This is a genomic window from Pedobacter gandavensis (assembly GCF_014172405.1).
Taxonomy (GTDB): Bacteria; Bacteroidota; Bacteroidia; order Sphingobacteriales; family Sphingobacteriaceae; genus Pedobacter; species Pedobacter gandavensis.
This window is the reverse complement of record NZ_WNXC01000006.1, coordinates 173,015-288,357: the sequence shown is the minus strand read 5'-3', so window position 1 is coordinate 288,357 and position 115,343 is coordinate 173,015. Positions and strand designations below refer to the sequence as shown.

General features: G+C 38.9%; 101 protein-coding genes and 1 other RNA gene (2 of these 102 running past the window's edge). 75 read left to right on the top strand and 27 right to left on the bottom strand.

Features of this window, described 5'->3' with window-relative positions; genetic code table 11:
* The 3 genes from GM920_RS17000 to GM920_RS16990 all read left to right on the top strand — a co-directional run.
* Nucleotides 1–3,041: the 3' portion of a SusC/RagA family TonB-linked outer membrane protein gene (locus tag GM920_RS17000; RefSeq protein ID WP_235964563.1), read on the top strand. Its footprint begins 40 nt before the window's first position; 3,041 of the gene's 3,081 nt are visible here — the last part of the coding sequence; the start codon falls outside the window, past its left edge; the stop codon is at nt 3,039–3,041.
* Between the two features lie 19 nt (nt 3,042–3,060).
* Nucleotides 3,061–4,668, top strand: coding sequence for a RagB/SusD family nutrient uptake outer membrane protein (locus GM920_RS16995; protein ID WP_202986134.1), 1,608 nt, complete (start codon nt 3,061–3,063; stop codon nt 4,666–4,668).
* Between the two features lie 110 nt (nt 4,669–4,778).
* Nucleotides 4,779–7,001, top strand: a complete 2,223-nt coding sequence (locus GM920_RS16990; protein ID WP_182959682.1) for a GH92 family glycosyl hydrolase — start codon at nt 4,779–4,781, stop codon at nt 6,999–7,001.
* 106 nt (nt 7,002–7,107) lie between these two features.
* Here the strand turns inward: GM920_RS16990 and GM920_RS16985 are convergent, their stop codons facing one another.
* Nucleotides 7,108–10,197 (bottom strand): AsmA family protein, encoded by a 3,090-nt coding sequence (locus GM920_RS16985; protein ID WP_182959680.1) that lies wholly within the window; start codon nt 10,195–10,197, stop codon nt 7,108–7,110.
* 201 nt (nt 10,198–10,398) lie between these two features.
* Here GM920_RS16985 and GM920_RS16980 point away from each other — a divergent pair, with 201 nt between their 5' ends.
* From GM920_RS16980 to GM920_RS16960, 5 genes are all read left to right on the top strand, one after another.
* Entirely contained in the window at nt 10,399–10,860 is a 462-nt protein-coding gene (locus tag GM920_RS16980) for a tetratricopeptide repeat protein (RefSeq protein WP_182959678.1), read from the top strand.
* 109 nt (nt 10,861–10,969) lie between these two features.
* Complete coding sequence (locus GM920_RS16975) at nt 10,970–11,161, top strand: hypothetical protein (protein WP_182959676.1); 192 nt, start codon at nt 10,970–10,972, stop codon at nt 11,159–11,161.
* Between the two features lie 151 nt (nt 11,162–11,312).
* Nucleotides 11,313–11,903, top strand: a complete 591-nt coding sequence (locus tag GM920_RS16970) for a TetR/AcrR family transcriptional regulator (RefSeq protein WP_182959674.1) — start codon at nt 11,313–11,315, stop codon at nt 11,901–11,903.
* A gap of 9 nt (nt 11,904–11,912) precedes the next feature.
* A complete protein-coding gene (locus GM920_RS16965) occupies nt 11,913–12,137 on the top strand; it encodes a hypothetical protein (protein WP_182959672.1) in 225 nt (74 codons plus the stop codon).
* 30 nt (nt 12,138–12,167) lie between these two features.
* Complete coding sequence (locus tag GM920_RS16960; protein WP_182959671.1) at nt 12,168–13,412, top strand: MFS transporter; 1,245 nt, start codon at nt 12,168–12,170, stop codon at nt 13,410–13,412.
* Nucleotides 13,413–13,443: 31 nt separating this feature from the next.
* Here the strand turns inward: GM920_RS16960 and GM920_RS16955 are convergent, their stop codons facing one another.
* Together GM920_RS16955 and GM920_RS16950 are read right to left on the bottom strand one after the other, a co-directional pair.
* Entirely contained in the window at nt 13,444–15,360 is a 1,917-nt protein-coding gene (locus GM920_RS16955) for an ATP-dependent DNA helicase (RefSeq protein ID WP_182959669.1), read from the bottom strand.
* Between the two features lie 145 nt (nt 15,361–15,505).
* Nucleotides 15,506–16,258, bottom strand: coding sequence for an AcvB/VirJ family lysyl-phosphatidylglycerol hydrolase (locus GM920_RS16950; protein ID WP_182959667.1), 753 nt, complete (start codon nt 16,256–16,258; stop codon nt 15,506–15,508).
* A gap of 262 nt (nt 16,259–16,520) precedes the next feature.
* Between GM920_RS16950 and dnaA the strand changes: the two genes are divergently transcribed.
* Nucleotides 16,521–17,954 carry a chromosomal replication initiator protein DnaA gene (dnaA, locus tag GM920_RS16945; RefSeq protein WP_062549583.1) on the top strand — a complete coding sequence of 478 codons (1,434 nt, stop codon included), beginning with the start codon at nt 16,521–16,523 and terminating at the stop codon, nt 17,952–17,954.
* A 98-nt stretch (nt 17,955–18,052) separates the two neighbouring features.
* Nucleotides 18,053–18,745, top strand: a complete 693-nt coding sequence (locus GM920_RS16940; RefSeq protein WP_182959665.1) for a uracil-DNA glycosylase family protein — start codon at nt 18,053–18,055, stop codon at nt 18,743–18,745.
* On the opposite strand, the gene GM920_RS16935 is transcribed toward GM920_RS16940, so the two are convergent.
* Complete coding sequence (locus GM920_RS16935) at nt 18,732–19,454, bottom strand: Crp/Fnr family transcriptional regulator (RefSeq protein WP_182959663.1); 723 nt, start codon at nt 19,452–19,454, stop codon at nt 18,732–18,734. The two genes, GM920_RS16940 and GM920_RS16935, sit on opposite strands and share 14 nt — an antisense overlap.
* Before the next feature lie 206 nt (nt 19,455–19,660).
* Between GM920_RS16935 and GM920_RS16930 the strand changes: the two genes are divergently transcribed.
* The 6 genes from GM920_RS16930 (at nt 19,661) to GM920_RS16905 (ending at nt 25,848) form a co-directional block, all read left to right on the top strand.
* Nucleotides 19,661–20,041: a YegP family protein gene (locus GM920_RS16930; RefSeq protein ID WP_182959661.1), complete on the top strand. Its 381-nt coding sequence runs from the start codon at nt 19,661–19,663 to the stop codon at nt 20,039–20,041.
* A gap of 148 nt (nt 20,042–20,189) precedes the next feature.
* A complete protein-coding gene (locus tag GM920_RS16925) occupies nt 20,190–20,696 on the top strand; it encodes a hypothetical protein (protein WP_182959659.1) in 507 nt (168 codons plus the stop codon).
* A 44-nt stretch (nt 20,697–20,740) separates the two neighbouring features.
* The gene (locus GM920_RS16920; RefSeq protein ID WP_182959657.1) at nt 20,741–23,722 is read left to right on the top strand and encodes a tetratricopeptide repeat protein; all 2,982 of its coding nucleotides are present in this window, start codon (nt 20,741–20,743) and stop codon (nt 23,720–23,722) included.
* A 10-nt stretch (nt 23,723–23,732) separates the two neighbouring features.
* Nucleotides 23,733–24,791, top strand: coding sequence for an alpha/beta fold hydrolase (locus GM920_RS16915; protein ID WP_182959655.1), 1,059 nt, complete (start codon nt 23,733–23,735; stop codon nt 24,789–24,791).
* Between the two features lie 39 nt (nt 24,792–24,830).
* Nucleotides 24,831–25,169 (top strand): hypothetical protein, encoded by a 339-nt coding sequence (locus GM920_RS16910; RefSeq protein WP_182959654.1) that lies wholly within the window; start codon nt 24,831–24,833, stop codon nt 25,167–25,169.
* A gap of 4 nt (nt 25,170–25,173) precedes the next feature.
* The gene (locus GM920_RS16905; protein WP_182959652.1) at nt 25,174–25,848 is read left to right on the top strand and encodes an ATP-binding cassette domain-containing protein; all 675 of its coding nucleotides are present in this window, start codon (nt 25,174–25,176) and stop codon (nt 25,846–25,848) included.
* Nucleotides 25,849–25,871: 23 nt separating this feature from the next.
* Here the strand turns inward: GM920_RS16905 and GM920_RS16900 are convergent, their stop codons facing one another.
* A complete protein-coding gene (locus GM920_RS16900; protein ID WP_182959651.1) occupies nt 25,872–26,633 on the bottom strand; it encodes a DUF72 domain-containing protein in 762 nt (253 codons plus the stop codon).
* Between the two features lie 103 nt (nt 26,634–26,736).
* Between GM920_RS16900 and GM920_RS16895 the strand changes: the two genes are divergently transcribed.
* A complete protein-coding gene (locus GM920_RS16895) occupies nt 26,737–27,654 on the top strand; it encodes a bestrophin family protein (protein ID WP_182959649.1) in 918 nt (305 codons plus the stop codon).
* 8 nt (nt 27,655–27,662) lie between these two features.
* Here GM920_RS16895 and GM920_RS16890 read toward each other — a convergent pair whose 3' ends face one another.
* Nucleotides 27,663–28,562 (bottom strand): cation diffusion facilitator family transporter, encoded by a 900-nt coding sequence (locus GM920_RS16890; protein ID WP_182959647.1) that lies wholly within the window; start codon nt 28,560–28,562, stop codon nt 27,663–27,665.
* 127 nt (nt 28,563–28,689) lie between these two features.
* Between GM920_RS16890 and GM920_RS16885 the strand changes: the two genes are divergently transcribed.
* Entirely contained in the window at nt 28,690–29,571 is an 882-nt protein-coding gene (locus tag GM920_RS16885; RefSeq protein ID WP_182959645.1) for a hypothetical protein, read from the top strand.
* 87 nt (nt 29,572–29,658) lie between these two features.
* Here GM920_RS16885 and GM920_RS16880 read toward each other — a convergent pair whose 3' ends face one another.
* Nucleotides 29,659–30,213 carry a GIY-YIG nuclease family protein gene (locus tag GM920_RS16880; RefSeq protein ID WP_182959643.1) on the bottom strand — a complete coding sequence of 185 codons (555 nt, stop codon included), beginning with the start codon at nt 30,211–30,213 and terminating at the stop codon, nt 29,659–29,661.
* Between the two features lie 568 nt (nt 30,214–30,781).
* On the opposite strand from GM920_RS16880, the gene GM920_RS16875 reads away from it, so the two are divergent.
* The gene (locus tag GM920_RS16875; RefSeq protein ID WP_182959641.1) at nt 30,782–31,330 is read left to right on the top strand and encodes a TerD family protein; all 549 of its coding nucleotides are present in this window, start codon (nt 30,782–30,784) and stop codon (nt 31,328–31,330) included.
* A gap of 53 nt (nt 31,331–31,383) precedes the next feature.
* On the opposite strand, the gene GM920_RS16870 is transcribed toward GM920_RS16875, so the two are convergent.
* From GM920_RS16870 to GM920_RS16850, 5 genes are all read right to left on the bottom strand, one after another.
* A complete protein-coding gene (locus GM920_RS16870) occupies nt 31,384–31,773 on the bottom strand; it encodes a DUF1634 domain-containing protein (protein ID WP_182959639.1) in 390 nt (129 codons plus the stop codon).
* A 4-nt stretch (nt 31,774–31,777) separates the two neighbouring features.
* Nucleotides 31,778–32,611, bottom strand: a complete 834-nt coding sequence (locus GM920_RS16865; RefSeq protein WP_182959637.1) for a sulfite exporter TauE/SafE family protein — start codon at nt 32,609–32,611, stop codon at nt 31,778–31,780.
* A 4-nt stretch (nt 32,612–32,615) separates the two neighbouring features.
* Nucleotides 32,616–33,269: a FadR/GntR family transcriptional regulator gene (locus tag GM920_RS16860; RefSeq protein WP_182959635.1), complete on the bottom strand. Its 654-nt coding sequence runs from the start codon at nt 33,267–33,269 to the stop codon at nt 32,616–32,618.
* A gap of 185 nt (nt 33,270–33,454) precedes the next feature.
* Nucleotides 33,455–34,315, bottom strand: a complete 861-nt coding sequence (locus GM920_RS16855) for a DUF6266 family protein (RefSeq protein ID WP_182959633.1) — start codon at nt 34,313–34,315, stop codon at nt 33,455–33,457.
* A gap of 557 nt (nt 34,316–34,872) precedes the next feature.
* Nucleotides 34,873–38,526 carry an nSTAND3 domain-containing NTPase gene (locus GM920_RS16850; RefSeq protein WP_182959631.1) on the bottom strand — a complete coding sequence of 1,218 codons (3,654 nt, stop codon included), beginning with the start codon at nt 38,524–38,526 and terminating at the stop codon, nt 34,873–34,875.
* 211 nt (nt 38,527–38,737) lie between these two features.
* On the opposite strand from GM920_RS16850, the gene GM920_RS16845 reads away from it, so the two are divergent.
* The 14 genes from GM920_RS16845 to GM920_RS16780 all read left to right on the top strand — a co-directional run bounded on the left by GM920_RS16845 (nt 38,738) and on the right by GM920_RS16780 (nt 58,284).
* Nucleotides 38,738–39,328 carry a hypothetical protein gene (locus GM920_RS16845; protein ID WP_182959629.1) on the top strand — a complete coding sequence of 197 codons (591 nt, stop codon included), beginning with the start codon at nt 38,738–38,740 and terminating at the stop codon, nt 39,326–39,328.
* Nucleotides 39,329–39,380: 52 nt separating this feature from the next.
* Nucleotides 39,381–39,557 (top strand): histone H1, encoded by a 177-nt coding sequence (locus GM920_RS16840; protein ID WP_182959628.1) that lies wholly within the window; start codon nt 39,381–39,383, stop codon nt 39,555–39,557.
* Between the two features lie 353 nt (nt 39,558–39,910).
* Nucleotides 39,911–40,384, top strand: coding sequence for a JAB domain-containing protein (locus GM920_RS16835; RefSeq protein ID WP_182959626.1), 474 nt, complete (start codon nt 39,911–39,913; stop codon nt 40,382–40,384).
* Nucleotides 40,385–40,851: 467 nt separating this feature from the next.
* On the top strand, nt 40,852–41,979 hold the full coding sequence (locus GM920_RS16830; RefSeq protein WP_182959624.1) for a hypothetical protein: 1,128 nt from the start codon (nt 40,852–40,854) through the stop codon (nt 41,977–41,979).
* Nucleotides 41,980–42,329: 350 nt separating this feature from the next.
* Entirely contained in the window at nt 42,330–45,467 is a 3,138-nt protein-coding gene (locus tag GM920_RS16825) for a type III restriction-modification system endonuclease (RefSeq protein WP_182959622.1), read from the top strand.
* A gap of 5 nt (nt 45,468–45,472) precedes the next feature.
* Nucleotides 45,473–47,410: a site-specific DNA-methyltransferase gene (locus GM920_RS16820; RefSeq protein WP_182959621.1), complete on the top strand. Its 1,938-nt coding sequence runs from the start codon at nt 45,473–45,475 to the stop codon at nt 47,408–47,410.
* A 20-nt stretch (nt 47,411–47,430) separates the two neighbouring features.
* Complete coding sequence (locus tag GM920_RS16815; RefSeq protein ID WP_182959619.1) at nt 47,431–48,003, top strand: GIY-YIG nuclease family protein; 573 nt, start codon at nt 47,431–47,433, stop codon at nt 48,001–48,003.
* A 58-nt stretch (nt 48,004–48,061) separates the two neighbouring features.
* On the top strand, nt 48,062–51,271 hold the full coding sequence (locus tag GM920_RS16810) for a sacsin N-terminal ATP-binding-like domain-containing protein (RefSeq protein WP_182959617.1): 3,210 nt from the start codon (nt 48,062–48,064) through the stop codon (nt 51,269–51,271).
* Complete coding sequence (locus tag GM920_RS16805; protein WP_182959615.1) at nt 51,258–54,488, top strand: helicase-related protein; 3,231 nt, start codon at nt 51,258–51,260, stop codon at nt 54,486–54,488. Before GM920_RS16810 ends, GM920_RS16805 begins: the two co-directional genes overlap by 14 nt.
* Nucleotides 54,489–54,495: 7 nt before the next feature.
* Nucleotides 54,496–55,128, top strand: a complete 633-nt coding sequence (locus GM920_RS16800; protein ID WP_182959614.1) for a DUF4391 domain-containing protein — start codon at nt 54,496–54,498, stop codon at nt 55,126–55,128.
* A gap of 243 nt (nt 55,129–55,371) precedes the next feature.
* Nucleotides 55,372–56,468, top strand: a protein-coding gene (locus tag GM920_RS16795) for an IS3 family transposase (protein WP_394367963.1) whose coding sequence is annotated in 2 segments (ribosomal slippage) — nt 55,372–55,624 and nt 55,624–56,468 — 1,098 coding nt in all. Because the reading frame shifts where the segments join, the coding sequence is not laid out codon by codon here.
* A 284-nt stretch (nt 56,469–56,752) separates the two neighbouring features.
* On the top strand, nt 56,753–57,043 hold the full coding sequence (locus tag GM920_RS16790) for an inositol-3-phosphate synthase (protein WP_182959610.1): 291 nt from the start codon (nt 56,753–56,755) through the stop codon (nt 57,041–57,043).
* Nucleotides 57,044–57,070: 27 nt separating this feature from the next.
* Nucleotides 57,071–57,466, top strand: a complete 396-nt coding sequence (locus GM920_RS16785) for a DUF1801 domain-containing protein (RefSeq protein WP_182959608.1) — start codon at nt 57,071–57,073, stop codon at nt 57,464–57,466.
* A gap of 371 nt (nt 57,467–57,837) precedes the next feature.
* Nucleotides 57,838–58,284, top strand: a complete 447-nt coding sequence (locus tag GM920_RS16780; protein WP_182959607.1) for a DUF805 domain-containing protein — start codon at nt 57,838–57,840, stop codon at nt 58,282–58,284.
* Nucleotides 58,285–58,394: 110 nt separating this feature from the next.
* Here GM920_RS16780 and GM920_RS16775 read toward each other — a convergent pair whose 3' ends face one another.
* Together GM920_RS16775 and GM920_RS16770 are read right to left on the bottom strand one after the other, a co-directional pair.
* A complete protein-coding gene (locus GM920_RS16775) occupies nt 58,395–59,819 on the bottom strand; it encodes a DNA/RNA non-specific endonuclease (RefSeq protein WP_182959605.1) in 1,425 nt (474 codons plus the stop codon).
* A 168-nt stretch (nt 59,820–59,987) separates the two neighbouring features.
* Nucleotides 59,988–60,623 carry a hypothetical protein gene (locus GM920_RS16770; protein ID WP_182959603.1) on the bottom strand — a complete coding sequence of 212 codons (636 nt, stop codon included), beginning with the start codon at nt 60,621–60,623 and terminating at the stop codon, nt 59,988–59,990.
* Nucleotides 60,624–60,825: 202 nt separating this feature from the next.
* On the opposite strand from GM920_RS16770, the gene GM920_RS16765 reads away from it, so the two are divergent.
* The 4 genes from GM920_RS16765 to GM920_RS16750 all read left to right on the top strand — a co-directional run bounded on the left by GM920_RS16765 (nt 60,826) and on the right by GM920_RS16750 (nt 64,271).
* The gene (locus tag GM920_RS16765; protein ID WP_182959601.1) at nt 60,826–61,296 is read left to right on the top strand and encodes a helix-turn-helix domain-containing protein; all 471 of its coding nucleotides are present in this window, start codon (nt 60,826–60,828) and stop codon (nt 61,294–61,296) included.
* A gap of 263 nt (nt 61,297–61,559) precedes the next feature.
* Complete coding sequence (locus GM920_RS16760) at nt 61,560–63,977, top strand: hypothetical protein (protein ID WP_182959599.1); 2,418 nt, start codon at nt 61,560–61,562, stop codon at nt 63,975–63,977.
* A gap of 2 nt (nt 63,978–63,979) precedes the next feature.
* Nucleotides 63,980–64,141, top strand: a complete 162-nt coding sequence (locus GM920_RS16755) for a hypothetical protein (RefSeq protein WP_182959597.1) — start codon at nt 63,980–63,982, stop codon at nt 64,139–64,141.
* Nucleotides 64,098–64,271, top strand: a complete 174-nt coding sequence (locus tag GM920_RS16750) for a hypothetical protein (RefSeq protein WP_182959595.1) — start codon at nt 64,098–64,100, stop codon at nt 64,269–64,271. The genes GM920_RS16755 and GM920_RS16750 overlap by 44 nt, the downstream gene beginning before the upstream one ends.
* An 11-nt stretch (nt 64,272–64,282) precedes the next feature.
* On the opposite strand, the gene GM920_RS16745 is transcribed toward GM920_RS16750, so the two are convergent.
* Nucleotides 64,283–64,966, bottom strand: a complete 684-nt coding sequence (locus GM920_RS16745; protein ID WP_182959593.1) for a DUF4369 domain-containing protein — start codon at nt 64,964–64,966, stop codon at nt 64,283–64,285.
* Nucleotides 64,967–65,413: 447 nt separating this feature from the next.
* Between GM920_RS16745 and GM920_RS16740 the strand changes: the two genes are divergently transcribed.
* The 5 genes from GM920_RS16740 (at nt 65,414) to GM920_RS16720 (ending at nt 67,943) form a co-directional block, all read left to right on the top strand.
* Nucleotides 65,414–65,668, top strand: coding sequence for a hypothetical protein (locus GM920_RS16740; protein WP_182959591.1), 255 nt, complete (start codon nt 65,414–65,416; stop codon nt 65,666–65,668).
* A 184-nt stretch (nt 65,669–65,852) separates the two neighbouring features.
* Nucleotides 65,853–66,500, top strand: a complete 648-nt coding sequence (locus GM920_RS16735) for a DUF6266 family protein (protein WP_182959590.1) — start codon at nt 65,853–65,855, stop codon at nt 66,498–66,500.
* 86 nt (nt 66,501–66,586) lie between these two features.
* Entirely contained in the window at nt 66,587–66,958 is a 372-nt protein-coding gene (locus GM920_RS16730; RefSeq protein WP_182959588.1) for a hypothetical protein, read from the top strand.
* Nucleotides 66,877–67,440 carry a CHAP domain-containing protein gene (locus tag GM920_RS16725; RefSeq protein WP_182959586.1) on the top strand — a complete coding sequence of 188 codons (564 nt, stop codon included), beginning with the start codon at nt 66,877–66,879 and terminating at the stop codon, nt 67,438–67,440. The genes GM920_RS16730 and GM920_RS16725 overlap by 82 nt, the downstream gene beginning before the upstream one ends.
* A complete protein-coding gene (locus GM920_RS16720; RefSeq protein WP_182959584.1) occupies nt 67,437–67,943 on the top strand; it encodes a hypothetical protein in 507 nt (168 codons plus the stop codon). Before GM920_RS16725 ends, GM920_RS16720 begins: the two co-directional genes overlap by 4 nt.
* 486 nt (nt 67,944–68,429) lie before the next feature.
* Here the strand turns inward: GM920_RS16720 and GM920_RS16715 are convergent, their stop codons facing one another.
* Nucleotides 68,430–69,704, bottom strand: a complete 1,275-nt coding sequence (locus GM920_RS16715; protein WP_235964562.1) for an ice-binding family protein — start codon at nt 69,702–69,704, stop codon at nt 68,430–68,432.
* Nucleotides 69,705–70,062: 358 nt separating this feature from the next.
* Between GM920_RS16715 and GM920_RS16710 the strand changes: the two genes are divergently transcribed.
* The 6 genes from GM920_RS16710 to GM920_RS16685 all read left to right on the top strand — a co-directional run bounded on the left by GM920_RS16710 (nt 70,063) and on the right by GM920_RS16685 (nt 73,643).
* Nucleotides 70,063–70,296 (top strand): Hsp20/alpha crystallin family protein, encoded by a 234-nt coding sequence (locus GM920_RS16710; RefSeq protein WP_235964561.1) that lies wholly within the window; start codon nt 70,063–70,065, stop codon nt 70,294–70,296.
* 97 nt (nt 70,297–70,393) lie between these two features.
* Entirely contained in the window at nt 70,394–70,651 is a 258-nt protein-coding gene (locus GM920_RS16705) for a hypothetical protein (RefSeq protein ID WP_182959582.1), read from the top strand.
* A 121-nt stretch (nt 70,652–70,772) separates the two neighbouring features.
* A complete protein-coding gene (locus tag GM920_RS16700) occupies nt 70,773–70,964 on the top strand; it encodes a cold-shock protein (RefSeq protein WP_048905418.1) in 192 nt (63 codons plus the stop codon).
* 288 nt (nt 70,965–71,252) lie between these two features.
* Entirely contained in the window at nt 71,253–71,543 is a 291-nt protein-coding gene (locus GM920_RS16695) for a hypothetical protein (RefSeq protein WP_182959580.1), read from the top strand.
* Between the two features lie 27 nt (nt 71,544–71,570).
* On the top strand, nt 71,571–71,756 hold the full coding sequence (locus GM920_RS16690; protein ID WP_182959578.1) for a hypothetical protein: 186 nt from the start codon (nt 71,571–71,573) through the stop codon (nt 71,754–71,756).
* A 153-nt stretch (nt 71,757–71,909) separates the two neighbouring features.
* On the top strand, nt 71,910–73,643 hold the full coding sequence (locus tag GM920_RS16685) for a DUF4091 domain-containing protein (RefSeq protein WP_182959576.1): 1,734 nt from the start codon (nt 71,910–71,912) through the stop codon (nt 73,641–73,643).
* Between the two features lie 511 nt (nt 73,644–74,154).
* On the opposite strand, the gene GM920_RS16680 is transcribed toward GM920_RS16685, so the two are convergent.
* From GM920_RS16680 to GM920_RS16660, 5 genes are all read right to left on the bottom strand, one after another.
* Complete coding sequence (locus GM920_RS16680) at nt 74,155–74,517, bottom strand: hypothetical protein (protein ID WP_182959574.1); 363 nt, start codon at nt 74,515–74,517, stop codon at nt 74,155–74,157.
* A gap of 90 nt (nt 74,518–74,607) precedes the next feature.
* The gene (locus tag GM920_RS16675) at nt 74,608–74,943 is read right to left on the bottom strand and encodes a toxin-antitoxin system YwqK family antitoxin (protein ID WP_182959572.1); all 336 of its coding nucleotides are present in this window, start codon (nt 74,941–74,943) and stop codon (nt 74,608–74,610) included.
* Between the two features lie 40 nt (nt 74,944–74,983).
* Complete coding sequence (locus GM920_RS16670) at nt 74,984–75,481, bottom strand: hypothetical protein (protein WP_182959570.1); 498 nt, start codon at nt 75,479–75,481, stop codon at nt 74,984–74,986.
* Between the two features lie 190 nt (nt 75,482–75,671).
* Complete coding sequence (locus GM920_RS16665; RefSeq protein ID WP_182959568.1) at nt 75,672–76,007, bottom strand: toxin-antitoxin system YwqK family antitoxin; 336 nt, start codon at nt 76,005–76,007, stop codon at nt 75,672–75,674.
* Between the two features lie 46 nt (nt 76,008–76,053).
* Nucleotides 76,054–76,662 carry a hypothetical protein gene (locus GM920_RS16660; protein ID WP_182959566.1) on the bottom strand — a complete coding sequence of 203 codons (609 nt, stop codon included), beginning with the start codon at nt 76,660–76,662 and terminating at the stop codon, nt 76,054–76,056.
* A gap of 441 nt (nt 76,663–77,103) precedes the next feature.
* Between GM920_RS16660 and GM920_RS16655 the strand changes: the two genes are divergently transcribed.
* Complete coding sequence (locus GM920_RS16655) at nt 77,104–77,538, top strand: VOC family protein (protein WP_182959564.1); 435 nt, start codon at nt 77,104–77,106, stop codon at nt 77,536–77,538.
* A 411-nt stretch (nt 77,539–77,949) separates the two neighbouring features.
* Here the strand turns inward: GM920_RS16655 and GM920_RS16650 are convergent, their stop codons facing one another.
* Nucleotides 77,950–78,129, bottom strand: coding sequence for a hypothetical protein (locus tag GM920_RS16650; protein WP_182959562.1), 180 nt, complete (start codon nt 78,127–78,129; stop codon nt 77,950–77,952).
* Nucleotides 78,130–78,261: 132 nt separating this feature from the next.
* On the opposite strand from GM920_RS16650, the gene GM920_RS16645 reads away from it, so the two are divergent.
* The 6 genes from GM920_RS16645 to GM920_RS16620 all read left to right on the top strand — a co-directional run bounded on the left by GM920_RS16645 (nt 78,262) and on the right by GM920_RS16620 (nt 84,930).
* Nucleotides 78,262–78,489 (top strand): hypothetical protein, encoded by a 228-nt coding sequence (locus tag GM920_RS16645; protein ID WP_182959561.1) that lies wholly within the window; start codon nt 78,262–78,264, stop codon nt 78,487–78,489.
* A gap of 219 nt (nt 78,490–78,708) precedes the next feature.
* On the top strand, nt 78,709–79,425 hold the full coding sequence (locus GM920_RS16640; RefSeq protein ID WP_182959559.1) for a DUF4397 domain-containing protein: 717 nt from the start codon (nt 78,709–78,711) through the stop codon (nt 79,423–79,425).
* The gene (locus tag GM920_RS16635) at nt 79,425–82,244 is read left to right on the top strand and encodes a TonB-dependent receptor (protein WP_182959557.1); all 2,820 of its coding nucleotides are present in this window, start codon (nt 79,425–79,427) and stop codon (nt 82,242–82,244) included. Before GM920_RS16640 ends, GM920_RS16635 begins: the two co-directional genes overlap by 1 nt.
* A gap of 71 nt (nt 82,245–82,315) precedes the next feature.
* Nucleotides 82,316–83,038 (top strand): DUF4249 family protein, encoded by a 723-nt coding sequence (locus tag GM920_RS16630; RefSeq protein WP_317171555.1) that lies wholly within the window; start codon nt 82,316–82,318, stop codon nt 83,036–83,038.
* Nucleotides 83,039–83,150: 112 nt separating this feature from the next.
* Entirely contained in the window at nt 83,151–84,221 is a 1,071-nt protein-coding gene (locus GM920_RS16625) for a sensor histidine kinase (RefSeq protein ID WP_182959553.1), read from the top strand.
* Nucleotide 84,222: 1 nt separating this feature from the next.
* Nucleotides 84,223–84,930 carry a LytR/AlgR family response regulator transcription factor gene (locus GM920_RS16620; protein WP_182959551.1) on the top strand — a complete coding sequence of 236 codons (708 nt, stop codon included), beginning with the start codon at nt 84,223–84,225 and terminating at the stop codon, nt 84,928–84,930.
* A 190-nt stretch (nt 84,931–85,120) separates the two neighbouring features.
* On the opposite strand, the gene GM920_RS16615 is transcribed toward GM920_RS16620, so the two are convergent.
* Entirely contained in the window at nt 85,121–86,146 is a 1,026-nt protein-coding gene (locus GM920_RS16615; protein WP_182959550.1) for a hemin-degrading factor, read from the bottom strand.
* A 233-nt stretch (nt 86,147–86,379) separates the two neighbouring features.
* Between GM920_RS16615 and GM920_RS16610 the strand changes: the two genes are divergently transcribed.
* From GM920_RS16610 to GM920_RS16585, 6 genes are all read left to right on the top strand, one after another.
* A complete protein-coding gene (locus GM920_RS16610) occupies nt 86,380–86,700 on the top strand; it encodes a DUF6686 family protein (RefSeq protein ID WP_235964560.1) in 321 nt (106 codons plus the stop codon).
* Nucleotides 86,701–86,902: 202 nt separating this feature from the next.
* On the top strand, nt 86,903–88,366 hold the full coding sequence (gene gatB, locus GM920_RS16605) for an Asp-tRNA(Asn)/Glu-tRNA(Gln) amidotransferase subunit GatB (RefSeq protein ID WP_182959548.1): 1,464 nt from the start codon (nt 86,903–86,905) through the stop codon (nt 88,364–88,366).
* A gap of 87 nt (nt 88,367–88,453) precedes the next feature.
* Nucleotides 88,454–89,560: a TlpA disulfide reductase family protein gene (locus GM920_RS16600; RefSeq protein ID WP_182959546.1), complete on the top strand. Its 1,107-nt coding sequence runs from the start codon at nt 88,454–88,456 to the stop codon at nt 89,558–89,560.
* Between the two features lie 105 nt (nt 89,561–89,665).
* On the top strand, nt 89,666–90,355 hold the full coding sequence (locus tag GM920_RS16595; protein WP_062549537.1) for a response regulator transcription factor: 690 nt from the start codon (nt 89,666–89,668) through the stop codon (nt 90,353–90,355).
* A gap of 29 nt (nt 90,356–90,384) precedes the next feature.
* Nucleotides 90,385–91,107 (top strand): RluA family pseudouridine synthase, encoded by a 723-nt coding sequence (locus tag GM920_RS16590; RefSeq protein WP_182959544.1) that lies wholly within the window; start codon nt 90,385–90,387, stop codon nt 91,105–91,107.
* Between the two features lie 10 nt (nt 91,108–91,117).
* Nucleotides 91,118–92,911 carry a chloride channel protein gene (locus GM920_RS16585; protein WP_182959542.1) on the top strand — a complete coding sequence of 598 codons (1,794 nt, stop codon included), beginning with the start codon at nt 91,118–91,120 and terminating at the stop codon, nt 92,909–92,911.
* Between the two features lie 44 nt (nt 92,912–92,955).
* Here GM920_RS16585 and GM920_RS16580 read toward each other — a convergent pair whose 3' ends face one another.
* The gene (locus GM920_RS16580) at nt 92,956–94,362 is read right to left on the bottom strand and encodes a sigma-54-dependent transcriptional regulator (protein ID WP_182959540.1); all 1,407 of its coding nucleotides are present in this window, start codon (nt 94,360–94,362) and stop codon (nt 92,956–92,958) included.
* A gap of 173 nt (nt 94,363–94,535) precedes the next feature.
* Nucleotides 94,536–94,910, bottom strand: an RNA gene (gene rnpB / locus GM920_RS16575) — RNase P RNA component class A.
* Between the two features lie 866 nt (nt 94,911–95,776).
* Here rnpB and GM920_RS16570 point away from each other — a divergent pair.
* The 4 genes from GM920_RS16570 to GM920_RS16555 are packed head-to-tail and all read left to right on the top strand — an operon-like array spanning nt 95,777 to nt 102,791.
* Nucleotides 95,777–96,502, top strand: coding sequence for a hypothetical protein (locus GM920_RS16570; protein ID WP_182959538.1), 726 nt, complete (start codon nt 95,777–95,779; stop codon nt 96,500–96,502).
* A 10-nt stretch (nt 96,503–96,512) separates the two neighbouring features.
* Nucleotides 96,513–99,272: a TonB-dependent receptor gene (locus GM920_RS16565; RefSeq protein ID WP_182959536.1), complete on the top strand. Its 2,760-nt coding sequence runs from the start codon at nt 96,513–96,515 to the stop codon at nt 99,270–99,272.
* A gap of 3 nt (nt 99,273–99,275) precedes the next feature.
* Nucleotides 99,276–100,433: a DUF4249 domain-containing protein gene (locus GM920_RS16560; protein ID WP_182959534.1), complete on the top strand. Its 1,158-nt coding sequence runs from the start codon at nt 99,276–99,278 to the stop codon at nt 100,431–100,433.
* Nucleotides 100,434–100,457: 24 nt separating this feature from the next.
* Entirely contained in the window at nt 100,458–102,791 is a 2,334-nt protein-coding gene (locus GM920_RS16555) for an MG2 domain-containing protein (protein ID WP_182959532.1), read from the top strand.
* Nucleotides 102,792–102,848: 57 nt separating this feature from the next.
* Here the strand turns inward: GM920_RS16555 and GM920_RS16550 are convergent, their stop codons facing one another.
* Together GM920_RS16550 and GM920_RS16545 are read right to left on the bottom strand one after the other, a co-directional pair.
* Complete coding sequence (locus GM920_RS16550; RefSeq protein WP_182959530.1) at nt 102,849–103,271, bottom strand: c-type cytochrome; 423 nt, start codon at nt 103,269–103,271, stop codon at nt 102,849–102,851.
* A 2-nt stretch (nt 103,272–103,273) separates the two neighbouring features.
* A complete protein-coding gene (locus GM920_RS16545; RefSeq protein ID WP_182959528.1) occupies nt 103,274–103,927 on the bottom strand; it encodes an SCO family protein in 654 nt (217 codons plus the stop codon).
* 194 nt (nt 103,928–104,121) lie between these two features.
* Here GM920_RS16545 and GM920_RS16540 point away from each other — a divergent pair, with 194 nt between their 5' ends.
* From GM920_RS16540 to GM920_RS16495, 10 genes are all read left to right on the top strand, one after another.
* Nucleotides 104,122–104,739: a GNAT family N-acetyltransferase gene (locus GM920_RS16540; protein WP_182959527.1), complete on the top strand. Its 618-nt coding sequence runs from the start codon at nt 104,122–104,124 to the stop codon at nt 104,737–104,739.
* Between the two features lie 48 nt (nt 104,740–104,787).
* Entirely contained in the window at nt 104,788–105,951 is a 1,164-nt protein-coding gene (locus tag GM920_RS16535) for a M20/M25/M40 family metallo-hydrolase (protein WP_317171554.1), read from the top strand.
* A gap of 10 nt (nt 105,952–105,961) precedes the next feature.
* Nucleotides 105,962–107,293, top strand: a complete 1,332-nt coding sequence (locus tag GM920_RS16530; RefSeq protein ID WP_182959525.1) for a sigma-54-dependent transcriptional regulator — start codon at nt 105,962–105,964, stop codon at nt 107,291–107,293.
* A gap of 270 nt (nt 107,294–107,563) precedes the next feature.
* Nucleotides 107,564–107,641: a K(+)-transporting ATPase subunit F gene (gene kdpF / locus GM920_RS16525; protein ID WP_082461871.1), complete on the top strand. Its 78-nt coding sequence runs from the start codon at nt 107,564–107,566 to the stop codon at nt 107,639–107,641.
* A 9-nt stretch (nt 107,642–107,650) separates the two neighbouring features.
* Nucleotides 107,651–109,369, top strand: coding sequence for a potassium-transporting ATPase subunit KdpA (gene kdpA / locus GM920_RS16520; RefSeq protein WP_182959523.1), 1,719 nt, complete (start codon nt 107,651–107,653; stop codon nt 109,367–109,369).
* Between the two features lie 131 nt (nt 109,370–109,500).
* Nucleotides 109,501–111,534, top strand: coding sequence for a potassium-transporting ATPase subunit KdpB (gene kdpB, locus GM920_RS16515; protein WP_182959521.1), 2,034 nt, complete (start codon nt 109,501–109,503; stop codon nt 111,532–111,534).
* 54 nt (nt 111,535–111,588) lie between these two features.
* Nucleotides 111,589–112,155, top strand: a complete 567-nt coding sequence (locus tag GM920_RS16510) for a K(+)-transporting ATPase subunit C (protein ID WP_182959520.1) — start codon at nt 111,589–111,591, stop codon at nt 112,153–112,155.
* A gap of 223 nt (nt 112,156–112,378) precedes the next feature.
* Nucleotides 112,379–113,449: a porin gene (locus GM920_RS16505; protein WP_182959519.1), complete on the top strand. Its 1,071-nt coding sequence runs from the start codon at nt 112,379–112,381 to the stop codon at nt 113,447–113,449.
* Nucleotides 113,450–113,730: 281 nt separating this feature from the next.
* A complete protein-coding gene (locus tag GM920_RS16500) occupies nt 113,731–114,858 on the top strand; it encodes a sensor protein KdpD (RefSeq protein ID WP_182959518.1) in 1,128 nt (375 codons plus the stop codon).
* A gap of 94 nt (nt 114,859–114,952) precedes the next feature.
* Nucleotides 114,953–115,343, top strand: the beginning of a protein-coding gene (locus tag GM920_RS16495) for a HAMP domain-containing sensor histidine kinase (protein ID WP_182959517.1). 1,364 nt of this gene lie beyond the right edge of the window; the window shows 391 of its 1,755 coding nt (coding positions 1–391); the start codon lies at nt 114,953–114,955; its stop codon lies beyond the right edge, outside the window.

The window sequence follows — 115,343 nt, the reverse complement described above, 5'->3', positions numbered from 1 at the left end:
TTTACGCTTCTGCAAATCTATTTGCAACAGTAAAGACTGAAAAATTCGGGGCAATTCCCGCCCTCAGACCAGTTTCTTCAGGGCTCAACAAGCCTTATTTTCTGGAAACCATCAAAGGAACTGTAAAAGACAACAAAGGTGGAACGCTACCTGGCGTGTCTGTTAAAGTGAAAAGTTCCGGACAGACCACACAAACCAATGCCAGTGGACAATACAGCATCAATGCCAAAGCTGGCGATGTGCTTGTGTTTTCTTATGTAGGCTACCAAAGTAAGGAAGTTACTGTTTCCTCGCAAGGTACAATTGACGTAGTCTTAGCCGAAGATGCTCAAAATCTGGAAGGGGTAGTCGTTACCGCTTTAGGTATCAAGAAATCTACGAAATCTTTAACCTATAATGTACAGACTTTAAGCTCCAAAGAGGTAAACGAAGTTAAAGACCCAAGTTTTGTGAACAGTTTAACCGGTAAAGTATCTGGTTTAACGCTAACCCACTCTTCTGCTCCTGGAGGATCTACCAAAGCAGTACTTCGTGGAAATAAATCCATTAGCGGAAACAACAATGCACTATATGTAGTAGACGGGGTACCTTTGCCAAGCCTAAGCGGAGCAGGGACTACCGATGGTTTTCAAATCAGCGATGGCGGCGACGGGATCTCTAATTTAAACCCGGAAGACATCGAAGAAGTAAGTGTCTTGAGCGGTGCCTCAGCTTCGGCACTTTACGGCGGACAAGCTTCAAACGGGGTGATCTTAATCACCACAAAAAAAGGTAAAGCAGGTAAAACGGCAGTGAATTTCAATTCCAGCACTACTTTTGACAACCCATTTATTCTGCCTAAAACGCAAAATACCTACGGCACGCCAGCACCTGCAACAGCGGGAGGAACACCTGCCTATAATGGATGGGGTCCTAAAGCTGCAACACCAGGAAGCTATAGCCCGGAAGATTTCTTCCAAACTGGAAAAACCTATACCAATGCGCTTTCCATCTCCGGAGGTACAGAGAAAAACCAGAGTTTATTCTCGGCAGCTGCCACAAATGCAGAAGGAATTATCCCAAACAATAAACTAGATCGTTACAACTTCTCTTTCAGAAATACCTCTTCTTATTTTGACAATAAGCTGAACCTGGATGCCAGAGCAGAATATATCTACCAGAAAACGCAGAACATGCCAGGTCAAGGTCAGTATTATAACCCTTTGACCTCAGTATACCTGTTTCCTGGTGCTTCAGAAAACTTCAATAACGTGAAGAACTATGAAGTATTCGATCCTATCCGTAAGATTAATACCCAAAATTGGGCCTATGGTGATGGTGGTATAAATATGCAAAACCCTTATTGGATTACCAACCGCAACCTATTCCAGGTGCAAAGAGCCAGAGTGGTAGGTTCCTTTACCGCCAAATATAACTTTACAGATTACCTGAATCTGCAAGGACGTGTGAGAATGGATAGAAGTACAGATCAGGGAGAAACTAAAATCTATGCAACTACCCTAGGTAATTTATCAGGAAATAGTCCAAACGGTAACTATACGAGCCTTGACAATTTAAACAGTCAGACTTACGCAGATTTACTATTGAACTTCAACAAGACTTTCGGTGATTTCAGTCTGAATGCGACCGCTGGTGCCAGTTTACAAAATCTAACCATCAAAGGTTTAACCATTGGTGGCCCATTAGATCCTTATAAAGTGCCAAACTTTTTTAGTTTGCTAAATGTGACTCAGGCAAACCTGAAACCGGTTCCTAATGCTTATCGTGAGCAAAATCAAGCGGCATTTATGACCGCTACTTTTGGCTATAAAAATTACTTGTTTTTGGATGTAACCGGCCGTAACGACTGGAACTCTACTTTGCCAAAGCCTTTCTTTTATCCTTCAGTAGGTTTAAGTGCAGTAGTATCAGAGATGGCCAAACTGCCTGAATTTATCTCTTTTGCGAAACTAAGGTTGTCTTATGCAGAAGTAGGAAATGCAATTCCACAAGCCTATGCTTATGCCACAAACCCTACTTACCCAATCAATGGTGGTGCAATTGTTCCTTTTACAGGAAAACCTTTCAGCACCCTGAAGCCAGAACGTAGTAAATCTTTTGAAATTGGAACAGATTTACGTTTTATGGATAACAAGTTGAGCTTAAATGCAACCTATTATAAAACGCATACCGTGAACCAGTTTTTCCGTGTAAACGTTTCTGAAACGGTAGGTTACAAAACTTACGATCTAAACGCAGGTGATGTACAGAATCAAGGTTTAGAAATGAGTTTAGGTTATCGTGCGCAATTTGGAGAACTGAGCTGGACGCCAAATATTAACTTCTCTTTCAACCGCAACAAAATTATTGACCTATACAGCTATAATGACCCGGCAACTGGTCAGTTTATTGATGTAAAACAGATTCAATTGGGTGGTTCTTCTGTGATCAGAAAAGGTGGTGCTTATGGGGAAATTCAAGTGAAAGACTTCCAGAGAGATGCCAATGGTGGACTTGTTTTAGATGATAAAGGTTTACCTCAATATTCCAATAATTTAATCACTGCAGGGAATGTGAACCCTAGATATATGTTGAGTATGAACAATGGTTTTAAGTATAAAAACTTTAACCTGAATTTCTTAGTCGACAGTAGAATTGGTGGAGAAGTGATCTCTAATACAGAACGAACACTGGATAAATTTGGAATGTCTCAAAGAACTGCCGACAGCCGTAATGCGGGGGGTATCATCGCCAATGGGGTAGATGCAACTCAACAATATTATGGTAGAATCTCTTCAGAACTGACTCCATATGTCTATAGCGCTACAAACGTTCGTTTGCGTGAGCTTTCTTTAGGCTACACTTTCCCTGCACAAGTATTTAACAACAAAATACAAAAGATTCAGGTGTCTGTGATCGGAAGAAACTTATGGATGATTTATAAGAAAGCACCGTTTGATCCGGATGTAATCACCTTAACCGGAAACGCCTACCAAGGCTTTGATGATTTCGCAATGCCAAGTTTAAGAAGCATTGGTTTCAACGTTAATTTCACATTTTAAGCACCAAGATTCATTTAATATGAAAACTTTAATTAAAAAAACCGGGCTTGGCGCCTTAGTTGCGTTATCGCTTGTCATGACTCAAAGTTCTTGTACAAAAAACTATGATGTATATAACACCAATCCAAACGGATTAACAGAAGAAGATTTGCAGAAAGACAATATTTCAGCAGGGATATTCCTTCCTGAAATGCAAGTGAACGTCTTCTATTGTAAAACAAATGACGATTACACTTATCAGCTTCAGCAAAACTTAAACGCCGATATTTTCTCGGGTTACTTTGCGCCTCCGGGTGATTTTGGTGGGCCTAACAACTCCACCTACGCTTTAAAAACCGGATGGAACTTATGGCCATTTAAAGTAGGCTTCAGCGGAATTATGAACAGCTGGAGAGAAGTTCATAAACGTGCCACAGCGAATCCTCAATATATTGCTATTGCTGATATTCTAAGAGTAGAAGGGATGCACCGCGTAACAGATGTTTATGGCCCAATTCCTTATACCAAATTCGGAACCGGAGTGTTGAGTACTCCGTATGATGATCAGAAAACCGTGTACACTGCTTTCTTTGCGGAACTGGATGGCGCCATTAAAACGCTTTCAGAGTTTATGGTTAAAAATCCAACAGATAATTCCCTAAGTCGATTTGACCTGGTATATGATGGAAATATCAAACAATGGATCAAGTTTGCCAACTCCCTGAAATTGAGATTGGCATTGCGCATCTCTTACGCAGATCCAGCTTTAGCAAAAACTAAAGCAGAAGAAGCCGTAAATGATGGTAATGGTCTTTTATTGACCAATAGCGATAATGCTTTGGTGGTTGCCGGTAAAGGTGTACCTACCAGAAATGGACTTTGGGTAGATGATATCTCTTACAATGATACGCGTATGAATGCTTCAGCAGAGTCTATTTTAAAGGGCTTTGACGATCCTCGATTGAGTAAGTATTTTCTGCTTTCTAAAGTTGTTCCAGGTGATTATAAAGGGGTACGTAATGGGATTGCTTTTAGTGGTAAACCTGATGGCTACTTCAATTCTTCTTCTTCCAGCTTAAAAGAAAGTACTCCGGTTCAATATATGTGTGCTGCAGAGGTATCTTTCCTTCGTGCGGAAGGCGCGTTAAAAGGATGGAACATGGGTGGTACTGCTAAATCTTTCTATGAAGCAGGGGTGAAGCTATCTTTTGAACAGGTGAATGCAAGTGGACTTGATGTTTATCTGGCCAATAATACAGGTACGCAAGCGCCTTATACTGACCCAATCAATGCAGCTAATAATGTGCCTGCCAACTCTCCTTTATTAAGTAAAACTACTGTGAAATGGGATGAGGCAGCAAGTGCAGAGCAGAAATTAGAACGCATCATCACGCAGAAATGGATCGCTATTTTCCCTGATGGGATGGAGGCATGGTCAGAATTCAGACGTACTGGATATCCGAAAATCTTCCCGGTAGTGACCAATCAAAGTGGTGGAACGATCAATACAGACCTGCAAATCCGCAGGTTACCTTTCTCAGATGATGAGTATAAAAACAACAGGGAAGAGGTAACTAAAGCCATTTCATTGCTTGGTGGTGGTCCCGATAACGGAGGTACTAAGTTATGGTGGGATAAGAAAAATTAAATTGTTTGTCTTGCAGCAGCAATATCTGGAATGGATTTCTGTTCCGGATACTGCTGCAGGACAAATATTTGTAACTTCGGCGCCAATATTCACTATATACTAACGAATTGATGAAGCGTAAATACCTTTTATTTCTGGGCATCCTGCTTTCTGTGGGGCAGGTTTTTGCTCAAAACGGACTCACTAAATACGTAGATCCACATATTGGCTCTGCGGCCCATGGCCACGTATTTGTTGGCGCTAACGTCCCTTTCGGGGCTGTTCAGCTGGGACCGACTAATGTTTTTGGAGGCTGGGACTGGTGCAGTGGTTACAATTATGCCAGTAACACCATTATTGGATTCTCTCATACCCATTTGAGTGGTACCGGAATCGGCGACCTGAATGATATTCTGGTGATGCCGGCTACAGGGCCCTCACAACAAAACTATGTATCTACTTTCTCTCATGATCATGAGGTTGCGAAAGCAGGATATTACAGCGTGATGCTGGATAAATATAAAATCAAAGCAGAATTGACCAGTTCTGAAAGAGTAGGTTTCCACAAATACACCTTTGGACAAGGTCAGGATCAGCCCCATGTGATGATCGACTTGAAAGCAGGTTTAGGATGGGATACTCCAGTAGAAACTTTTGTGAAACAATTAGATGCCACCACATTGGTCGGTTATCGTTTTTCTAAAGGATGGGCCAATGACCAACGCCTGTACTTTGCCGTTAAAATTTCTCAACCATTGAAAAGCTTAGCACTTTCTGACAGCAGTAGCATGATGAAAAGTGGTCAGGAATTGAAAGGTAAAGGCGTAAAAGCGGTCTTACATTTCGATGCCATTAACCAAGCTGTGCTGAAGCTTAAAGTTGGACTTTCTCCAGTGAGTTACGAAAATGCTTTAGCCAATATCGCTGCCGAAATTCCAGGATGGGATTTTGATCAAGTACATCAGCAAGCGGATAACAAATGGGAAAAGGAGTTCTCAAAATTGAAAATCACCGCAGATGAAGAGACTAAAAAGACTTTCTACACTGCGTTATATCATACGATGATCGCACCATCCATATTTGATGATATGAATGGAGATTACAGAGGAACCGATAAAAAGGTATACCATAAACCTGGATTCACCAATTATACTACTTTCTCTCTTTGGGATACTTACCGTGCTTACCATCCCTTATTTACCATTTTACACCAGGATAAAGTATCCGATGTGATCAATTCTTTCCTGGCCATTTATAAGCAACAAGGTAAACTTCCGGTATGGCACCTGATGGGAAATGAAACAAATACGATGATTGGTTACCATGCGGTTCCGATTATTGTAGATGCTTATTTAAAAGGTTTCAAAGGTTTTGATGTGAACCTGGCTTACGAAGCCATTAAGCATTCAGCCATGCAAAAAGTAGAAGGAATTGATTACGCAGCAAAACTGGAATACATTCCTTCGGAGCGTGTCATTGAATCTGTGGCCAAAGGATTGGAATATGCCATTGACGATTGGTGCATCGCCCAGATGGCAAAAGCAATGGGGAAAAGTGATGACTATAAATACTTCTCTGAGCGCGCCAAATTGTACAACAAGTATTTCGATACCAAAACTAATTTTATGCGTGGTAAACTGGAAAATGGAGCATGGCGTACGCCATTCAATCCGGTTTCTTCGAAACACCGTGAAGACGATTATACCGAAGGTAATGCTTGGCAATATACCTGGTTGGTTCCACAGGATCCAGAAGGATTGATCGCCTTATTTGGTGGAGATCGCCCTTTTACCAATAAACTAGATACTTTGTTTAGCATGAGCTCTGAAATGGGAGAAGGCAGTTCACCTGATATCACCGGATTGATCGGTCAATATGCACAAGGAAATGAGCCCAATCACCACATCCCTTATCTATATGCTTTTGCAGGCCAGCCATGGAAAACGGCAGATCTTGTCCGCCAGATTACAGATTCTTTATATACCAATAAGCCAGATGGTCTTTGTGGTAATGAAGATCTAGGTCAGATGTCTGCCTGGTACGTGTTTTCTGCAATGGGCTTTTATCCGGTTAACCCGGCCAATGGCACTTATGTATTCGGTTCTCCACTGGTAAACGAAGCCGTAATTGCTTTGCCAGGAAACAAAAAGTTTCAATTGAAAACAGTAAACAACAGCAAAACGAACAAGTACATTCAAAAAGCCATGCTGAATGGCAAACCTTATAAAAAGTCTTATTTATCACACAAGGACCTGGTTTCAGGCAGTACGTTAACCCTATTCATGGGAAGCAAGCCTTCTGCTACCTGGGGTGTAAACCCGGCAGACCGTCCTAAATCGATCACCTTAAAATAAAAGCGCTCGCTGAAGCAGCATTTTTTGCCTAAAGGCTTGAAAGCAAAAACACCCTGTAACTATAATAAGTTACAGGGTGTTTTTTTATACGTAAAAACGAGGTGATTTATTCAGAATCGTCTTCGGTTTCTTCTAGCTTTGCGTCTTTGTTTCTTTTGAGTGCAACTTTAGGTTTATCCTGGGTTCCGGTAACACTCAATGGAATGCCAATCAATCCGAAAGGAGGGAGCCCCAATCTGCCGCTTAAATTTAACCTTCCATCAAAGCTCACCTGACCTTCAAATCGAGGTCTGAATCCTGCAACACGCATTTTGAACCTTTCAATAGTAATGATGTTGTTGTTGATGGTCGTTTTAATGTTGACTTCAGATAGGTCAGGATTACTTAAACTATCTCGTTTGGTCGCTTTACCTACCGCATTCATCAGCTTAAATCCGCTCATGCTGATTTTCTTTAGGGAAAGCACACCTCCACCTTTCAAGGAAGGGAAAACGGGGAACATATCCTGATTCAGTTTTCCAGAAAGCTGGTAATCTAAACCGATCATGCCTTTCATTTTTCCAGCAGAAGTTGCCATTTCACGGAACAATTTGATCTCTTTATAGGCCTTCGCAATGTCGAATTCTTTGGCTGTCAAATGATAATCGAAAGTAGCCGATTTGGGGGTTAAACTTTTATAGGTAGCATCCATCAATACCGGCGCATCGATCATGTTAAAACTAGCCTGCTTTAAAGACATGGTTCCGTTGTTGAGTGCCAGCGTACCTTTTGCATCTTTAATTTTCAGGTCGTTGTAATATACGGTACCCGCATTCGCGTTAACTTCTACATTGAGGTTGTTTGGAATGATGATGACCCCATTGCTGGCGATCGGCTTGCCTGATGCTTCAACCGGAACGCCATTGTAAGCCATAAACTCATCGGCATACAGCGCTTTGGTATCCATGGTAAAGTTACCGGTTAGTTTGGCTTTATCAGAAAGTGCATAATTGATGATATTGCCCAGGTAACCTTTCATGTTGATGTTAGATTTACCATAACTGGCCTGGAAGTTCTCAAACTTCATCTTATCCTGCGCAAAAGAGAATACACCGTTCCTGATCAGGAATGTTTTTGGGAACATATCCGACTCCAGGTTTAGTGATTTGATCACCACACGACCACGGTTATTCAATTTATGGTATCGACCATTCATCGCATCGCTCTGCAATCCTTTAAAAGAAACATTCGTGAAAATAGAACCTTTAACCTGGTATCCTTTTACGGCAAAAAACTGGTACATCTTGCCAATGTCAATCGTTCCTTTAGAGCTGACATTGTAAGCCACATTCTCAAAATTCTTAACATCTGCTTTCAACATAAAAGGTTGTCCAGCCATCTGGAAAGAGATCGGTTTGATGTTCAATTGGGTACCTTTTAGCTTACCATCGTTATTGACCAGGGTAGCGTCAATGACGATTTTCTCTAAAGGCTGGTCGAAATGTGCCGTTTTAATTCTTCCGTTTGCCAGTTGAATAGCTGCGGTAGTTACAGGGAATAGCTTTTTAAGCTTATTGTAGCCACCCTTACTTTGTAGGTCTACATGAAGTTCTCCATTCAATTCTAAGTCTTTCAAAGGGTAGAAACTCTTGATTTCTGCAAAGTTGACCATAGATTTGAGTTGCACATCAACCGGCATGGTTTCCGCAGTTTGCAGTTTAGCTGAGCCTCTGATGTAACTGCTCAATGCCTGGATATCGATGTTGCTGATGTCCAGCTTGGTGTTTTTATAATTACCATCCGGGTTATTTCCATTGATGCTGAAATTGATCTTATCGATCGCCGCCGGCAAAGAAGCAAATTTGAAATAACCCTTGCTTACGGTTGAGGTCAATTTGAACTTAGGAATGGTCGCGATAACGGTATCCACTTTTCTAATGCCAGTTCTAACCACTTTTTTGGTGTATTTTCCATCGGCATGTAAGTCGAAATCATAATGACCTCTGATCAGGTCTACACTGAAAATTTTCCCCCATTTCTCTAAATCTATCGAGGCATGCGTTTTAATGTAGATTTCTGGAGTCACCAAGCCGTTTAATTTGACCACAGAACTCACATAGTCTTTGCCCATATTGAAATACAGACTGTCCATATTGATTTTCAAGCTATCCATATTTAAGCTCGGTAATTTGGTTTGTAAGTTCAGGTACAATTTACTGATGGATTCTGGTGCCTTGGGATTGGAAATTTGTCCGTCGCGAATTTTCATGTTGAAAGTCGCAGTGGGCATGGTGTTGCTCTTTGCCAGGTATTTTCCAATTAAGGAAGCTTCAATCTCTGCATACCCTTTGATATTGGTTTTCTCTACGCGATCGGCTATCGCAGCAGGTAATGCTGAAAATATATTGTGAAGATCAGTCTCTTTTGCTTTGGTTTTAAAGTTGATGTCATAACCATCTTTAATGAAAGAGAAACGACCTACAAAATGAATAGGTAAGGAATTGATTTGTAAATCATTTTCATCAAACATCAAATCCAGGGAATTCGTGTTGATTTTAGTGAGCAGTTTGGCATTGATCTTTTTACCAAGTAGGTAAGGAGATCCGGCATACACCACATCCAGGCTGTCTATATTCGCCTGACTTTTCAAATCAAAGATTGCCTTGCTGAAATCTCCCTGTCCGGTGTAATTCAATCCTTTTGCACTGATCAACATCGGTACAGATTGATCATTATAAGTCAGATTACTCTTTTTAATGTAGATCCCCTCGATTTTGATGGCTGTATTGCCGCTTTCTGTCGTTTTTTGTGTGGTATCCGGCTTGCTTTCATACACATTGTAATTGGCATTTCCTTTTTCATCCACTTTCACATTGATGTCGGCCTCATTGATATATACCTGATCAATTTTGATCTGATCTGAGAAAATAGTGCTTAAATCTACCCGGAATGCAAGTTCTTTGGTATGCAGTAAAGTGTCCTGCTGAAATGGGGCAGAGCCTTTTAAGGTAAAATTATGAAGGCTAAAAGTTAAGGAAGGAAAGTGTCTGAAAAAAGACAAACTGCTGTCTTCAAATTTAACTTCGCCTTTGATGTTACCGTTTACCCATTTTTCCACCGCTCGGGAAATGGTTTTTGGCATCAGGTATGGGGTAATCAATAAGAGCAATACGATAGCGGAGAGTGCGATCCCCGTAATTTTAAGAACTTTTTTCAAACTTGTGTGTATGTTAAGGTATTAAGCGGTCAAAGGTAATTCTTTATAGCTTAAAAACATATCGGTAAATTGTTTGTATTTAAGAGATCCGGCTGAAATTACATAGAGAATATTAGCTGGAGAATGGGATTCCCCAAAAAAAAGCCGAATATTGTATTTGTAACGGCATTCTGTGATGCCTGAAAATTTAAAGATAAGATTATGAGTGAAGAAGTAAAGGGTGCAGCCCCAGAGCTTTCTACCGAGGTAGCGGACGAGATTCTAAAGCTTTCAGAAAGTGGAAATGAATATATTGATGAGGATGATTTTGATAGTGCTATCGGAGCATGGGAAGAAGCTTTAGCTTTAATTCCAGCACCTCAAAATGATTATATACAAAGTGTTTGGTTGAATGCTTCTATTGGAGATGCTTACTTCCTTCAAGATGATTTCAAAACGGCATTGCGCTTTTTCGAAATTGCGAAAAGCAATACCGCAGAGGATGTGCATGACAATCCTTTCATCATGTTGCGTTTAGGAGAGTGCTACCTGGAGCAAGGCGATAAAGAAAAAGCTAAAGAATATCTTTTGAAAGCTTATTTATTGGAACCAGATGGTATTTTCTATGGTGAAGAAGATAAGTATTTTGACTTCTTAAAAGCCAATGCAGATCTAAAAGCATAAGCCGGGAATTTTAGTTTTTTGAGTAACAACAATTTGATAGAGAAAATTTTAGGGATGGCCTGAATTTTGTGTTTCCTAAATCAAATCTCACCTTAAAAATAAAACTGTTATGAATCAAAAAGAAATAAACGACGAGTATGTTAATGCAGTAAACAAGATTGAAACTATTCTAAAGTTCGATAAATCGGTCTATCCTAACGCTACGGCCTTTATCCATCAGTTATTAAAGTTATCAAAAGATAATCACTTTCAAGTATTGACCAAGGATGGTTCCAGCCTTGCTGATGCCATTGAGGGATAAGAAATAGTAAAAAAAGATACATTTTCTGTATCTAAAAAACATCAACCCGGCCCCTATAGGCCGGGTTTTTTATGGCCTTAAAAATATATTATTCAATTCTTTTCATAACTAAATGAATATTCATTTATATTTGCGACTCAATCAGAATGACATGAGAATCAGAGATGTAAATAAAATTGAGTTGGTTAAAGAGAAGGCTGTAGAATTACTGGTAAAAGTCGGTTTTGAAGGCTTTACCATGTCTAAGCTGGCGAAATTATGCAACATTTCCGTAGCCACTTTATACATCTATTATAAGGATAAGGATGATTTAATCCTGCAAATAGGCCTTGAAGAAACCCAGAAACTAAGCGCCATGATGCTGGAAGGTTTTGATCCGAACTTCACTTTTGAAGATGGATTAAGACATCAGTGGAAACACCGGGCAAAGAGTATGTTGGAAAACCCATTGTCTTGTCAGGTGATTGAACAATTACGGACCTCTACTTATCAGGAAAAGATCTTTGAATCGATGACAGAGACTTTTAAGCAGACCCTCGGTGTCTTTATGGATAGGGCGGTAGCCAAAGGAGAAATTGATTTGATGCCGATGGAAACGTATTGGTCGGTCGCTTTTGGTCCCTTATATGCCCTGGTTCGTTTTCATAACGAAGGACGCAGCATTGGTGGCAGACCATTCATCCTGACCGATGAAATCCTTTGGGCCTCTTTTAATTTAGTATTGAAAGCTTTTAAAAAATAAACCACCAACATGGAAATTAATGGATTAAGCGTGTTGCTATTTAAAACGAATATCCGCACTGCAACTGACAAACAATTTATGACTGAGCTGATGCAACAGCATGAAATTAACCAATGGACCGTAGACCAGGAAGATGTGGATTGTGTGCTGAGGATCGTTTCAAATGAGGTACAACAAGCCGATGTCATTGCGCTGTTGAGCCTGCATGGCTACAATTGTGAAGAACTAACTTAAATAACAAATTCATATAACCTCCAAATTTTAATGGACGAAACTATACCCAGCCAGATTGCTCCGCCTTTTACTGGTTATCAAAAACTAGTCATTGCCTTATTGGCTTTACTACAATTTACGATCGTATTGGATTTCATGGTATTGGCCCCACTGGGCGATTTCCTGATGAAATCCTTATCAATTACGCCAAAAGGTTTCGGCCTTGTGGTTTCTTCCTATGCTTTTAGTGCCGGGGCATCTGGTATTCTGGCGGCAGGTTTTGCGGATAAATTCGACCGTAAAAAGCTGTTGCTGTTTTTTTATACCGGCTTTATTGTAGGTACATTATGCTGCGCGATGTCTACCACTTATGAAATGTTGCTGGGAGCCAGAATCGTGACCGGGCTTTTTGGAGGGGTAATTGGCGCCATCTCGATGACGATCATCACCGATCTTTTTGCGGTTCATCAACGTGGAAGAGTGATGGGATTTGTGCAGATGGCCCTGGCCGCCAGTCAGATTTTAGGGATCCCTATTGGCCTTTATCTGGCTAACATCTGGGGTTGGCATGCGGCTTTTTACATGATTGTAATTGTGGCTATCGGTATTGCGATCACCATCATTTTCAAAGTAAAACCAATCGATCAGCATCTGGCAGTACAATCGGATAAAAATGCTTTTCTACACCTTTGGCATGCCGTTTCTAACCCTTCCTATCAAACCGGATTTCTAGCCACTGCTTTTTTAAGCGTCGGAGGTTTCATGTTGATGCCTTTTGGAAGTGCCTTCCTGATTAATAACATCAATATCAGTCAGGCAGAACTGCCGATGGTGTTCATGTTTACCGGAATGGGTTCTATTGTCATGATGCCCCTGATCGGTAAGCTGAGTGATAAAATGGATAAGTTTTTGATCTTTTCTGCAGGCTCTTTGCTTGCTGTGGTTATGATTCTGATTTATACCAACCTGACTCCAATTCCTTTATGGCAGGTGGTGGTCTTGAACATGGTTCTCTTTATGGGGATGATGAGTCGGATGATCCCTGCAACCACCTTAACCATGAGTATCCCTGATCAGAAAGATAGGGGTGCATTTATGAGCGTCAATTCCTCCCTACAACAAGTAGCAGGAGGTATCGCGGCACTTTGCGCCGGCTTAATCGTGACTCAGGAGACTAAGAGTAGCCCACTTCAACATTACAATACCTTAGGTATCGTGGTTTCTGTGCTGGTTATATTTTGTGGTTTCTTCGTGTACCGTGTCAATGTCATGGTGAAAAAGAAAGGACAAGCTTAATCAGCAGATCAATTCGCAAATGGAATAAGTATTAGAACAACTGCATGGTGGTGGCATTTTGTGCCGCCCCAGGGCTGTTCATTTTCTTTTTCAATAATTCCTGAATCTTCTTCATCAGCTCATGTTGATTTTCCCAGTTCGCGGCTTTGCCGGCGATCTCTGTAGCTGCCCGTATTTTGAAAATCTTATGGTCGGCAACTAAACGGTGTTGGGTAAACAAGGCCACTAGTTTCTGATCTGATTTGTTTTTCGGTTTGGTACGAATGTGTTTATTCAAAAGATTGATCACTTGCAAGGTGAGTTCTTTCGCAAAGTAATTGTATGCCGCATCCATTCTTGTGTGAATGGACATCGGGTCTTTTAGACCGTGTTCTTTTTGCAACTGTCTAAGTTGAGATTGGAATTTTATGGAAACGCCCTGAAGCGCTTCAATTGATCTGCTTAGGTTACCAATCATGGAGCGGAACTCCGGATCAGTTGATTTCATGACCTCATGGTCTGCACTTAGCTTTTCAAATGAATCTGTGAGTTCATTAAAAGAGAAAGTGCTGCTGAATAAATGAATAATATATCTTTCCTGAGCAGCGGCAAGAAAATCTGTTAAGGAATCTACATTGCCCAGTTTCATGTAATTGAGTACTTCGATATTGGAGCGCAGACTCTCTTTATTGATTTTGGAACGGAGAATCAAACCGTTTAAGGTTCTTACCCTACTTAAAGCCACATAAACCTGACCAGAGACAAAAGAATTTCCGGCATCGATGATGGCACTATCAAATGTTAAACCCTGACTTTTATGAATGGTTACTGCCCAGGCTAATTTGATCGGGAATTGAAAAAACTCACCTACCTGTTGCTGTACAATGGCATTGTTTTCATTCGCTTTGTATTCAAATGATTGCCAGGATGATCTTTCCAGCAATAGATCTTCTTCCTCATCCGGAAAAGAGATGTAGATTTCTTCTCCAAGGATGGATTTCACTTTTCCAATTTTACCATTGTAGAATTTCCTGTCGTCACCGGTATCATTTTTAATAAACATCACCTGAGCGCCAATTTTCAGGCGCAAGGATTGTTCTACTGGCAATACCTGCGGACTAAAGGTCCCTTCCACCTGTCCTTCAAAAACAAAGTCTTCCCCTTCCAGCTCATCTGCTTTTTCATTGTTGATGGTATTGGCTTCCGCATTGTGAGAAGTAATGATGATGTGGTTAGAGCCTTCTGCCTGTTTAAATAAAGGATCAAAACGTTGGTTTAAGATCGCCAGGCGTTCCTCACCAATCTGATTGTTCCTGATGTCATTCAGGATGTCTACAAATTCAGGTTCCGTTTGGCGGAATACCTGTTTAAGCTCCACTTGTAATAAAGGGTTTTGCTTCACCACTGTGGCCTCAAAGAAATAGGGGGAAGGATAGATCTTACTCAACAACTCCCAATCTTCTCTTTTGGTTACCGGAGGCAATTGAAAAAGATCACCGATCAATAAGAGCTGTACGCCGCCGAAGGGGGCGTCATTTTTTCTGACCATCCTAAGTATCGCATCCACCGCATCGATCACATCACAGCGCACCATAGACACCTCATCAATGATCATGAGCTCCAGCTCCATCAATAATGTTTTTCTTTCTTTCGAATAGTTGATTTCTGTAAGCAGGCTTTTGATAGAAACAACACCAGCTCTTAAACTGGCTAAGTTCACATCCCCAGGAAAGAAAGATCCCGGAGGCAGTTGAAACAGAGAATTGATGGTTACGCCTTTGGCATTCATCGCGGCAACACCTGTTGGTGCAACGATCACCGTTTTTTTCGCAGTGGTCTCTTTTATTTTCCGAAGTAAAGTCGTTTTTCCGGTTCCGGCTTTCCCGGTGAGGAAAATACTCTGATTGGTATATTCGATAAAGGAGATGACATTGTCAAAAATTTCATTGGCGGAATCCACAGTACTCATGCCTGCAAATTTAGCCTAATTTTCGTAAATCTTCCCGATTAAAGGGGAGATCATTTGAATAGCAGTGACCAGAATTGGCTGAGGTGCTGACAATCAAATGAGTATTTCTTCTAAGGCTTTATCTAGATATCATTATATCTTGAAATCAAGGTGTCTTGATCGGTATCCCCGAAACAATCGTTTGGGTGGCGGTTGAATCATAACTATGTGTTCCTGGCACTAGGATCAGTTTAAAGTTTTTAAGGCTAAGGTCTTTGAGTGCTTTCGGGTTTTCCGCTTCACCATAATAACAAAGAATGGGAATCTGGACTTTCTCCACTTCCGAAATCACCTTATAGGGTTTGTCGTCTCCACCAATATTGAGCAGGTCTATGGTACGTACTTTAAAGTCGCTGGTGGCAAAAGGGGAGCAGAGTTGAATTGCCATAATCCTTCTTTTTGCACGCAATGGAAATCGGTTATAAGCAAAGGGGATGATGTCTGCTCCGAAGGAGTATCCACAGAGGTAGATTTCATTCGCATTATACTTGATCCGGTAGGTTCTTAACAGGAGTAACAAGTGTTTAGAAAACTCTTCCGGGTTCCGCTGTTCCCAGAAATAGTTTCGGGTGTTGAAACCCACCACCTGAAAGCCCTTTTTTGAAAACTGCTGGGCAAGGTCATCTTCAAAGTCCAGCCAGCCTCCATCTCCCGAAAAGACGAAGATCATTTTCCTGGACTCTGGGACATTGCTCGGGTAAAGTATCACAGGTAAGTCATAATCATACTTCTCGATGCCTGCATGGTTGGTTTTTCGATTCCGCAAAAATAATCCACAGCCAGAAAGTAGGAGGAAAGTGAAGAGGAGGAGACAGATTCTAAATGATCCATAGTTCATTTTATTCTTTATGATTTTCATGGAGCGGATCTCATTTTAATAATGTAATTTAGAGAAAAATTCCTCCTGACGCTCAAATGTGGAAATCTTTATTTGTGGATATCTCGTAGTTATCCACAACCAGATTAAGTTATCCCCTCCGTATAAAATTACTAATGAGCGAGTTACAAAAAAGGTGAAATTTTCCACTTCAATGTTAGTAAAATTTATGATCTTCGCACTCCCAAAACAACGGATCCATTCGCTGTTTTAAAGTTTAAAACCGTAAAATTAAAGAGAACCTATGCAAAACACTTGTACCCAAGTATGGAATAACTGTCTCCAAATCATAAAGGATAATATCCCGGCCCAGAGCTTCAAGACCTGGTTCGAACCGATATCAGCCCTTAAGCTAGAAGGCAGCGTTTTAACTGTACAAGTACCTAGTTTGTTCTTCTACGAGTGGCTGGAAGAGCATTACGTGGCATTATTACGTAAAACGGTTAAACAACAACTTGGCGCGGAAGGACGTTTAGAGTATAATATAGTGGTAGACAAGTCTACAAATGGAGCACTACCTTATACAACTAATATGCCTTCAAACGGAAGCATGTCTTCTACCAACAGGAAACAATCTATGCCGGTTCCTGTAAATGTGAACAGAGACATTAAGAATCCATTTGTGATTCCTGGATTGAAAAAGATGAATGTAGATCCGCAACTGAACTCAAACTATACGTTTGATACTTTTGTGGAAGGGGATTGTAACCGTCTTGCCCGTTCGGCTGGACATGCGGTAGCTGCAAAACCTGGTGCAACTTCATTCAACCCATTAATGATCTATGGTGCTTCGGGTTTGGGAAAAACCCACTTGGCACAGGCGATTGGAAATGAAATCAGACAAAACCTTCCTGATAAGTTAGTGATCTACTTATCATGTGAAAAATTCTGTCAGCAGTTCGTAGAATCATTGAAAAACAATACGATCAATGATTTCGTAAACTTCTATCAGGCAATGGACGTGATCATCATGGATGATATTCACAACTTTGCCGGAAAAGAAAAAACTCAGGATATCTTCTTCCACATCTTCAACCATTTACACCAATCAGGCAAGCAGATCATTATCACTTCAGATAAGTCTCCAAAAGACCTTACCGGTTTAGAGGAACGCTTATTGAGTCGTTTCAAATGGGGCCTTTCAGCAGATCTTCAGATCCCTGAACTGGAAACCAGAATTGCGATCTTAAGAAAGAAAATGTATGCGGATGGAATTGATCTTCCTGATGAAGTAGTAGAATACGTAGCACACAACATCGACAACAACGTTCGTGAGCTGGAAGGCGCAATGGTATCGCTATTGGCACAATCCACCATGAACAAGAAAGAAATTGATTTGCAACTGGCTAAATCAATGTTGAAGAACTTTATCAAAAACACCACAAAAGAGGTTTCTATGGATTACATCCAGAAATTGGTTTGTGACTACTTTGAGGTTCCGGTACATTTATTAAAAGCGCCTACCCGTAAAAGGGAAATCGTTCAGGCTCGTCAGATCTCTATGTATTTATCAAAAGGAATGACGAAGTCTTCTTTGAAAACTATCGGCGCCTTCTTTGGTGGCAGGGATCACTCTACTGTAATTTATGCTTGTCAGACGGTAGAAGATTTGATTCAAACAGATAAGACTTTCAGAGCTTATGTGAATGACATTGAGAAAAAACTGAAAATGAGCTAGTCGCAAAGCATCTCAAAATATATTAAAAGGCCGGGAATAAGGATCGTTACAGATTTTCATTCCCGGCCTTTTTGTGTGTATAATCTTTATCTTTAGGGATGAGCACTTTTGCAGAAAGAATCATCAGCTTTAATCAAAACCTGGAGTATACCGGTTCCCTGCCCGAAGGCATCCGGATCATGAATCCATTTCAAGAAAGTCCACTTGCACTGGCAGCTTCTTCTGAGTTTTACCGGAAATATTATAGCGATAACCAACCGAGACACCTGATTCTTGGCATCAATCCCGGACGATTCGGCTCCGGACAAACCGGAATTTCTTTTACCGACCCCAAAAGATTACAGGCCAATTGTCATATTGACTATGCCGGGCCGATGACGCATGAGCCTTCTTCGGCGTATATTTATGAAATGATTGCCGCTTTTGGTGGAGAAGAAAAATTCTATCAGCAGTTTTATATCCATTCAATCTGCCCTTTGGGTTTTACCAAAACGGGGGAGAACGGCAAGGAAACCAATTACAATTACTACGATAATCCGGCTTTGTTGAAATCAGTTTATTCTTTTATTGTAGCGAATATCCGGAAACAAATAGATATAGGCTTTGAAATTGACTGCTGCTTTTGCTTTGGAACCGGGAAAAACGAGACTTTCTTTAGAAAACTAAATGATGCACATCAATTCTTTAAGCAGATTGTGGCGCTGGAACACCCCAGATACATCATGCAGTATAAGTCAAAAGAGAAGTCCTTTTATATTGATAAATACCTGTCTGCGTTTAGCGAATTTTAAGGGTTTTATTGCTGTAGCTAGAGATTTCTGCCAACATTTTGATATTGGTAATGGTGATTTTACGGCCTTCAGTGAACAGGAGGCCGAGGTTTTTGAACTCTTTCAGGATTCTGACCAGGTTTTCTTTGGCAATACCTGCCATATTGGATAAATCACTGCGGGAAATGTTGATCGTATCCTCATTGGATTCTTCGTTCTTGTACTTTTCTCTCAGTACAATGAGGGTAATCGCCACTCTTTCTCTTGCGGTACGCTGCGTGAAAACAGAGATGTTATTGGTGAGCACTGCATATTCATGACTCATGTTTTTTAGCAAACGCTGAGATAGAATCGCCGAACTGTGCAGGACTTCCAGGAAATCTTCTTTGGGAATAAAGGCAATGACACAGTCTTCAATTGCAGAAGCTGAGTCTGGATAACGCTCCTCAGAAAGGATGGCATGATAGCCAATCAGCTCGCCGCTTCCTGCTACATACATGATCTGTTCCCGGCCATCCCGATCTACTTTATACTTCTTTACAATCCCTTTCTGGATGAAAAATATCCCCGAAGGAACTGCTCCTTCTTTGAAAATCACATCCCCTTTGTGGTAACTTTCTACCGTCATGTTCGCATAAAGACGGTCGTGGTCTTCTTCAGGAATGCTCTTCAGGATAGATTGGGACTTGAAATTCCATTGATCAATTGGGAAAATACCGGCTAAACTCATAATGCTCGTTCTCTATTCTTTGTAGTTGGATCCTTTTTGACACCACAAAGTTACTTCTAATTTTTCTGCAATCGGGTTATATTAAAGGTCATGTTGACGTAATAACTTTTCAGGAAATTGATATTTATCAGTTTTTCGATTGACAAGTTTTCGTGTTTTTTCTAATTCATGAGCTTAAATTTGTAGCCGTAAACTTAACAAGAGTGATGGCGAAATTTCAGATTATAAGAGACCTTGATAACAAGTTCCATTTTAACCTAAAGCTAAAATCAGGCGATATCGTATTGCGCAGTGCAGATAAAACTGCTGCAAAGATTTCCTGCGAAAAGCAAGTAGAATTGGTAAGAGCCAATTCAAAATTTGCACAGCGTTTCAGTAGACAAACGGAAGAGCAGGGTTCTTTTTTTATATTAAAGGACGCAGACAACCAAGTGCTTGCCCGTAGTGGCTATTATGAGTACTGGTTGGACATGGAGCGTAGTATTGCAGCAGTACGCAGCCATACTCATGACGCAGAAGTGGAAGACTTAAGCGCAACTGCGCAAAGTGCAAACAAATCAACGGCCTTAGATTTAGTAGCTGAATAGTCAGGTCTAAAGCATTAAATTCCCTATTAAGCAACACTTCGGCGGAGAGCAGGAGGGTTGCTTTTTTTTTGAACATGAAATAAATATTCGCCATATCCTCAGGTTAGTCAGATTTTAATATAGAAGTTCGTGTAACTAAATGGAAAATATGGAACTCATTAACGAAAGACTTACTAGAGTAGAAGGAAGCCTACTGCTTGTGTTAAATCATGTAGAAGGTACTTACGCAATGCTGGAAGCATTAGGAAGGAGGCTTGAAGAGGGATTTATTAAGATTGAGGCGAGGTTGGATAAAATCGAAGCGAGGTTGGATCAAGTGGAATTGAGGTTAGATAGCATTGAAGCGAGGTTGGATCATGTAGAATTGAGGTTAGATAAAATCGAGAAGAGATTGGATAACGTTGAGCTCAGGTTAGATAGGGTAGAGATAAGGATGGATAAAACAGAAAGATGGCAGGTTAATGTTGAAGGGAAGTTGGTTAAGATGGACATCAGTATAAATGAACTGGACAATTCAGTTCAGATTATACTCGATGCAATCAAGATAATTCAAGATCAACTGATCATTATTCAGGCCGAAATCATTAAAATAGGTGCTGCGACCAGATCTGAACAATACCATATAGATCAAAAGAAGTTTGGTCTGAAAAATTAGAGCCGGATGTGCTTTCTAATATTTTTTATAGTATTATTGAGACTATGAAAACGCTGAATCTCTTTCTTTCCGGTCTGCTCTGTCTTCAGGTAGCTGACCTTTCTGCACAAACCATTTATCCGGATAGTGCTGGATTAGCCCTAAAACAGCTTTCAAAAGAAAAGCAGGCCATTATGCAGCATTTCTCCAATGCAGGTAACAAGACGGAAAGCATAGAGAAAATGCTGAGTTTGGGATTGTGGAAAGAAGCCGCATTGGCAATATCAGCTAATAAGCAACCTTCTACCGCTTATAAATTGCTTTCTGCAGATTACCTGATCTTGAATAATGATTTTAAACAGGCAGAAGTTCTGGTAGATCAGTTGAGAAAGGTAGAACCAAAAAATGAAAAAGCCATACTGTTAAAAGCCTATTTGGAAATCCAAGCCTGGAGGTTACCAGCAGCTGCGGCACTTTGCGAGCAGGCTTTGAAAGGTCAAAGTTTGGGAAATGATGTAGGTTCGGTTAAAAAACAATCGGTTGAAAAGGACCAGTCCATTGAGAAACTCTGGTTAATGCTCGGGAGAACCCGCTTGCTTCAGAAAAACTACGGCGAAGCGTTAGACATCGCTAAAAAAGTGATTGCGCATAACCCAAACAGCGCAGCAGCGTACTTGTTGGAGGCAGATGTTTATTTCTGGAACCAACAACCAGACCTGGCTGAGGCACCACTTAAAAAATCACTTCGCTTAGATCCCTATAATGCTGATGCTCGATTTAGCTATGGTTATGCCATCTGGCGAAGAGTAGATGCGACACAACTCAATGCCATGGCAGCACAATGGGAGTTGGCACTAGCGATCAATCCCCTTCATTTTCAAACCAATTGGCATTGGGGAAATGGGCATACCAACCTGACTTATGCCGATTATGTAGAAAAAGATGATGAGGTCATTAGAACTGCTTTGAAAAAAGCAGATGATGAGGTTAGTCAGCAACAAATTTCTGCTGCCATTGAAACGACGAGGACTATCGAAAAACAATATCCGGCTTCTGTTCTTCCTGGAATGCACCGTGCCTCCATTTATTACATTGCTTTCGATATGGATCGTAAAACAAGGCTGGATTCTGCAGAAAATATCTTTAGAAATATCTTGCTTAGGAAAAAGCACTACGGTCCGGCACACAATGGTTTATCTGCGGTAATTAAATCTAAAAGAATTCCTTATTTAGCCGTGTACGACTCGATTTCTAATACCTTGAATACCACCAAGATTAGCGATATGGCTAATTTTCAAAAGGTATTCCCTGACGTCAACTATTACCCGGGCGAAACGGTGAAAGCGATGGCCTGGAATCAATTGTTTACCGCAGTGGTCTATTTTCCCTTCCTTTCTAAACAAGGAGAGTCATTTCGAATTCCACCTTTGCATAAAGACCTGGCAGTAACGATGAACGCGCCATATTTCCGCTACATGACTACTTTCGACAATAGGCAATGGATGGATATCCGTGGGGTAGGGAGTGGTGCTGCAGCGATAGAATATGTAGAACGTGGTGCCTTCTTAGAAAGAAACGTCATCCTTCATGAATACGTTCACCTTTTCCACGGGCGGGTGTTAACCGATGCGGAAAACCGTAAAATCAGGGCTTTGTATTATCAGGCCATGAAAGAGAAAAGAACATTGGATTATTATTCTCAGAACAATGAAAGCGAGTATTTTGCGCAGACTTATCCAGCTTATTTTGAACCGGTAAAAGTGCATCCTTTGGATTTTAAATCCATGAATACGACTTCAGATTTGAAAACAAAAGATCCAGACATGTATGAGTTCCTGGATCAGTTGGTGAAAAAGGAAAAGGCTTACCTTGCTGGTGACCAGCAGGTAATGGCTAGCAACTGGGCTGAAGTTTACCTGAATATGAGTAAGGATAGCAGAAGGAATAACCTGAGACTGACCACAAGCTATTTGGATACGGCCTTGGTTTATGACCCTTTATATCTGCCTGCTTATCTTTATGCTGCGCAATTGAAAACCGAAAAGAAAGATTTTAAGGGGGCAGAAGCCTGGATTAAAAAGGCGGAAGCAGTAAATGCTAAGTATGCGCCAATTTATACGGCTTATGCCAATTTATATGCTGCCAGGTTTGCTGCGGCTGAAATTGACCAGCAAACCGCAGTTCAGCAGCAAGCGTTTTACCTGAATAAAGCCTTCCGTCTGGAAGATGATTATCAGGAGCTTGCGGCGATCAACTTATCATTGGCAGAGATGTATAAGAAAAACGGTATGATTGCAGAGGCTATTTCCACTGCTGCTGAATACGGGAAAACAGGTGCAACGGTATCTACCTACCTGAGAGATCGGAGGGATGATGCAGTTGCTTATGCCGCTGTTCTGAGATCCGGATTGGGTTATGCAGCTGAGCCTGTGGCTATCCTTAAAGGATTGGTGGAACAGAAACCACAGAATTTTGAATATAGAAACAAGTATGCCGACGCATTGGCGATGAACCAGCAATACGAAACCGCGATTTTCACTTTGAAAGAAGCTCAAGCTATTTTGGTTGCATCCGGCAATGCAAGAACAGATTATAACCTTAGGATAGCGGATTTTTATGCAGAAAAAGGGGATAGAGAGAAGGCAGAGGAATATCTTGAGCCATTCCTAAAAGGTACACAAGTGGTAAGAAATACAGATCTGCTGAGGTATAGTTTGTTATTGATCAAGATGGGACATGGAGCACAGGCTGCAGCGGTGTTTAAAACTGCATACAGCAATGGGAATCCCTTTTATATGGCCGATTATCATTTTACCCATGGCAAGCTTTTGTCAGCCACAGGTAAGGATAAGACAGCAGTGATCAGTTTGTATGAAAAAGCCATTGCGGCAAACCCATACCTGTTTCCAGCCTATGCGGAGTTGATCAATAGTTATCAGGCAGCCGGACAAAAGGAAAAACTGAAAACACTCAAAGGATCATTGGCTAAATTAAAAATCGTACCTGGTCCGGATTTTAAGCAGGTACTGAGCAATGTTGCTCCTTAATAAATCTGGGATGATCCGAACCTTTTATCTTCTTCTTTTGCTAATTCCTTTTTGTTTAAAAGCTCAACGGGGGAATACGAAACCCGAGCTGGTAACAGCTAAAAAGCTTTACCAACAAGCGCAGCAAGAATTTGTCTCCTTTGAAAAACAGCATGGTGGTTTTATACACACTAAAAATGTGAAACTGCATTACCTAACCTGGGGGAAACCTTCGGGTATACCCTTAATCTGGTCTCACGGGAGTTTTACGAATGGTTATGAACTGATAAAAGTAGCAGATGATCTGGTAACAGCGGGTTATTACCTGATTGCGATCGACTATTATGGACATGGCCAAACCGATATTCCTAGTCATCCTGTTTCTTTATACCATGTTGCTGATGACATTAAGACGCTGATGGATCAGCTTAAAATTAAAAAGGCAGTAATTGGTGGTTGGTCCAGGGGAGGGGCGGTCAGTACCGCATTTTATGATGCATATCCAGAACGGGTCCTGGGTTTGATTTTGGAAGATGGTGGATCTGTGGCTACAAATACGCATTACCATAAAATGGAGGCTTCCCAATTGGCGAACACGATCAATGCTATTGTAGCGCATCCACCAAAAGATACGGTCTATACCAGTGTTTTTGATGCTTACTATGATATTTATGATCCTGAAGAAGCTGGGACACAGTTTTCATCATTGGCCTGGATTAAAAAAGTTGGCGAACGAGAATGGGCAATTTGTCCGGGGGTAATGGAATTGTTCCAAATGAATATTGCTCAACAATGGTCTGATCTTATTTTGAGACCCTCAAAAGTTGGGCTTTTTGGTGCATCTTTTTCCCTATTGGCACCTCAAATCATCTTTAGAAATTTGGATGTTCCCATGTTGATCCTGGACCCGGTAAGTAAGGATGATTTTATGCCTTTCGAAAAAGAAAACGCTGCACTACAAGCAGCACATCCAGAATTTATCGTTCATAAAATCTATGAAAATACAGGTCATAATATTCATTATGAACAACCAAGGCGATTTGTTCAGGATCTAAGCGATTTTCTGAAAAGGGTTAAGGCTTCTCGTTAAATAATTGTAATTTGTGGTATATCTTTTTCATAAACCAGAATGAATTATAGGTCTTTACGTCTCTTGTTGACTTTTTACTCCAGCTTTTTCGCGGCCACATTCGTGACTTCCATCGCTTGTGCTGCCATGTTTGGTTATCTTGGCTTACCCGCGCTGACGATTATCATCTGGTTTAAGATCGCTACCCTCGGTATCGTCGCCTATTACATCAGCAAATACAAACAGAAAGAATTTTTATACTATCAGAATTTGGGCATTTCAAAGCGCTTTTTATGGTCGGGAACCATGTTTCTGGAGTTTGTTATGTTTATGCTACTCTTCATTTTATCAGGAAAATATAGCGGTATAAGTATAGACTTTTTTAATCTTTTCAACTAAGAATATGGTACATCAATTAGAAGTAGATAGTGTACAATTACAGTTTGGGAAGAGAGAAATCTTATCAGATGTCTACCTGAAATGTGAAACAGGCAGGATTACAGGTTTATTAGGTCGGAATGGTACGGGAAAGTCGAGTTTGATGAACATCATTTTCGGAAGCCTGGTACCCGAGAATAAATCAGTTCGTTTTGACGGACAATCGGTACCTAAAGCTTATAAACACCACGAATTACTGTCTTATCTTCCTCAATATAATTTCATTCCTGCCCATTTAACTTTAAGCCGGGTGTTCTCAGACTTTAACCTGGAATTTGGCCCATTTGAAAAGTACTTTCCGGAGTTCAGCCAAAAACATGTCAGCAAAATCATACAGCTGTCCGGCGGACAAAGGCGCTTGGTAGAGACCTATGTGTTGATCAAATCTAAGTCGGAGTTTGTGATGTTGGATGAGCCATTTTCTCATTTGAGTCCATTGATGATTGCTTCGGTAAAGGAATTGATCAAGGAAGAGCAACCTAATAAAGGTTTTTTAATCACGGATCACATGTACCGGGAGGTGGTAGATCTTGCAAATGACCTCTATGTTTTAGCAGAGGAACAGGTGTATTTAGTCAATGGAATCGAAGATTTAGAACGCTTAGGTTATGCGAGGTTAAATCAAATAGATAAGTCTTGATCAATTGATAAAATCCCATCAGTTTAAAGTATGGATGCTCGTTGGTGAACCTCATTACTTAAGGTTTGTAGGTTCCGAATGGCATCTCCAGCCGTGTTGTTAAAATAAACAAATACCGTTTTTCCTTCATTTATCCATTCCTGGATATAGCTCGCATACTCCGTTAAGAAATCTGCTTCATAACTTCCTTTGTAGTCTCCATTTGGACCATGAAAGCGTAGGTAGATAAAATTTGCTTCCTGTGTAATCATTGGAGTTATAGCCCTAGGTTTATCATGGATTACAAGACCAGCTTTAAATTCGTTCATCAAGTGGTAAGTGCTTTCCTGATACCAGGCAGCATCGCGGAATTCCAATGCTAAATTCCAGTCATGCGTTGGATCAGCTTCCCGAATTGTATTTAATAACAAGGTCAATTGAGGGAAATAACGCGTTCCCATGCTCGGGGGAAACTGAACCAGTAAACAACCTTTTTTAGTACCCACCTGATTGATGGTTTCTATAAAATGCTGTACTTGTTCCGGATCAAATGAAAAGCCTTTGATATGGGTGATTTCTCGCCAAAGCTTAAATGTAAATTTGAAATCTTCCGGAACACTTTCTGCCCATTTTTTTACGGTTGCCTGCATGGGAATTTTATAAAAGGAACTGTTGATCTCTATGCTGTTGAATAAAGAACCATAATAATTGAGCCTGCTTTTATCACGGAATTCGCTCGGGTAATACTGCTTATTAGGAACCGGAAGTATCAAACCACTGGTTCCGGAATAAAAGGCTTTTTCCATATCTAGTATAACAAAAGCAGCCCTCCTTGGTTTTTTAACCAGGATCCTATTTTCTTAGGCAAGTCATGCTGTGAATTATAAATAAAATCGGATTTTTGACAACATGATCATAAGAAAGAATGAACATTGGTTTAAAATGCTGTTTATATGGAAAGGATCTGTTTTACCACAGTTACTTCCCAGGTTATTGCTCCTGTTTCTAATTTCTGTTTGCATTGTCTATCTTAAGGGGAAACTCTTCGATTTTAAGATTCCTTTAAATCCCGCACCATTTACTTTATTTGGGATTGCCTTGGCTTTGTTTTTAGGTTTTCGGAACAATGCCAGTTATGATCGTTTCTGGGAGGCCAGAAAGATATGGGGTGCTTTATTGAATGATACCCGATCGCTAGCCAGACAGGCCCTTACCATGAGTGGTTACCCTCCGGAAGGCAAGGAAGTAGATACCTTTATCCATTACCTGATTGCCTTTACTTATGCGCTAAAACACCAGTTAAGGGGTACTGATGCCAGTAAGGATCTGGATAAAAGATTGAGCCCTGAACTCAGTGAACGACTAAAACCAGCCATTTATAAGCCCATTCTGCTCTTAAAGGAAATGGGATTCTGGGTACAGAAAGCAAAAGCAGATGGGAAAATAGATTCCATCATTCAAGCCTCATTTGATCAGAACCTGGATAAGTTGTCAGACATTGTAGGAGGCTGTGAAAGAATTGCTTCTACACCCATTCCTTACACTTACCGCATCTTATTACACCGTACCGTTTATATCTATTGCTTTTTACTGCCTTTTGGCTTTGTGGATAGCCTCAGCTGGTTAACGCCATTTATCGTGATCTTTATCGCTTACACTTTTGTGGCTTTGGAAGCGATTGCCGATGAAATAGAAGAGCCTTTTGGAACAGAACCAAACGACCTGGCTTTAAATGCAATGACCACCATGATTGAAACCACCTTATTGGAAATGGGAGGGAAGCCGCTTCCTGTGGCGACTCAAAATCCAGAAGGTATTTTGAACTAAGCAGCAATCTAGTCTTCCGAAGGTTGAATGATGATGAATTTCATAAATTTAAACTCCTTTCTGATGGTTTCCTTAATCCGACTAATGGTATCTGTAATGTCTTCGGTATCGATGTCCGGTTTAAAAACCGCGATGATCACCAGTAAAACTTCTTCCGGAGCCTGGTAGGTAGAAATGATGTTGGAAATTCTAATTACAGAAGGATCTTTTTCTACCAGTAATTTGATCTTTTCTTTGGTTTCAGGCGAAAGGCCTTCTCCCATGAGCAGGCTTCTGCTTTCTCTGGCTAAAATCGCTGAGACAAAAACCAGCAATAAACCCACCAATACGGAGGCCAGACCATCCATATAATCCAGGCCGAAGTTATGGCCAATCAGCATAAAAATGAATACGATAAATAGGCCGAGCACTGCGGCGCCATCTTCAAAAAGGACCAGGAAGCTGGAGGGGTCTTTACTTTTTACAATGGCTTTCCACCAGGTATGTCCTTTTCGCTGCTTGTCAAATTCCTTAATGGCAATGCGGAGTGACCAGCCTTCGAAGAGCATACATAAAACCAATACCGCATAATTGACCAATGGGTTTATTACTGGTTCTGGCTTGATGATGTGTTGGATTCCCTGGTAAATGGAGATCCCGCCGCCCAGTCCGAAGATTAAAATAGCCACGATAAAAGACCAGAAATACAGTTCCTTACCATAGCCAAAAGGTCTCATTTGATCGGGTTCTTTTCTGCTTTTATTCAGTCCGTACAATAGTAATATCTGGTTGATACTGTCTACCATAGAGTGGATCCCTTCTGAAATCATGGAAGAGCTATTGGTGAACGCACCGGCTATAAATTTGGTGATGGCAATGAGTACATTAGCGACCAGGGCACTGTAAATAGATTTATTGTCTTTTATCATAGCGGCGTTGTAGGGGAGTAACAAAAAAACTTTTTAATAGTTTACCTTTAAAGCGATTTAATTGTGCCATAGCTTTGAGGATAGCCAGGGTTTCAAGATGACTATACGTTGAAATTGAATTAAGATTATGAAATGGAATAGATACTTGTTGTTGATTTTGATCGCTTTCCCAGTCCTGGGTTTTAGTCAGGATAGTTTCAAAGGAGGATCAAAAGAGAAGTTTGAAGAATCAAAGCAAAAGATATCGGCTGGACTGGATGCGGCTGAAAAGGAAAAACTAGAGGTTGCCTTAAGGGTCCTTGCTTTGGCTGCCATATATGATAAAGATCATCAACCGGCATTAAAAAAGCAGAGCTTTGATGAGCTGGTGTGGAAGCGCCTGAATGGGAAAACCTTAGCGGAGACTTACGAGTTGGCCAACCAATATATTAAAGCGGATCATCAGCGGAAAATAGAAAAGCTGGAAAAGGAGATGTCAGTTTTGGAAGTTAAAAAACGGAAATCGGATGCTTTAAAAGCGAAGTTGAGCGTGTTAAAAGCAAAACCATTGCGCGTAGACTCCATAAATGGACAGTTCGTTATCTTCTGTGCTTTTACCAATGAAAGTGATCAGGTACTGAATACTTATGAAACCGTGATTGGTTATGGTTCTACGGAAGACCTCAATGATGGTTGGAGTTGCATCAAAGCCCCGGTAGATTCGGCTGTTTTTGCCCCTAAAGAAACGAAAGTGCTGAGTTGTAGTTTCTCTTTTGCTTCGGTCAAAGAAAACTCTAATGTCATCAAATGGAAGGAAATCAAATATCCGCTCACTGATTTTAGCGCTTATAAACTGGCGATGGATTGTTATACCAGTATGTTGGTTTTAAATGGGGTAAAGTACGAATTGAAAAATGAAGAACGCCTGAGTCAGCAAGAGGAGCAGGACTTGTCAAAATACAGCGCCAACCTGGATGGATTGAAAGCTAACATCCCGGTATTGGAAGATCTGATTGTAAAAAAGCCTTAAACCAGAAAGACCAGTATCAAATATCCATAAAGGAAGTTTTGGTACTGGTCTTTCGAGACCCGAAGGTCATATATCTTGGATAAAGAGTTATGCTTCGATAACTGCTTTTCTAGCTGTCATTTTCAAGTTCTTGAATTGGTATTCAGAAGTGATGTGTTTCTTTTCGCTAACCTGAGTAAATTCGAATTGGTTTTCTTCGGTTACCGCAAGGTAAGCTTCTTTAGCTTTTAGGAAGGAACATCTGTAAAGTTCGCCACCGTTTTGTAGTTTACCACTTTTTTCACTTTGGTAAGCTGCTTTGTATTCTGCAAGTTTATCCGTGATCAAACGTTCAACTCTTCCAAGTGTTGGTGTTTTTGCGCTGAAAAGTAATTCCCAGTCGTCATAACCGCCATCTCTTGCAGTAGATAAATTTAAGGTAAGTGTCTTACTTTTTCCTTCGTTTGTTGAACCGATTTTAATTAATCCTCCTCTTTTGGACCCTGAGAAGTAAATGTAACCTGGTTTAAGTTCCCTTAAAGCAGCAGCAATTTTAGTCGTATCGCATTGTGGACAAAAACCTCCAATCGTTCTTAACGTATGGGTGTCATTCTCCGTGCATGGCGCGGTGTTGCAAGCAATCACCTTGTCAGCTTCAGTCATACTTTTCTGCAAATTTTCTGATATGTCCTCTCCTTGGGCATCGAATATTAATTCGGATGAGATTTTGTGCTTTTTTAAAAAAGTTTCCTGTTCCTTTGTTATTAGGTGCTTCATTGTCATTTCCAAAATTAGTCATATTAATTGGCTTTAAACTGATTTAGCGCAATCAGGACGTAATTGTCCAATTAATATTTAATTAATATTTTGATTATCTTTCCATAATACCTCAAATAATTAGAGGTTAACGCTATTAATCATAGCGCAAAGTATTCCTGGAGAAAAATTGACTTAAACAGTGAAAATGTCAATTCTGACCTGCATTTTAACGGGGATCTTAACCTAAGAATAGCAATATCCGTTCCACATTTCGATTTTTTGTACCAATGTTTTAGAAATGTGACGTCTTTTTTGAAAGAATTTTAAGATTGGTTTAGAAGCCTAACCAGATGAAGGATTTAAGCGCGATTTTGCTTTGTATTTTTTATATAGAATAAGCGGGTAATCCCCCCTGAATACTGTAAATTGCACTAAACGTTTAGCATATTTTGTAAAAATAACCAGAAAGATTATGGCTATTAACCTAAGAAAAGGACAGCGGGAGAACATCAATGCTCCAAAATTTACAGTAGGATTGGGATGGGATACGAACAGTTCCACGGGAAGTGATTTTGATTTAGACGCTTCGGTGTTTATGCTTGGCGAGAACAAGCGTTTGGTAACAGATGATCACTTTGTTTTTTATAATAACCTGCATTCTCCGGACGGCGCCATTGAGCATACCGGTGATAACTTAACCGGAGAAGGCGATGGGGATGATGAAAGCATCAAAGTAGACCTTTCGAAAGTAGATTCGAGGGTTTCGGAGCTTTGTATTGTAGTGACCATTCATGAGGCGGCAAACCGTCGTCAGAACTTTGGTCAGGTGAGGAACTCTTTTGTGCGCATCGTGGATCAAAACGGAGTGGAACTAATGAAGTATGAGCTCGAAGAAGACTTTTCTATTGAAACTGCAGTGGAGTTCGGAAGAATTTACCGTAGAAATGGAGAGTGGAAATTTGAAGCAGTAGGCGCTGGTATGAATGGTGGCTTACAGGACTACCTGAATAAATATCAATAGTATAAAAAACTGGTTGTCTGTTCGATAAGCTGACAGACAACCGGTTTTCTTTTTTATACTTTGAGTCCGCCGAACATACTGAAGAGGATGATGAGCAGTACGATCAAAGTGATGACGATGTAAAGTCGGTCTTTTTCCTGGATAAAAGAGATCAATGAAAACACAATTCGGAGGATTGGGGTCGCAATCAAAATCACAACGCCCAGTTGAATAATCTCCTTGGCACTTCCATTTTTTAATCCTTCAATAATTCCCGTCAGACTGGTGTATCCGGCAGGTTCTCCATGGAATTCTGTATAATGAGGTGTTCCTTGTCCGTTTTGGAATAAGTACCAGACTCCACCTATAATGGCGACAATCCCAGCCGTAAGCACCCCGTATCTTAAAACCTGACCAATCAATTGTTCCATGTCATAGTCGGTCACTTTTTTAATCTTTCCCATTTGATTAGAATTTATGGTTGATGCCGTTGTAAATCATGTTTATTGCAATCAGGGTGATGGCGATGGAGAAAATCAGTTTCAACGATTTTACATTGATGCGCATCAGGAGTTTTGAACCGGTAAAGGCTCCGGCAAGCACACCGATGATCACCGGAAAAGCAATTCCTGGATCAATGTAGCCTCTTTGTAAGTAGACCACCGCACTTGCTGCCGCAGTAACGCCCACCATAAAATTACTGGTGGTGGTGCTCACTCTAAAAGGTACACGCATGGCGGTATCCATGGCCAGGACTTTTAAGGCGCCAGAACCAATGCCCAATAATCCGGAGAGTACGCCTGCAACGGTCATGAGGGAAAAGCCTCCACCAACATTCTTTAATTTATATTCTACGATACCGTCTTTGGTTGGGTAGTTGCCGTTTAATTTTAAAGCGTAAGAAAGTTTGCTGCCTTCCTGTAAAGCATCTTCATGTTTTTTTCTTAAGGTCATTGCTGCGGAAAAGATTAGCATCACGCCAAAGAGAATGGCTACCAGGTTTACTGGGGTATAGATGGCGAGGATGGCACCCATTACTGCACCCGCTGTGGTGGCAATTTCTAGGAACATTCCCAATCGTACGTTGGTGATTCCTTCTTTTACGTAGGCACTTGCAGAACCGGAAGAAGTGGCAATGGAGGCTACTAATGCGGCGCCAATGGCATATCGAATGTCTACGTGAAAGCCTAAAGTAAGGAGTGGAATGATGACCACGCCGCCGCCTAGTCCGGTTAAGGAGCCTGCGAGACCGGCCAGGTAGGCCCCCAATAATAGAATGAGGGTAAAGAGTAAAATATTCATATTGTTAATAGTTGTTTGCTAAGATGTTGATGGTGAGTTGTTCGGCTTCGTTTGGGTCTTGTTTTTTGATGGCTTCGAATAAAGCTTCATGTAAATGCTGACTGTTACTAAAGTGTTTGATGTCTGCCGCGTCTCTGAGTTCGAAGAAATTGCGCATGACTGAACTGAAATTTTCATAGAGGTCGGACAGGACTTGATTGCCCGAAGCTTTCGCAATGCTGATGTGGAAGGCGATGTCTGCTTCTGCACATTTTTTCTGCTGCTGTTCTTCTATTGCTTTTTTCCTTTGCTGGAGGAGGTTCTCCATGGTGGTCAGATCTGTTTCGCTGCGGTGTTTGCTGGCGAGTTTGACGATTTCTTTTTCCAGTAGCGCACGGACGGTGTTGATCTCTTCAAAATCTGCTCTTTTTAAGCGTTGTGAAAGGGTTTCATCTTTGATTTTGGAGACTACAAAAGTTCCTGATCCTTGTTGCACTTTTAAGATGCCGGAAATGGCGAGTGTTTTGATTGCTTCGCGGATGGTAGAACGGCCAACAGCGTAATGTCCCATCAATTCTGGCTCTGCAGGGATCTTTTCGCCTTTTTTTAATTTGCCAGAGGCGATGTCTTTCTTGATCTCAATAATGACCTTGTCGGACAGTTTTATCGTTTTCTTCATGTTTAAACGTCTGATGTTTCAAAGGTAAGTCTGGATTTAAACATCAGATGTTTTAATTTGTTTTATGACGGAAAATAGACGCAATAGAAGGTTATGGGCTGGCTAGATTTTAATGTTTTGCAACATTTAAAAAGACAAGCGGAATAGTTTTTCCTGAGAATTTAGCTTAGAACTTGGTGTTTTGATCAGGAAGGAGGGGCGTAAAAGGTGTAATTATAAAGAGGTGTTGTAGAATTGAATTGAGTGCTGCTCCACTGGAAAGATTTATGCTGCTGGGTTGGTTTTTTGGGAGTTGGGGCCTGTGTTTTTACTGTTGCAGTTATTGCTACCGCGGTTTTTGGTTTTTCTTGAACAACAGCTGGTTTTTTCAGTTTTTCTGGCGCGGCTTTTTGTTGGTTTTCTATATCATTATGGTTTAAAGAACCTGCATGTACACTGTCTGAAATCTCGGTTGCTTCTTCATCTATAAAGGAAATATAGGCCTCCATGCGGCTTCCTGTAAGGTTTGGGTCGATTGCTACGACCTCCTGGCCTACATGTCTTCTAGATCCGCTCAATATATAAGTAGATACGCCTGCATCTGGAAAGTAGATCAATAACATGGCACGGTCGTTTCTGTTTCTCCAAGGTAGATCTGCTGGCACTTCCCATTTAAATTCTATACCCTCTGGATGCTTAGAAATTGTGGTTGTACCTGCTTTTAACAGACTTCCCATGCTAACCATGGCTTTAGTATAATCCATGATGATGTTTGGATATTCCCCTTGTACTGCATGTTTTTTATTATAAGAAACGGCTGCATTGTAAAAATTTTTATCCGTTCCGGCAGTGATTAACCTAAAACCGACCCTGATAAAGGTCATTATTGGCCGTAGAAAGGTGTTTATGACCGTCATTTCTTCGCAATTTGCTTTCCTTGCCGGGGTTAAGGGCTTGGTGCTATGGCCAATTGTTCTGATCACTGACTTGCCGTTTAGCGTGTAACCGACCAGATTGCCTACCCGGCCGTTAAATCCTCCAAATAATCCGTTGTTTAAGCTGCCCATGGTTGTGGTTTTAGGTTGATTTACAATAACTTGTAAGTGTAATGTACGGAATTCTTTTGAGATAAGTTCGAAATGAAAATTTATTAAATTAATAGTACAAAGGATTTTAAATAGGCTTTGTTAGGTCAATTTGACGTAATAAGGACCTATCAACCACTTATTGATGATTAAGGAAAGACCTGAAGAATTAAATCACATATTACGCCTATCCTGAAAGGAAGCGGAGGAAAAGAACAATTATAACCTGTATTATTCAACAGAGGGATCTAAGAATCAGCAGGTATCCCAAGTTCATAGTTGTATAAATGATTTGTTTAGGAATTTTACCATTAATTAAATGATGTACAATCTGAAAAATTGCATAACCAGAATTTTCTATTTGTTATTAATTTGTATCTTTTTTATATTAACTCATTTGTATATAGTTGGTTTTGGATTTTGTATCGGAGAATGGAGTATAAAAATTCGGTGAAATCTTAAATTCTAATTAAAATTTCACCTCTTCCTTCTAACACTTCATCAATCTAGTGGAGCATTTATTTTGTTTTCTTACTTGTTTAGGCAACCCAATCCTGTATTTCAAACTTTTCACGACGTGGTTCTAGCCATTCCTTGGCTTTTTCATCAATTCGATTTGGAATCTTCTCTAGTTCTTTGAATCTGGGGTGTCCGCTTTCACGATGTTTGAACCTTTTAATATAATCAAATGTCAGTTTCAGTCGCACCGATTCTGTTTTAGATAATTCTGCCACTTCATCAGCCAATTTATCCATTACCTCTGGAGGTAATGATGGTTTATCTTTAAATTCCAGTAGAACGGGGAGTATTTTCCCATCTAAAGGGCAGTGTATAAAAACCAGGTCGAAGAAATCCTTATTGAAGAATTTAAACAGATCCATAGGTTCATATTTCTGAATGGCTTCGATCGCCAGGGCGACTTTAGTTGCTAGTTTAGATTGTTGGTCTCCAGGATGTGAAGCGATTAGAATCTCCCAAAGTGCAGTGCAAGAAGGAATTGAAGGGTTAGAGTTTGCCGTTTCTAAAATAAGCTGATCACTCAGTCTACTTATCAGGTTATCCTTGCTACACATCTCTTTCCATATATCCTGATAATCGTCTTTCCACTCTATGGCTGGGCCGTTAATTACGTGCAGAATGAATTCTTTCAAGCATAACTCGAAACCGGGATTATGCCCATTGACGAGGATATACTTTACAATTTCATGCCATTTCAGGTTTCTGGAATAGGAAATACCTAGTTCGCTTATGAGGTTAGACTGACCAGTGTAGACTTCCAGCGCATCCTTGAGTGTTTCCGGCCCAATGATCTTGATTATCTCTTCCGAACTTAGGGTAAACAGGTCCGCCTTACCATATATGAGCTGTAGTATTTCTGTAGGTGGGTCCGTCCTTGTTATTGCTGTTGCAATGACCCAGCGTTTATCTTTCCTGTCGGTACTACATAAGTCTAAGATAATCTGTTGTTCTTGTTCCCCTAGCTCAGGCCAGCTATTGATTGCCCAAGACATGGAATAGAGTAACAAACTGCTTTTTGGATACTGGAATATCTTTTGAAATAGTGGTAAACGTGCTTCAGGATCACTTGATATTTCTAGAAGGTAAGAAATGACACCTAGTTCATAAGTGTCAGGCATTAATCCATTGGAAATCCTAGCATCAACCCACCGAAAAAATGATTCAGCAACCTTTAGACCTGAAGTAGTATTTTTCAAGTATTCGATAGACGCATCCATGGTTTGGCCAAATTTTCCTGAATTATAAATGCTTACTGAGATAGGCATGTTTTCAAGAAAGACTGGAAACAACATTCCCCATAGATTCCACATTGGCATTTTGTCAGATTCTTTAATCAGATCCCATTCAATATGATCCTGTCCATAGTCAATTCCAAAACAACTCAGAAGTGTTCTGATCCTAGCGATGACAAAACCATTCGCAAGTGCTTTTTGAAGTTTTGGGAGTATGTCCTTTCGCTCCAACTTACTGTAGTTAGGATAACCGATAATAGCGCCCCTTATTGCCTCGACTACGACCCATGGATTGGTATCGTTGAAGATCCGATCTAAGATCTTTTGATCTACAGATGGCATCCTATTGAGGATGATATACGCCATTTTTGACCTAATGAATGTTTCCTCCGCATTCAGGATGTGATTAATACCTTGCTCATCAGGGAAGTTGGATAAATCAAAGTCGGGAGTGGAGAGCAAATTGACCATCGACCATAGTTTTAGCGCTGAAATTTCATTTGCGGGACTGAATTCGGAAATGGCTTTCATAACAGTTTTTTCATCAATTTCGTCTTCGTCGAATAAGTCACGATCAAAATTGCTATAGAAGGGCTGGTCGTCTTCCCAAAAAATATCCGAGGCTGACATGTCCGTATCAATAAGCCGGAAAGCTCCATCCTGCATTTGCTCATTCATGTCGGATAGGAATTCCAATAGAAATTTAAGTAGCCAATCACGGACTGAGGGGAATATGGAATGATTTGCCAGTTCATAGATCATCTCCAGGATGCCCGTTTTCAGACCTGCTTGGTTTACGCCTTTATAAATGAATGAGAGATTTCGCGCAAGATAAGCGGAATTCCGGGTGTTCAGGCAACTCAGTGCGCGTCTTATTTTTTCGAGGACTATTTCGACTTCAAAAACCGTTGTTTCTAGCAACAAGTATTTTGCTGCATCCTGATACGTCGGATGTTTGAAATAGATTTGACCTTGGGTGATCTCTAGATAGCCACGTTTTTCAAAAAACATTATCTCCATTTGGTCTCCCATATTCAATGCATAAAGTTCGTCATATACCGGAAAACTGACCTCGGTTGCGCGTTTTGAGGAATATGACTTATAGATATCGTTTTCTAAAAAACCAGGGAAAGAATCGCTGTCAGAGAGTATATAGGCGAGGTCATCCATTTTTACGCCTTGAGTCGTACTTGCGACAAGTCCTAAGACTGTGTAGAGACGAGAAGATAAAAGACTTCGGTTTTTGATTTCCAGTGACAATTGACGTGCATCTGCTTTTGCCATGTGTATAAGCTCTAGCAGTGATTTTCCACTAAGCATTTCTGGAGGAAGCCTGGAAAGGTGAGCCATTTGCCCGACCTGGAGTAGATTACTTTCCGTGTCTTCTTTTAGATGAGTTTCGATCTGTATTTTGCAGTCATGAGGAAGGTAGACTGCCATTATTGTCCAGGTATTAATAAGGAAATCTCTGTCTCTGATTGTCAACTCAGTCCATGAATGGCCATCCATTGAACAGTTCAGTATACTGCTTGCCTGATTTGCGCTCAACAAGACCTCTGATCTGGACGTCACAATAAGTTTATTTCCCGGGACGAGATTCCTAATCAGCTCCTCAACTTTACGTAGGTTGCGCTGGTTTTCAGATTCAATGTTATGGCCAAAAGGATCTTCCAGTAAGTAGATATGTTTGCCGTTCTGTTTTCTTAAAAAACGGTCTGCTTCTGATACTTCAGTACCGCTGGCATATCGGTATCCCTCCAGAACCAATTCCTCTGCAATTTTTTTTGCAAGTTGAGATTTTCCGCAGAAAGATACTCCACTCAGCAACAGCACATGTTTATTCTTTAAGATTTTATTCAGCGCATTTTCTTCGGGTGAGACTACATAGTCTACGGTAATAACAGGGTGCTCTGATGCAGCATGGGTATTGCTCAGATCACTAATCTTTGAATCGATAGATGAAATATCTCGTTGAACTTCACTTAATTGTGTGCTGAGCAAGTTTACCGAATTGGATATTTCAAAAATTTCAGCCTGGTAGTTCTCTTCAATGAACATTTTTTTTAACTTGGAATTCGACTTTACTTTTTGGTAGAAGCACTCGAAAAACAGTTTGACCTCATTATATTGGGGCGACTGGACATTGGGGTTTTGAGCAAGTAAATCAATAACTCGCTGTAAGGCTATATCTTTGAATATGACATGGTCCATTAATGCCTGGAAAACCTCAGGGGAATGGTAAAAGGGTATTTTACCAGAATGCTTGTTCTGGTCAATTCTTTCAAAATCGTCTAGAACTTCCATAATCAAATCTCTGAGGATGTTGATGTATTTACCTTTGGGAAAGATTAACTGTTTAAGGCTACCATAGCCTTCGTCCTTAATGTACTGGTCCAAGCATTTTGTAGCCACATAGAGGACTGCGACAGATATCGTGATCATTATTGTATTAGATTTAATATTTGGTTAATCCAACTGTGGAAACGAAGATATCAATCTACTTTCGTTAAAAGAATTAATTATCTGATTTCGGTGATATAATTAATTTGATTGTTCTCATTACTTAGGCTGGCTGGCTCTCCAAAAATGCTTTGAGATCTAATCCACAATTTTAGGCATGTTCAGCGATGGTAGCTTTAAAAGAGACATGTTAATGCATATTGAAAATGACAAGGTTAATTTTATAAATAATGAATATAAAAGCACCTATTATGCAAAACCTATTACTCAGAATATATGGGTAGATAGGGGCAGAGGTTTTACCGCTCAGCAGTCAGCCAATCTAATCCAGGGAAGATCGGTGTATAGGGATGATTTAGTGAAGTATACTACTGGCGAACCCTATAAAGCTTGGGTGAAACTCGATTTGGAAAAAGGAAAAGATGAGAAAGGAGATTTTCAGATGCAGCAGTTTATGGATCCACAGTACGGATATGACCTCAAACATGTATTAAATGAATACCGGATCAAAGAACTGGATGACCCTGCAAAAAGGGAAAAATTGGAAGCTGAACTGAAGAATGGTAACCGGGCTTTAATCACAACGGTTAAAGAAGGGAAGGAGGTCAAGTTGCAACTGGAGGCGTTGCCACGTTATGGAAACCTTAATTTTTTCACAATGGAAGGAAAAATAGAAAGGCGTGATCAGTTTGAAAAAGTTCAGGCCAAAGAAAATATCTTCGAAATGAAAACCGGGCAGTCTAAAGACAAAGAACTTTCAACTGGTCAGGAGCTGTCTAGATAGGTCGCTTTTGGTTTAAAAATTCATCATTCATTTAAATAAATACTTAATCATCATGGAAAAGTTTAATCAAATTAAAACGCTTATCTCTCAAATTGAGGCTGATGCGCATAAGTTTTATGACAAAGGAAATAGCGCAGCCGGTACCAGATTAAGAAAAGGAATGCTAGCTTTGAAATTACTCGCTACTGAAGTGCGTAAAGATGTCACAGCGAGAAAGCATGCCAAGTAATTAATAATAGGGGAAAGGAAATACATCGATCTAGTGTAATCTCACATTACCAGGATTATCAAATGTATAACTGATTCATATCGAAGGATATGGCTTTTTAAGTTGAGGTGTTATTTTAAATGGAGACTGTTTATATTAAGGTTTAAAATTTGGTTTCATAATATTTTTTGAAGAATAAATTATTCAGCGAAGGTCACCTTCCGCTGAACACAAGGGGTCGCTACGCCAAAGTAGTATGCTAAAAATGGGTATCCCTTCGGGAGCCTCCACATTTTTAGCATCTCCACTTTGCCCTTGATGTCACCGGCCGGTGCAGCAGGCACCATAATTAATTTTTCAATAAATCAGAAATTATGGAAATCCTGCAAATTCAAAACGATCTATCAAACATCTCAGAAATTAAAATCAGTTACCTTCCTAAATTTAAAGCATCTCAACGACCACAAATTACCTGCGCTGAAGATGCATATCAAATTATGTACAATTGCTGGAATAAGGATACAATTGCCTTTCAGGAGGAGTTTAAGATTTTGTTACTCAATTATAGTAAGAGAGTCTTGGGATTTTACCATGTTGCAACAGGAGGAATGTCTGGGGTAATTGTAGACGCTAAACTGATATTCGGTGCTGCTCTAAAAGCATGTGCAAGTTCAATTATTTTGTTTCATAACCATCCTTATGGAAATCTTAAAGCAAGTATAGAAGATGTAAGAGTTACTAATAGGTTTATTGAAGCTGGAAAAATGTTGGAGCTACCAATTTTGGATCATATTATTTTGGCACCTGAAGGTGGTTATTACTCTTTTGGAGATGAGGGGTTGATGTAGGTCAATTTTATAAATGATATAAATACAACTGGTATTAATACTTTTAGTGATTTTACTCGACGATTGGTAAGATTAATCGCTAAAATATAAAAATACTTAATTTGAACTGAATCCAGTTGTGTTGGATAAAAGGATATATTTCAAATTATCGCTGGTTATGGCATATTGATTCCTTGTATATGTCTAGTAACTAGTTAATTTGTTTATAAGTTAATGAGTGTGAATTTGTTATTTTCGGTATCAATTTAGATAATAATTCCTTCTAATTATAAATATATGTTCCGATGTAATTATTTTAGCATATAAATTAGTTCAATAGTAAAAATGAGAAAGTCATTTCACCAAATTTCAGGCTATTATCTTCCATCTTTTTTCTTTATGGAAATAGATACACTACAAGATCTCGAGAATCTAGATTTCTAGATGACGAAAGCATGATGGTTCTTTTCCACGAATATGTCCATTTCATGCAGGATATCACAACTGTATACGGGCTTATGAATATCATCAATATTGTAGATCATCAGCAGTTTGCCAACTATCAGGTTCTTACTGACGGTTCACCAACCTTTTCGCTTCCTGTTGTAGTTGATCCAGAAAGTACTGTTGCTACTAATATAGATCTTGCCAATTTTTATTATGGCCAAGATGAAAGTGTGACATTCGGGATTGATATTAAATCTATTAGCTTGGAACCTAATGGTTACATAAATGGCTATGAGGGTATTCCTGCTGTAATTGTCCACTACAAAGATGAAACAGGGAAGTTTGGAACATTTTGCTTTGGCGCTACATGTGTGATGGAAGGGATGGCCTATGGTATTCAGGAATTAATTTGTGATCATATTGAAGTGGATTTCTTTCCTTATCATGTAGCCGAAGCTGTGTGTGCTTTTTTGAATCCTGAGTTAGCCAAGGACAAACTTACGGTGATCTTGCTTTGTGATATCGCTTTAAATACATCTCACCCAGGGAAGTTTTTTTATGATATTTTGACGGATATGAACAATGAAAAATTTGTTCCTGTAAATTATTTAGATTTTTATGATTATCTAGAAAAATACAAATTTACAGATTCACAGGGTATTGTACATTCCTTTTATGATATGTATAAACAAAAAGCTGAAATAGCAATTAGACAGCTCAATGATTACTTTAAAATTCCATTATATGATGAACTTTGTAAGTGGTTTAAAGAAATTATAGAATTGGGTATTGATTTCAGAATGAAAAAACCTGGTTTCTGGATTGATGTTTTAAGTCCATTGGACAAAGAAGAACGCAAAAATAATTTTAGATACCTGACAAATTATTTTGGTTTTCCTTTAATGACCAATCGCAAAAAGCATTATTTCTTTTCACATCCGAACATTAAGACAAATGAAATAATAGTTCTAAAAGCTATCCAGGAGATACATGAGGTCATGTTCTATGAACAAAAAGGTTGTAATATGAAAGAGTTTTGTAAGCAACCTGAAGATATAACTTCTGAACTTTGCAATCAGCCATGGAAGCGAGCGACAGGAGAAAATCTTTGTCCCTTTGGTCAAATATGGAAGATGTGGGGTTTGGATAAAAAGGAAGTAATCGGCTAATTGCTACCCAGAGTAAGTTTTTTACCTTTTACATGTTTATTCAATTCCTGAACCGTTGCCTGTACTGAAGGAATTTATGAGTCACTTATCCGTTTCTCTTAAAAAGGAAACTGAGTGGTTATAATTAAAGCTTGTAACCAGCATTTGTCTGAAATTTAGCTAATTAAAAGATGATTTTAGGCTTTCTTATTTACGACGTTGATAGGCGTCTATTTAATTGTTAACTTGCGATATTTAAATAATTCCAAAACAGATTATCTGATGTCACAAACGCAATTTTTAGCAAATTTTACTTGCTCCCAAGATGAAAATATAAACTCTTGTATATATTTCTTAATATGTTCTAATTAATGAAATTACAATTTAAAGAACAAGATTTTCAGGTTCAAGCTATTGACGCTGTTGTAAAATGTTTCGAAGGGCAGACCTTAAAAACCAATCATTTTACTTTAGAAAAAAGTCGTGACATCATTCGTAAAACTAAACAAATTGCATCAGGTGGATATCAGGGCGCTTTAGGTAGTGAATTGCTCGAAGATATTGGCTATAGAAATAGTGCTATACAAATTACGGACCGCCAAGTTCTTGAAAATATTATTGCTGTACAACGTGAACATTATCTAATTGAAAATAGAAATTTAGATATTCTCTTAGGTGCAAACCTTGGTTATAATTTAACAATCGAAATGGAAACTGGTACAGGTAAAACTTATACCTATATCCGAACAATGTATGAGTTGCAAAAACATTATGGATGGAGCAAATTTATCATCATTGTGCCAAGTATTGCAATTAGAGAAGGCGTGTACAAAAGTTTTGAAATCACACAAGACCACTTCCAAGAATTATACGGACATAAAATAACTCCATTTATATATAATTCTACCAGGCCCCAGGATATAGAAACTTTTGCATCTGACAGTCGCATTAGTGTGATGATTATTAATACGCAGGCTTTTGCATCTAGAGGTGCTGATGCTAAGAGAATTTACCAAGAATTGGATCAGTTTGGAACACGTAAGCCAATAGATGTTTTGGCGCAAACAAATCCGATATTAATCATTGATGAACCACAGTCTGTGGGAAAGCAAGGTTCTGTGACACTTAAAAGCATGGAGGATTTTAGGCCTTTGTTAACTTTAAGGTATTCAGCCACACATGCTGAAGAATATAATAAAATTTATCGCCTTGATGCTTTAGATGCTTACAATAAAAAGCTCGTTAAGAAGATTCAAGTAAAGGGTATCAATTTGAAAGGTTCTACTGGAACCACAGGTTATCTATACTTGGAGCATATTAGTTTAAGTGCTTCCAAACCTCCAATAGCAGTTTTAGAATACGAAAAAAGAAGTGGAAATGGTGTAAAGAGAGTCCGGGAGAAATTGGAAGAGCGTGCTGACCTCTTTGAATTATCGGGACACCTACCTGCATATAAAAATCATACGATCTCTGAAGTTAATGGTTATCTAAATAAAGTAGTTATTGGCGGACAAGAAATTTTCCCTGGCGATATTATAAATGACAAGGATGAAATGTCTTTCCGCAGAATTCAAATTCGCGAAACCATTCTTTCTCACTTACAAAAGGAGAGGGCGTTGTTTGAAAAAGGAATTAAAGTTCTTTCCTTGTTTTTTATCGATTCTGTAGAGAAATATCGTGTATATAACGAATTAGGAGAAGAAGAGTTGGGCGATTATGCACGCATTTTTGAAGAAGAATACGATAACGTAGTTAATGAGTTTATAGATTTATTCCACCAAGATTATACTGATTTTATTGTAGCTACAGATGCGCAAAAGGTGCATAAAGATTATATGCCAGGCAATTATCTGGAATATTTGAAAAGGGATGATGCAGATCGTGTACACAATGGATATTTTGCCATTGATAAAAAAGGAAAACCTGTAGACCCCTCCATAAAAAGAGGAAGTGAAGATTCTGATGATGTTTCTGCGTATGATCTAATTATGAAAGATAAAGAGCGATTATTGAGCTTTACTGAACCAACACGTTTTATCTTTTCACACTCGGCTTTAAAAGAAGGATGGGATAATCCTAACGTATTCCAAATCTGTGCATTAAAAAATGTAGACAGTGGAAGCCAAACAAGAAGAAGACAAGAGGTTGGACGTGGTATGCGTTTGTGTGTTGATAGTCGTGGGATTAGACAGGACTTTGAACTAATTGGCGAGCAAGTACATGAGATTAATAAACTTACGGTGATTGCTTCTGAAAGTTATGAATCATTTGCAAAAGGTTTACAAACTGAGATTGCAAATTCATTAAAACATCGCCCGCAGAAAGCAGATGCTAAATATTTTATAGGTAAGGTGCTTACTAACGAAAAAGAAGAAAGTATTCGCCTAACTGAGGAGGATGCCAAAAAGTTGAATAAGTTTTTGTACAAACACGATATCCTAGATGAAGATGATAAAATAACACCTGAAGGCAAAGAGCGAATAGAAAAAATGGATATTCCATTACCTGAAAATTTACAACCTTTTGTTGAAGCCGTGAGCAGATTATTGCAGTCGATTTATAACTGTGAAACCATTAAACCTGAAGATGAACGTGAAGTTGTAGTTCTACAAACCAATTCAAATTTTGCTAAAAAGGAATTTCAAGAACTTTGGAAGAGAATTAGCTTAAAAACAATTTATGAGGTAAAATTTGACACCGATAGTTTGATTGAACATGCTAGAAACCGTATTAATGCAGATTTGCATATCTCTAGTAGAAGCTATGAGGTTAAAATTGGTGAAATGGACACTGCCTCAAAAGAAGAACTTAAAGAAGGTACAGCAATTAACGTTACCAAAACCGAGCAGTTAAAACTGAAGGCAGATTTATACACAAATACAGCTTATGACATTGTTGGCGAAATGGAGGTTTTAACCAACTTAAAAAGGAGCACCATCGTAGCTATCTTAAAAACTATAAAACCAGAAAAATTTTATTTGCTTAGACAAAATCCAGAAGAGTTTATTGCTAAATGTGCCAAATTGATTAATGAAACCAAGGCATCACTAATTATTAACAATATAGTCTATCATAAAACTAATCAAAGTTTTGATTCAAAAACTGTGTTTACCAATGATAAAAATGTATTGCGCAATAGTGACGTGCTTAAAAAACACATTTACGATTTTATGAATACCGACTCTACCGTAGAAAAAGATTTTGCAAAAAACTTAGAGGAAGCGGTAGAGGTTGTCGTTTATGCCAAATTACCTAAGAATTTTTATATCCCAACACCAGTTGCAAATTACAGCCCAGATTGGGCCATAGTGTTAGACAAAGAAAAGGTGCGCCACATTTATTTCGTAGCCGAAACCAAAGGAACTGAAGATGGGATTGAACTCAGAGCAATTGAAAGTTTAAAAATTCATTGTGCAAAAGAACATTTTAAGACCATTAGCGGTGGCGAAGTTAAGTTTGATGTCATCAAAACATACAGTAAACTATTAGATATTGCCCAATTAAATTAACAGCAATGAACGATAAATTAGATATGCAAACGCCTAATTGGGCAAATATTAATACAGAAAAATTAGCTAAGTTATTTCCCAACTGTGTAACTGAAACAACAGATGGCTTAAAACTTGACTTTGATTTATTAAAACAAGAACTTACTACTGATATTGTTGATGGGACGAAGGAACGTTATCGTTTAGAGTGGCCTGGAAAGCGGGAAGCTATCGTAACCGCCAACCTACCAACCACAAAAACTTTACGGCCTATCTTAGAAGATTCGGTAGATTTTGATAATACTGAAAATATATACATAGAAGGTGATAATTTAGAAGTGCTCAAGCTTCTGCAGGAAAGTTATTTGGGTAAAATCAAGATGATTTATATAGACCCTCCTTATAATACTGGAAAAGATTTTGTTTATAAGGATAACTATTCGAGGGACAGTAAGGAAGAGTTTGAAGAAAGCGGACAAAAAGATGAATATAATCAACGTTTAATATCTAATCCTGAAACATCTGGTCGTTATCACTCTAATTGGCTTACAATGATGTTTCCTAGGTTAAAATTGGGTAGAAATTTATTAACAGAGGACGGAGTAATCTTTATTTCCATAGATGATAATGAAGTGCATAATTTAAAAAAGTTATGTGATGAGATATTTGGAGAGATGAATTTTGAAGGTCATATACATTGGAGAAGACGACATAATCAACCTAATGATAAGTCGAAATTGATTGGTTTAGTTGCAGAACATATCCTTGTATATGCCAAATCCTCTGATAAATTAAAATTATCAGGCGTAGGAAAACTTCCCCTAACAGGTACATTCACGAATCCAGACAATGATGTTAGAGGGGATTGGGCAAGTAAGCCATGGAAAGTTGGTTCTGATCAAAACGGAAGTAAATATAAAATAACTACCCCTACTGGTAAAATTCTCGATGAAGAGTGGATGGGTGATGAAACCAATTATAAAAATCTTTTGGCTGATAAAAGAATTGTATTTCCTAATAATGGTGACGGTAGTCCAAGAAAGAAATATTTCAAGTTTGAACGAGAAGAAGAAGGTCAGTGCGCTACAAATTGGTGGTCTCATGAATTATTTGGACATAACCAAGAAGGAAACTCCGAGATGACAGAACTCTTTGACGGAAGGAAAAATTTATTTTCTAATCCTAAAAACACCCGTCTTTTGAATTCAATTATTCAATTAGCAAATGTTAAAGATGGGGACACTGTATTAGATTTTTTTTCTGGATCAGCCTCAACAGCTCATGCAATTTTTAATGTAAATGCTGAAAATAAGAGTAAGGTTTCATTTATTTTAGTCCAAATACCAGAAAATTTAGAGGAATCAAAAAAAGGAGTTGATTCGAAAACAAAAAAACAATTAGAAGATTGTATTGAATTTTTAGATTCTATTAACAAACCTAGTTATTTATCAGAATTAGGTAAAGAGCGTATTCGTCGTTCTGGAAAAAAAATAAAAGAAGAAAAATTAGAACATGCTAAGAAAGAAGGCATTTTTGCTGATTTTAGTGATGATCAAGATTACGGGTTTCGAGTGTATAAGCTAGATGAAAGTAATATGCAAGATGTATATTATAAACCACAGGATTATTCGCAAACTACTTTAGATATTTTTGCAGACAACGTAAAAGATGGCCGTAGCTCAGAAGACTTATTAGCGCAAGTAATGTTAGATTGGGGTTTGCCACTTTCTCTAAAAATAGAGCATAAAAAAATAACCGAAAAAGAAGTTTTTGCTGTAGCAGGAGATTCGCTTTATGCTTGTTTTGATAAAGGTATAGATGAAACTTTTGCGAAAGAATTAGCAAAAGATAAACCGCTTAGAATTGTATTTCGTGATAAAGGTTTTAAAGATGATACGGCTAAAGAAAATGTCAAACAATTGCTAAAACAATTAAGTCCTGAAACTGAAATGAAGGTATTGTAGCTAATTTTAGGTTCTCAAATATGTTAGAAAACATTCTCCAAAGCATTAGGGATACAGCTAAACTAATTGATGGTCACTTAGATTATCCAACATGTCCGGGAATTTATGCTTTTATGCTGAAGGATAATGCGAGTTTAAAAGAATTCGGAACGCAACATCAAATTATATATGTTGGAATTGCAAAAGAAAGCTTGAAGAAAAGAGATTTAGGAAATCATTTTAAAAGTTCAAGCACTGGAAGTTCAACCTTAAGGCGTTCTATTGGAGCGATTTTGAAAGAAGAGTTGAGTCTAATAGCCTTTTCACGAAATGGAACAAATAATAAACGCGAAATTTTAAATTACACATTTAATGACGCAGGAAATAATACATTAACTAAATGGATGCTTAAAAACCTAATTATTGGTTATTGGAAAGATGGGCATTCTATTCCCTATTCGAAATTAAGGAGTTTAGAAGAGGATGTAATAAAAATTTTAAAGCCGACACTTGATTTAGATGCTCGCACAAAGAAGTATAATGTTCTTGCGAATCATTTGGATAATTTAAGAAAGGTTTGCAGGGAAGAAGCATTAAAAGACTTAAAAAAATGAACTGTATAGTTTAATATAAAAATCAACACTCTCAATTGGAAAAAGTTAGCCCTCAAAAATGACAGAAGCAGAATTAGAAAGAGAAAAATTAAGAGAAGACAGTGAAGCTCGTGACATTATACACGATGTAAATAGTTTAACAAACAAAGACGAATTACAAAAAACAAGGTGGGTTTGGGAATTTCTCCAAAACGCAAAAGATACTGATGAAGGTCTAGGTGTAGATATAATTTTCCAACTAGATGATGATAAAATTACGATTAGTCACAATGGGGCACCTTTTGAAACCAAGCATCTAATTGCAATCTTACATAAAAAGTCAACAAAATCACTTGGCGGTGATGACGGTACTACAGGTAAATATGGTACTGGTTTCGTAACAACACATATTCTTAGTAAAAAACTTTCAATTTCTGGTGTTCATCAAAATACTACTGGAGAAAGAAAGTTCGAAATTGAAGTTGATAGAACTTCGGCTTCTTTAGAAGAAACAGAGGCTCTAAAACAAATGAAGTTGTCTATCAAAACGACTTTCGATGAAATTAATAAAATAGGTAATTTACCTATCGAAATATTTGATAACTATAGCCATACATTTACCTATTATTTAAATGATGCTGCAAAGCACTATGCAGAAAAAGGGCTTGATGAGCTAGAAAAAAATGTAATATTCACTTTGTTAATTAATAAAGGTGATAATGATCGAAAGAGAATAAAATCAATTACAATAATTCGAGATGGTATTTCAAGCAGCTATGAAATTGAACCAAAACCAAGCAAGATAGGTGGTTTGAACTATCTAAGTGCTGGAGAGAAAAATGGTTTACTTTATAAAGAAACTCCAAGCTTAATTTTGGGAATACCTGTTGAAGAAATTGGAGAAAGTTATGCCTTAAAAAGCTTAGAAAACCAAGCTGTGTTATTTAAAGAGTTTCCCTTAATAGGTACTGAGAATTTCAATTTGCCAGTTTTCATTCAACACAACAACTTCAGACCAACCGAACCAAGGGATGGTATCGTAACTAAAAAAGAAGATGAAAACACAAAAGAATTTACCCCTGATTCAAATAGAACTTCTTTGCTGGAGTTTAAAGATGAATATCTTTTGTTTTTAAATACAATCGTTAATGCAAAAATTCAGAATTTACACCTTTTGGCTTTATCTGGCCTACCATTAGAATTAAAAAATTATACAGGTCGAGACTGGTACATTAATGATATACAAAAACCGATCAGAGACTTCTTAATCACACAGGAACTTGTAGCTACAGTTTCAGGAGGGCTAATAAAAATGGGGGAAGCTAAATTTCCAGTACTTAATTTAGCTGATGATAATTCTTTTTACAAAATCTTAGCTGGGCTTATGCCTGATGTGGTGCCAAATAATGAAAGCATAGGTTTCTGGGATAAAGTAGTTAATCAAGAAACTTCAAATTGGCCTGATATATTTTCTATTACTTTGGAGCAATTGCTTGGAAGCTTGCCAGGTTTAATTAATGTAGACGAAGGTATACCATATGATAGCTTAAAAAATGTCTATCAATATTTACAATCAATTAATTCTACTTTGGGAGAAACTTATCCTATTTATCTAAATGAAAAAAAAGAATTCAAAGTTAGAGATGGAGTTAAATTGTATCCACCTATAGATGATGAAATAAAATTTGTTTCTGAGAAATTAGGTAGAAATTTAGATTTAGAGTTTCTTAATAAGGGATTTGGAAATGATGTTCCTGGCATCGCATTTTTTGATTTAGAGCAATTTTATAAAGATTTAAATAATGATGTTATAAGTAAAATTCCAATAGAGGCAGCGAAAGAGGAACAAATATCTGCAATACTACATATCAATACTTTATTCAAAACAGACAGAGCCTCTAAAAGAGAAACTTGGCTTGGTATGGTAAAAGAACTCTTACAAGATAAGCTTGGTGAAAAAAAATACGTAACAATTGATTACGAAAATTACTATCAGCCGGCAGAATTGTGGACAGCTAAATATATTTGTTATTTGATTCAGAAAGAGACAACCATAAGTCAGTTCGCACAGTTGTATTTTGATGAGAATTTAGAAACCGCATACAATTGGTTGAATAGATTTTTAACATATATAAATGAATCAAGAGAAGATATTAAAGGGTTTTTAACAAAATACCATATAATACCAACTCAACAGAATAAAACTCTTGTTCAAGAGAAGGATATTGAAATTCAGCATCACGGAGTTTTCAAGGCCTATACCGAAGACTTGTTCAAAGAAGATAATTCACGATATTTTGACGAGGATTTGAAGATAATAGCTCTAGAAAAGTGCAATTACAATCCAAAAGAATATTTAATAGCAAATAAAATCACCGTAACTGATTTTAGAACCACAGATGTTAATTTTGTTACCAAACATATCGATAGACTGTTTGAAGATGATAAAATTGCAGGCAAGGTTGGACTAACTGGTGAACTCCACGATGTTTTTAATACAGTAAATTCTTGGTTTGATAAGCATTCAGATGCCGCAAGCTACCTTAAAACATTCGCTGCGAAAAGAAATTTTCTATACGTAATCTCTTTAGGGGATGGATTCAGCAAGCATATAAAAGCGCTGAAAGATTCTGGAAAGTCTATGGAAGATATTTCAAAACTTGCGGAAATCAATTTATCAGTCGATCATATGAAACGGCTTGAAGCGGTTGCAAATGAATTAGGACCAGATGCTCTCATTTTAAAAGCGCAAGAAATGATCGCAATTAGAGAGCAAAGGTTGAGATGGCAAAAGATAGGTAAATCTGCAGAAGACGCATTTAGGAAAGTTTTTGAAGGCATTGATATGGAGATGGAATTGTTTAATCCAGATCTAGGCAAAGATTTTGAAATTATATTAAAAACCAAAGGTTACTCAATAGAAATAAAAAATGTTATACGTGGAAAAGAAAATGTAAGAATGTCAATTCTTCAAGGAAGGACAGCAGTTGTAGAAAAAGATCAATATGCTTTATGTGTGTTAACAAGGCCTGACGATGAATATCAAATTGACGAAAAGTATTTTACTGAAAATGCAAATTTTGTAACTGATATTGGCTACAAAATTGGTGATAAAATTAAAAATTGGGATAGTGGCCTGGTAAATTTGTCTCTATTAGATGATATTAAAGTAAATTTAGATAACAAAACGGAGTCCGTTTATGTAAATAGACCAATTTGGAGAGATGCTAAACCATTTTCAGAATTCATTACAGATTTGAAAAATTACTTTGCGAATGAAACTCATTGATAATGTAAATAGCCGTTTAATAGACGACTTGCAGTTAAGTATCAAAAAGAAAGACAAACTTTCTATTGCTGCTTCTTCATTTTCTATATATGCCTTTGAAGCTTTACGAAAAGAACTTCAAGGCATTGATGAACTAAGGTTTATTTTTACTTCCCCAACTTTTCTTCAGGAAAACTTAAAAAAAGAAGTTCCTAAATTTTTCATTCCTCATCTTTTTAAAGAGGCAGATTTATGTGGTGGTGAGTTTGAATTAAAGTTGCGCAACCAACTAACGCAAAGAGCTATTGCACAAGAATGCTCTAAATGGGTAAAAGCCAAAGTAACGTTCAAATCAAATAAGCAACATGGATTTCCTTTAAACGGAATGATCCATACGCAAAATTCTGATGACACTGCTCATGCATGGTCAAATGTTAATAGTTTTACGACTGCTGATTTAGGTGTAACCCCAAAAAAAGGTTTCCCTACCTTAATACAAAAATCTGATTTCCCTAATAGCCAAGATTTCCTTAATTGGTTTAACCAGGTTTGGGAAAACGAAGAACACTTGGAAATTGTAACGGATAAAGTTCAACAATATTTCGAAAAGGCTTTTCAAGAAAATAGTCCAGATTTTATTTATTTCATCACGCTGTATAACATCTTTAATGATTTTCTAGATGATTTGAGCTTAGATAATTTACCTGATGATAAAGTAGGTTTTAAGGATACAATAGTTTGGAATAAGTTATTCAATTTTCAAAAGGATGCTGTAATTGGCGCTATCAATAAGCTGGAAAAATATAAAGGATGTATTTTGGCTGATAGTGTTGGTCTAGGTAAAACCTTTTCAGCATTGGGCGTAATCAAGTATTATGAAATGCGTAATAAGGACGTTTTAGTGCTCTGTCCGAAAAAGTTAGAAGCCAATTGGAATACTTATCGCCACAACGATAAAAATAACATTCTGTCTAAAGACCGTTTCCGTTATGATGTATTATTCCATACTGATTTATCAAGAGAAGGGGGAATGAGCAATGGGCGCAACTTGGCGAATGTGAATTGGGGAAATTACGGGTTAGTTGTAATAGATGAATCACACAATTTTAGAAATAGCGGTTTAACTTATTCGGAGAAAGAAAATCGTTATCAGAAACTATTGCGAAGGGTGATGCGAGATGGAATAGAAACGAAGGTGCTAATGTTATCCGCAACTCCAGTAAATAATCGATTTAATGACCTTAAAAATCAATTGGCTATAGCTTATGAGGGTGATGCTGAATTAATGGATAATAAGTTAGGCACCACCTCAGGAATTGACTTGGTTTTCAAAAAAGCGCAATCGGCTTTTAATATATGGTCTAAAATGGATTTGTCACAAAGGACCGCAGATCAATTATTAGAAATGTTGGATTTTGATTTCTTTGAGGTACTGGATTCTTTAACTATTGCCCGTTCTAGAAAGCATATCACTACGTATTACGATACTACAGATATCGGTAAATTTCCAACAAGAAATAAACCTGAATCTATTGAATGTGCACTTACAAAAAATAGTGATTTAACCTATGTGGAAATAGCCGAACAGTTAAGAAAGCTTAATTTTTCTGTGTATTCGCCACTAAAATATTTACTACCAAGCAAGATTGAAAAATACGCGCAACTGTATGACAAAACCGTTAAAACAGGACGTTTAACACAAATGGATCGTGAGCGTAGTTTGAAAGTTTTGATGCATATTAATTTATTAAAACGATTAGAAAGTTCTGTAGATTCTTTTCGAATTACTGCATCTGGTATCTTAAATCAAATAGAAAACACTTTACGAGCAATTGAAAGGGGTGACGATGAATCTTTAACAAGCGTACTGATAGATACTGATGATGAAAACTTTGATTGGGACTCTAATTGGGGCGATGAAGAAAATGTTATTGGTAAAAAAGTAAAGGTTCATTTAGCAGATGTGGATCGACTGCAATGGAAAGAAGATTTACAGGAAGATTTTATTGTATTAGATCTTCTGCTCCAAAAAGCATTAGCAATTAATCCTCAAGGTGATTGCAAGCTACAAACTTTGATAGAAAGGATTGAGAAAAAAATTCAAAAACCATTTAACAAGGATAATCAAAAAGTTATCATATTTACTGCTTTCGCTGATACTGCAAATTACTTATATCATAACTTGAGTGGATATTTTAAAGATAAATATCATCTTAACTCTGCTTTGATTTCTGGTTCTAAGAAAATCTGTAGTAGTAAAATTATTCCAACTGAGGTAAATACATTACTTGCGTGCTTTTCGCCACTGTCGAAAGATAAAGCATTGCTTTTTCCTCATATTACTGAGGAAGTAGATATTTTGATCGCCACTGATTGTATATCCGAAGGTCAAAATTTGCAGGACTGTGATTATTTAATCAACTACGATATACACTGGAATCCTGTGCGTATTATCCAAAGATTCGGGCGTATTGACCGTATTGGTTCCAAAAATGAAAGCATAACGTTAGTTAACTTTTGGCCAGATATTACTTTAGATGCCTATATCAATTTAAAACAAAGAGTTGAAGATAGAATGATGATTTCTGATATGGCCAGTACTGCAGATGACAATATTCTTAAAGAAAACCAAAAAGATCTAGAATACCGAAAAATTCAACTAAGGAAACTACAAGATGAGGTTACTGATTTAGAAGACCTTCGTGAAGGTGTAGATATTACTGATTTAGGCTTAAATGATTTTCGAATTGATTTATCTAATTACATAAAGAAATATGGAGAACTAACAGATATTCCAGAAGGCATTCACGCGGTTGTTCAATCAACAGAAATGTTAAAGCCAGGCGTAATCTATGTTTTGAAAAATGTGAACTCTGATGTAAATATTAATAAACTCAATCGCTTACATCCATTTTATTTGGTTTATATAGATCTTACTGGAAAATTGTTTTTTAATCATATCGACTCCAAAAAAATATTAGATGCGGTGAGGATGCTGTGCAAGGAAATTGATGAGCCAATAGTTTCACTTTGTGAACAATTGAATATTGAAACTAACGAATATCATGATATGTCATCATACTCTGATTTATTGCGAAAGGCTATTGGCAGTATTTTAAATACAGAGGAAGAAAAGGAAGTTTTAAGTTTATTTAAGGCAGGAGGAACTGTTGCTTTAAAAGATAAATTTAAGGGTATTGAGGATTTCAAATTAATATCGTTTCTTATTGTGAAGTAACAAGATTATGTTCAAGCTACCTGAAACCACTAAACTAAATAAGATTATTCCAAAAAATGCATTTGATTCGTATACGAATTCAAGACAAAAAAAAGAATTTGCAGATAATGTTTCAAGAATAACTTGGTCAAATAAGTTATCGGTCGACACTACGAACCTGCAATCAAAAGAAATATTGGAAATTCAGATTTTTAGTATTGAGCTTAAAGAAAAGGTTCAAATTAAAAGCATTTTAAACATCATTGACAAAGCAATCCCATACCCAATTATATTTATAATTAGAAATGTAAATTCTGTTTACCTCTCCACTTCTCCAAAACATAACAATCCAAAAAATGAAGATTTAGCGGTAATCGATTACACTTATTCAACTGATTGGTTGACTGAGAATGAAAACGAGTTTCAAATTGAACTTAAAAATGATATTGATTGGGTTTACAAAACTTTTTGTGAACAATTTAATAAGTCATATGCCAAAGTAAAGAATCTAACAGAATTAGTTTCAACTCAAAAGGAACTTGGGCGCTTGAACAAAGAGATAGAAAAAGTGAAGTTGGCTATTGCTAAAAGTAAACAGTTTAATAAGAAGGTAGAGTTGAATATGAGGTTGAAAGAGTTATTGGTTAAATTAGGTTCATGAATGGGTTAGGTATTAGCGCAGATTTGTCTTATTAATTTTAACCATACCACATTAATTCTGCGGTGCAAACAATGAAATTTGGGTTATGAATGTTAGTCTTTACAAGATTTATTCTTTTATAAGGGAAGCTGTATTAATTATTAATTTTTTGATATTGAAATTTGACCTCCCCCCGAAAAACCAGACTACTGAAAATTCGAAAAAATCCGGGCAATTACGTAATTTAAACATACAGTAATTGTTATGAAAAAAAGCAAGTTTACAGAAGCGCAGATTGCCTTTGCGTTACAACAGGCGGAGACAGGTGTCTCTGTGGAGGAAGTATGCCGGAAGATGGGAATTCATCAGGCGACGTTTTATAATTGGAAGAAGAAATTCGGTGGTTTGGGGGTCACTGAACTACGGCGTCTACGGCAGCTGGAGGATGAGAATACTAAACTCAAACAGCTGGTTGCGGATTTAAGTCTGGACAAACACATGCTTCAGGATGTACTTAAAAAAAAGCTTTAAGGCCAGCCCAATTGAAGGGGCTGGCCGAAGCTTTAGTAGTCAATTACAAAGTTTCTGTACATCGTGCTTGTGCTGTTACGCAGTTTTGTCGCTCGATGTGGTATTACAAAAAGATAGGCCGTGACGACAAAGTAATCAGAATGCGGATGAAAGAAATTGCAGAAACCCGGGTTAGATATGGTAGTGAAAGGATCTTTATCTTACTTCGCCGAGAGGGTTTTAAAGACAGTTATAACCGAGTTTACAGGCTCTATAAGCTAGAAGGATTAAATCTGCGCAGTAAAAAACCTAGAAGAAATCGAGCGGGCGCACATCGTTTGGAAAGAGTACAGCCCTCGCATTTACATGAATGCTGGAGTATGGACTTTGTATCCGATCAGCTATTTGACGGGCGAAAATTTAGATCCTTAACTATAGTAGATAATTATACCAGATTTTGCCTTGATATTTATCCAGAACAAGGTATTAAGGGGGAACAAGTAGTAACAGTATTGGAAAGATTGAAGGAGGAATGCAAATCTATTCCAAAAAAGATTAGAGTCGATAATGGCAGTGAGTTTATTTCCAAAGCATTGGATAAATGGGCTTATGAAAATCAGGTCATACTTGATTTCTCCCGTCCAGGAAAACCCACAGATAATGCGTATATTGAGTCTTTTAATGGAAGTTTCCGCGATGAATGTCTAAATACTAACTGGTTCTTATCAATGGAGGACGTCATAGAAAAAGTTGAAGTATGGAGAACAGAATATAATACCTTTAGACCACATAGTTCCTTGGGAGGTTTAACCCCTCAGGAGATGTGGGAAAAAAGCCAGTTAACGCCCTGATTTTCGAATTTAGCATGTCTTAAAATTGGGGGGAGGTCACTCACAAAATGAGAAAAGTGCACAGGTTGATTGAATGGAAGGAGAATAAGTAGGGTTAAAGCGCAGGGTTGATGAATGCCAGGTGGTTTTTTAGAGGCGTTTTTTATTGGTATATTATTATCGTGGATGCAATTGTTTGTTGTATCTTGAATTGGGGATTTTACTAAAAGTATGCAATGATTCTCATTTATTGTAAAATCCGTCCTATTGTATAAGGTTTAATTCTTTGTCGTTATATTTGGTATATGATCGATGTAATTGATTTCAAACAGTCTGTAATTGATGTTCAGGTGCCACCTGAATTGCCTTCCTATATGCAGGCCTTATGGTACGATGGAATTGGCGATTGGAAAACTGCCCATGATTTAATTGATCAATTAACAGATCAGCGCTCTGCCCATATCCATGCCTATCTTCACCGTAAAGAAGGTGACATTTGGAACGCAGACTATTGGTATAAAAGGGCAGGGAAGACCAGACCCCAGGTTTCGTTAGCAGAAGAATGGGAAATGCTGGTAAAGGAATATTGCCGATGAATTTGATCATCATCAAAATAAACCCCAATGAATAAAGACATACAGTCTTATATCGATTCGCAATCAGCTACAGATAAAGAAATCTGTAATACATTAGCAGCTGAAATCAACCGTAATCTAAATGAAGCGGAAAGCAAAATCTGGCATAAGCACCCTGTTTGGTTTATAGACGGGAACCCAATTGTTGGCTATAGTAAACTTAAAGCGGGTATTCGTTTGATGTTTTGGAGTGGTGCTGATTTTGAGGAAGCCGAGCTAAAGATCAACACAGGGAAATTTAAGGATGCATCTATCACCTATACAGCCGTTGAACAGATTAATACAGATGATCTTGCACGCTGGATGGAGAAGTCGAAGAAAATACAGTGGGACTACAAAAACATCGTCAAAAGAAAAGGTGTTTTATTACGTTTGACTCCTTAAATCCTGTGCTTCAAATACTGGCTCTTTTTAAAAGTGTTGGAAGCATTATCTTTCCTCATTCCCTAACGAAGCTTTATCCTTTATTTGTCTAAAAGGAAATAAGCAATCTCGATGTTAAATTTAAATGTTCATTAATTTTTTGTGATAATTAATTATATTTTTATATTGCATTGTTAATATTACATGCTACTGTTAATTAAATAACGCTCAAAATGAAATTATCTCTCTATCGATTGACTCCTGGTGGTCTCCTTAAATTTTCTTGTAGTAAAATTTTACTTTGATTAATGCTGTGTTTCTTTTAATCAATACAAGGTTCCAAGCTTGTATTGAATTAGCATGCCCAAATTTTTAAATTAATTAAAATTTATATGTTTCAAAATCCATTCTCTTTTGAGGGTCGTATTCGTAGAACTGAATATGGCATTAGTTCCATTATTTTTATAGTTATATTTTTTATAATCAGGGTATCTTACGCTTCAGATGGCTCTGAGGGCATTGGTCTTATTGGCTTCGCTATTCTTATTCCTTTGTATTGGTTTTTTTGGGCACAAGGAGCTAAAAGATGTCATGATTTGGATAAAAGTGGCTGGTGGCAAATTATTCCATTTTATGCGTTATGGTTGCTTTTTCAAGATGGCCTGCCAGGTGAAAATGGATATGGTAGTAATCCAAAAGGACTTACATTTCCATTTACAGAGAAATACGCTGCAGTAAATCCGATACAATTTAATCAGGATGCCGCTAATGGTAATAAATCTGGTTATGATGGAGAACAACGTAATTCTAACTCAGAAAATGAAGGTCAAAATATCTAAGGAATTTAATGTGATTCTTTAGGTAATCCGGAATCCAAATTTCCTTAGACATAAAAATAGCGGTTGTTCCATAAGAACAACCGCTATTTAGTAAAGAGTGGTTTATACTATTAATTACCAGCGTCTTTTTTAGTTTCAATACTATTCTGTACGTCTAGAGGTAATGCTGAAAGCAGATTATAACCTGTAGCTTTCTCAATGTCTCTCACGGTCACAATATATTTCTTCCAATCTTTATCAATTGTATTCACGTTTGGCGTATTCAGTGCAATTACTCTGGTTGAGTTACTTACTCTGCTTGCATCACCATCACCATTAGGCATAATCAATGCGATTTTCCATACATTGCTAGGAACGGTTACTTTTCCATTATCGATGGTAGTACTTACAGATCCCAATTTACCAATACCACCTGAACCATAACTTCCCATAATGATATAGACTTCATTTCCAGAAACTACCTGAGCGCGTAAATAGTTTTCAAAATCTGCCCATGGACCTTGGTTGTTACTTGGTGCTTGTGGGATCATGTTGGTCATCAGGAAGGTTGCGCCGTTAGCAGCTGTTGAGCTGGTACGATCAGCAGAAGGGCAGTTGTGACCTCTGTCGAAACCTGAATTGTAATAACTGTTGTTACCTACCTGGTAGAAATTAAGCGGTAAACCTGAGAAACCAGCAAAATTGTCTAGTCTTTTAGTGACTTGAGTAATGGTTTTTGGATCTAAATGCCAGCTTACCCAGTTTGGTGTACCACGTGTGCTGCTATAAGATTGAACATAATAACGCATGTCTAACAAGTAATTGTCGGCGCTTAAGCTATTTGCAGCAGAAGGGTTGCCAAAAAGTGCATTACTGTCGTCTCCTGATAGCGGTTGAGCATCTGCAGCTACGATAAGGTCCCTAGATGGCGTAGAAACTGGAGGTGTTGAGGTATCTTCACCTGGATCTGTATCTGGCGTACCAACTACAATTCCTGATTCTCCGATTCCTTTGAAAACGATGTCATCAATATTGACGCGACTACCAGAGTCGGCTAGGTTTTTGATTTGGAAGCGTACTTTTACTTTAGCATCAATCTTAAAAGAGTCGGTAACCAAGGAAGTGCTTTTTTCCAGAATATCTTTTCCTAACTGGGTAAAGGTTGTTCCTCCATCCTCTGACATAAATAATTGCCAGGTGAAATCTTTATCTTTTCCGTATTTTCCATGAGAGATGTATAAAGTTTTTAGACCTGCAACATCGAAATTCATCGTGATTTTACCTTTTCTAAGACGAACACTTTTTTGTCCATTTTTAAGATCGGCAGGTAGATTGCCAACTAAAGCATCGTCAAAATTCCAGGAGCCGGTGGAAATATTAATATCCGCTGCAGCGTAGGCAGTTTTAGTAACATTCTCAAAGTTTTCAGTGATTTTGTAGGTAACGGGTGCATTTTCTATCGGAGCTTCGATTGCTTCCGATACGGTTTGTTTTGAACATCCGGCTAAACTTAAGATAACCAGGGAACTGTAAATAAGTAGATGTTTTATTCTCATAATCTTGATTTGGGTCGCAAAGTAATGAGTTTAATATTAAAGAAACGTTAAGTTATCTACGTTTTTTCTGTTGTTTAATCTTAGTTAGGAATAAGATTTTAGATTGGTAATCTCCCTCTTGATTTTAAGCATAATGCATCAAATCTTTATCAAGAGGGAGCATTGGAGCTAGTCAAGAAGTTCAGGGTAGTAGCTGTTAATGTAAGGAAGGGCTTTGGTTTCATAAACCACCGAAATAGATTCTAATACTTTTTCCAGATAGGATAGAATCTCAATGATCAAGTGGCCATATTGCTCCTGCTGTGTAAAGCTAGTTTCCTGTTTAGAATGGATAAATAGCAGATCGAGAATCTTGTACCACTGGTCTAAAGTCATAAACTCGAACAAATCTTCAAAGAATGTTTTAACATCATTGATTTCGTCACCTACCAGGTTTCTGTAATATAAATCCGGACAGCTGAGCGTTTGTTTATTCTCGGCATGCCATGCGAAACAATCGTTGTGAAGGCGATAAATAGGATGATAGTTGTGAATTCTAAGGTCGATATCATCATGGTTTAATAAATAGGCGATTTCCAAAAGTTTAGTGCAATGCTGATGGATGACGGCAAATTGATCCGGGTCTCCAAACTGATCGTTGGAAAGGGAACAGGCTGTTTTTACCCAGTTGTGGATGTCGATGCGAAGTTCTTCTATGTATACTTGTTTGGTAAAAAAATAGCCGATGCAATGCAGCGGGTTGTCAATTTCATCATTGTTTAGGTAACTGAAATCGAATTCTTGTGTAGTGTTTGCTGTTTTCATGTCTTTGATTTTTAAATGAATGGTTTGTTAATTCTTCCCTAATGGATGAGACGAATAACTATATAGCTGAGATTCTAAACCATGCATTTGTTTGTTCTATTTAAGTTATTGCTTAATTTGTAATTTACTGGTTATTGTTTTGTTCTTTGTTGTTTATTTAAGTTTTATTATTTAACTTGTATTTAAACTTAAAGGCGTTATTATGAAAGATTCAAGAAACAATCAATTAAAAGTTCATCAGGGTAAAAATGTTAAACGGTTTAGAGAAATGTTAGGGCTAAGACAAGAAGGATTGGCGGAAGTAATGGGTGCCGAATGGAATCAAAAGAGGATTTCATTGGTAGAAGCGAAAGAAGTTGTAGAGCAACAGGTGTTGATCTTAGTGGCCACTGCTTTAAAGATACCGGTGGAGGTGTTGGAGAATTTTACTGAAGAAGCAGCGATTAATTACTTTAATACATTTATTGATAGTGCAAACGGAACTATACAAGGGGATTACGGTTTAAGTGTAGTTAACAATAATACGAATCCTGAAAGGTATAATTTAGTGGATCAGTTGATTGAAGCGATGGAGAACCTCAAAATGCTTTATAGTAAAAACACAAATCTTTACGAAAGGTTGCTGTCTGTTGAAAAGGAAAAGAACGAAATTCTTTCCGCTAAGCTGGGATAAGCACATTTTTTTCTGTCTTTGTTTAAATAAGCCGTTTGAAATCTTGCTGTTCTATTTTGGAATAGCAAGATAAAGCTGTTGAGGTATCTAGGAAATATTCTCCGCCTATTCCTGTGCCAAAATCACTGAATAAATTGGCAATTTCATCAAAGATGTGTATTGAAAATCAGCTTTCTTTGATAAACTAACGAAACGGTATCGATGGTTAAAAAACTTATCATTAAAAAGACCTTTTATTGATAAAGATTTAAATTTCAAAAGGAATGGATTTAAAATTGAACAAGACTTTAAAATGCGCGATGATGGTACTGCTGTTCTCGCTACCTGGATTTTTATTTGCGGTTGATTTGAAAACCTATCAAACGAAGGTCAGTATCGACGAGAAGGGATTTTACAAGTCGATCCTAGTTTCAGGGAAAGAAATCCTATCTGATGGACAATATCCAATATTATCCGCGGCTAAAAATGGTTTGCTGGTCTTGCCCAAATCCTTGCAGGTAAACGGAGATAAATTTTCATTGACGATGGAAGATGGTGAGAAAATAATACTTAAGGTAAGTCAAACGCCGGTAGCCATAGTCTATGAAATTGTATCCATTAATAAATCCTATCAAGCGGTTGTTTTTGGACCTTTGAAAGTCAATATCAATGAGGTAGTTGGAGAAATAGTTGGCGTTGCACAACAGAATGATATTGCATTTGGAGTACAGTCTTTACATATTAAAACCAATGGTGGAATTCCTCAGGAATTAGCGGAAAAATACAGCAAAGCCTTTAATTATAGAGGTGATAATACAGACTTGTCTGTGGCCAGTATACCCTTTTATAATTTAGCTGCAGTAGATGCCAAAACCGGAACCGTATTTCAATTGTCAGCCAGGAATAGGGAAAATCAGGAATTTAGGAAAGTGCAACAAATCAAAAATTCGCTAACCTTACCGATTAAAGGTCCTGATGCCAAAATTGAGGGTGCGAAGATTGCATTGTTTGGAGATCTAAGAAGTGATATTCTAAAAAGAATCGGCAAAATAGAGTTGGAACAAGGACTTCCTCACCCTATGATTAATGGAGAATGGGATAAAATTTCCAGGGCAGCAATGGGCTCTTATTTGATATCAGATTTTTCAGAAGACGATTTTGACTTTGTGCTGGAGAAAACGAAAATGGCGGGGTTTAAAAATATATACCATACAGATCCATTCGCAACCTGGGGGCATTTTAACTGGAAACCTTCCTTTGTAAAAAATGGTGATGAAGGCGTTAAACAACTAGTTGACCGGGCAAAAGCAAAGGGCATACATGTGGGTATTCATACCTTAACAAATTTTCTAACCACTACTGATGCCTATGTTACGCCTATTCCCAGTAAAAAGTTATTGAAACAAGGGGTGTTAACATTGGTTAACGATTTAGATAGCAACCGAACTGATATAGAGATTTTAAAATCTGATCTTTTTGAAATGCCACTTTCCTTGAATGCGCTGCAAATAGAGGATGAGCTCATCACTTTTGGAAAATATGAAGTAGTTGGTGACAAGATTTTATTAACGAAATGTACTCGTGGAGCATTTGGAACGCGTAAGGCGGTACATTCAAAACAAAACCCATTGTATAAACTATGGGATTATCCCTATAAAACCTTGTTTCCAGATTTAGAATTACAAGACGAATTTGCACAGCGACTAGCGGAGATTTTTAATAAAACTGGAATCAAACAGATCTCATTTGATGGCCTGGAAGGAAGTATGTATACCGGTCACGATTATTATGCGACCGCTAAATTTATCACGGAATACTATAATAACCTTAAAGATAAGTCGGATTTAATAAATGACGCCAGTCGCCTGGACCACTATTTATGGCATATCCATACCCGAATGAATTGGGGGGAACCTTGGGGGGAAGCAATGAGACAAGGTCAGGTGGAGAATAGGATCAAAAATCAGGAGTATTTTAAAAGAAACCTGTTTCCGAGGATGCTGGGATGGTTTTTGGTGAGAACGGCAGAGCGTAAGTTTGAAGCCACTACCTTAGAAGATTTGGAGTGGGCGCTGTCTGAATCAGCAGGTTTTGATGCTGGATATGCGATGACCATCAATATGAAAACCTTGCGTAATCATGGCCAGATTGACAAACTATTGGAGGCCATGAAAAATTGGGATGAGCTAAGAGCTGTGAAAGCATTTTCTGCAAATCAAATGGAACGGCTAAAGGATCCGTCAACAGAATGGCATCTTCAAAAGGTAGACGAAAAGAATTATTTATTACACCCACTTTATATATCAAAGCCATTTACCTGTGATTTAGCGGGAATGCAACCGGGACAACCAGGAGGAGCCGATTGGTCCTGGTATTCGCCAAAGGAAAGTACATTCAGCATTCGTCTTAAAGTGGAAGGGGATGGTGCGATCTCTAACCCTTCATTTACTACACCAAAAGGGGTGATAAAAATTGAAGGAACCATTGCATCAGGTCAATACCTATTGTTAGATCATGAGGGCAATGCGACACTGACAGATAAGAATTATAAGGTTTTAAAGACCTTGAGTACGGAGGGGAAAGCGGTGTTGCCTCAGGGTGAATCTGCGATAGCGTTTGCTTGTGATTCGACTTCGGATGAAACCCCTGCCGTTATCATTCGATACATCACTAGGATGGAAGCAGAGAAAGTTAAATTATAGTAATGAAGAGATTTATATGCTTAGTGTTGTTGTCGATTCTGGTGCAGTCGTTTACTTTCGATGTTTATGCACAAAAGGATCAGGATAATTATCGTGTTATTTTCGATACGCCATCTATAAATGAAACAGGGAATGTTCCGATTGGTAATGGGAGTTTGGGCTGATAAAAAGGGTTGGACCGCGATGCTCTCTACGATTCCAGGCTTGCCGAAAAAGAAGGACAGCCTTGGGAATATCATGGTGGACAATGCCGCTCCGGAAAGTAGAAGAAAGGATATCAGCGTTTCTCCATAAAGATTCTGTCCTTATTTGCACCTTGCCAGAACACGCTGACCGTAACCGGTTTTTCTGATTTTGAGGTCTAACATCTCGTACATTTCCTTATAGTCTTCTTTTTTAAGTGCATCTTCTAAAATGCAAAAATTAGGAAGCAATGCGCCAATAGTAGTTTTAGCATTTGCTTTGACGTATTGCTTTAATAAAGGAACCCTTTTTTTTAAGAGTACAGCATTTAGTTCAATGCCTATTTTCTTTTTGTTGATCAGGTCCTTTTTTGCTACTGCATGATCATACGAGATCTTTAGCGCTTCCCAGTGGTTTTTAAGTTTCTCGTCTTCCAGTAAGTATTTTTTTAAAACCTCATCGCTCTTTGAACCGGAAACTTTCATGTGCTCAAAAGAACTGGCATCACCTGTTATTTGCATGACTCCAGGTTCCACCATGAACTCAATAACCTTGCCTTCGGTGGAGTTTGTACCGGGTTTAAGTTTAAGAATCTGGATGAAATAAGGTTCGGCTACACTGTCAGTATACTCGAACTTACCCTGAGTAACTGATATCTTTGCGCCGGATAAATTTGAACCATTGTATTTGAGTATAAAAAGACTGTCGGATTGAAGGTTTTTTACGTCCCCCTTTAGTGTATAGGTTTGTGCATATGAGGTAGAAGTAATTAATAATATCAATAACGTTAGGGAGAGGTTTTTCATATTGAATATATGTTCGATTTAATTCTAAAGTTATCGATTAGGTTTGAATTACCAATATTATACACATTCGTTAATGCCATTATCATATGATTCAGTAAATATTATTCGTTAAAGTTTTAAAATCCTTAGGTTTTGCTAAGTAATTTATTATATTTATTTTAATAGTATTAATTGGTGTTTTATTAGCTTTTTAGTATCGTAATTGTTTGCTTTAATGTCTTTTTTGAGGTATTCTAGCGAAACGATTTTTGCTATTTGGGGGGATTTCTATTCTTTTAACATTTAACACAAGCAAATGATCAGGTACCTCAATCCGAAGTAAGCGCTAATGCGCATTTAAAAAATCATCTATCTTCCTAATCAACCCTATTTATTAACTATGGAGGCCATTTTTATAGGCATGGCGACAGCTATGTTCAATTTTGCCTCTTTTAAATCCCAACCATTATGAAAATGACACTAATAAGGATTGAACGGATCTTGAATAAGTTACTCCTATTGAAAGAGAAAGCTTATTTGAGACAAGAGCCGGAGCTTAAAGAGGAAGAAGTATGGCTGGACAATCAGGGTGTCATGAATTTATTGAAAATTAGTCCCAGCAGTTTTTACAGGAAAGTAAAGGAGTGTGCCTGGAAGAAAAAGAAGATTGTTGGGCGGACTTTTTATCTAAAGTCCTCAATTCTTGAACCTTCAGACTCCTAAATTAAACCAAGTTATCCCAATGAATCCCAGTTTGTGCCACAATGCGCTGTGTGTTAGGTTTTTAGTTTCCTGATCCATACGTTTGAATTGTAATGTTTAAAGCGATTTCCGTGGCGCCGCGGAAAAAGCGGCTTGCAAGCAACTTACGATTCAACAGATCAGTAAAACTTAAAATTAACCAAAAATGGGAAAATTATTTGCAGGCCCATGGAGCGACTTCCAGGGCAAAGTAGGAAATAACGTAGGACGTTATGTTAACGGTGAAAACATCCTTGCTGTTAAACCACATAAATCTAATAAACCGGCAACAGCCTTCCAGCTCAATCAGCAGGATATATTCGGAAGAATGAACAGTATCGTTACCCATTGGAATGAACCCATAGAAGAGGGATTTAGAAAACGTTCTTACAGACAGACGGCCAGGAGTGCTGCGGTAGAATACAATTTGAAATTTGCAGTAACCGGAGTTTCTCCGAATAGAGAAATCGACTATACGAAATTGACTTTTAGTCGTGGGAAGCTGGCAGGTGCTCAAAATATGAAGGTAATTAATTCAATTGCTGATCCAAATTTTCTAACCTTCTCCTGGATCAAAGATGTGAATAATAAGGAGGCAAAGGATACTGATTTTGTGAGTTTCCTGATTTATTGTCCTGCTTTGGATCGTCATACAGGATTGCTAAAAGCCTTTGAGAGATCTGAACTGACCTGTGATTTCGCAATTCCTTACATTTTTAATGGCCAGGAGATTGAATGCTACGCATACTTTACCAGTGCAGATGGCTTACTGGTTTCTGACTCGCAGTATGCAGGTAATCTTTTAAAAGCCTAAATCATTGCTGCACCCACCGGTCAGAAAGCTGGTGGGTGTTCTTTCAAGAATATCATTAAATAATTGGACAATTAAATCATAAAACGATGAAACAGTCGAGTATATATATGCCTGAATTGATGTTAGGCACAGGCTTCAGAATGGGATTACTACTAGTTCTATTGCTATTGTTATGGCCAATGGGACAACGGTTAATCATGATTTTGGATGTGAATGCGGGTTATATAGATCCGGGGATTTGGCTACTGCTCTTACTCAGTGTGATCGCCTTTTTAATAATGGTTGGAATGAGTTTTTTGCTTCTTCAATGGTTGTGGAATGGCTTAGGACTTCCAAAAATAGACATCATTGTTTTACAGTTTAAAAAAATGGAATTATGGCAACAGCTAGGTTTATTATGGGCATGCTTTGTATCCTTGCTTTTTGCGGGAATCGGCTGCCTGATCGCCATCTGCTAAGTACAGCGATCAATGTCAATCAGGAGGAGACCGTCTTAAGGAAAAGGATTGTTGCGATTGCAATGGGGGAATTGGGCGTTCGTGAGTTAACGGGAAAGAATGATGGGGTTAGGGTGGAGGCTTATTTAAAGGTTATCCAGTTGGGAAAGGGCCATGCCTGGTGTGGCGCATTTGTAAGTTGGGTTTATAGTAAAGCCGGGCTTGCTCAACCTCGCCTGGGTTGGACGCCTTCTTTGTTTCCTTTCCGGCGTTTAACCAAATTGCCGCTTCCGGGAGATGTGTTTGGGATTTATTTCCCGGCTTTAAAGCGGATAGCTCATGCGGGTTTGGTGGAGCAGCTGAGTTCAGATTGGGTGATCACGCTGGAAGGCAATACGAATTTAAAGGGGAGCAGGGAAGGTGATGGGGTGTTTAGAAAGAGAAGGCATAAGCGTACGGTTGCCAGGTTTGCAAATTGGATTAAACAAGAGAACAAGTCATGAGGCGCGCGTATTTTATACTGTTGTTTATCCTGGTGTTTTATGGCTGTGGCATATTCCAAAATACAGAGACCGGTACGCTTAGGTCTGCGTTGAAATCTGAAGAGGAATCTGTTAAAAATGCAGAATTGAATGCAAGTCATCAAAGTGTTGGTTGGTCTATGTCGCTAAGCGATGATTCTTTAAATTCCTCCTCAACGGTTGTCATCTGGCCTAAGGGGGAGTTTACTTATTCTCCATCTACTGGTTTTTGGGGAACTGCAGAAAAGGTAGTCCTGACAGAAACGTCGAAATCTGGACGTAAGATTTTGGAAGAACAGGTGAAGCTGGAAGAAGTAAATAAGAGGGTGTTAGTCCATGAACAGCAAGTAAAAACAGTATCAGCTGATCAAAAGGAGCGGGTAAGGGTTACCAAATCGCAATGGTGGATTCTGTTGCTTATCCCGGTGTTGTTACTGTTGTTTTGGGGCCTAAGGAATGTTTGGAAATTAAGGGTCTATGTGTAGATAAATGATATCCGATGTAAAACCGGCCTTTTTCAATTCATCGGATATCAATTTTCCGTCCCAAATGGGTATAGCTGAACCCTAATTTCAGTTACTTTATTCTTGACTTTGTCGATTGGTATGATCACTCTGCCAAAGCCAATTCTGCCGACTACAATTGTTCTAACGGCGTCATCGTAAACCATAATAAAAACCTTTCCATCTTTATTAGCTAGTGTGCCGCTTAAACCTTTTTGGTTCACATTATTTAATTGTATTACGGCATTTAGCGGGTTGTTGCAGGCTCAGTGAAGCTGAGTGCATGACAATTTTACCCCTTTTTTCCAACAATGATGGAGCCATTAAACTCCCTGTCGGGCAATTCTTTTCTGTGTATTGAAAAAACAATTAAAGCAAGCCTGCTAAATTAATAGCGGCTTGCTTTAAATATTCTAGAACTTAATTTTTTGAAATTATATCAATGATAACCGTTCAGTCGTAAAGTGACTAAGGTTGAATAACTGTGCTGGCGTTTAAAGTAACGGCAGTTTGTGCCAATAACCTGCCCGTAACTTTTGCTCCTGTATTTAAAGAGATAAGTGTTTTGCTCAGAATGATCCCACTAAAATCAGTATTAGTTCCAAGTGTAGCTTGTCCACTAACCACCCAGAATATATTCTTGGCCTGGGCCCCGCCTAACAAAGTGATCTTAGCACTATTATTAACTGTAAGGTCTTGCGCAATCTGGAATACCCAGGTATCATTAGGCCCGCCTGTTAAGGTTACGCCTGCATTTGATATCAATACACCGGTGGACCATTTGTAAAGCCCTGGAGTTAATATCCTGCCACTAACATCGCCGGCATATAAGTTTACGATAGGCGCTGGGGTAACTAAACCATTAGCAGTTGTAAATGCGGTTTCCATATTACTGACCGCTGTTGTCATATTAGCAGGAGTTGGGACGGCATAATCAGATGCATATACCTTGCCGGTTACAATTGGCGTATGAGATGATTGCCCATTGGTATCCATAATTAACCCAAAGCCTGTAATTGCCGTTGCCGACGCCGGGCTCACACCTATATTACCCGTAACTGATGTAGTACCAGTGGTAGATATACCTGATTTTGTCAATATTGCAAAATCGCCTGCAGTCCCCAGGTTTATAACACTTGTCCCAATCGGGATTATGGCCTTGTAATTCGCAACTAGGTTCCTGTTTCCAGTAATTGTGAACTGGTATGTTGAGCTTGCAGATACTGGGTTACCATTTTCTGTCCAGTTTACAAAAGAATATCCTGCATTGGCAGCCGCAACTACTTTAACAGAAGTACCAATAAGAAAAGCGCCGGAACCAGTGGTTGTACCACCTGCAGCGTTACTGGATGATAAGTTGACTGCAAAGTTACCCGGAGGGATCGCCATAAAGTTTGCAACTAATTTCCTGTTCTTTGTAATGGTAAACTGGTAAGCCGAACTAGTAGAAATTACTTCGCCATTCTCTGTCCAGCTGGAAAATGTATACCCTGTATTAGGTACTGCGGTAATCGCAACGGATGAGTCCAGTGCAAATGCACCTGCTCCTGTAAGCACACCACCAATAGCAGGGCTAGCCGTTAGGCTCACTGTAGGGATGATTGTTGAATCATCTTTTTTACAGGCACCAATAAAAGTGAAAAGCATTAAAGCGCCCAAAAATAACATTTGATACATTTTTGAGTGGCGTGGGAGCTTGCGCAGGGAATTGCTCCCCTGGATTTGAGTAAAATTGGTTTTCATAATTGTTCGATAAACTTGGATAATCTTCCAACGGTTTGGTAATTTGAAAAAATAGGAGGAGATGATTAGTCTTCAAGTACCGCCGCACTTGCAAAGGAAGTGCCTGTGATTTTTCTGAAATAACTAATCCTGGGTACTTTCACTAAATCCGCCGACAATAAGAAATAACGTTACGCAGCTAGCGTGCTTTTCCAATTAACGTTCCCTAAGAGAGATTAAATTAGCTAATTATGTAAATCGTCAATTATTTATAAATTAGAATAATTCAATTGTAAAATAATTTGATGATCTGTTTGTAGGACAGTTATGAGTAAAGTAGCTTAGATTGTACTTAACACTGCCAGTAATTAAAAGCCATTTGAAAAAGACTATGCTGAGTATTTCTGTAGAACGTAGTTCGGAAGATGGTGTTCAGGAGCGTAATTATAATAAACGGGAGTTCAGCTACAGCTCGTTTGTGCGTTCTTTCACGCTGCCTGATGCTGCCGATGCGAATGGCATTGAGGCGAAGTATGTGGATGGGGTATTGTGCGTCGATATCGCTAAACGTGAAGAGGCTAAAATGCAAAGCCGCCAGATTGAAATCAAGTAATACGTTTTTGATTTAGACCAATACCATGAGCTGCCTTCGGCTCTTTTATTTCATTTTGTTTATGGTTATGGAAACGAGTTATGAAATATCTCTGAACATGAAAACACTTAAAGGCATCGAAACTTATGGTTGTTTTCATCTTGGTCATGACGAGGCTTTTGCCCGGAGACTTTACACTTCCCTGTTTGCAGACGAGGAGGTCTCTGTAGATTCGGTGATTACTATAGATTTGGTAAAGCGGGAGAATGGTGTTCCTTTTCCTCAGGGACTGCGGCATTGCAGTTATGAACAGCTTTCAACGAATGTACGGCTGGTCACCAAAGAAGTCTTTAAACGGCTGAATCTGGAGATTTAGGTATGAATTTGATCTCAAAAAAATATTTCGCTTCATAATTATCTGGTAAAATATAATTCTATTTTTTTTTATTATTTTGAAATAAAATTTTATATTTTGAATATAATTAATATATAATATAATGCAACAAGGAACAGTAAAATTTTTCAATGAGACAAAAGGTTTTGGATTTATCGTGCCAGCTAATGGTGATAGCGAAATCTTTGTTCATTCTTCTGGTTTAATGGACAATATTCGTGAGAATGATTCAGTAAGCTATGACATCGAGCAAGGTAAAAAAGGCTTGAACGCAATTAATGTTAAAATCAGCTAATTAGATTTCCTTCATAATTGATGAATCACCTGCTTTTTGTGGGTGTTTTTTTTTGCCCTGTTTTTTGCCTGTGATTCCGGATGAGCTGTATGGGAATAAACATTTTAGTTAGGAAGGGGAAAGGACTGGTTTGCATGAGGACTGCTTAGGGTCAAGAGCTTGATGTTTTTGATTTTTACGGAAGATATAGATTCTCAGAGTGTATTGATTTTATTTTCGGGTTTTTATTGTTCAAATCCAGGCCGTGCTAAAGTTTAAAGTTCAACTCTTTGTCGTTATATTTGGTATATGATCGATGTAATTGATTTCAAACAATCTGTAATTGATGTTCAGTTGACCCCCGGATTGCCTTCTTATATGCAGGCCTTATGGTATGATGGAACTGGTGATTGGAAAACTGCCTATGATTTAATTGATCAATTAACTGATCAGCGCTCTGCCCATATCCATGCCTATCTTCACCGTAAAGAAGGCGACATTTGGAACGCAGACTATTGGTATAAAAGGGCAGGGAAGACCAAATCCCAGGTTTCGTTAGCAGAAGAATGGGAAATGCTGGTAAAGGAATATTGCCGATGAATTTGATCATCATCAAAATAAACCCCAATGAATATAGACATACAGTCTTATAACGATTTGCAATCAGTTACAGATAAAGAAATTTGTAATATGTTGGTTGCCGAAATCAACAGTAACCTAAATGAAGCCGAAAGACTGAGAAAATTACAGTCTTTATCATATCAACATCCAATTTGTTTCCCGTTTTTTGATAAGCGTTACATTTATACCTAAATGTATCGATTCAAGTTGAAACTAACAATCTGGAAGGTAAGGAGCTCATCAAAACACAACCTATCTGTTTTGTTACATTAAGACAAACGCTTGCGTAACAAACCTGATACGATGCAGGTTTCGCTGTCTTTCCTAAATGGCTAACTTAGAGTTATGAAGCACCTATTTTTTATTTGTCTATCCCTTTTGTGTTTAAACATCAAGGCCCAGGACGTAAGCTTAGCTTTGCAAAAAAAGCCATTGTTAAGCAAGGAAATTATCGATCAGGAATGGGCTAAAGTACCCAATGGATTGAATGTAAGTTTTGCATCCTCAAATACACGGTTTGCAAGAGAATTACCACCGAAAGTTAGCATAGAAAAGACCTGGCAAGCAAAAGCCTGGAAAGGTGAGAAAATCCATACACAAATACTGTTATGGGCAAATAAAGATTTGAAGGATATTCGTGTAGAACTTGTTGATTTGAAAGACAACAAGGGCAATTCCATTAAAAAGGAAAATATGGCAACTGGTTTTCTGGAATATGTCATGACCGATGAGTTTAAGGATGGATGTGGTCACAGAAAAGCAGCAGATTTCGATTCTTCGTATGTAGCCGATATGATCGATACAGATGCTAAATCTGCTTCAATAGCAAAAAATAATACCAAACCAGTTTGGTTGAGCATTAAAGTGCCAGCTGATACAAAGCCTGGAAATTATCAAGGCACAGTTAAGATCAAAGGAGATCAGGATTATTCCTTACCTATAACCATTCAGGTATTAGACAAAACATTGCCTAGTCCTAATAAATGGCACTATGATTTAGATTTATGGCAACATCCAGCAGCCATTGCCCGCGTGCACAATGTGCCACTTTGGAGTGCTGAGCATTATGCACACATGAAAAAGTATTACGAGATGTTAGCCAATGCAGGTCAAAAAACCATTACTGCAAGTATTGTAGACGAGCCATGGGGACATCAGACTTATGATGATTATCCGAGTCTGATTAAATGGACTAAGAAAAAGGATGGAAGTTGGAAATATGATTACAGCTTATTTGATAAATATATCGCCTTTGTGATGGACTGTGGCATTACGGAACGCATCAACTGTTACAGTATGGTGCCTTGGAAAATCGCTTTTACTTATTATGATGAAGCTTCACAAAAAGAAGCGGTTTTTAAAGATGCGATTGGTACACCGGCTTATAATGCTTTCTGGAAAACGATGCTTGTCGACTTTGCCAAACATTTGAAACAAAAAGGATGGTTTAGCAAAACTTACATTGCCATGGACGAGAGACCGATGGATGCGATGAAATCGGTGATCAAACTATTAAAGGAAACCAATAAAGACTGGAAGATTGCTTTAGCTGGAGATTACCATCCAGAAATAGAGCAGGATATTGATGTTTATTGCATCGCTTCAAGATTGGATTTTCCAGCAGCCACTTTAGCAAAACGTCAGCAAAAAGGGCAAACCAGCACTTGGTACACTTGCTGCACGGAGCCTTATCCAAATGGCTTTACGTTCTCTTCTCCAGCAGAAGGGGTTTGGATGGGCTGGTATACGGCAAATAAAAACTTAGATGGTTATTTACGATGGGCTTATAACAGCTGGACAAAAAATCCAATTGCAGACAGCCGTTTCACCACATGGCCAGCTGGCGATACTTATCAGGTTTACCCTGGTCCGCTGAGTTCTATGAGGTTTGAAAAACTGGTTGAAGGTGGACAGGATTTTGAGAAAATCAAGTACTTAAGAGCATTGTACACTAAAAACAAGCAGACTGATAAGTTGAATGAGCTAAATAAGGCTTTGGCTACTTTCGACATTAAATCTTTGGCGAATACGACCGCTGATGAGATGTTGATCAAAGTAAAACCACTGCTTAATCCGTAATTATTAATAAAATATTAAAAAGGACCTGCTGAGATTTAATAATCAGCAGGTTTTTTTATGGGAAATATTTTAATGACTACAATTTAAAATCGTTTAAAGGGTGGCTACCGTCTAATGCCAAAAGTTACTTTTATAAGGTATTGCCCTGGAACAGCATCCAGGATGCAATTGGCTACAGAAGAGGATGGTTTAATTTGGTATGAATCCAAAACGGGAAAACTGATCATTGTTGTTAGGCCCGTAAAACTGGACAAGGGTTCGAACCCTTCGACTCCACTTATAGGGAATCAGAAATGATTCCCCTTTTTGTTTCACAAAGAAACAACATTTCACAATTCATTTTCAGTAAGTTAAAATCGAACATTGGTAGGATAGAAGGTGGCTGATAGATATGCAATTTTATCTACCTGAAAATCTATTTTATAAAGATCAACTATGTTTTTATCCATTTTCATTTATTTCAACCAATTTACACATTGCTTGAATTACGGTGGTAATTACTTGAAGAATTTTATAATTGTTTGGTCCGGTTTAAAGGAGCTGAGAGTAGAAAAGCTCGCCACCCCTCTACTATTTGTTTAAAATCAATGGTTGGGATGGAAGACGTAGGTTTATTCTCCCAATAGAAAAAAACTTTATGATTATTTATAATTATGGTGACGAAATCATTTGCACTCTCGATTTCGCTATCGACCAGCCCTAATGCATTGTTAATACAAGGCAATAAGATTTCGTCTAATTCATCCGCATTCCATCCATGTAAAAAAAATGTTAATACATCTAAATTTGTATGAGGAATTTTTTCTACTCCCCATTCTTTAATGAGTTTATTTTCAAATTCTATGCTGTATTTTTTAATTAGATCTGGATTCATAATTCCTTATAAACAATCGGATCATCTAAATAATTTGTAGATTTTACTTTCATCACATATTTTAATTAGAATTATATCTAGTTCTTGCAATTATTCACCTACAATTTTCGAAATTAACTCTCCATCCGGATTAAATTCAAAATGTCTTATAAGGATGCCATCCTCAGTCCACAATCTAAAACTACCATAAAAATGATTATACTTTTCATAATATTCTTCTTCAATTTGACCGTTTTCAAAATACATGGTCTGTAAACCATAGGTATATCCATTTCTGCATTCTGTTTCAGCAATCAAGTTGCCATTTTCGTAAAACTCCTCCAAGATTCCAGTAAACGGTTCATTCTGATAATTCCACATACTACCACCTCCTGCATCGATTCCCGTATATTCTACTTCCGCATCATTAATATTTACTCTTTTCATAGTATTGTATTTTACAAAAGTCACCATATCCCTAAGGACTTTACAATAGTATTTGAGACTTATTAAAACCATCCCATAATCCATTTATCTTTAATTGATTTGGAAAATCTGAACAATGCTCATCAATGTAATTTAAAAACTCATCTTCAAGTGATGGCAATAAAATTGGGCTCTTGGAAGAAAGGTAGGCATCAAAGCTATCTATTATAAAATGGCCTTCAGAAACAAAAATCGCTCCGCCTCGGGATAACAATTTGCAAACTGGCTCATAAGGTGAGAGCAAATCAGCATGAGACTGAATTTCTGATCTGGATTTGAAAAGTTGCCAGTTTATAACCATCGACATAAAAAAAGCTTCATAAAACCTTCCTGAATTTAAACCTTTTACGCCAATTTCTTGTAGGTCTTTGATAGCCATCTCCTCAGAAATGAAGCCATCTACTTCATTTAGATTCAAATCAATAAATAAATTACTAAACTCTTTCCTACGAAGAAACTGTACCGTCTCCTGATGAAGCCTAGTTTTCCAAGTCATCAATCTAGATTGGTATTCTCTAAACAAAAGAATACTTGAGGGTCTAATGTTACCATTAAATTTCTTATAACCCGAGAACTTGCTTAATTCTTTTTCATACCTATTTATCACAATTCTAATGTATTAAAATTTAAAACCTCCGTAAATTGGAACCCAACAATTCCAGTCATGTTAGTCTTGTTTTCAAAACAAATTATCCACCTACAATTTTCGAAATTAATTCTCCATCCTGATCATATTCAAAATGGCCTGTAAGGATACCGTCTTCATTCCAGATTTTAAAAGCATCATAAAAATGATTAAACTTCTTATAATATTCTTTTTCAATTTGACCATTTTCAAAATACAGTCTCTGTAAACCATAGGTATATCCATTTCTGCATTCTAATTCAGCAATCAAGTTACCATTTTCGTAAAACTCCTCCAAGATTCCAGTAAACGGTTCATTCTGATAGTTCCACATATTACCACCGCCTGCATCGATTCCCATATATTCTACTTCCGCATCATTAATATTTACTCTTTTCATAGTATTGTATAAAATTCACCAAATAAAGGAGATATCGCTAAGGACATTATAGCCGTATTCTAGACAGATTAAAACCATCCCATAATCCATTTATCTTTAATTGATTTGGAACATCAGAACAATGCTCATCAATATAATTCAAAAACTCATCTTCCATAGATGGCAATACAATAGGACTTTTAGAACGAAGATAAGTCATGAAACTATCTATTACAAATGTGTTTTCAGCATAAAAAATCGATCCATCTCGCAATAACAATTTGCAAATTGGCTCATAAGGCGGGAGCAAATCAGCATGAGACTGAATTTCTGCTCGGAATTTAAAAAGTTCCCAGTTTATAGCCATAGACATAAAGAAACCTTCATAAAGCCTAATTGATAACATCACATCTTTCACGCCCATTTTTTCTAGGTCTTCAATAACCATTTTTTCATGAACAAAGCCATCTACTTCATTTAGATTAAGATCAATAAATAAATTATTAAATTTTCTCCCAGGAATAAACCACAACTCTTCATCGTTTAGCCTTCTTTTCCAACTCATCAATCTAGATTGGTATTCTCTAAACAAAAGAATACTTGAGGGTCTAGCTTTACCCTCAAAGCTCTTATAACAAGAGAACTTGCTTAATTCATTTTCATAATTACTGATCATAACTCTAATGTATTAAAATTTTAAATCTTCCCTAAAGGATAGATATATCGTAAAGCTTAAGTGTTCGACAAGTGACACAGGAAAACTCTTTAAATTTTCAATTCCTATTAATTTTGGTAGTAGATTTCGCCACCAATAAAAATAATAACACAAACATCTGTTGAGGAATACGTTAACATCAGAACCTCAGCTTTTTAAAGTATATTAAAACCAGCAATAACTGTTTGTCTGTAACCCCTTCTGCTCCACAATTATTTTTATTCGATTTCCCAACATATTCCCGAATTCATATGTTTATTGCATATGAGCTGCCTAATATTTATATTATATATTTAAATCCACTTTATAAGTTTTTAAAGGCCGCAACACCTCCTGCCGAGGCGATGGTAATATTTTAAAAAACCTTTATTAAGAAAATGAAACATATTAAATATAAAAATTATGAAAGCAATTAATCCCTGGATCAACTTCAATGGAAATGCTGAAGAAGCATTTAATTTTTACAAATCAGTTTTTGGCGGAGAATTCGCAAAAGTTGTTCGTTTCAAGGACTTAGCAAGTGCTGAATTTCCAGTGTCAGAACATGAGGCTGATAAAATAATGCACATTTCCCTGCCTATAGGGAAAAACAATGTATTAAGAGCTAATGACGTTCCGGAAATAATGGGACGAACAAACGAAAATGAGAACAGATCAAAAATAGCAGTGAGTGCAGAAAGTCGTGAAGAAGCGGATAAAGTATTTAATGCCTTGTCCCTGGGTGGCGATGTTGAAGGTCCGATTGGAGATAGTCCCTGGGGTTCATATGGCGGAATGTTTAGAGATAAATATGGCATTGAATGGATCGTAGAATTTGATCCAAATGACAATGACTAGATTTAACAGAACAAAAAAATATAGCGATGACTGGTACCAATTCTAACCTCATTGAATAAAGCCAGCCATTTTTGTTCAGAAGGATTTAATCTAGAATAGGGACATACTAAAACTAAGATTATTTTATATGTAAGTATACCCACTTGGGACAAAGATTTGTTTTAAGCATTGTATTTTTAATTAATAATAAATTTGGTTTGTGGTATTTTGGTGTGGCCTTACGGCACAAAAACTTGCCAGTTGGTTTCCTGAGCGGATGCTATTAGATTTGAACTAAAATAAACAAGGCAGTAACTCTTATGAATCACCGGCCCAGACACAGTTTATTTTACAGAACCCAAAATTACTCCAAATAGAGGAATAGCGATAAAGCTTCTGACGATCAATCAGAAGCTTTATTATTAAGGTAAATTAAATACCTGTTTTGCTATAAACATCCCAATCATCACCACCTAATTCTACTGGTTTACCATTAACATCAATTAAAAAAGTTTCATTATCGGTGTCAATGCTGTAAACTTCTTTATTCTTACCTTCATATTTTATATAGTCTCCGACCTGTGGCGCTTGTGGAAATGCTTTCTTTTTCATAAAAATTCTTTTTTTTACAAGTGAGTGAAAATTTTACAAACGAAAAAATTTAGTATTAAATAACAGATGTCCACTAATTGATTCATCTGTGTTTATGTAAACCCAGATCTTAAGGATTTTCCTTTTAGTTTTTTGAGTGAATCTCTAGATAAGAAGTTCGGAGGATTAACAAGTATGGTTGAAATTACGGGAAAGAATATGCAGACGAAAATCGAACATAAATATATGGGTAAGCTAACGCAGGAAGAGCGGACACTTGTCGAGAATTTCATTGCCGCAATTCCTAAACCTGTTAAGCCTAAATACAACCTCGGACCCGATTCAGAAGTGAAAAAAGAACGGAAAATCTTAAAGCTGTAACCTATCTTTTCCTGCTGTTCGGAAATCTTCATCAAACATCCAAATTTACACACCTAGGGTATTATTACCGGTTTTAATCGGTTTTTTTGCTTTTCTTTTTCGCGGAAATTAAGCTCTTGATCTTAATTATCACCCCGTTCGTCTCAATTAACATTTCTTAACATGTTATTTCTCAAAATTCGCAAGAACAAAAAGAAAGAACAAACTAAATTTTAAGAAATGATGAAGAAATCTACGAAAACAATCGGTAATAGATTGACAAATGTGACCCTATGGGGGATGTTGGGTTTATTTATCCAGTTGTCCACAGCCTGCATGAAGTCAGATACCACCACAACCAACACCGCAAATTTAAGTATTATCAATACTTCTCCTGGTCTGGGAACATTCAATGTTTACCTAAATGGGACACAGGTGAACTCAGGAGCGCTAGCTTTTGGAGGGGTATTAAATTATGTTCAATACAGCGCCGGGGACTTTATCACGAAATTTACCACAGCAAGCAGTACGGATGCCTTACTCAGCAAAACGATTACGCTAACCGGAAATAATGTGTATTCCTATTTTGTAATTGACAAAGGAGAAAAGATGGATGGGCTTTTGATTACCGATGTGATGAATGTAGCCTCAACAGAGAAAGCTTTTATCAGGTTCATACATTTGTCGCCAGACACAAAAGCCTTAGATTTTGCAATAGCAGAAAAAGGGAACATCATCAGCAACAAATCCTATAAGGAAGCGAGTGAATTTACAGCGGTAGATGCTGGGACATATAACCTACAACTTAAAGATCATGATTCTCAGGAGTTGAAAACTAGCCTGGAGGCCAGCACCCTAACCGCAGGGAAATACTACACCATTATCTCCAGAGGTTTGCAAAATGCAATTGTTAGTAGCGAGCAGTCTTTTAGCGCCCAATTGATGACGAATTTATAATGGTGGGACGTAGAATTTTATGGGTCATTCCGCTAGCGGCTTTCCTCTGCTTTAAAGCGAATGCACAACGTCCATTGACCACCAAAGCGACAATATCGGGGTTTTATACCGGCTCATTGAGCAGCATGTTGGACGTGATGATGCAGAAATCAGGAATCAGGATTGTGTATGATCCGGAAATGATTGCGGAATACAATGTGGTGGATCATTATAACAATGAAAATGTAAAAGACCTGCTTTTAGAATTGTGTAAGCGTAATCGGCTGCGCTATTGGATCGATGCAGATCAAATTGTGTATATCATCAGAACATCAGAAGACGTAGACCGTTTGAAAAAAATAGGGAGGCAGCAGCTGATCGCAAAGGAAAAAATTGTACCAGTCAGGCCTGTCCTTTCTATAGAAGATTTGAAGGAGGAAGGACCGGAAAAGAAAGGGCCATTTAACATTACTGGCAAAATTCTGGACAATGCAAATGGAGAGTCTCTGCCGGCTACTGTGGTGACAGTGAGGAATACGAATATCAGAACTAAAAGTAATGCTGACGGTTATTTTACCCTGCTAAATGTGCCTTCGGATACTTGTATTCTGGATGTCCATTATGTAGGGTATCAGCCAGAAGTTTTCTTTTTGAATCAGAAGAATATCAAGGAAGAACTGGTGATTAAGCTGTTTGTAGCCGTTAGGGCACTGAATGAGGTGACCATTAGTGATAAGAAAGGTGACGGCTTGATGTCTACGGACAAAAGAAGGGTGAGTATACTGCAAATTTCTCCTGCCAAGCTAGACGAATTGCCCAACATTGGAGAGAAAGATATTTTAAGGTCTTTTCAATTGATGCCTGGAATTTCCGGAAGTAATGAATCTTCTTCTGGTGCTTATGTAAGGGGTGGAACTCCTGATCAGAATTTGGTGTTATTTGACGGCTTTACAGTTTATCAGGTAGACCATTTATATGGTTTTTTTAGCGCTTTTAATAGTAATGCGGTGAAGGATGTGACCCTTTATAAAGGTGGGTTTTCTGCAAAATATGGGGGCCGCCTTTCCAGTGTAATCGATATTGTAGGGAAGGAAGGGAATATCAAAGAAGCCAATATTACCGCTGATTTGAGTTTGTTGAGTGCCAATGTTTTTCTGGAGAGCCCATTGGGGAGTAAATCGAGTTTGTTATTGGCTTACCGTCATTCTTACCAGGGGCCTTTATACGATAAGATTTTCGAAAAATTTAATGCGAGTAGTACAACTGCCAGCGGATCTGGCGGAGGTCCGGGGCTGGGAATGGGTCGACCGGGGGGCGGCGGAGGTGGTTTTGGAGGCGGTGCTGAGGTCACTGTTTCCACTCCATTCTCCTATTTCTACGATTTAAATGCGAAATACACGTATACACCCGATCAGAATAATAAAATTTCCTGGAGTATTTATCAAGGGAATGATAACCTGGACAATACAAGAACGATTTCTTTACCAAGTTCAATTGCTGGTGGAACAGCTGGGGGGATTGGCATGACCGATAAAACGACTTACGGGAATTTAGGTTCCAGTTTAAAGTGGTCTACCCGTTGGTCGCCTAAATTATACGCGAATACTTTGGTCAGTTATTCCAAATACCATAGCGACAGGGACAATACCAGTACGATAAACATTACAGATACCACAGGTGTAAGTCAGGAGATCAGGACGGGAACGCTAGAAAAGAATAGTCTCGAGGATTTTAGTCTGAAATCGGATTGGGAATACCAGGCTACAGGAAAGTTGAAGTTAAATTATGGTGGTTTCGCCTCAAACCAGCGGGTATATTATGAAAATAGTCAGAATGATACCAGTAAGTTGATTGATCAGGATACAAAGGCGATTACTGCAGGTGGGTATGTGGAACTGGAAACTGACTTGGGTGATCATTTACAATTAAAAGGAGGACTTCGAGGTACTTATTATGATCAAACAAGAAAGTTCTATGCAGAACCTCGTTTTTCTGCTACTTATACTTTGACGGATCGGATTACATTGAAGGCGGCTACGGGTCAGTTTTACCAGTTTGCCAATCGTGTGATCAGAGAAGATGTTCTTTCTGGAAGCCGGGATTTCTGGGTGCTGTCCAATAACACAGCAATCCCCGTGAGTTCTTCCAAGCATTTTATTGCCGGAGCAAGCTATGAGGCCAAAAATTATTTGATCGATGTGGAGGCTTACTATAAAAAGCTGGATAACTTATCAGAGTATTCTCAAAGGATGACTGGCGGCGGTAGAAGAGGGGAGCAACAGAATTTAGAAGAGCATTTTTATACCGGTTCCGGATATAGTAAAGGTGTAGAGGTATTGTTGCAAAAGACAAGGGGGAAATACACCGGATGGCTCAGTTATACATTGGCAGAGGCGACGAATAATTTTGATGTTTATGGGGGCGAATTTGCAGCCAGTCAGGATACACGCCATGAATTAAAGCTGGTGAATCTTTACCATTTAGGACGTTGGGCGTTTTCGGCCACCTGGACTTTTGCTACCGGAAAACCATATACGGCACCTTTAACCAGTTACACGGTTGATGATTATACCGGGCAGAGTCATTCCTACCTGACGATTAGCGATAAAAACACCCTGAGAATGGCACCATATCATAGGATGGATGTGGCTGTTACTTATGATTTGCTTAAAGTGGATAGCCGTAAGACAGGCAGTATCGGTTTCTCTCTATTTAATGTGTACAATCGATCCAATATCTGGTACAAACAATATACAATCGTTAACAACCAGGTGATCACTTCTAATGTAAATTACCTCGGACTTACCCCTAATCTAACGCTCAGTTTAAGATGGAAATAAAAAATATAATGCGGCTGATGTACCTTAGTTTGATACTCTTCTGCTGTTACTCCTGTACAAAATCAAAGGATGTGGAAGCTGGTTATTACGACCGGCCGGTTGTTCAGGCTTTTCTCATTCCTGGGGTTCCGATTCAGGTGAAAGTTTATGATCAGAAATTTATGGAGGATACCATCACACATGGTTATCCGGTAACTGGTTTGCTGTTGAAAATCAGTAATGGAACACAGCAGGTGCTACTTTCTGAAACCAGTCCGGGAGTTTATGAATATGCTGATGCAGGTTTTGTGAAAGACCTACAGCATTATGCGCTGAGTTTCGAGTACTTGGGGAAAACGATTACCGCGGCGACGACTGTTCCCGGAAAACCAACTGGATTTAGGGCGACGAGTACCAGCCAGGTTCTTCCTGAGTTTTCATTTGGTGCCACACCCGCTGATTTTGTGCCTGTGGTTTATAACTGGAACAATGTCACTAATGAACACTTTATGATGGTTTTTAAAAATACGGATTTGTATAAAACCCCGGCGGATTCCAGGTTTACACGTACTTATAGGGATATGGAATCTATCCTGGGTACGGTTTCGACTTATCAAACACAGCAGATGACCTTTAATTTTCTGGGGAATTATCAGGTGTTACTTTTTCATATTAATGAAGAATATAGCAAAGCCATTACGAGTACCAGTTCCAATTCGCTAAACCTGACGCCACAATATACCAATGTGCAGAATGGCCTGGGAATATTTACGGCAATGCGTGCAGATACGTTAAATGTTGTGGTTACGCATTAAAGCAGTGTTTTTATACCGGGGAATCTTACATTTGACGATGAAACGAGGGTAAACCATTAAAGGAAAGGATGATCAATGCGTTGTCATCAGCCAAGAAAAACAATACATTTCAATGGAAAAAACGAAATACAGGAAGGTTTTCAATGCTTTGATTCCTCTTTTTATTGGACTGCCTTTAATAGGTCTTCCATTTTTACTGAGGGGTAACGATTTACCGCCCGAAATGAGGGAGGGGATGTTAAAGCATGAAGTGCTCTTTAACGCCTTGCTGATCTTGATCTTTTATGTGCATTATTACCTGATTTATCCTTTAAAGGATCGGAAGCATGGGGCTTGGATTTATAGCGGTTTATTGCTGGTTTGCTTGTTGGTTTTCATCGGATTGAATAGTTTGATTATGCCGCTGAGGCCACAGTTTAAAGATCGGCCTTTTGTAGAACGAGATTTGAAGCTGGAGAGAAGAGGGCCCAGGCCTGGTGGTAGTCCGAGATTCTGGATTTCCATTATCCCTTTTGCATTTGTCATCACGGTAGGTTTTTGTTACCGGCTCTATAATGATAAAGTGGTTCGGGAGGAATTGATCAAAGAATTGGAAAATGTAAATCTGAAAACGGAATTGGCTTTTTTGTCTTCGCAAATTAGTCCGCATTTTATGTTTAATGTATTGAATACTTTAGTTTCTATGGCAAGGAAGAAGTCTGAACTCCTGGAGCCGTCGTTAATCAGTTTGTCGCAATTGATGCGCTATATGTTGTACGACCATGATGGTTCCAGGATCAGTCTTTCCAATGAAATAGAATACCTGAAAAGTTATGTCAATTTGCAGTTGTTGAGGTTTGGTGATGATATTCAGGTGAATTTGTACCTGTCTGGTGCTTTTGAGCGCTATACCATTGCACCAATGTTGCTGATCCCTTTTGTAGAAAATGCTTTTAAACATGGGATAGGTACCCTTACTGATCCAATTATTGACATCTTTGTGAAGATGGAGGAAGGAGAGGGACGTTTGCATTTAATGGTGATTAATGGCATTTCGGATGGCATACCTTCCTTAGAGAAAGACTCGGGAATTGGCTTGCCTAATGTATGCAGGCGACTGGAGTTACTCTATCCTGATCAACATCAGATTGTAATTGAAAATAATCATAAAACGTTTACGGTGAAGCTCCAAATAGATTTATAATATGAATTGTTTACTCCTTGATGACGAGAAACCAGCTTTGGATTTGTTGGAAGACAATGTACGTCAGATTCCGTTTTTGAACGTTGTGGCTTGTTGTCGGAAGCCTTTGGAGGTGTTGGAAATCCTTAAAAAAGAACAGGTAGATCTGATCTTTATGGATATACAAATGCCTGGTCTGAATGGATTGGAATTAATCAGGTCCATGGAACACCCACCAATGGTCATTTTGGTAACCGCCTATGGAGAGCATGCCCTGGATGGTTTTGAGCTGGACGTAGTAGACTATTTGATTAAACCGGTTCCATTTCATAGGTTTTTGAAAGCGGTACAAAAGGCCCAGGCTTTGTATCAAAGTAAGCGTTTGCAAAATAGGGTGGTTCTGGATGAAAACGATCATTTTTTCGTCAATGCCAACTACGCCCTGGTGAAGGTGAAGCTACAGGAAATCACTTTTATTGAAGGCATGAAAGATTATGTTAAAATCAATAATGTAGAAGGAAAGCCGGTAACCACAAGAATGGGCCTCAAAGTTGTTGAAGAACGGTTAAATCCAGTGCATTTTATGCGCGTGCATCGCTCGTATATTGTGGCATTGAATAAAATCGAATCGATTCAGAAATCGCAACTGACCATTGCCGGAGTGGAGATTCCGATTGGGGAAGCGTACCGCCAACAGTTACAAAATTACATCGCGCAAAAGAATTTTTAATATCAGTAAGCAAAAAAAAGGAGGTGTGAACACCTCCTTTTCATAATCTATTGATCACTTGATCACCCAGTAACCAAGTGCCAGCCATAGCAAACCTTTGATGAGGAAGAATAAAAATCCCCAGATACCAAACTTTTTTACCCATTTTAAAATGGCGGCTTTTTTTTCTGATGTGGGTGTATTTGTCATTTTAAAGCGATTCTTTCAGGACTTCACGCCAGCTCTCTAATTCAGGAATTCCAGGCTTACGTTTACCAAAAAATTGAACAATCATTTCTCCGTTTTTGTCAAACAATTCGATAGAGTTGACATCGCCATCGGTAGAAGGTTTTACCACCTGCCATACGCTACGAACTTCATCCTCACGAAGGTGCAAATTAAATTCTGGATCTAAAACATTAAACCATGGACCCATATCTACGAGCTTTGTGATATTTCCGCTGTGAATCTGGATACAACCTGAATTTCCTGTGAAAACCATTACTGGAACCTGTTTTTCTGAACAAGCCGACATCGCTTTTCTAAAACCTTCAACCGTAGTTTCTTTTGCTCTTCCTGCTGGTGCAAGGCGCAACGCTTGACTTCTGGTTACTTTGAACTTTCTCAACAACATGAAAAACTCATGGCTATCGCCCATTTTGTTCCAGGCCTCCTGAAAACCAGCAACATCAATTTCTGAATCCGGGAGTTCCGAAGCCGGAGCAGCTTCCGGAGCAGGTTCAATCAACACTGCTTGCTGTTCCGCTTTGCGGAATTTGGCAACTAAAGCTTCATAGGCTTCCACATTGCTGCGGTCGGTCAGGTAAATTTTATGTAACGCAGTACCATAAGCATCAAAAAACTGTAAACTCTGACGGTCATTTTCTGCTACGGCGAAACCATGTTTCCACTGACGTAAGAACAAACGTAAGTCGATGTCTGCACCTAAAACAAGACCTGCATGTGGCGTAAAGGAGATGTCTTCATAAACACCTTTTCTTTCGTTCACACAATATTCATTGCGGGTTAAGGCCATCACATAACCTAATGAGGTGACAGATTCCAGGATTTTCTCGAAGTCAGGCTCCAGAAAGGTGACGGTGGTTCCCAATCCGGTCATTAGTAATTCGGCTTCACTTACCTGTAATTCCTGCGCCGCTTCTCTGATGCGTTTTTTTGGATTTGCAATTTTATAGGCTTCGTATTTTTCTTTAAGGGTGTTGGTTGCGGTGATCATAAAGGTGTTGGGTTAAAGGTTGAAAATAATCCTTCTTGCGTTGCTAACATATTGGTAAATGTAAGCATATTTGCTTACTATTTAGAATGATTAAAAATAATTAAAGAAAAACAATTGTCTTTTTTAACGCTGGAAAGAATGACTTATTACGCGTATTGGGCTTCCAATCCAATGGTAAACAACCAAAACGGGCAGAAAATAGAGCGTAACCTTAAATTTAAATATAGAATCGCATGTGCAAAACAAGAGTGTTAAGTACCAAAGGAGATACGGTGATCAGTAGCTGCGTTGGGTGTAAGATGTATTATCTGTGGCATAATAATTTGTTGCTGAATTTCAGTATGGATGCTTTTGCAGCATTTAGAGGGGTGGTTTTTAGCCTTCCTTTTCAAAAAAACAGTCTGCCCTTTCCGGATGAAGTAGAGCGAATTATTTTACATACTCCAAATGACGACATCTGCTTTGCCTTTTGTTATGAGGAGTTTGAAAACTTTAAGCTGGCAATAGAGGAGTCCATCTATATGAATGAAGTCTACCAGCTCATGGCTAAGTAACTACTGGCAACGCAATCCAGGCATCGCATAGAGAACCGGAAGCTTCACTTAGCTTGCCTAAACCAAGAAAATTTGCGTAATCGCAGCGTTAAACTTTTGCTGTACTGTATAATTATAGATGGAAACTGCCCGGTTAATGCTCAATTCCGTTATATTTGTCTATCTAATACATCGAAAATCAAGTTTTAACCTTTGCTTATAAATGAGTACGAATACAGCAGTTTCTCCATCAGAATTTGAATTGGTATCTGGTTTAGAAATCCACGTACAGCTAAATACAAAATCAAAAATCTTCTCTTCAGATAGTGCTTCTTTTGGGGCTAAACCCAATGAACACATTTCTGCAGTCTCCCTTGCCTTACCCGGTGCTTTACCAAAACTCAATAAAGAGGTGGTGGCTAAAGCCGTTAGAATGGGTTTGGCTTTGAATTGTACCATTAATGAACTGAATTATTTTGACCGTAAAAATTATTTCTATGCGGATCTTCCAAAAGGATACCAGATTACGCAAGACAATAAGCCGATCTGTCAGAATGGTTTTCTTAATGTGACTTTGTCAAATGGAGAGGAAAAAAGAATCGGTATCAACAGAATTCACCTGGAAGAGGATGCAGGAAAGAGCTTACACGATCAGGATGATCGTTACTCTTTTGTAGACTTGAACAGGGCAGGAGTTCCCCTGATTGAAATTGTGACCGAGCCTGATATCCGTTCTGCGGAAGAAGCGGCTGCCTTATTGTTAGAAATCAGGAAACTGGTGCGTCACCTGGATGTGAGCGATGGTAATATGGAAGAAGGTAGCTTGCGTTGCGATGCAAACATTTCAATCCGTAAATTCGGAACTACGGAATTCGGTACACGCTGTGAGGTGAAAAACCTGAACTCTATTCGTAATGTGCGCAGAGCGATGGAATTTGAATTCAACCGTCAACAGGAAGTAATTTCTGCAGGAGGTAGAATCATCCAAAGTACCCTGAATTTCGACGCTGATCAAGGCACAACTGCCCCGATGAGAACCAAGGAAGAGGCCAATGATTACCGTTATTTCCCTGATCCTGACCTTCCTCCGATACACATCTCTGCCGAATGGCTGGCGCAAATTAAGTTTGATATGCCCGCATTACCCGCAGAAATCTCTAAGCAATTAGTTGCAGATTTTGGCGTTAATGCTTCCGAGGCGGCAATGCTTTCTGAAGACCGCGATTTGTTAGCCTATTTTAATAGCGCTTTATCTACCGTTGGCAACAAGAAAAGCCTGGTCAACTGGCTTACCGGTTCTATCAGAGCCTTGCTAAATGAGCAGGAGCTCAGTATTGCTGAGTTTAAACTGGCCCCCGAACAACTGGCTCAATTGATCAACCTCGTAGATGATAAGAAGATTACGCAGCAAATTGCTTTACAACAATTGCTTCCGGAATTGATTAAACATCCCGAAGCAGAAGCAATGACGATAGCTGCTTCCCTGAATCTATTGATTGTAGAGAATAGCGATGAATTATCTGGTTTTGTAGACGAAGTACTGGCGAAATTTGATGCCCAGGTACAGGCTTACAAAAAAGGTAAAAAAGGCGTGCTTGGACTGTTTGTTGGTGAAGTGATGAAACTGGCCAAAGGAAAAGCAGACGCCCAGAAAATAAACGAATTGTTACAAGAAAAATTAAAGTAAAAGAATACAAATGAACCATCATCAGCTGATAAGCTTTAGGAATGTGCTGATGATAGCTTCATAACCGTTAAAAACAAATATATACAAATGAAAAAACTCGGATATCTGTTATTGATCTGTTTTGCATTTACTGCATGTAAAGATAAAAGTAAGTTTACCATCACCGGAGAATTTAAAAATGCAACGCCTCAAAGTAAAGTTTACTTATATGGTTTACAAAAAGAAAATGTACTTCCTTTGGATTCAACCGTGTTTTCTGAAAAAGGAGAGTTTAAATTCTCACACAGCACACCAGGCGTAGATTTCTTTAGAATCTCTGCTGGCCAGAAAGAATATATGATCATTGCCAAGAATGGAGACGACATTAAAATCGCTGCTGATTTACAAGACAAAAACTTAGGATATACTACATCTGGTGCGGAAGAAGCGGATAAGTTACAAGAACTGAATACGGTTAAAAACCAATATATGCAGAAGCTTGGCGCTATCCAATCTCAATTTGAAGAAGCTTCAGCTGCACAGCCTGCTAAAAGAGAGGCGATCATGGAGCAATTCAAACCTAAATACATGGAAGAAATCAATGGATTAAATAAGGCAGTATTGAAATTTGCTCAGGAAAACAGCAATTCATTGGCTGGTTTTTATGCGATCAACTTGCTAAATCCTGCTGAATTTGAGAAGGAAATGGTGGATTACTCAGATAAAATCAAAAGCAATTTCAGTGACAACCCTGCAGTAGCGGAGTTTGTAAGCAAAATGTCTAAGCTAAAATCTTTGTCAGTAGGACAACAAGCACCAGACTTTACCATTGCCGGTATTGATGGTAAACCAGTGAAATTGTCAGACTTTAAAGGTAAATATGTGCTGATTGATTTCTGGGCTTCCTGGTGCAGACCTTGTCGCGAGGAGAATCCAAACCTGGTAAAAGCTTACAATACTTACAAAGATAAGAACTTTACAGTGCTTGGAATTTCATTGGATAAAGACGCTGCTGCCTGGAAAGGTGCCATTGATGCAGATCATTTAACATGGACTCATGCTGGTGAATTGAAAGATTTTGACGGTCCGGTAGTGAGAATGTATGAGATCGAAGCGATCCCAAGTTCCTTTTTATTAGACCCTAACGGAAAAATCATTGCGAAGAATCTACGTGGGGAAGAGTTGGATGCTTTCTTAAATAAAACCTTAAAATAATCCTAAATCCGTGTTAACACACTGGAGTTACTTAACAATTTGTTAACTTGGGTTTAACGGTATATTATAATTGATTACCTAATTTCGTAACAAATATTTAAAGCTATGAGCACCGTAAAACAAAAGATACTAATTGTTGATGATGAACCTGATATCCTTGAATTGATCGAGTACAACTTGAAAAAAGAAGGATATCAGGTTTTTTTGGCTAGTAATGGCCAAGAAGGAATTACGGTAGCAAAGAAGGTTCATCCTGATTTGATCATCCTTGACATCATGATGCCTAAAATGGATGGGATAGAGGCTTGCAGGTTAATGCGTGCCATTCCAGAGTTTAAAAATACCTTCATGGTGTTCCTAACCGCCAGAAGTGAAGAGTACTCAGAGATTGCCGGATTTAATGTTGGTGCGGATGATTATATCGCCAAACCGATTAAACCACGTGCCTTAGTGAGTAGAATTAATGCCATATTAAGAAGAAATTCAAGCGCAGATGAGGTTTCTGATAATAAAGTAGAAATCGGCGATCTGGTAATTGACAGAGAAGCTTACCTGGTATTTCAGGGCGGACAAAAAGTGGTCTTAGCCAAAAAAGAATTCGAATTATTGTACCTATTGGCCTCTAAACCGGGAAAAGTATACACGAGAGAGTCCATCCTTAAAAACATTTGGGAAGATTCAGTGGTGGTTACCAACCGTACAATTGACGTGCATATCCGTAAACTTCGTGAGAAATTAGGCGAGACTTATGTGGCAACTGTAAAGGGTGTAGGCTATAAATTCGAACTTTCTTAGTATTTTTGTGCAGTATTAAATCCACTGTATTGAAATATCCTTCTTTTAAAGATCTTATCCTATTCGAAAACGATGATTATATCGTCGTAAATAAACCTCCATTTGTAGCCTCGCTGGATGAGCGCGGCGGATCAGGCGAGGTCAATATATTACGTTTGGCAAAGCAGTATTCTGCTGATGCACAGGTATGTCATCGTTTAGACAAAGAAACCTCAGGCGCGATTATCATCGCAAAAACTCCTGATGCTTATCGCAACGTTGCGATGCAATTTGAAAAACGTAAAGTAAACAAAGTATACCATGCTGTGGTAGACGGACAGTTTACTTTTAACGAGCTGTTTATCGACCTTCCCATCCTTAACGACGGGAATAAGAGCGTTACCATCGACAGAAAAGAGGGTAAACGTGCAGAAACCATTTTTAATTCCATAAAAAATTACCGCCATTATACCCTGGTAGAATGTAAGCCAATTACTGGCCGCATGCACCAGATCAGGATCCATTTGGCTACTCAGCGCGCAGCAATCGCCGGTGATGATATGTACCGTGGAAAACCGGTCTTCTTATCGACCATGAAAAAAGGTTACCGCATTGCTAAAGATGATGAAGAGCTTCCGATCATGAAACGTTTTGCTTTACATGCCAGACATTTGGTGTTTAAAGGATTAGACGGTAATGATATCGTAATTGATGCACCATATCCTAAGGATTTTGCAACCCTGATCAAACTACTTGATAAATTTGACGCTTAAACAGTAAGATATGTATGTACGGATGGTAAATTATGTAGACAGAATTAACCAATACCGGAAGACTAAAATCTCAAACAGGAACTTTTTGGTAATTGCAGCATTGATTGTTGGGGTCCTTGCCGGACTTGCAGCTTCTTTGCTGAAAGCCATTACGCACCATATTGAGGATTTCCTGCAAACAGGGTTTCATTGGCAATACAAGTATTACCTCTTCTTCTTTTTCCCCTTTATCGGGATCTTATTGTCGGTCATGTATGTCAGACGATTCATTAGAAGAGGGAAATTTGAAACCGGATTAACCCCTTTGCTGTACACCATCTCCAGAAAATCAAGTAAGGTAGAACCGCATAATATTTATTCTCAAATCATCACTGCCGCCTTAACGGTAGGCTTTGGTGGTTCTACAGGCCTGGAAGCGCCCATTGTAACCAGTGGCGCAGGAATCGGATCTGTTGTTGGCCGTTTCCTGGGCTTGTCCTACAAGGAAACGACCATGCTTTTGGCTTGTGGAGCTGCTGCGGGGATCGCAGGAGCGTTTAATAGTCCAATTGCGGGGATTGTGTTCGCTGTAGAGATTCTGCTCCCAGAATTCAGTATTCCTGCCTTTATTCCCTTGTTGCTGGCTTCGGCCACAGCAGCGGTAGTGGCCAGGTTGTTTTACAATGAACAGCTGTTCTTCTTAGTGACCGAAGGCTGGAAAATGGATGCCCTGATTTACTATGTGATTCTTGCCGTGTTCATCGGCTTCTTTTCCATCTATTTTACCAAAGTAAGCGCTTTTATAAAGCGCTCGTTTTATAAGATTCAACATCCTTATAAGAAGGTGGTTCTAGGTGGATTAATGTTGGGTTTACTGGTGTTTTTATTCCCTACCTTATATGGAGAGGGATACATCACGATTAAAAATCTGTTGGGTGGAAACTATTCTGTAGTAGTTAGCAACAGTATCTTTTCTGAGTATAGCCACCTGCCATGGTTGGTGTTGATCTTTACTTTAGCCACGCTTTTTGCCAAATCTGCAGCAACGCTGATTACTTTAAGTGCTGGTGGAAACGGTGGAATCTTTGCACCTAGCTTAATTATGGGGGGGCTGATGGGTTTTATGCTCGCCTTTGCTGTGAATACGCTAGGTATTGCGCAACTCAATGTGGCCAATTTTATCGTGGCCGGCATGGCTGGTTCTTTAAGTGCCATTATGCACGCACCGCTGACCGGGATCTTCCTGATCGCAGAAATTACTGGTGGTTATGTATTAATGGTGCCTTTAATGATTGTTTCTGCGATTTCTTACCTGATCAATCGCAGTAAGCATAAATACTCGATCTATACGAAACCATTGGCGGAAAAAGGGGAGTTGTTGTCTTATGAAGACAAAGATTCCACGGTGTTGAACATGATGAAGTTGAGATATCTGGTAGAAAAAGATTACCTGATTTTAAATCAGGATGATTTGATTACTGACCGCCTAACGGAGATTCTGCAATCTAAAAGAAGTGTTTTTCCAGTAGTTGCTCAGGAAGACCAGAGTTTTAAAGGCTTGATCTATTTGGAAGAATTGCTGAAAAAAGGAATCAACCATGTGGATCATTTGGAAGTAACAGCCAATGATTTAATCGAGGAGGCTCCAGATACGGTTCATATCAATGATCCAATGAGGTTAGTGATGCAGAAGATGGAAAAAGAGAATGTCTGGGCCTTGCCCGTGCTGACAGAAGAAGACCGCTATCTTGGCTTCGTCTCAAAGACTACCATCTTTAATAAATATCGAAGATTATTAGCCCGACAGGCTGATTATATGGAATAAAAAACAGCCAGCTCCTGATGAAGGTCGCTGGCTGTTTATAAAACTTATTCTGCGGTTCTTTTTAGTCCGAATTTCTCAATCTTACTGTAAAGATGACTACGTTGAATGTCAATGTCGTCAGCGGTCTTAGACACGTTCCAGTTGTTCTTCTCTAGTTTGAATTTGATGAATTCCTTTTCAGCATGATCTTTATAATCCTGGAAATTATTAAAGCTGTCATAGTTCTGACTTAAACTGCGTGCAGCTTGCTGACCGACAGCAGTAGCATGCGCAGCACCGATATTTGTGCCCCCACCAGGGTTTGCAAAAGCGGCTACATCTTGTTCTGTAATGGCTTTATCACTCAGGATAATTAAACGTTCGATCATGTTGTGTAACTCGCGCACGTTTCCAGTCCAGGGTAAGGCTTGTAACGCTAGCATAGCTGCATCACCGATCTTTTTAACCGGCATGCCATATTCTTTACAGATTTCTTCCAGGAAGTGCTGTGCGATCTCCGGAATGTCTTCAATACGCTCTGTTAAATGAGGAACGTGGATGTTGATTACGTTTAAGCGGTGGTATAAATCCATACGGAAATTACCATCCTCTATTTCTTTCAAAAGATCTTTATTGGTCGCTGCAAGTACCCTTACGTTTACTTCCAGTTCCTTTTCGCCACCCACACGACTGATTTTGTGCTCTTGTAAGGCACGCAATACTTTAGCCTGAGCAGAAAGACTCATATCGCCAATCTCATCCAGGAATAAGGTACCACCATTTGCCAGCTCGAATTTACCAATGCGTTGTTTTACAGCAGAAGTAAAAGATCCTTTTTCATGTCCAAATAATTCACTTTCGATCAGTTCAGAAGGGATTGCAGCACAGTTAACTTCAATTAAAGGGCTATCTGCACGGTTAGACTTTTCGTGTAACCAGCGTGCGACAAGTTCTTTACCACTACCATTGGCACCAGTAATCAGTACTCTGGCATCAGTAGGGGCAACGCGTTCAATCGTTTCTTTGATTTTTCCAATACTTTCGGAACTACCTAATATATCTCTTGTTTTGCTGGCTTTTCTTTTCAGGACTTTAGTTTCTGTCACCAAAGTGCCCCTGTCCAGCGCATTTCTTACTGTAATTAATAATCTGTTTAAATCAGGTGGTTTAGAGATAAAATCAAAGGCTCCTTTTTTGCTGGCTTCAATCGCTGTTTCCACGGTTCCGTGGCCAGAGATCATGATGAAAGGAAGGTCCGGGCTATAAGCTTGTGCCTGTTCCAGCACTTCCATTCCGTCCATTTTGTTCATCTTAATGTCGCATAAAACCAGATCAAATTTCTTTTTCTTAATCAGATCTAAACCATCAACACCATTATCAATATCTTCTACATCATAATTTTCATACTCTAGGATTTCACGAAGTGTGCTCCTTATTGCGCGTTCATCATCAATTATTAATAATTTTGCCATAGATATTGCTCATCAATTTTATTAGGAATACGAATATATTATTTTCATTTGAATAAAAACACTTTTAACGCTTACGATGCAGCTGTACTTGTTTTATTTCATAGGATTTAGCTTGTTTTGTCATCCAGGATAAAGGTTCGTTTTTTATCCTTTTCAAGCCAGGGGAGTAAACAAAAAAATGCAAGCCTATAAGCCGGGTTCTGTAAACTGATTGCTCAGAGTTTCTACCATTAATCCAGTATAAATGTCACCATTTATCTCTAACGACCTACCCACTAACATCGGACGAGCAGCCCTACATGCGTTAGCCTATTTGGTCTTTCAACTCCCGGGGTTTACCAGCAATCCGGTTGCCCGGAATACTCGTGAGCTCTTACCTCACGTTTTCAACCTTACCTGTGCTTAAAAGCCATCGGCGGTATGTTTTCTGCGGCACTTTCCATAACTCAGGTATTCATTCCTAAGCCTCTTCCCGTTAGGAAGCGGGATGCTCTGTGTTGCCCGGACTTTCCTCTCCGATAAATCGCAGCGATAGAACAGCTTGCATTTTTTGTGCGACAAAGATATAAAAAAACGGCGTTTATTTGGTATAAGGGATTCCTTTAGCAATCAGTTCGTTAAAAGTGTGTAGGTATTTACACTATATGTTTTCTTATAATAACGCCATAAAAGATTACCAGGGGACTTGGACGACACAACGGTTTCAGGTGGTGTAAAACCATAGTCGGTATAATTTCTAATTCCGGTCCTCTTGCTTGAACAGCATCACTTTAGGTTGTGTTTAGTTGAGAGATAAAAAAGATACTTAAGGGAAATAAATGTTGCCCGCTGGATTTGACTGATTTTTGGAAATCAGGAGGTTAGTGTGTCCGCTTGATTTTAAAAAGAAAGAAAATCAATGAAATTATACCTTGATTTGACCGTAATTCCAGGCCTTTAAATCCGCTATCTGTTTTGCTTTTGTTTTGCTCTTCTTTTGCTATTGTTTTGCTCTGATGTTGCTTGAGCAAAACAATAGCAAAACAGTAGTAAGTGTATAGCTGGAAAATTTGCTTGCCAATTTAGGGTAAGAGTAGGTTAATTACTGGTTAATAAGCGTATTGATGGAAGAGCGTTGAACAGGATGTTCTTGTTTTTTATGGATTAATCTCTTATTAGGAGTAAATGTGTGTTTTTTTATTAAAAATACATATATTCGATTAGCGGTGTTGCTTCGGTTTCATCGAACCTAGGTGATGAAATCTTCTCGCCTGAAAATAAGTTTTATGCGGACGCAATCGCGTTAAATTGATTCCCTTTCTGATCGCATTTTAATCCCCCCCCAAAAAAAAAAAACAATTGAGCTTCATTAATACCTAAATGATGGTTTTGAAACCATACCGCCCATTTCTTGTGTCATAAAAACCTAAACACTATGATTGAGAAAGAAATTAATGCTGTCCCAGGGAAGTTGAAAACCTTTTTAAATTTCCTCCTCTTACTTTTTATTGCCCTGCAGGGTTTTGGTCAAACCAGTGTTCAAACGGAGGTTTATGGCCAATACAAGGAAGTGACTAATCCATCTTTGTACAACAGTATAGCCTATACAAGATACCTTCCTGAAGGTATTTACGAGGCAAAACATCCATTTTTTATAGATCCACATTGTAAAGTCGGAACCTTAGTATACAATGGCAGAATGTATCAGGATGTCTCGATTAAATACGACCTCATACTTGATGAAGTCATCATCTTGTACCTCGACTTAGCATCCGAAGTCTTAATGAGGAAATCCCAACTGACGGAATTTTCAATCGGCAATTATAATTTTATCAATATGCCGATAGGGAAAAATATCCAGGCTGGTTATTACCAAGTCATACACAAAGGCAAAACCAGGGTCCTTTGCAGACATAAAAAAATATACAACTCCGACGTGGTGCAGGGCAACTCCTTATTCCATATGATTGAAGAGAAATCTCCGAGATATTATATTGAAAATAATAACGAATTCTATCCCGTTAAAAATGAAAAGTCTTTATATAAGATATTCCCGGAGCAGAAAAACGAAATAAAAAAGTTCATATCCAGCAATGCGCTGCTCATCAAAGCGTCCCCCGCCTCAGCACTTCCACTGATTGCCGAATTTATAAACAAGTAAAAAGATGGATATGAAATACCTATTGACCTTAATGGTCTTTCTCGCCCCGCTTAAGGGGATAGCTCAAGAAAAGCTATTGGACAAGAAAATCACTTTATCACTGGATAGCGCAAGTATCCAACAGTTTGTTCAGGCTATTGAACAGCAGACAAATTGCTTCTTTTACTTTGATGAACAAAAAATTGATAGTTTCTATGTCACGATGAACGTTAAAAATGAAACACTTGCAAAAGTTTTGGAGGAAGTGTTTCAAAATACGGGCATTTACTATAGTATTGATGAGCATCATATTTACCTGAGTAGCAGTGCCATTATTTCTTTTGCCCTCGGCGAAAAGTCAACATTTACAGCTGCAAAAAATGATATTTTTCCTCGAAAAGTTAGGGCTAAACCAGTCCGCAATGTGGCAGGCATTTCATCGCTTCAATCGAGTTATGAGGAGCATAAAATATATGATATTGGGATTAAAACAAACACCTTTGGTGCAGGTAATGCCACTGTGGCTGGCTATGTAAAACATCATAAAACCGGAGAAGGCATCAGTGGGGTATCCATTTCCATGCTGGGTGTTAAAATACGCGCCATCACCGATCAATACGGATATTTCTCGATCACTTTACCAAAAGGAAAGCAAATACTTCAGTTCAAATATATTGGACTCACAGATACCAAACGACAATTGAACTTGTATGCTGATGGCAAGATAAATATTTATATGACCGATTATATCATGGCATTGAACGTGGTAAATATTGCTGGTGAAAAATCTTCAAATGTTCGATCAACGGTTGTTGGTATGCAAAAACTGAACATTAAGACGGTGAAGCAATTACCGGCTTTACTTGGTGAAGCAGATATTATCAGGGTGATCTTAAACCTGCCGGGAGTAACCAGCGTTGGGGAAGGAAGTACTGGTCTTAATGTTAGAGGTGGCGCGGTAGATCAAAACCTGGTACTATATGATGGGGCTACCATTTTTAATCCTTCTCATTTCTTTGGGTTCTTTTCTGGATTCAATCCCGATGTGGTAAAAGACGCAGAGTTGTATAAAAGTAGCATTCCGGTAAAGTATGGAGGCCGGCTTTCCTCCGTACTAGAAGTCGTAACGCGGGAAGGCAATCACAACAAATTTTCAGGCTCCGGCGGTATTGGCCCGTTGAGTGGGCACCTGACCTTTGAAGGGCCAATAGGGAAGAAAACTACTTTCATCGCTGGTGGTCGTAGTACCTATTCAAATTGGGTGCTTAATTTATTGGATGATGAAAAATATAAGCGTAGCAAAGGTGGTTTTTATGATCTAAATCTGAGGATAAGCCATGATGCGAATGAGAAAAACAGTCTTTATTTTTCTGGTTATTTAAGCGCGGATCGTTTTAAATTAGATGGGGATACGCTGTATAAATATGGCAATGCAAATGCCGTGATGAAGTGGAAACACATCTTCCATAACCGTCTTTATAGCATATTCACTGCCGGATACGACAGTTACAACTTTTCTTTGGAAAGTAATAATAATCATATCAATGACTACAAGTTTAAATTTGATGTCCTTCAGTATCATGGGAAAGTAGATTTTACTTATCTGCCCAATGAAAAGCACAAATTCGAAGCCGGTCTTTCTGCGATCTCCTATCATTTAAATCCGGGTGATTTTTTTCCAGTGGGTAAAGGGCAGGTCATACCAAAAAGGGTGGAACAGGAGCAGGGTTTGGAAAGCGCTGCTTACCTAAGCGATACCTATACCATGACCTCCAATTTATCATTGAATGTGGGCATACGTTTGAGTGTATTTAATTATAATGGCCCCCAGACCATTTACGAATACATTCCTGAGGCACCAAGAAGTATAACGACCCTAACAGATAGTATTTTAAAAACAGGAAATATCAAAACCTACATAGGCTTAGAGCCAAGGTTATCTCTGCGGTATACTTTATCCTCAGACGCGAGTATCAAATTGGCTTACAATAGAACAAGGCAAAATATCCATATGCTGAGTAATACGACCGCCATTAGTCCAATGGATACCTGGAAGCTCAGCGATAACTATATACGGCCGCAAATTGGGGATCAATATGCGATTGGTATTTATAAAAATTTCCGCGATAACAGTATTGAAACTTCTGTAGAAGCCTACTATAAGCGTATTCAAAATGCGATCACTTATAAGAATGGCGCTGAGTTGCTATTAAATGCACACCTGGAAACAGACATCGCAAATGCCAGAGGCAAAGCTTATGGTGTGGAGTTGTTAATCAAAAAAACAGCAGGAAAATTAACGGGTTGGATGAGTTATACCTATTCCAGAACGTTCTTGAAAATGGATGATCCATTGGTTCCATTACCTGTAAATAATGGGAATTATTTTCCGGCAGATTATGACAAGCCACATGTGCTCAACTTCATTAGCAATTATAAATTCTCACATCGTTTCAGTATCTCCTTAACCTCAAATTATAGTACAGGAAGGCCCATTACTTACCCAATAGCCCGCTATTACTATGGTGGTTCTTACCGGATGTTATATACAGATAGAAATGCCTATCGCATACCTGATTATTTTAGGACAGATATCTCTATGAACATTGAAGGCAATCACAAAGTGAAAAAACTAGCACACAGTAGTTTTACGCTTGGAATCTATAACCTAACCGGGCGAAGAAATCCCTATTCCGTCTACTTTGTAGCTGAAGATGGTAAAGTAAATGGTTACAAACTTTCCATTTTTGGTGCCGCTATTCCCTTTGCTACCTATAATTTTAAATTCTAAATCATGCAAAAAAATCTATACTTTCTGATCTCAGCAATGCTTTGCAGCTTATTTTTTTGCAAGTGTAAAGATAAATTCAGCCCTCATATTGAAGGAGGCAACGTAAACTTCCTGGTGGTAGATGGCATTATTGTGCCCGGTGCAGGCAATACCACCCATATGATGCTTTCACGAACGTTCGGCCTTTCTGAAACTGCAAAACCCATCCTCGAAACTGGCGCATTGGTCACTGTGGAACTAGAAAATGGGGCTAGTTTTTCTTTTGTAGAAGATCAACCAGGAAATTATTACGCAAAGGACATCGTCGTTCCAACAGGAGGAATGTGCAGGTTAAAAATAAGCACGAAGAATAAATCGGAATATGCTTCTAGCTTTATTCCGCTGAGCATAGCTCCTGCAATCGACCGTATTGGTTACTATACCAATGATTTTGGCCTGCAGATCTACGTAAATACACACGATCCTGCAAACAAAACACGGTATTACCGTTGGATATATGACAGTACTTATGAGTACAATTCTCAATTCAGGGCATTTCTGAAATATAATCCCGTGGATTCAACCCTAGTTCCTAATGATTATGAGGATTGGATAAAAATGTATCGATGTTGGCAAAAAGACCAGAACACAGCCATTTTAATCGCCAGTACAGCTAAACTTGGGATCGATGAAATAAATCAGTTTCCTTTAAGATCCCTGTCCTACGGAAGTATTGAGCTGGGTATTGGTTATAGCTTTTATTTAAAACAATACGCATTAACCAAAGAAGCCTATGATTATTACTTCAATCTGAAAAAAGTGACCGAACAATTGGGAGGGATTTTTAGCCCTTTACCTACGGAAATAAAAGGTAATATTTTCTGTATCAATAATCCTGATGAACCGGTGATTGGATTTATCTCCGCATCCACAGAAAGTACAAAAAGACAGTTCATTGAACGCCCGCTTAGTTGGCAATATCAGGACAATTGTAGTTTGGCAGATACCATCCGGAATTACTCAAAAGCTGGATTTGCAAAGATTTTTGGTCAGGAAGGGGCGTATCCGGTCTACCATGAAGATAATGAAATGAGAGGTCTTGGGTATTTGACAAACAAGAATTGTATCGAATGTACCACCCGTGGTGGCTCAAATCAAAAACCGGCTTTTTGGCCATATTAATCAGTATTCTTAAAATTTGTACACATGAAAAAGCAATTGTTTGCCTCCTGGGTTTTTATGCTGATTGTGGGTTATGTTCATGCGCAGCAAGCCCTAAATATTCAACAATCACTCCGGGATTATTTGAGCCGTGATTACCAGCCCCGGTTATTGATCCAGACCGATAGGGAGCTTTACCTCGCCGGAGAAACGATCTGGATACAGCTACTTCCAGCAATGGTAGTGCAGGCTGATATTCAGGATCTAAGTAAAATCGTTTATGTTGAAATTTTGGATGCCCATCATAAACCCGTTTTTCAAGAAAAGATAGGTATGAAAAACGGAACAGCAGCGGGTTATCTACAGTTGCCGACAGATTTACCTACCGGTAATTACACCATTTGTGCTTACACAAATTGGATGAAAAATTTCGGGGAAGACTGCTTTTTTAGGAAGCAAATCGTATTGATCAATTCATATCAACCGCTTCCGGCCATTTCAAAAACTCTTGATCCACTGAAAGTCTTTCGTTTTGTGCCAAATCATAATGAGCTGGTTGTTGGTCTGGAAACAACCCTGGCCTATGGTGTGAATGGGGATTTATGGCAAAGTCCGCTTTTTAAAGGATACATTTTATCCGATAAAAACGATACCATTGCAATATTGAAACCCAATTCATACGGAATAAACGCTTTTAAGTTTACACCCGAGAAAAATAGGAAGTATTTCGCCAGGATCACTTATCCTTTGGATTCCGTGATTCCATTGCCTCCGGTAAAGGATCATGGAAATGTGTTTCATTTGAAAAAAGACAGTTCGATTTTAACCGCTACTTTGCTAAGTGTGGATGCGCTGCCAATTTTAGATTATCACCTGGTTCTGGTGAATAATGGAGCGCTGCTTCTTTCTCAAAGCAACAAACCGATCGGCAATAAGCTTGATTTTCAGATTCAACATCAGGAACTCCATCCTGGCGTAAATGAGCTAACCATCCTCGATAAAGATTTTAAGGTGGTTAATCAGCAATTCTATTATGTTCAACCTGAACGCAATGCTGCAGAAATATCCGCCAAACTAACCAAAACCGTTTTTCATAAACGGGAAAAGGTTGCTGTCAATCTGGAAACGAAAGATACTTCATCCAGTAACTTCATGGTCACAGCGATAAAAACCGACAAACTTTCGGGATGGGATAGGAGCAGTTCCACACTGCTTCAGTCTCATTTTAACGCTGAGGCACCTATTCTATGGAATAGGAATTTATCAGGGGCTTCAGTTTCCGATATGAACACCATGCTGGCGCTCTATGGTAAAGCAACCATTCCCTGGGAAAAGGTCTTCGAAAAGAATACGGCATCGTTCAAGTTTCCGCCGGAAATTAATGGGCCCTTGATCAAAGGTAAAGTGCTGAGCAAGGCCGGAGAACCGATCCCAAACGTCCCCATATTTATAACAATTCCTGGCAAACATGTTCGGCTTTATACACTGGAAAGTGATCAGGATGGAAACATTGATTTGGAAATCCCTTTGTTAAGTGGAAATATGGATTTAATCGTTCAGCCTTCAGTCCAGGATAGTACGCTGAAAATAGAGATTTATAGCCCATTCTATGCACATCAGGTGGCGGATCAAGAAAGTATTCCAAAGCTGCGCATTGATCCTGATTTAATGGCGGATATCAGACAACGTCATAAAACCTTGCAGTTGCAGGAGGCCTATTACCTGGACAGTTTAAATCAGGATCTTGATGTTGCGCCAATCGATACGATCCCATTTTTCGGAAAGGCTGAAGATCAGTTTAATCTGGATGATTATACCCGGTTTACGACGATGGAGGAAGTATTCAGGGAATATGTGCCCCATGTGATGGTTCGTAAACAACAGGATGGACTTCATCTTTTTACGCTGAATAAAGGCCTGATCGTTCCAAAGTTTTTCGAAGTTGATCCCTTCGTTATGCTCGATGGGGTACCTGTTTTTAACTTCAACAAGTTCTTTAATTTCGATCCTTTAAAGGTTAAAAAAGGAGCTGTAGTGGCGCGTAATTATTTTTATAACCAGCTCAAAGTTAGCGGGATTGTGAGTTTGCAGACTTACAAAGGTGATTTGGATGGATATCCGCTTGAATCTTATGTCAGCGTACATGCTTTCCATGGCATACAGCTTTCACGTGTTCCATTCTCGCCACAGCAAGCCATTAACCGGAGATTGCCGGACCAAAGGAGCCTGATTTATTATGCACCCAACGTTTCGTTGAACAAGGGGCTTGGTACCCTGGATTTTTATACCAGTGATGTGCCTGGTTATTATAAAATATCAATTCAAAATTTAAATCCGGGAAACCCAGTGAATACCACCTTGGAAATAAAGGTAGAATAGGTAAATGCAAAAAGGCTGAATCCTCTAAATGAAAATTAGAAGATTCGGCCTGATTTTCTATTTACATTTCTTAAGATCTTCGGCAGCCTGCTCTGCAGTATACATGCCTTGTTTATTGCCAAAAGAGTTGGTGATATATACCACAATCCTCGCAATGTCTATGTTAGCCAAAGTCTGGAAGTCAGGCATTTTCTCCTGGTATTTCTTTCCATGAATGGTTATAGGTTCGCTCATTCCATTTTTGATGAAACAAACCAGCTTATTTCTATTCTCTTTAAGGAATACCGTATCCGTAAGTGGGGGAGCAAGGGAACCTAATCCTTCGCCTTTCGCGCCATGACAGTTCTGGCAATACTTGATGTAATAATCCCTTCCATTGGTATAATACATGTCCTGTTTTACCTGATCTGCACTTTGGCAGGAGTAAATCATCATCATGAAGGTGAAGAGTACTGGAATTGCGATGAGTAGTTTGCGCATGGTTATTTTTTATCTTCAGCAAGTAAAATGGCCACATCTTTCTTAAGCTGTGCTACCTGTTTGTCGTCAGTACCATCATAAGCACCACGCAAACGTTTATTTTTGTCGATCAACATCAACCATCCCTGGTGAATGTAACCATCTCTATTGGTGCTGTCTTCCATTACGGCTACCAAATAGTCTTTTTCTGCAATTTTATAGACACTATCTTTTGATCCGTGTACAAATTGCCATTTCGGACCGTCAACACCTAGCTTTTGAGCATATTTCTTTAAGACAGAAGGCGTATCATATTTGAAGTCGATGGTATGTGATAAAAACATCACTTCCGGATTGTCTTTATATTCCTCAAAAATCGTTTTCATATTTCTGTGCATCGTCGGACAAATCGTAGTACAGGATGTAAAGAAGAAATCAGCAATATAGATCTTGTCTTTGAAGGTATCATTCGTAACCAAAACGCTATCCTGATTTAGGAAACTAAAAGCGGGAATGGTTTTATAAACCGTATCCACACCCATTGATCCATCCGAATTTTTTACCGTTACGGCTTCTCTAGGCCCGAGAATGGGTAGTTTTTTACTGTCTTGACAGGAAGAAACGAAGAGAGCGAGCGCAAAGAGAAACGAAGTGGGAAGGGAAAAGTTTAGCTTCATAATTTTTAAAAATTGAATTTTGGTAAAGGTAACTAAAATGAAATTAACCCTTTCATTTTGGTAAGGTCTACAATTGTAACAACAACGTCATGAAATTAATATTGCCGTCTTAATCAACGATAAAACCCAGTTTCGTTGGTTTTTCTGACTTAGGCATCGGCTTTGAACAGGGCTTCGGTAAAATTAGAATACTAATGGAAAATCCAATGATCTTTGTGCGTATTGCTACCATAAATGATATAAAATACGTAGACGAAATAATTCAGGAAACAGCATCTTCAGCGATTGCCCGCGGATCGGGTATTTCAAAAAGAACGCCAGAATCTCTTGCGCAGAAAATGAGGGACGAAAAAGCGGTAATTGCAGTCACCAGTAGCGGAGAATGGGTAGGATTTGGCTATTTTGAAACCTGGGAAAATGACCAGTTTATTTCTAACTCCGGACTGATTGTTGCTCCAAAATTCAGAAAATCTGGCGTCGCCAGAGCCATTAAGGACAGGGTGTTCAGAATCTCCAGAAGAAAATACCCAAATGCAAAAGTATTTAGCATTACTTCCGGAATGGCCATCATGAAGATGAATACACAACTGGGCTTTGAGCCAGTCACTTTTGCAGAGATTACCCATGATCCAAATTTCTGGGAAGGTTGCAAAAGCTGCGTCAATTACGACGTGTTAGAAGGTAAGAAGAAATGTAATTGCCTGTGTACGGCCATGTTGTTCGATCCTGAAAAACTAAATCATATTGCAGAATTACAGCTCCCTGTGGAATCTTATCAGCGATATTTCTCTAAAACAAAGCTCTCCTCTTAATTCAAATTGTCCCTATAAAAAACGGTTGTTTAATTACAATTATCGATTATGAAATTAACTATGAATGCCCATTCAGAAACCAGTTCAGGTAAAATGCCTGACCTTTATACTTTAAGTGAAGATCCGCTGGACTTGTTAAAAAAAATGATTGCCACACCTTCTTTCAGTGGCGAAGAAAATGATACTGCAGACCTGATTGAAGCTTTCCTGCAGCAACATCATGTTTTTACGTTTCGTAAGCGCAATAACATCTGGTGTTATAATAAGTACTTCGATCCTGCAAAGCCGACCTTGTTGTTGAATTCTCACCACGATACGGTAAGGCCAACCAAAGCGTATCATTTCAATCCTTTTCTTCCTTTTATCCAGGAAGGAAAACTTTATGGATTGGGGAGTAACGATGCCGGCGGATGTTTGGTGTCATTGATCGCTACATTCCTGCATTTTCATGAATTTGAAAATATGCCGTATAATTTGTGTCTGGCTGCAACAGCAGAAGAAGAGACTTCTGGGGAGTATGGTCTGAAAAGTGTGCTGCCAGAGCTCCATAACATTGCTTTTGCTATTGTAGGGGAACCTACACAAATGGAAATGGCCGTAGCAGAGAAAGGATCTATGGTGTTGGACTGTACCAGTTTCGGTAAACCTGGCCATGCGGCAAGGGAAGAAGGGGACAATGCCATTTATAAGGCACTGCTGGACATTCAATGGTTTTCAGATTTTATCTTTCCCATCGAAGGCGATTTGGCCAGTCCGGTGAAAATGACCGTGACCGAAGTCCATGCTGGTTTGCAGCACAATATTGTGCCTGGAGAATGTGACTTTACGGTAGACATCAGGTTTAACCATAGCTATACCCCAAAAGAAATATTAACAACGATTCAGAACCATACCAACTGCCAGATTAAAGTCAGGCCAAACCTCATGAAACCTTCTTTTATTGACGGCTATCATCCTTTAGTGATGGCAGGTAAAAAAATTGGAAAAACGACCTATTGCTCTCCAACAAGTTCCGATCAGGGCTGGCTGGAAGTCCCTTCCCTAAAAATGGGTCCCGGCGACTCTGCCAGATCCCATACGGCTGATGAATACATTTATGTAGAAGAAATCAGATCTGGAATTGTAACTTACATCTGGATGCTGGAAAATTTATTTAGCAACCACGGTCAGAAGAAAACCCTAGTTGTGTCAGATAATTATTATAATTGTTGAAATTAACGATATGCAAGACACCGTCCTAATCATAGATGACGAGAAAAAAATCTGTAGCCTTCTGGCAAGGATTATAGAGCTGGAAGGATTTAAGGTGTTTCAAGCCAATACTGGAAAGGAAGGGTTGAAAACCCTCAGCATGCAGGATGTAAATGTCGTGATCAGCGATGTGAAACTTCCCGATTTCAATGGTGTGGAACTGGTAAAAGAAATCAAAAAGATCAAGCCTTACGTAGAAGTCATCAACCTGACCGCCTTTGGAACCATCTCCGATGGGGTCATGGCCATGAGAAATGGTGCGTTTGATTACATCACTAAGGGTGATGATAATGATAAGATCATTCCATTGGTTTATAAGGCCATGGATAAAGTGAAACTTCAGCGCAGGGTATTTGAACTGGAAAATAAAATCAGCAAAAAATATAGCTTTAGCTCCATCCTGGGGCAGTCGAAAGCCATGAAAGAGGCACTAGATCTGGCACAAAAGGTGGCCGGTACGGATACCACTGTACTTTTACTCGGAGAAACAGGTACAGGGAAGGAGGTTTTTGCCCAGGCCATTCATTATGAAAGTCCCAGGAAAAACAAACCTTTTGTGGCCCTGAACTGTAGCGGTTTTAACCCGGAACTGCTGGAAAGTGAGCTGTTTGGTTACAAACAAGGTGCGTTTACCGGTGCCAGCAAAGATAAACGAGGTTTACTGGAAGAGGCCCATGAGGGAACGCTGTTCCTGGATGAAATCGGGGAAATGAACCTGGATTTACAAGCCAAGCTTTTGCGGGTCCTGGAAAATCAAACTTTCATCAAGTTAGGGGATACCCAAACGAGTAAAGTGAATGTCAGGATCATTGCGGCCACCAACAGAGGTCTTAAAGAAGAGGCCGATGCAGGTAGGTTTAGGCTGGATCTTTACTATCGACTTTCCGTATTTTCTATTGAATTGCCAAATCTCGCGCAGCGGAAAACGGATATTATAATGATTGCAAAACACTACCTGAAGGAGTTTTCGGCAAAAGTGAATAAGCCCGACTTTACCATGGACGAAAGTTTTACGGAGCTGCTGCTAAAGCATGTTTGGAAAGGAAACATCCGGGAACTTAAAAACGTGATGGAGCGTGTGGTGATTCTCGCAGATGGGAATGTCGCTACCGCCAACCTCTTGCCATATGAGTTTCATTCCGAAGTGCAGGAAGAGGATTCTATGAAAATGCAGGTGATGGAAAAGCAGCACATCAATAAGGTAATCAAGCATACCAGAGGTAATAAAACGGAAGCCGCCAGGCTGCTTGGGATTGGTTTAACCACCCTATACCGTAAAATGGAAGAGTATAAGCTCAGCTAAACTCTGAAAATACGATCCATTCATTATGATAAAGAACCCTTCCAAAATGGAAGGTTTTTTTTATGCCCATTATTTAATGTAAAATAATATAGTTAAATTAACTATTGATTTTCAGTTGTTTAGAAGGTTTTCTGGTTTTTTGGTATGTCGATTGGCAATAGGCATTTAAATAAATAAAATTATGTTAACAATCGTTCTTCTGCTCGCCCTGCTCCTCATGGTTTGGGTATTCTACAAATCAATCGACTGGTTCGAAAAAATCTAAAAATTATGATCGCATTATTCATTATCGCAATCGCAGTATTTATCTACATGGTATACGTGCTGATTAAACCCGAAAAATTTTAATTAACTGTTATGAACACTGAATTACTAGGTATTATTGCCACCTACGCCATTACTTTGCTAATCGGAATACCTTTGGGTATTTATCTGGCAAAAATGTTTGCAGGTGAGAAGGTCTGGACTGACTTTCTAAAACCCCTTGAAAAAGGAATCTATAAATTGTCCGGAATTAACCCAGAGGAATCCATGAATTGGAAGCAGCACATGAAAGCGCTGTTGATGATCAATATGGTGTGGTTAGTTTACGGTTTTTTCGCCTTACTCTACCAGGATAAACTGCCATTAAATCCAGATGGTAACCTCGGCCAATCACCAGATCTTGCTTTCAACAGCATCATTAGTTTTGTGGTCAACTGTAACCTGCAACATTATTCAGGGGAAACCGGAGCAACCTATTTCACACAACACTTTGTGTTTATGTTCTTGCAATTTGTAAGTGCTGCAACAGGTATTGCCGCTGCAGTAGTCTTATTTAAGGCATTCAGAGATAAAACAACCACTAATTTAGGTAACTTCTGGGTATTCTTTACCTGCTCAATTACCCGCTTATTATTGCCACTTTCTATTGTTGTTGCTACGATCCTAGCTTTCAACGGAACGCCTACAAGTTATGAAGGTAAAGATCAGTTTATCTCGCTTCAAGGAGATACGGTGCAGGTGTCCCGTGGTCCGGCAGCAGGTTTCGTCGCCATTAAACATCTAGGTACTAACGGTGGTGGCTGGTTTGGAGCCAATGGCGCGCATCCATTGGAAAATCCAAACTACCTCAGCAATATGGTAGAAGTGATTTCACAAGTGATCATTCCTATCGCCATGGTTTTCGCTTTTGGATATTTTATCCGCAGAAAGAAAATGGCATGGGTAATCTTCGGAATCATGACCTTGGGGATGATGCTCTTGCTCGTTCCAACGGTGATCTCCGAAACCGGAGGCAGTCCGAATATTGCCAAAATGGGCGTCAGTCAGCTCACAGGAGCCATGGAAGGGAAGGAGGTCCGGTTTGGAGCTACCGCAACCGCCTATTGGAGTACCGTAACCACGATCATCTCTACGGGGTCAATTAACTCGATGCACGATAGTGCAATGCCTTTAACCGGGATGTATCAATTGATCGCCATGATGATGAACTGCTTCTATGGAGGTTGTGGGGTCGGGATATTGAACTACTTTATCTTTATCATTATTGCGGTGTTTATTTCCGGATTGATGGTGGGTAGAACACCGGAATTCCTCGGACATAAAGTTGAAGCCCGGGAGGTTAAAATTGCTTCCATCATCGCGCTTTTACACCCCTTCATTATCCTGGTAGGAACTGCCCTTGCCGCCTATACGGTAACCAACTTCCCGGATGCGGATTGGTTGGTGAAACCGGCAAGCTGGTTAAATAATCCTGGTTTCCATGGCTTCTCTGAAATGTTGTATGAAACCACTTCAGCAGCAGCAAATAACGGATCTGGATTCGAAGGTTTAGGTGATAATAACATGTTCTGGAACGTAATGACCGGTTTTGTATTGCTGCTCGGACGTTTCCTTCCGATCATCGGTCCCGTGGCTATCGCTGGTTTACTGGCTTCGAAGAAATACATTCCTGAATCCGCAGGTACTTTGAAAACAGATACTTTAACCTTTGGTGTCATGACATTTGTAGTGATCGTAATTATTGCTGCCCTTGCCTTTTTCCCAGCATTAACACTTGGTCCTTTAGCGGAACATTTCAGCATGATCAAGTAGGAATAGCATTAGGTAATCCATAAAATAAAAATTTGTAATGCGGGTGATGGTTTCATCAGCATGGAAAACAATTTGATGTTAAGAAACCATCAACGATAGCTTCATTACCATTGAAAAACAATAAGATCCCAATGAAAAATAAATCTAATATATTATTTGAACCTGCTTTAGTGAATACTGCATTAAGGCAATCATTTATCAAACTTGATCCGCGTTTGATGATTCGCAATCCGGTAATGTTTACCGTGGAGATTGGAACATTTGTAATGCTGGTAGTCACCATCTATTCCATCAGTAATTCCAGTCAGGGTTCTTTCGGATATAACTTTGTCGTATTTCTCGTACTCCTTTTAACCGTGTTATTCGCCAACTTTGCAGAGGCGATTGCCGAAGCAAGGGGTAAGGCTCAGGCAGATAGTTTGCGTAAAACCAGGGAAGAAACACCTGCAAAAGTAGTGTTGAGCGATGGTACTATTGAAATTCGCTCTTCTAATCAATTGAAAAAAGGAGATGTGTTTTTCTGCGAAACCGGAGATACGATCCCGACAGATGGAGAGATCATTTCAGGTATTGCCACCATCGATGAGTCAGCAATTACTGGTGAGTCTGCTCCTGTAATCAGAGAATCAGGTGGCGATAAATCATCGGTAACCGGAGGTACAAAAGTCCTTTCCGATCGGATTAAAGTACAAGTGAGTACCGCCCCAGGTGAAAGTTTTCTGGATAAAATGATCGCTTTGGTGGAAGGTGCTTCCCGTCAGAAAACGCCTAATGAGATTGCATTGACGATCTTGCTAGCCGGTTTTACCCTGGTATTCATCATTGTCTGTATCACTTTAAAACCATTCGCTGATTATTCGAATACACCAATCACCATTGCTTCTTTTATCGCACTTTTTGTGTGTCTGATTCCAACCACCATTGGTGGTTTATTATCGGCTATCGGTATCGCGGGAATGGATAGGGCTTTAAGAGCGAATGTGATCACTAAATCAGGTAAAGCGGTAGAAACTGCTGGTGATATTGATGTGTTGCTGTTGGATAAAACAGGAACGATCACGATTGGTAACCGTAAGGCAACTAATTTCTACCCAACTGCAGGGATCATCATTAAAAGTTTTACGGATGCTTGCGTATTGAGCTCTTTGGCTGATGAAACTCCGGAAGGAAAGTCGATCATTGAACTGGCGGCAGCTCAAGATTCTAAATTAATTACTTCTCCTCCTGAAGGTTCTAAATTCATCAAATTTACAGCAGAAACCAGGTCTAGTGGTCTGGATACTCCCGATGGTAGGCGCATCAGAAAAGGTGCTTTCGATTCGATCAGAAATATCGTGCTTGCTGCGGGAAATCCTTTCCCAATGGACATCGAAGAGCAGGTGAAAAGAATCGCCAGTAATGGGGGTACGCCACTGGTCGTTTCAGAAAATGAACAGGCATTAGGAGTGATTGAATTGCAGGATATCATTAAACCAGGCATCAGCGAGCGTTTCGAACGTCTGCGTAAGATGGGTGTAAAAACGGTAATGGTGACCGGTGATAATCCATTAACAGCCAAGTTTATTGCGGAAAAAGCAGGGGTAGATGATTTTATTGCGGAGGCGAAGCCTGAGGATAAAATGAACTATATCAAAGAAGAACAAGCCTTGGGTAAATTGGTGGCGATGATGGGTGATGGTACCAATGATGCACCGGCGCTGGCACAAGCAGACGTGGGTGTAGCCATGAACAGTGGTACTCAGGCGGCAAAAGAAGCGGGTAACATGGTAGATCTGGACAATGATCCGACCAAATTGATTGAGATCGTTGAAATTGGAAAGCAATTGCTGATCACCAGAGGAACGCTAACCACCTTCTCTATCGCCAATGACGTGGCAAAATATTTCGCCATCGTACCGGCATTATTCATCGTGTCTATCCCTGCTTTACGCAGCTTGAACATCATGAATTTGCACAGCCCGGAAACGGCCATCCTATCTGCCGTGATCTTCAATGCGATTGTGATTCCTTTGTTGATTCCAGTTGCTTTACGTGGGGTTTCTTACAAACCAATTGGGGCTAGTGCCTTGTTGCGTCGCAACTTGTTGATTTACGGAATAGGAGGAGTAATCGCTCCATTTATCGGAATAAAATTAATTGATATGGTGATTTCCTTGATGGCTTAATACTGAGCCGCATTTTAAAAGATCGCTACATAAAATATTAAAATATAAATTGTCATGAAAAAATACATCATACAATCACTAAGATTAACCGGAGTACTGATGGTACTACTTTGTATCATTTATCCAGTTGCCATTGCTTATATCGGGAAATTAAGTCCGGGAGCAGGAAGTGGTGAGAAAGTCCTTAAAAACGGGAAAGTGGTTGGTTATGCACGCATCGGTCAGTCCTTCACTAAACCAGAATATTTCTGGGGCCGCCCTTCTGCAGTAGGTTACAATGCGGCAGGTTCTGGAGGTTCCAATAAAGGACCAACCAATGCCGATTACTTAAAACAGGTGTCAGAAAGAATTGATACGCTGTTAAAATACCACCCTTATTTGAAAAAATCGGATATCCCTGCGGATATGGTGACCGCTTCTGGAAGTGGTTTAGATCCTGATATTTCAGAAACTGCCGCCATCATGCAGATCAAAAGAGTTGCGGCCTACCGTAAACTCAGCGACAGAACTGTGGCGGAATTGGTGCTGAAAAACACAGAAGGCCCATTGTTCGGTCTCTTCGGTCCATCAAAAGTAAACGTGCTCAAATTAAATGTTGCCCTCGATGAGCTAAAGAAATAAGTATCCCTCCCAATTGTGCTGCCTAAACTAAACGCGTTTGCCAAACCATCAGGTTTGGCAGCCCGATGGGAAAACTATGCTTAAAAAAAGGCGGAAGGGAGCCTGGTAAATCCCTTTAAAACACAAATTCAATTCAAATGAAAAGCAGCATCAGCATACAAATTTCAAACCTCATGAATAGGCTGATGATCGCTTCAAATAGATAAAAAACAAAAATATTTCAATGAAAAAATTATTAGCATTATCAGCTGTTTTAGGTACAGCACTTTGTTCATACGGTCAGGAAGAATCAAAAATTAAAGTATCGGGTTATGTAGAAACTTCTTATGGTTATGATTTCAATAAACCATCAGATCACAACAGACCGGGTTTTATTTATTCTCATAACCGTAGCAATGAAGTGAACCTGAATTTAGGGTTTATTAAAGCAAATTACGACAATGGTAGCGTCCGCGCTAATATGGCCATCATGGCTGGTTCTTATGCCAATGCTAACCTTGCTGCTGAGCCAGGGGTGTTGAAAAATATTTATGAGGCAAATGCAGGAATTAAACTCTCTAAAACTCAAAACTTATGGATCGATGCAGGGGTGTTTTCTTCACATATCGGTTTTGAAAGTGCCATATCAAAAGACTGTTGGGTGCTGACGAGGAATATCTCTTCAGAGAATACGCCATATTTTGAGACCGGTGCGAAGATCAGTTACGGAACTGCAGATGGAAAGTTCAGTGCCGCTGTACTTTATTTGAATGGATGGCAAAGAATCACCCGTCAGCATGAAAATACTCAGCCTGCCGGGGGTCTGCAATTAACCTGGAAACCTACCGATAAAATTACGGTAAACTACAGTAATTATTTAGGAACAGAAGGTGCGGACTCCATACGTGTTCGTCGTTTTTACCACAATGTGTACGGGATTTTCCAAGTAACGGATCATTTTGGTTTAACCCTGGGTTTAGACTATGGCACACAGCAAAAAGAAAAAGGGAAATCTGCGAAAAATGAAGTCCTTTCGCCAGTAGCCATTGCACAGTATCGTTTCAATCCAAATTGGGCGGTAGCAGGACGTGTAGAATATTATGAGGATAAAAACGGGGTGTTAATCGCTACCGGAACAACCAATGGATTTAAAACTACGGGTTATTCTTTAAATATTGATTATGCACCGGTAACGAATGCAGTAGTTAGATTGGAAGGAAAACTTTATGATAGCAAAGACAAGATATTTATGCGTCAGGCAGCAGCGGTGAATTACAATGCCGCAGTTACTGCAAGTATAGCGGTTGCCTTCTAATCGCAAGTTGATTTGTTGAAGAATGCGTTCCTCATTTTGTTTCCCTAAAAGCTTAGAATTCCCCCTGTTCCGAGATTTATGGTGATTTCAGAATGATGAACGTATTTGTAGAAAAACAGCACAAAAATATAATGAAATTTAATACGGATCTTCATGAAGAAAAGAAATTATAATACCCGCTCAGTTAAACTTATTCCGCTGTTAAGTGTTGGCTTATTGCTGGTGATGATATTGTGGTATTTGATAGATCAAGCGTACGTGATTGTTAAATGGTAAGCAAGATGGACGATAATAAGTCAAGCGCAGTAAAAGATTTTATAGACCTCGTTAAACGCTCCCGAAGGGGTAAGTTCAAGGTCTATATCGGCATGAGTGCTGGTGTAGGAAAAACCTATCGGATGCTACAAGAAGCTCATGCTTTGTTGAAGAATGGGATCGATCTGCACATTGGTTATATCGAAACGCATAACCGGGCAGAAACTCATGCGCTCCTGGAAGGTATTCCCATCATTCCCAGGCGTAAAATATTTTATAAAGGAAAAGAACTGGAAGAGATGGACCTTCAGTCGATCTTAAATATTCATCCTGAAGTTGTCATTGTGGATGAACTGGCGCATACCAATGTAGAAGGAAGTAAAAACACGAAACGCTGGCAGGATGTGATTGATATTTTGGAAGCGGGAATCAGTGTGATTTCTGCGGTAAATATCCAGCATCTGGAAAGTATGAATGGTGAAATTGAAAAGATTACTGGAATTGCCATTACCGAACGGATTCCAGATAAAATATTAGAGTTTGCAGATGAAGTGGTCAATATAGACCTGACTGCAGACGAACTCATTGACCGTTTAAAAGCGGGGAAAATATACGATGAGAGCAAAATTTCCAGAGCATTGGGGAACTTCTTCCAGTCGGAGAAGATCCTGCAACTTCGGGAAATGGCATTGAAAGAGGTGGCACATCGACTGGAAAGGAAAATAAGCCTCGAAATCCCTAAGCAAATCAAATTAAGACCGGAGCGTTTTTTGGCCTGTATCTCCAGTAACCCTGAGACAGCGAAAACGGTGATTCGGAAAACGGCAAGACTCGCTTCTTACTATAATTCCCCCTGGATTGTACTGTATGTGCAGAATAGTAGTGAGGGCGGTAATAGAATTAAGTTAGATTTGCAGCGGCATCTGATCAACAACCTGAAGCTGGCCACAGAGCTGGGCGCCGAAGTGATCAAGGTGAAAAGTGATCACATTACGGAAACCATTATGAGAATTTCTGATGAAAAAGAAATAACAACGATCTGTATCGGAAAACCGCATTTGAATATTTTTCAAATCGTCTGGAGAACGGCGGTTTTTAACCAACTTTTGAAACACATCTCCACCACAGAAACTGATCTTGTGATTTTGTCTTAAGGGCGGGGAGCGCCTCCAATTTCAAACCATCAGCCCAATAAAAAATAGAACAACCATTTAACCAGAACACAATCTTTAATAACAAAATACAGTCATGAAAATAAAAACCAAACTTCGCCTCGGATTCGGATTCCTATTCTTAGTGGTGATCTTTTTTGGCGCGATTTCTTTGTTTTACATGAATCAGATTTCATTGAGCTCAAAGGTGATCCTGAAGGATAATTATGAAACACTCAGCTATACGAGTAATATGCGTGCGGTATTGGATGAACACCCCTTGCCACTTTCCGCCGATGCGAAGCAACAGTTTGAGCGCTATATGGCTATGGAGGGTAAGAATGTGACGGAAAAAGGGGAAGGTCTTGCATTTTCTGGTCTGCGTAAAGCCTATGAGGCGATGTCAGTTCCGGGGGCGACGGAAGATCAGGTGTATCAGGCTGTTACTCGGATACGTGCCGAATTGAGGAATATTGATCAACTGAACA

Excerpts from the sequence above, each read along its gene's own strand:
- GM920_RS16995 (WP_202986134.1), top strand. The coding sequence starts at position 3,061 with ATGAAAACTTTAATTAAAAAAACCGGGCTTGGCGCCTTAGTTGCGTTA.
- GM920_RS16990 (WP_182959682.1), top strand. The coding sequence starts at position 4,779 with ATGAAGCGTAAATACCTTTTATTTCTGGGCATCCTGCTTTCTGTGGGG.
- GM920_RS16980 (WP_182959678.1), top strand. The coding sequence starts at position 10,399 with ATGAGTGAAGAAGTAAAGGGTGCAGCCCCAGAGCTTTCTACCGAGGTA.
- GM920_RS16975 (WP_182959676.1), top strand. The coding sequence starts at position 10,970 with ATGAATCAAAAAGAAATAAACGACGAGTATGTTAATGCAGTAAACAAG.
- GM920_RS16970 (WP_182959674.1), top strand. The coding sequence starts at position 11,313 with ATGAGAATCAGAGATGTAAATAAAATTGAGTTGGTTAAAGAGAAGGCT.
- GM920_RS16965 (WP_182959672.1), top strand. The coding sequence starts at position 11,913 with ATGGAAATTAATGGATTAAGCGTGTTGCTATTTAAAACGAATATCCGC.
- GM920_RS16960 (WP_182959671.1), top strand. The coding sequence starts at position 12,168 with ATGGACGAAACTATACCCAGCCAGATTGCTCCGCCTTTTACTGGTTAT.
- GM920_RS16955 (WP_182959669.1), bottom strand. The coding sequence starts at position 15,360 with ATGAGTACTGTGGATTCCGCCAATGAAATTTTTGACAATGTCATCTCC.
- GM920_RS16950 (WP_182959667.1), bottom strand. The coding sequence starts at position 16,258 with ATGAAAATCATAAAGAATAAAATGAACTATGGATCATTTAGAATCTGT.
- dnaA (WP_062549583.1), top strand. The coding sequence starts at position 16,521 with ATGCAAAACACTTGTACCCAAGTATGGAATAACTGTCTCCAAATCATA.
- GM920_RS16940 (WP_182959665.1), top strand. The coding sequence starts at position 18,053 with ATGAGCACTTTTGCAGAAAGAATCATCAGCTTTAATCAAAACCTGGAG.
- GM920_RS16935 (WP_182959663.1), bottom strand. The coding sequence starts at position 19,454 with ATGAGTTTAGCCGGTATTTTCCCAATTGATCAATGGAATTTCAAGTCC.
- GM920_RS16930 (WP_182959661.1), top strand. The coding sequence starts at position 19,661 with ATGGCGAAATTTCAGATTATAAGAGACCTTGATAACAAGTTCCATTTT.
- GM920_RS16925 (WP_182959659.1), top strand. The coding sequence starts at position 20,190 with ATGGAACTCATTAACGAAAGACTTACTAGAGTAGAAGGAAGCCTACTG.
- GM920_RS16920 (WP_182959657.1), top strand. The coding sequence starts at position 20,741 with ATGAAAACGCTGAATCTCTTTCTTTCCGGTCTGCTCTGTCTTCAGGTA.
- GM920_RS16915 (WP_182959655.1), top strand. The coding sequence starts at position 23,733 with ATGATCCGAACCTTTTATCTTCTTCTTTTGCTAATTCCTTTTTGTTTA.
- GM920_RS16910 (WP_182959654.1), top strand. The coding sequence starts at position 24,831 with ATGAATTATAGGTCTTTACGTCTCTTGTTGACTTTTTACTCCAGCTTT.
- GM920_RS16905 (WP_182959652.1), top strand. The coding sequence starts at position 25,174 with ATGGTACATCAATTAGAAGTAGATAGTGTACAATTACAGTTTGGGAAG.
- GM920_RS16900 (WP_182959651.1), bottom strand. The coding sequence starts at position 26,633 with ATGGAAAAAGCCTTTTATTCCGGAACCAGTGGTTTGATACTTCCGGTT.
- GM920_RS16895 (WP_182959649.1), top strand. The coding sequence starts at position 26,737 with ATGATCATAAGAAAGAATGAACATTGGTTTAAAATGCTGTTTATATGG.
- GM920_RS16890 (WP_182959647.1), bottom strand. The coding sequence starts at position 28,562 with ATGATAAAAGACAATAAATCTATTTACAGTGCCCTGGTCGCTAATGTA.
- GM920_RS16885 (WP_182959645.1), top strand. The coding sequence starts at position 28,690 with ATGAAATGGAATAGATACTTGTTGTTGATTTTGATCGCTTTCCCAGTC.
- GM920_RS16880 (WP_182959643.1), bottom strand. The coding sequence starts at position 30,213 with ATGACTGAAGCTGACAAGGTGATTGCTTGCAACACCGCGCCATGCACG.
- GM920_RS16875 (WP_182959641.1), top strand. The coding sequence starts at position 30,782 with ATGGCTATTAACCTAAGAAAAGGACAGCGGGAGAACATCAATGCTCCA.
- GM920_RS16870 (WP_182959639.1), bottom strand. The coding sequence starts at position 31,773 with ATGGGAAAGATTAAAAAAGTGACCGACTATGACATGGAACAATTGATT.
- GM920_RS16865 (WP_182959637.1), bottom strand. The coding sequence starts at position 32,611 with ATGAATATTTTACTCTTTACCCTCATTCTATTATTGGGGGCCTACCTG.
- GM920_RS16860 (WP_182959635.1), bottom strand. The coding sequence starts at position 33,269 with ATGAAGAAAACGATAAAACTGTCCGACAAGGTCATTATTGAGATCAAG.
- GM920_RS16855 (WP_182959633.1), bottom strand. The coding sequence starts at position 34,315 with ATGGGCAGCTTAAACAACGGATTATTTGGAGGATTTAACGGCCGGGTA.
- GM920_RS16850 (WP_182959631.1), bottom strand. The coding sequence starts at position 38,526 with ATGATCACGATATCTGTCGCAGTCCTCTATGTGGCTACAAAATGCTTG.
- GM920_RS16845 (WP_182959629.1), top strand. The coding sequence starts at position 38,738 with ATGCATATTGAAAATGACAAGGTTAATTTTATAAATAATGAATATAAA.
- GM920_RS16840 (WP_182959628.1), top strand. The coding sequence starts at position 39,381 with ATGGAAAAGTTTAATCAAATTAAAACGCTTATCTCTCAAATTGAGGCT.
- GM920_RS16835 (WP_182959626.1), top strand. The coding sequence starts at position 39,911 with ATGGAAATCCTGCAAATTCAAAACGATCTATCAAACATCTCAGAAATT.
- GM920_RS16830 (WP_182959624.1), top strand. The coding sequence starts at position 40,852 with ATGCAGGATATCACAACTGTATACGGGCTTATGAATATCATCAATATT.
- GM920_RS16825 (WP_182959622.1), top strand. The coding sequence starts at position 42,330 with ATGAAATTACAATTTAAAGAACAAGATTTTCAGGTTCAAGCTATTGAC.
- GM920_RS16820 (WP_182959621.1), top strand. The coding sequence starts at position 45,473 with ATGAACGATAAATTAGATATGCAAACGCCTAATTGGGCAAATATTAAT.
- GM920_RS16815 (WP_182959619.1), top strand. The coding sequence starts at position 47,431 with ATGTTAGAAAACATTCTCCAAAGCATTAGGGATACAGCTAAACTAATT.
- GM920_RS16810 (WP_182959617.1), top strand. The coding sequence starts at position 48,062 with ATGACAGAAGCAGAATTAGAAAGAGAAAAATTAAGAGAAGACAGTGAA.
- GM920_RS16805 (WP_182959615.1), top strand. The coding sequence starts at position 51,258 with ATGAAACTCATTGATAATGTAAATAGCCGTTTAATAGACGACTTGCAG.
- GM920_RS16800 (WP_182959614.1), top strand. The coding sequence starts at position 54,496 with ATGTTCAAGCTACCTGAAACCACTAAACTAAATAAGATTATTCCAAAA.
- GM920_RS16790 (WP_182959610.1), top strand. The coding sequence starts at position 56,753 with ATGATCGATGTAATTGATTTCAAACAGTCTGTAATTGATGTTCAGGTG.
- GM920_RS16785 (WP_182959608.1), top strand. The coding sequence starts at position 57,071 with ATGAATAAAGACATACAGTCTTATATCGATTCGCAATCAGCTACAGAT.
- GM920_RS16780 (WP_182959607.1), top strand. The coding sequence starts at position 57,838 with ATGTTTCAAAATCCATTCTCTTTTGAGGGTCGTATTCGTAGAACTGAA.
- GM920_RS16775 (WP_182959605.1), bottom strand. The coding sequence starts at position 59,819 with ATGAGAATAAAACATCTACTTATTTACAGTTCCCTGGTTATCTTAAGT.
- GM920_RS16770 (WP_182959603.1), bottom strand. The coding sequence starts at position 60,623 with ATGAAAACAGCAAACACTACACAAGAATTCGATTTCAGTTACCTAAAC.
- GM920_RS16765 (WP_182959601.1), top strand. The coding sequence starts at position 60,826 with ATGAAAGATTCAAGAAACAATCAATTAAAAGTTCATCAGGGTAAAAAT.
- GM920_RS16760 (WP_182959599.1), top strand. The coding sequence starts at position 61,560 with ATGGATTTAAAATTGAACAAGACTTTAAAATGCGCGATGATGGTACTG.
- GM920_RS16755 (WP_182959597.1), top strand. The coding sequence starts at position 63,980 with ATGAAGAGATTTATATGCTTAGTGTTGTTGTCGATTCTGGTGCAGTCG.
- GM920_RS16750 (WP_182959595.1), top strand. The coding sequence starts at position 64,098 with ATGAAACAGGGAATGTTCCGATTGGTAATGGGAGTTTGGGCTGATAAA.
- GM920_RS16745 (WP_182959593.1), bottom strand. The coding sequence starts at position 64,966 with ATGAAAAACCTCTCCCTAACGTTATTGATATTATTAATTACTTCTACC.
- GM920_RS16740 (WP_182959591.1), top strand. The coding sequence starts at position 65,414 with ATGAAAATGACACTAATAAGGATTGAACGGATCTTGAATAAGTTACTC.
- GM920_RS16735 (WP_182959590.1), top strand. The coding sequence starts at position 65,853 with ATGGGAAAATTATTTGCAGGCCCATGGAGCGACTTCCAGGGCAAAGTA.
- GM920_RS16730 (WP_182959588.1), top strand. The coding sequence starts at position 66,587 with ATGAAACAGTCGAGTATATATATGCCTGAATTGATGTTAGGCACAGGC.
- GM920_RS16725 (WP_182959586.1), top strand. The coding sequence starts at position 66,877 with ATGGCAACAGCTAGGTTTATTATGGGCATGCTTTGTATCCTTGCTTTT.
- GM920_RS16720 (WP_182959584.1), top strand. The coding sequence starts at position 67,437 with ATGAGGCGCGCGTATTTTATACTGTTGTTTATCCTGGTGTTTTATGGC.
- GM920_RS16715 (WP_235964562.1), bottom strand. The coding sequence starts at position 69,704 with ATGAAAACCAATTTTACTCAAATCCAGGGGAGCAATTCCCTGCGCAAG.
- GM920_RS16705 (WP_182959582.1), top strand. The coding sequence starts at position 70,394 with ATGAAAACACTTAAAGGCATCGAAACTTATGGTTGTTTTCATCTTGGT.
- GM920_RS16700 (WP_048905418.1), top strand. The coding sequence starts at position 70,773 with ATGCAACAAGGAACAGTAAAATTTTTCAATGAGACAAAAGGTTTTGGA.
- GM920_RS16695 (WP_182959580.1), top strand. The coding sequence starts at position 71,253 with ATGATCGATGTAATTGATTTCAAACAATCTGTAATTGATGTTCAGTTG.
- GM920_RS16690 (WP_182959578.1), top strand. The coding sequence starts at position 71,571 with ATGAATATAGACATACAGTCTTATAACGATTTGCAATCAGTTACAGAT.
- GM920_RS16685 (WP_182959576.1), top strand. The coding sequence starts at position 71,910 with ATGAAGCACCTATTTTTTATTTGTCTATCCCTTTTGTGTTTAAACATC.
- GM920_RS16680 (WP_182959574.1), bottom strand. The coding sequence starts at position 74,517 with ATGAATCCAGATCTAATTAAAAAATACAGCATAGAATTTGAAAATAAA.
- GM920_RS16675 (WP_182959572.1), bottom strand. The coding sequence starts at position 74,943 with ATGAAAAGAGTAAATATTAATGATGCGGAAGTAGAATATACGGGAATC.
- GM920_RS16665 (WP_182959568.1), bottom strand. The coding sequence starts at position 76,007 with ATGAAAAGAGTAAATATTAATGATGCGGAAGTAGAATATATGGGAATC.
- GM920_RS16660 (WP_182959566.1), bottom strand. The coding sequence starts at position 76,662 with ATGATCAGTAATTATGAAAATGAATTAAGCAAGTTCTCTTGTTATAAG.
- GM920_RS16655 (WP_182959564.1), top strand. The coding sequence starts at position 77,104 with ATGAAAGCAATTAATCCCTGGATCAACTTCAATGGAAATGCTGAAGAA.
- GM920_RS16650 (WP_182959562.1), bottom strand. The coding sequence starts at position 78,129 with ATGAAAAAGAAAGCATTTCCACAAGCGCCACAGGTCGGAGACTATATA.
- GM920_RS16640 (WP_182959559.1), top strand. The coding sequence starts at position 78,709 with ATGATGAAGAAATCTACGAAAACAATCGGTAATAGATTGACAAATGTG.
- GM920_RS16635 (WP_182959557.1), top strand. The coding sequence starts at position 79,425 with ATGGTGGGACGTAGAATTTTATGGGTCATTCCGCTAGCGGCTTTCCTC.
- GM920_RS16625 (WP_182959553.1), top strand. The coding sequence starts at position 83,151 with ATGGAAAAAACGAAATACAGGAAGGTTTTCAATGCTTTGATTCCTCTT.
- GM920_RS16620 (WP_182959551.1), top strand. The coding sequence starts at position 84,223 with ATGAATTGTTTACTCCTTGATGACGAGAAACCAGCTTTGGATTTGTTG.
- GM920_RS16615 (WP_182959550.1), bottom strand. The coding sequence starts at position 86,146 with ATGATCACCGCAACCAACACCCTTAAAGAAAAATACGAAGCCTATAAA.
- GM920_RS16610 (WP_235964560.1), top strand. The coding sequence starts at position 86,380 with ATGTGCAAAACAAGAGTGTTAAGTACCAAAGGAGATACGGTGATCAGT.
- gatB (WP_182959548.1), top strand. The coding sequence starts at position 86,903 with ATGAGTACGAATACAGCAGTTTCTCCATCAGAATTTGAATTGGTATCT.
- GM920_RS16600 (WP_182959546.1), top strand. The coding sequence starts at position 88,454 with ATGAAAAAACTCGGATATCTGTTATTGATCTGTTTTGCATTTACTGCA.
- GM920_RS16595 (WP_062549537.1), top strand. The coding sequence starts at position 89,666 with ATGAGCACCGTAAAACAAAAGATACTAATTGTTGATGATGAACCTGAT.
- GM920_RS16585 (WP_182959542.1), top strand. The coding sequence starts at position 91,118 with ATGTATGTACGGATGGTAAATTATGTAGACAGAATTAACCAATACCGG.
- GM920_RS16580 (WP_182959540.1), bottom strand. The coding sequence starts at position 94,362 with ATGGCAAAATTATTAATAATTGATGATGAACGCGCAATAAGGAGCACA.
- GM920_RS16570 (WP_182959538.1), top strand. The coding sequence starts at position 95,777 with ATGATTGAGAAAGAAATTAATGCTGTCCCAGGGAAGTTGAAAACCTTT.
- GM920_RS16565 (WP_182959536.1), top strand. The coding sequence starts at position 96,513 with ATGAAATACCTATTGACCTTAATGGTCTTTCTCGCCCCGCTTAAGGGG.
- GM920_RS16560 (WP_182959534.1), top strand. The coding sequence starts at position 99,276 with ATGCAAAAAAATCTATACTTTCTGATCTCAGCAATGCTTTGCAGCTTA.
- GM920_RS16555 (WP_182959532.1), top strand. The coding sequence starts at position 100,458 with ATGAAAAAGCAATTGTTTGCCTCCTGGGTTTTTATGCTGATTGTGGGT.
- GM920_RS16550 (WP_182959530.1), bottom strand. The coding sequence starts at position 103,271 with ATGCGCAAACTACTCATCGCAATTCCAGTACTCTTCACCTTCATGATG.
- GM920_RS16545 (WP_182959528.1), bottom strand. The coding sequence starts at position 103,927 with ATGAAGCTAAACTTTTCCCTTCCCACTTCGTTTCTCTTTGCGCTCGCT.
- GM920_RS16540 (WP_182959527.1), top strand. The coding sequence starts at position 104,122 with ATGGAAAATCCAATGATCTTTGTGCGTATTGCTACCATAAATGATATA.
- GM920_RS16535 (WP_317171554.1), top strand. The coding sequence starts at position 104,788 with ATGAAATTAACTATGAATGCCCATTCAGAAACCAGTTCAGGTAAAATG.
- GM920_RS16530 (WP_182959525.1), top strand. The coding sequence starts at position 105,962 with ATGCAAGACACCGTCCTAATCATAGATGACGAGAAAAAAATCTGTAGC.
- kdpF (WP_082461871.1), top strand. The coding sequence starts at position 107,564 with ATGATCGCATTATTCATTATCGCAATCGCAGTATTTATCTACATGGTA.
- kdpA (WP_182959523.1), top strand. The coding sequence starts at position 107,651 with ATGAACACTGAATTACTAGGTATTATTGCCACCTACGCCATTACTTTG.
- kdpB (WP_182959521.1), top strand. The coding sequence starts at position 109,501 with ATGAAAAATAAATCTAATATATTATTTGAACCTGCTTTAGTGAATACT.
- GM920_RS16510 (WP_182959520.1), top strand. The coding sequence starts at position 111,589 with ATGAAAAAATACATCATACAATCACTAAGATTAACCGGAGTACTGATG.
- GM920_RS16505 (WP_182959519.1), top strand. The coding sequence starts at position 112,379 with ATGAAAAAATTATTAGCATTATCAGCTGTTTTAGGTACAGCACTTTGT.
- GM920_RS16500 (WP_182959518.1), top strand. The coding sequence starts at position 113,731 with ATGGACGATAATAAGTCAAGCGCAGTAAAAGATTTTATAGACCTCGTT.